Origin of the sequence: Mixta sp. BE291, from assembly GCF_031457955.1 — a bacterium.
In the GTDB taxonomy this organism is placed as follows: Bacteria; Pseudomonadota; Gammaproteobacteria; order Enterobacterales; family Enterobacteriaceae; genus Mixta.
Map to the genome: position 1 here is coordinate 1 of NZ_JAVDXN010000008.1, position 115,343 is coordinate 115,343.

Below are 115,343 nucleotides of genomic sequence, written 5' to 3' on the forward strand. Positions count from 1 at the left end.
CCATCAGCCATCAGCCATCAGCCATCAGCCATCAGCCATCAGCCATCAGCCATCAGCCATCAGCCATCAGCCATCAGCCATCAGCCATCAGCCATTCAACATCGTATTGCTTATGCTGCTTCCCCATCAATAAACTTTATGCCGCCAGCGATAAGTATCCAGCGCGGGGCTTTCATCGCGGTCAGTAAGTTAGAGGAGGTTCTGGAACACTATTTTTAGCTCTGTTTCTGAAAGAGTGAATTGAGCCATGATGTTGGGTTATATCCACTGCCTCATAGCCACATGTTTCCTTATTCATCCGAACGCCCTGTAACATCAGCGACATTCTGTATTTCTGACCGGTTCAGTAGCGCATAGCGGGTAATAAGCTGTTTCAGATGCATTTCCAGTTGAACTTTGGCGGCAGCAGGCAAAGGCTCTGCAGCGGGATTTTGTGACAATACCCGCAGCTGCTCTTCAGCCGGTATGGATTGATTAAATGATTGTATGGTGGAAAAAACCACCGACTTCAGTTCACTGACCGTCATGTATTTCCCCCTTCCGCTCATCCAGCGCGTTCAGCCGGTCACTCAGTTTTTGTAGCGTAGCCATTCCCTGATACCAACCGTTCAGTTGTTCTGTCGGCAATGCGGCAGCATTAAGTTGTTGCTGCCACTGCTGTATCAGGGGCTTTGCCTGCTCTGGCCACAGCATCTGCGCCTGTTCTGTAAGTTTTCGGCTGTAAGTAATACTCCAGTCAGGTGGTAATTTACCCAGTCGGGCAAGCTGCTGCTCTGTTTGTGTCATTCCCATTTGTGATGACGGAGATTGCTGACGCAACATGTCCAGTTGTTCCGACGCAAGAGGTACAGGTAACGGAGCCAGTGAGGCGGCAAACTGTGTATGTAGCGGGTCTGGCCGGTGAAGATATTGCCAGCTCCACACGGCGACAGCGCTTATCACCAGCATGCTACACATCCCCGCTGCGAAGGATTTCCATTTTTTTACCGGAGTGGATATTGCCGTCTGTACTTCCACATTCGCCTGGTGTTCTGGTTGAGCAACGTACACCCACTTTACTGCTCTGTCTGGCGTATCTTCAGGTGGATAACCAGCAAGGCCCCTCGTGGAGGATGCCGCCCCATTTCTCTCGGTGGCCCTATCAGACCGAAGGTTCGGTCCGGTGCGGGTTGCGTCATCGCTGCTTTCCAGCCGGACAGCACTGTTGTGCATCAGAGTACGCAAGGTATCAAGCTGGCTGAGATGCTTAAGCTCCAGACGCTGTAGCACGTCTCCCAGACCAGTAAGCAGCTGCTCCGCCCGATACAGCTGACTGAGGTCGCTGTAAGTGAGCGAAAGCGAGCGCATCCGTTGCTGCAGACGCTGGCTCAAACTGCTAAGGATGTCCATGCGGGCATGTACCGGCTGTGGCCAGAGTGCGCCCCACTGATGGCTTATCATGGCTTCCAGTATCGCCAGACCTTCATTGAGCCCGAATAAACCAGCCAGTTGCGTACGGGCCAGCGTGTACCAGGCCGCTGTCTGTAGCTCCACCCCATTCAGCTCAAACAGTGAGAGGCAGCGTTTTTCGACATATTGCCAGTTTATATCCGGGCGAGCCGGATGTGTCAGCTTACTCAGTTCTTCACGCAGAGCGGCATAATCCGCTAGCGTGCGCGGGTCGCCGCCGGTTTTTATTTTATGCGTTGTGATGTCATACATGACCAGTTGTCCATTTGACGTATCTTACATACGGCTTGCGGTGTCGAGATACTGCTGTTGCTTAAGATGCCTCAACAGGACCCGCCCCTCGGGCATAAACTCGGTTCCGTAGCGCACAAGGCCAATGCCCTTGAGCTCAGCATCAATGGCATAGCGCAGTTCGCCGGGGGCGTTCTGCTCCAGCAGGGCAACCGTTATTTTTTTCAGACGTGGCTCATATTTGAGCAGAACAGCCGACAGGGTGCCCATCAGCTCATGCGCCGTTCCCGGCATCCCCTGCAGGATTCGGGTCATATCAGGCAAGCCATAATCCGGCAGATGTTTTAGCGTGCCGGCGCGGCTATTGAGGATACGCTGCATATTGTCGAGTACCGACAGAATGACCTGGTTCGGCTCGCTGACCTGATGCAGGTCGAGGCCGCCGGTAAAATGACCAGTAAGCATTTCATACAGCGATGGCGTATTGTGTCCCTGTGGCATCAGTCATCCTTCAAGCGATGGCGTATTGTGTCCCTGTGGCATCAGTCATCCTTCAACGGCTGTAACGTCAGATGGTTATTCCCGGCTTGCAGAATGCGGGGTTTATCCGGATCGAGATCCTGACGTTTGAGAACCTGCTTCCAGGTGTTGTTGACCAGATCCGGATGGCGGAACAACCCAGCCACGGCGACAAACTGCGCGTCTTCTTCCATTGGCATATCAAGGTTTGCATCCCCGCCCGGTTTCACCACCACATCACGGCTGGCAAGCAAATCGTCTTTCAGAATGGTGTCCCCATCCTGAAGCAGTTGCTGGTAGACCGTTTTGTCGAAAGCTTTGCGCTCTTTCAACTGATAGATCCGCACCACAACAGGTTCAGACAGCGAGTTACTCTCGCGGGCGTCGGTATTCAGCGCTTCACGCGCGGTGAAATCCAGGTGTAGCACCTTAATCTTTTTGTAGAACACGGCATTAAAAGCCGATTTGCTACCCTCGGTGATGCCCTGCGCCACCCCGCAGCCTGCCAGACTGCATGCCAGCAGCGGCAATAACCCGCGCGCAGTTTTAGTTAAACTTGTACGTAACACGTCGGTTTCCTCGTTGTGGTTTCGCCGGTTCCAGCCCGGTGTAATAACCCAGCTCTGTGGTAAAGGTCTGTGGGATATCCGCCGGAAGGTCATCGCCTTCCGTACCCAGCACGCCGTTCATGCCGAGCCAGAAGGGGCCTTCGCCCAGCGCTGGCATGGCCAGCAGCCGGACAGACGTGGTCAGGGTTATCCGAGCTTTGAAGCGCCAGCCAAGCCAGACCCGCAGCATCACCAGAAAATCCTGATACAGCAGGCCATCCGGCTTCCAGCCCAGTGATTCCTGTTCATTTTCGGTGGAGAGTGCAATCAGCAACTGGCTGTTGGCATCCATCGCCTCATCACCCAGCGGCGTGTTACCGTCCAGCAGAAAATCATCATCACCGTAAAAGCCCAGCGGCTCGCTGACCGCCACCGGTCGCAGGCAATACGGACTCACCTGTACGGTGGTATCCGGTGCCAGCAGGCTCACCAGTGCCTGCATCCCCTCCTGGGTTTTACCGGGCTGTTGCAACACGCCAAGCAGCGACAGAAAACGGGATACCGGGGTGGCGATGCGCTCTGCCGTACCGGGTATGCCCAGCCCCACCAGACCCAGCAGCGACTGCGAAATGCTGTCGGTGCCGCCCGGCTCAAACGTGGCCGGATAAGAGTATTTACGCCAGATGCGGTAAAACTGCGTCAGAATGCGGTGACTGAAGATATCCAGAAACCCTTGCAATGCGTCATGCCCTTCCCGGCGCTGGGTGATGTCATCGAGATATGCCGTCGGCAAGGGGGAATCAACGCCGTACATTCCCATAAAAGTCGTGCGGATGAGCGGTGGCTTACTGTCATCCTCCTCGTCATATTCGACAGCCTTCATTTCGCTTGCCGGGAACCCCATCCCCGGATACGGCGCAAACCGCACCGGGTCATCCGCAGGGTGGCTGGTCGAGCCCATCAGCGGCCTGCCCGGATTACACTTTTCCAGCAGCTGGCATAAACGGTAAAAATTAATGCGGTGAAGATCGGCTTCCAGCCGTGCGGTCAGCCGGGAATGCGGCGGTTGTGCTTCTCTTCCCATTCCAGGCGCTCTCCGGTCGGTTGTAGAATGATAATCAGGCGGTTAAACAGATAGATGTCGGTGTAAAGCGCAAAGAAGCGGCTCAGCATCTCGCCAAACAGGCAGATGTCGCCGCGCCCGGCAAAGCCGTGACTGTCCAGCGTCACCTCAATCTGCACACCACGCACCAGGTAGCCCTGCTCAAAGCGCTCGGTTTCACTGTGCTTCACGTCGAGGATGGCTTCCAGGCGACGGCGGTTCATTTCGCTGTCGGTCCATTCATACAGCGCCAGGGTTCCGCGCAGCACCTCGGCATTATCCATCATCGACAGGAATCCGCTGCCGAGATGGCTCAGCACGCGCCAGTGAAAACGGTCCTGCGCCGGTGGATAGCAGGGCAGCGTCGGCGCACACAGGTTGCGTACGGCAATGTTGGTCGAGGTGGTTTTCATTACCGTATCGAGCACAGTGCTCTGCAGCGCACGTCGTGGCAGCTGTCCGTTGGTAGCGGTGAGCGTCAGCGACAGGCTTTCATCCTCCGGTACCCTGTGGTTATCAAACGCTTCACCGCCAAGAATAAGCCAGGTGTTGTGCAGCCCGGATGGCCCCCGGCGCACGCGGGTGTGGTAGTAATATTCCGGCGCGTCATGACGCATCATGCCGCCTTTGTGGCGGAAGCTTGAGAACGGCACGTAGGTATGCAGGCTCGATGACATCACTGAATCGACCGTGTAAATCTCAGTATGCCCATCCTGCACGCGAATTGGGCGCAGCAGGTATTCGGTTTGCAGGGCGTTGAGCGTCAGCGGGTCAGATTCCAGCGGGAACAGGTTAATCACCGGCACGCAGTTCAGGCGCAGATGCTTTTCGCTAAAGCTGAAATCATGCTCCCAGCGTTCCGCCAGCACCACGTCGATGTCAAACCAGGGAAGCTCAGCCGGAAAGTCCACGGTCTCCAGCCCACGCAGACCCGTGAACATAAATTTCTCACGGAAGGTGAAGTACTCCAGCAGCAGCTGATATCCACTAAAGCTGCTGCTTCCTTTTGGCCACAGAGCATCATCATCACCAAACCCCAGCGCGGTGAAATAGCCGTCGAGCGGTCTTCTGTCTATGTCACCCGGCATCCGCAGCCAGAGGCGCGCCGTGTTCATGGTAAAGGCTTCGTGCATGGCGCAGGCCAGCGGTGCGTCAGCGTTGAAGTAGAAAGAGAGCTGGCTGAGATCGACACGGCTCCAGTCGGCAAGATGGCTACAGTTGAAGCGCAGGCCGATCGTCGAACGTCCGTCAGGATCAGTTGACAGGCGGGCGTGCTCCAGCGACAACGGCTGAAGGGTAATTTCTTTGGTTGTGGTGTACCGGCAGCGCGTCCCCTTCTCACCGATCGGCCTTGAGTTCACCTCGAAACCTTTAACAATACGCATCTGCTCTTTCATTTCGCGCCAGTCAGGGGTGAACTCCACTACCGACATCGAGGGGATAGTGCGCAGGTAGTGTGGCCACAGCAGGCTGACCAGCCCTTCGGTCAGTTCAGGCAGGTCGTCATCGAGCTTCTCACGCAGCCGGCCCATCAGGAAGGCAAAGCCTTCGAACAGACGCTCCACGTACGGGTCGCGCGCACCGGCTTTATCAAGATTCAGCATTGCCGCCTGCTCCGGGTGAGCGCGGGCAAACTCTTCACCGGCTTCCAGCAGGTAGCGCATTTCGGCGTCGTAATAACGCAGGGTTAAGTCATCCATAATAACCTGAATATGTGTGTTTTTAAGGCGTGCCAGGCGTTTTTACCCGCACAGCACTGCACTGCTTGCCGGATCGAGCGCAATCAGACCGGACAGAAGTAAATCCATCTCGGGCTGAAGTCGTGATTTATCGGTTTCACTGCGTGTGGCTTTCATGCGCAGCAGTCTGAGGCGACGCGATTTCACTTCAAACAGCAGTGCCGGTGTCCACTGCGTGAGGGTGATTGACTGTGCGGCACTGTCGAGCTCCCCCAGCAAATGCAGCGCAAGTTCATTTTTGCCCTTCTGCTCAGCCACGCGGGCCATCAGCAGACGCAGCAACCATTTGTCTTTTGTGGCGTCGGTTCCCGGGCGTGTCTGCAGCCAATGTAGTGCGACATCCAGACCGTCAGTGTCCGCTTTCTCCAGCGCTTCCGGTTCAAGTGCCAGGATATCGTTATCCGTCCCACTGACGGCACTGACCGGCTCATCGCGCCAGCCGGACAGTTCGTCCAGCACGCTCTGGTTTATCCAGTTCAGCGTGACCTCATCGGCAAACGGCGTACCGTCATTAAAGGCCAGCGTTTCAAGCCCGGTAAGGCGACGCAGCAATCCCTTCAGGTCGGCGGTAATGATGTCGGCCAGCACATCCTGACCCGACTTCACCAAGGCCTGATGGATATACCACTGCAAATCCAGCCAGAGGTGATTGGCGCCACGTGAGAAGGTGCTGTCCGCCTGCTCCAGTATCTCCAGCCAGCTTTGCTGCAGATACAGGCGCTTGAGCATGGCCCGCTGGTCAGCCCGCGGCGGTTCAATGCGCGTTTTCCCTTCTGCATCCGGTGCCGGAACAGCACGCAGCGTGTCATGCCGCAGGCTTTTCATCAGCCGGTGTGCGGCCAGCCAGCCATCGGGTTGCTCACGCAGATACCCCGTCAGGGTACGGGCCTGGGCCAGCAAATCCTGACCGGACGTGATGCGGCTCAGGACCGGCGTGTCAGGCTCGGCCGTATGCGCTGAGGTTTGCGACTGCGCCTTGTTACCCGCGTTCTGCGGCACCACGGCATCCACACCACCGGCCTTCATCAGGCGCGATTCCAGCGCGCTGTACAGCGTATTCAGCGCTGGCCGTGACGATTCCGGCTCTGTCTCCAGGCTGGCGCGGATCAGCAGCAGCGCACCGGCCGTGCGCCGCGCATCGTCGCGTACCACTTCCGGCCAGAGTGACAGGGTGTCGAGGACACGAGAGCCTGCGAGCCACTCCAACGCCGATTTACGGCTCCGCTCGCGCTGTGGATGAAGCTGCGTGCCATAGCGCTGCAGCAACCCCGCCAGCAGCTCAAACCCTTCGGCAAACCCGATTTCTCCGTCCTGGTGCAGACGCGCCCAGCAGTAATAGGTGGCAATGCGGATATCTTTGGCCGTGCTGGTCAGCAATTTTTCGGCAAGCGTACAAATCAGTCCGGTATCGATGCCGGAAAGTTTATTGACCTCCTCCCGGATGCGCTGAAAATCATCGTCATATCCTGGGTCTTCTCCTGTCGGACTGGTATCGCTGATCGGGGCAAGCCAGGGCTGCCAGTTTTCCGTGCGTGCCTGCGCCTGTTGCCGCAGTTGAGTTTTGTCAGCCTGACAGGCGGCAACCAGATTCTGCAAAGTGCTCATTCTTCGACCCCATCCATGTCACTGTTTCCGGCACTGGCCATCAGCGCCTGAGCGGTGGCCGCGCTGTCGACGCTGAATATCCGCTCCGGCAGCGTGAAGCCACGCAGATCCAGCAGCGTCAGCGGGCCTTTTCCGAGCTGTGAGCGCAGCACCCATTGCAGGGTTCGACCGTCCGGCGTGGTGAAACTCATCAGCCACTGGCTGCGGTCAAGCTGCTGACGCTTGCCCTGGGCCAGCCAGCGAATGAAGCCCCAGGTCCCGCTGTATTCTCCGAACAGACGCGCACCGGCGTTGACGGTGGTCCAGGTCAGCATGGTTCCCGGTTTATAAGTATCACCCGGCCAGCGGAAGCTCTGCCAGTCGGCCATCTGGTTGAAGTAATGCAGCTTTTGTCCGTCAATGATCAACTGAGTTTCCACCAGCTGCGGTACAGGACGCGCCTGCAGCTCAAAGCTGATGCCCTGGCTGCCATCGGTAAACAGAATGTCCGACAGCTGGCTCAGCTGATTAATGGTCCGCAGGAAGGCCGGGTTAAAGCTCAGCCCCTGGCTGTTGACCTTATCCGGTACCCACTGGCTGCCCTCTTTGTGCAGCACACCGCTGAGCTCAGTGGTCAGGAAGCGCTCAATACGTCCGCTGTCCTTACGCACAAATTCAGCCAGCATCGGCAGAGAGGCATCACTTTTATTCGCAGCGAACGGGAAGCGTCCGTCAAAGGCGGTGTGCCAGTTCGCCACCACGGCGCGGCTCCATTTATCATTCAGGCTGGCTGCCGACGGCTGAAGCACGGTCTCCCAGGCCTGGGCCAGGGGCTGCACAAACATCGTGCTGCCAAAACTGCTCCACTCTTCGCCAAGACTTGCTGAAATCAGGCTGCCGTACTGCCGGGTATCGGTCAGATCCACGCTTTTGCCCTGGAATACAGTCTGCGCGAGGTTCTGCATCATCTCCTGCGGGTCAGAGGCGCTGGCTACCTGTTGCAGACGCAGACGCACGCGGGTGATGCGTGTCAGATATGTCTGCAGGCTCAGCGAGTTGTCCGCCGACATCACGTTGCTGCCTTTGTTTTTACCCAGAAGCTGAAGCAGCGGACCAAAGGTTTCATCCAGCGGCCCCTGCGGCCCTGACGCAGACTGGTCGATCGCGGGTTTGCCTTTTCCGCCGACCAGGTCTTTAGCCGATTTGATGATGGAATCCGAAAGGCCCCTGCTTTGCTGGCCGGTCTGTCCCTGCCAGGCGATGGTATTCATCAGGGCAATCAGTGGCGACTGCCGGACATCACTCATCAGCGTCAGCTGGTCGGTGACGTCAGCAATGTTGCTTGCCTGATTAAGTCGCAGGCTGTTAAGGAAACTCAGCCAGCTGCCGGCAAAGTCAGTGAAGTAACGTTGCGTCAGCCGCGCTTTCAGGGCTTCAGGCGAAAGGTCAGCTGATACGGCCTTATGGGAATCGCTTAACACCCAGTCGATTTCATCGCGACGTGACCTTGCCGCCTTCTCAATGGCCTGCTGGATCCCCCCTTCCCACGCCTGGCGAGTAAACATGCCCGGCACCACCTCCTCGGTGGTGAACAGTCGCCGCGCATCGGTACCGCTGGTCATATCTTCCAGAGACACATCGGCAAAGTTACGACGCACAGATTTGAGCATGTTTTCATACAGCGTACTTTCCGCATTACGGCGACCAATTTGCTGCAACAACACCTGGCGACTCTGACTGACCAGCTGTGTGTCCGGCGTGATTTTCCACTGTGGCTGCTTAGGCAGTTCGGTGATGTAGAAGGCCCATAAATCAGGCGCCAGGCTTTGCCACAGACCGGTTGAGACGCCCATCCGCGTCGGCTGCACGCTTTTCATGGTCTGCGCGTAATACGCGCCGTCGGCTTTATCCGGATGGCCCATCATCAGCCAGGCTTTCAGCTGGTCATAGCCCGGCTTCGCCAGCTGTGCCCGCTGGTCGCTGCCGGGTGCAGAATTCGCCAGCGCACTGAGCTTCTGCGTCAGCGCCTCGTTCGCCGGGTCGCGTATCAGGCGGTTGTTCGCCACGCCGTACCAGGGCAGCATCGCATCGAGCAGCTGCTGGTTATGGTTCAGACCGAAGCGCTGATACCATGGCGCGCCATTCTGAATACGGTGCTGCAGGCGACCGGCATCATTACGCAGCGTATGCAGGGCCGTCAGCTGGTTATCCGATACGGAAGGATGCGCCACCAGGGCATGAGCCTGCTGCGCAACAGAGACGATTTGCAGGCGGTTGACCGCAAACGACAGCAGCATCCCCGCCCCCCAGACACCAATAATGATCATCAGTGACCAGGCCAGCGTCTGTTCCCACGCCATACCGACACGGCGGCCACGCACGCGGGTACAGTCCTCAACGATACCCTGCCAGGTAACCGGCAGGATCAGCGCATGGCGTTGTGATTCCGAGATATATTTCTCCGCGTCGGCTGTTCCCTCTGCGATATCGACAGGTTTATTCTCCGGCAGGCTGAACATCAGGCCACGCAGCGGCACACGCTGCTGGGAGGCAGCCAGCCATGGCACCAGTTGCTGAGCCCAGCGGACAATCCCGCCTTTTTGCAGGTACTGCCCCAGGCGCAGCAGGAAGTCGTGGCTGTTGTTGCCAGTGACCTGGCTCACACCCTGCGTCCGCAGTATCGGCAGCATCAATTCAAGCTGGCGGGTAATATCGTCAGGCTTAGCACCCAGCGGGAAACTGGCCCCTACCGTCTGCTCAGTGCGTTTTGCCTGCGACCACTCGCTGTCGCACAGCTGCCATAACCAGACCGGTGCGGAATAGCGCAGCAGGTCGCTGATTTTTTCCAGTCCGCGTAAATCGTTGTCACTGATTTGTGGGGTCAGATTAAGCGACGGCGGCATGACGCGAACAACACCGTCCAGCGGGCGTCCACGCCGCAGTTTACGCAGCGCGGTATATTTTTCCTTGTCCGGTTCAGTTGTCAGGCTCCCGCCGTGAATCAGCACGGTACGGTTACCTTCAAGCCACTGCTTTTCCTGCAGGCCAGGTACGAGGAGGTCGATTGCTGCCTCATCACCAGTGATTAACAACAGACGGGTTTTACGACGCCAGAAGGGGCTATAGCGTGAACGGAGGTGTGTCTTCAGCAGTCCATAAGCAGCTTCGTGCCCGGTAACCTTTGCGGGTTTACGCTTGTGGGATGCCGACGGGCTAACCTTGTCCTTAATCAATAACCGGAAGGCCACAAACCCCAATACCAGCAGGCTGAGCGCAATTCCCCAGACGATAAAGCCAGTGAGGATAAGCGGTCGGAGCGTTTCCCATTCCGTGGAACGTTCGGTCGCCCACAGCCACCATGCCAGTCCACCCAGCAGTACCACCAGAGTGGTCACAGCAATACAGACCGTTGCCGTGGCTGCCACAGAGAAGGCAGCGGGTTTATTGACGTTGTCCATCAGGTTTTACAATTCCAGTTGCGAGGGTGTTCATCGGGTCGTGGGCAATCCAGCCACACGGTTGTTGGTGGTGCGCGGCATAGATTGCCGCCAGCGATAAAACGATCAGAGCGTCCATATCGCCAATATCCCCCCAGTTGGCGTCCTGCAGATGCTGGCTAATATCCCAGCCGCTGCCCGCCAGCGCCTTGATGTCGGGCCGGGAAAATAACGTACAGGCGTCTGGAGGATCTTTCAGTTCGCTCTGTTCCAGTGCACGGGCAAACACTGTGAGCAATGCGTCGCCTTTCTCGGACGAAAAGGTTTCACCACGCGTCAGCTGTACCGGGCCATTCCGTCCGGCCAGCCACAGGGCGGCAGATTCCCCGGCAGGGTGCGTTGTACCTGGCCGCCCCGCGATCACCTGACACCCGGCGATCAGCATCGTGTCATCAGGTTTGGCTTTTGCAAGATCGCTTGCTATCTCAGCAAGACTGACTTCCCCTTGCCAGGACTCAGGCCGTACTGGCAGCGCGACTTCCGGGAAAGCGATCGCCATTTGTGCGCGGAATGCCTGCCAGGTGATGTCAGCACCTTGCCAGTAGCAACGCAGCGGCGAAGTCAGCTTTTTTTCGCTACGCTGCTTTTGCCACTCAATAACCAGCAGTTCCGCCAGCCACTTTTCACGTGCGATGGGATCCGTAGCCGAAATTTGTGGCAGTCTCAGTACGCTGTTGGCCCCCTCTTTTTTTTCCTCCGGTGGACGTTGCTCACGATTAAGCACGCGCAGCCAGTCAACTGAACACGTACCTGCTGGCCCCAGCAACAGACCTTCCTTTAACCAAAACGGCTGCCGATGCTGCGCCCACCACTGTTGCTGTTCATATGCCACGAGTTGATAGTAGAAAGCGGCGTTATGCACGCTGACGCGATAGTACAGCAGCCGCGCCAGCCAGCCAGTGCCCGCCAGCAGCAGCGCCACCAGAATACCGGCGGCCACCAGCGTACTTTTACCCTGAGCTATTGGCATCAGCCCCACGGCACCGCCGCTGAGCAGCACCAGCATTGCCGTGGCCGACAGCCACCTGGCGACGCCGGGCGGACGTGCCGTTTTATACTCCGGATAATCAGGAACGGATCTCACTGGTCAATACCGCAGTCAGGAAACGAGCTGACCAGCGTACAGCCGCAGGCACAGCGATGGCCGTGCAGCGCTACCGGCAGTCCATCAACCGTGGTCAGGACGCTACCTTCAGAGATAGTGGTCATGCCGTGTTTGTTACAGCGAACCGGATCCCCTTTACAGGCAAATCCCTGACCAAAACAGTGATAATGCCCTCCTAATACTTTGCCGCCATATTCCCGCAGGCTGTCTCCTTTTCGGATGACTTTACTCATGGGTTCTCCTTTCCCTGTCTCAGGCAGTGGCCGTCAGGACATCCTTAAGCCAGCTGGCCGGGATTGCAGCCTGCGCACGTGCCAGCTGCTGTTCCGCAACACGTACTTTTTGCTGAGCGACCACGATGCCCGGCTCCCGGGTAAATGCCCTTAACCGCTCCCCACCCGGCAGTTCCGGCACGGGTTCGCGGGTGATCCGATCCAGCACCGCAACCTGCAGCGAGCGTGCTGCGCCTGTCGCGGCCAGCCCGGCCAGCTTTCCGCTCAGACGCTTTTGTCTGAAGCTCAGCACGATGCCCGTGGCCAACGAGGCAAAGCCCACCAGGTCTCCGGCGATCACCAGCGGTGACAGGGACTTATTACATTTGTCGCTGAAATAAATCATCCGGTAGCGGAAGTAGCCGCTCCACATCTCGCGCGTACCCAGCGCAGCGTGCATAAACCAGGCACGCGAGTCGTGTACCTGATCGTCGAACAACGCCCTGACCAGCCCGGCAGGCCGTTCTGCATTACTGGCCTCACCGGCGGCAGGAAACAGGAGTGCCACCCGGGCATCTCCGGCAGCCTTCATTCGCCGGTATTCCTGAGGTTCATCATCGGTATTGAGCACGAAAATCATCGGCTGCAGCACGGTATCCAGCACCACCTGCGCCAGGTTCTCCGGGATACGGTAACCGTCGTGGTAATCCTTACCAAACTCCTTCGCCGCTTCAGACAGCTGGGTCTGCGCCATATCCGGGTCGAAATCCTTGATGCCCGGATAAAGAATCAGCTCATCCATCTTGTCAGCGGGCTGATCTGCTTTCTGTTTCTGGCGCTTTTCCAGTACTTTTCTCTGCTTTTCATCCCGTGTTTTTTCTGCTGCCTGACGCGCGGCGGGCAACGCTTCGGTATTCGTGGCGCGCTGGTAGAATGGCGTTTTCAGCACCGAACCTCTGGCATAGCGATCGATACGCCAGGCGGTGATCCACGCAATCTGGTTTTCGACAACGGTTTCCAGACTGCCGCTGGCACGCGGTGGTTCGTATCGGGATGCCTCTTCAGGCGTGATTTTTTCTGACGTGGTCAGATTCAGGGTGAGCTCGCGCCAGGCGTTGAAACGTTTAATAAGCACATCAGAAACTAAAAATTGAGAAATCAGATCAATAGGCATGATTCGCCAATTATCTGTAGATGATTCTGGTAATACATCCTGCGGTACTTTTAAGGGTGCTCCGACCTCAAAAGCAGAGGAATATAGATCCTGCAAAATAATCTGAGACAGTAACAATCCATCGTGCTCACCATTGGCCTTCCCCTGATCTCCCGGCGGATAACCGCCACCAATATCCGAGTGCATCCCGGGGTAAACCACCTCGGTGGCATAAGGCGGATATTTGCCGTTACTCCGGCGCACCGAGTCCAGCGGAAAGCAGAGACGCTGCTCATGCCCGGAGACCAGATGCACGCATTTTTTTATCAGCCCACCATAGGTTTCATCGTCCGGCAGCTCCATGGTGTCATCTGCCCAGGACATATGCCCCTCGGCAATCGGCACCACATGCGCCACCCCAACGGAGGCCACGGTATCCAGCAGCCCGAGAAACTCCACACTGACGGGCAACTGCAGTTCACCAATCTGCAGGCACTGCGGGGGTTTTTCGCCTTCCGCCTCTGGCGGGGGCAGCAGTTCGCTCAGCCAGCGTACAAACGTACGCGCAGCGGCAGCACCGCGGGAAAAACCGTAAACGTACAGCTTGATACCCAGCAGCTTCGGCTTGCCCGGCTCCGGCTGAATAATCAATGGCTTCAGTTTTGGTGCCAAATCGTTCAGTAAGCGACTGAACTCTTCATAGCGGCTGTGGCTGCCGCCAGACCACAGACGGTTCCAGCTGGTACCCATTTTTTCTATAGATCTGCGGCTGTCCCCCTCTGACAGCTTTATGCTGTTGTTTTTCGTATCCTTACTTACGCGCATAAGCACATCAATAATGCGCAGCAGCGCCCAGTTAATACGCTCTTCGCCCCTGGCCGCGCCCACCAGCCCCATGGTGGAATAGTCCGGGTCGTTCACCTCCGGGAACGGGGTGCCCACGCCGGGAATATAAAACTTGAAGTATTTCCCGTTACCGTCTCCGGCATCATCCAGCAGCATGGACTGCCCGCCCGTCGGCACCCCGCCCGCCGTCCCGGCGCCAATAGTGGCACGAAACAACCGCGCAATATTGGTCGGATGCTTCGGGTCAGACAGGAACAGATCATTGTTCAGGTTATTACCCGTACCGTCGAAAAACAGACTGATATGTAGCGTCTTGCAGCACGGCGGCCCCACACGCCGCCCGGCCGCCAGGCACAGTTCCTGACGATACAGCCGCTCGGCGCTGTTCTGCCGGTGGCAATTCTGCCCGACCTGCAGCGCCTGGGTTGGCAGGCGCCCCTGCGCCGGAAACGGCGGCGGCACCCATGCTAAATCGGTTTCCATTATTTCGGACATACCTCTGGCTCCTTCATCCTGATGGGCTCTTTTATCGGGTAGGCCGGGCTGCCGTAGGTGTAACAACTGGTCGTGACCTTCACCTCATCGCAGGGCAAAAAGTGCACGGTGATGCCGCAGACATCCTGACCGGTATAGTCGGGAACCGGGACGGTTTTGCTGTGCTGCCGGTTCTGGGCCTTCATTTTTTTTTCCCAGGCAAGATATTTTTCAGTATCAGCAAATCCAGGAAAACCTTTAGAGCCACCAACCCCACTTTCCCAGTCAATACGCACCGTCATACCCGGCGTCCACCGGGCGGGCACGCTGTAGCAGCAGCCGCCACCGCCGCCCTGGAACGGGCCGATAATGTCGATGCCCGACTGGTTATCCACACTGAAGTGGTTAATCGCCCATTTTGTGTGGTTGATGGCGTCAATGGTGCCACCGCCCCCGGCTTGCGCCACAGGCTGTGAGCAACCGGTTAACAGCAGCAGACCCGCCAGCAGCGGGCTTAACAGTAAAGGTTTCATCTGACGTTCCTTGTTGAGGCAGGGCTAAAGGGGAAACGGCGGTGGCACCCGGACTGAACCGGTTTCCATTATTTCGGACATACCTCTGGCTCCTTCATCCTGATGGGCTCTTTTATCGGGTAGGCCGGGCTGCCGTAGGTGTAACAACTGGTCGTGACCTTCACCTCATCGCAGGGCAAAAAGTGCACGGTGATGCCGCAGACATCCTGACCGGTATAGTCGGGAACCGGGACGGTTTTGCTGTGCTGCTGATGACTGGCTTTGATTTTTTTTTCCCATTCCAGATATTTATTCCATTTTTCATATCCAGGGAAATCATCTGTTGATGCCTCCCCGGTTTCCCAGTCAATACGCACCGTCATGCCTAGTGTCCACCGGGCGGGCACGCTGTAGCAGCAGCCCCCACCGCCGCCCTGGAACGGGCCAATAATGTCAATGCCCGACTGGTTATCCACGCTGAAATGGTTAATCGCCCATTTTGTGTGGTTGATGGCGTCAATAGTGCCACCGCCCCCGGCTTGCGCCACAGGCTGTGAGCAACCGGTTAACAGCAGCAGACCCGCCAGCAGCGGGCTTAACAGTAAAGGTTTCATCTGACGTTCCTTGTATAAAAAGAACATTAACAAAGAGAAGATGACGCGTCTCCGGATGAAATATCAGTATGATCAGCAATTTACTCATTGGGTAAACCACCTTTTCATAACCCACGCCTCGCGTGCTTCATCCAAAATAATGCCCTGATTGGTTGCCTCCACCATGCCCTGGTAACAATTTGTAAAAAGCGCCTGTCGTGATGCATACCTGCCCACAGGCGGTGCGCGGTGCGAAAGGAGGGCCACAACATCACAGACACACATCAGATGCTCAAGCTGACGATCGCTGAGGTCGATTTTGTGAGGTTTTTCATTACGAGTTTGGGGCGCACCGCGACCTTTTATACCTCTGGCGTTGCCATCCATATCCTGCCAGGCCCAGAACAGTACAGGACGCAACAAAGACCTTTGCTGTTCCTCGCTAAGAACGTGCGTAAAAAGCAGGGGGAAAATCCGCGTATCGTAAAATCGTAAAATTCCGCTCCGCCCTTCCTGCAAAATATCCATACACTGCGTGAGCCAACCAGCCAGAGCGGAAAAAGACCAGTTTGAACACAACAGCAGCAATGGAGCCTGAACAAAGACCTGCTGACTCGTGCCCTTCAGCCACTGCATCTGCTGAAGATCATCAAGCATAATGCGTGCAACCAGCGGAGCATCATCGACGATAAACGCTTCCGGAAGCCCGTGATAAAGTGACTGCCACTCTACTGACAGCGCGTTCAGCGCCGGAATAACGCTAAAATCCAGTCCGGCCTGATCAACGATAATATCAATATAATCAGTTCCGGATGTCCGGCAGGTAACGGCGACTTCCTCAATCCATTGTGCGGTCATTTATGCCTTCCTTGGTACAAAATCCTGCGCCAGTTTCTGCGCTTTTTTAAGGTACTTTTTTCATCCCCCGAGGGAGCTCTTCGCTGACTGGCCCCTGCAGGTTATGCTGACTTTTCAGGCTAACTGTGATGACTGGATTTGCCCTCATGATGTCTCTCCTCTGGCGGTACTGAATTCAGGTTCAATCCTATTGATCCCCTGCAACAGTTAATCGGGCAATGCCGATTCAACTGATTATCCTGGCGCCAGACCGTTGCAGCCGGGCAGCGGCCGCATTCAGCATCTTTTGGTGTCCGGCGGCGGCGATTTGAGACTGCTGCCGTGCTGCCATCAGTGCAGGCCTGTTGTCCGCGGGCAGTATTGCTGACGAAGCCAATAGCTGTGTCTGATCATTTGCCAGATCTTTGACCCGGTGAACTTCCATTTTCTCCCCCCCGACCTCCCGCGTTTCAACCAGATACTCCACCCGGTTCGAGGTGGGTGCCGCCCCTACAACTTTGCCCTCCACCGAAATCAGCCGGAGCTGTTTGTTGGCAGTATCACCGCAGTAGATCATCCGGTAGCGGAAATATCCGCCCCACATCTCTCTGCCGCCCAGCGTGCTCTGCATAAACCAGGCCCGGGAGTCGTGGACCTGCTCATCATAAAACGCCAGCAGCTCCGCGCCCGGCAACGTGCGGACACCGGTACCTAACCGGTCAGTGAAGAGGCGGATAGAGTAATAGTCACCGTCGTCACGCATCTGCTGGTATTCGGCTTTCTCGTCATCACCGTTGAGCAGATACACCGGGGCTTTGGGGATAACGTCCAAAATAATCTGTATGGCCTTTTCCCCGGAACTGCCGTTGATATCCCGGTACCAGTTGCGGTAATCATGTTCAAATTCACGGGCCGCTTCACGCAGCTGGTATTGCGCATTGGTGGGATCGTAGTCCGGTATCCCCGGCGTGATAGTGTCCTGCCAGCCCGGCCGGTAGCAATCAACATCCTTTCGGGTGCGGAGAATTTTTGCCCGCCTGGCCTCGTAATCCTCTTTTTCTTTCTCAAGTTCAGCGGGCGACAACTGGGGTGCTCTGGCATAAAACGGCTGGGTCAGCAGGCTATTGTGTGCATAGCGCCCGATACGCCAGGCGGTGATCCATGCCATCTGCCCGGCTACTGCGCTCTCCAGCACCCGTGGAAGCTGATACGGCCGGTAGCCCGATTCAGGGGAAGCGGCATCCCCGTCTCCGTCCGGCGTTACGTTCATTAGCGTCTGACGCCAGAGATTGAAGCGGGTGATTAATTTATTATCAATATCAAATTCAGTCATTGAATCACGCGACATTTTTCTCGAAGGTTGAATGTCTTTAATAAGTGGCGTAATCAAATCTGAACGAACCGTCAGCGGCGCCCCTGCCTCAAAAGCAGCCAGATAAAGATCGTGCAGAACAACCTGTGACAGCAGCTCCCCCATCCCGCCCCGGGATTTTCCCTGGTCGCCCGGCGGGTAGCCTCCCCCCACATCGGAGTGCATGCCCGGATACACCACTTCCAGCGTGTTCGCCGGGTAGCTGCCGTCCGGGCGGCGTACGGAATCGAGCGGAAAACTGAGCCGCTGCTCGTGGGCGGCAATAAAATGGCGGCAGCAGCGGATAAGCCCCGGAAAGCGACGCTCATCCGGCAGCTGCTGAGTGCCGTCCGCCCAGCCCATATGCCCGGCGGCTCCCGGAGCGACGTGGGCTATTCCCACCGAAGCTACGGTATCCAGGATGCCGAGAAACTCAATACTCAGCGGTAAACCCAGCAGGCTCATCTCAGACTGATCCCCCTCCTGCGGCGCGGTAAACAGCCCGGTAAGCCAGTGAACAAAGGTGCGGGCCTCTGCCGCCCCACGGGAAAAACCGTAGATAAACAGCTTGATGGCGAGTAGATGCGGTCTGGCCTGTGTGACCTGCGCCTTTAAGGGGGCCAACAGCCTGTTAATCGTATTACGGCGGTTCACCTCGCCGGTTATCGGCCAGCGGGCGCGCATATCGGGCAGCAGTGCCCGGGCAACGCTATCATCCAGGCGCTGGTGCGTAGGGGTGATAGCGTACATCAGGGCATCGGCCAGACGCAGTAATCCCCAGTTGATGCGGTCTTCTCCCCCCGCAGCAAAGGCCAGTCCATCCAGACTGTAGTCAAATTCATTAATCTTAGGGAAAGGCGTCCCGACACCCGGGATGTAATAGGAAAAATATCCCTGTTGTTCTGCTGCTGTCGGATAGGCTGCATGAAAAAGTCTGGCAATATTCGTCGGATGAGGAGGACTGGCCACCTTTGTATCGTTCTCTTCGTTATTGCCGGTACCGTCAAAAAACAGGCTGATATGCAGGCTCTGGCTGCAGGTGAAACCGACACGGCACTGCGCCTGCTGGCTCAGCTGCGCTTTAAAGTTTTCCGCTTCCTGAATTTGCTTTTTATAATTGGCGTTCACCTGGGTCGACGTAAGGGCAAGGCGTCCGCCTTTCGGAAAGACCGGTGGCGCCCAGCAGGGAAGTCCTGAGCTTACTGGGGACATTGCGCAGGCTCCTTCATATTCAGCGGCTCTTTAATCGGGTAGTCGGGCGTGCCATACCCTTCACAGACCGTTGTGACCTTCACCTGATTGCAGGGCAGAAAATGCACCGTGATCCCGCAGCGTGATTTACCGTATTCCGGAATATCGACTATGGCGCTGTGTTTCTGGTAGCTGGCTTTGACTTCCTTTTCCCATTTTTTATATTTTTCTCTGTCCTGATATCCAGGAAATGGAGAAGCTGTGTCAGGGTCAACTTCCCACTCAATCCGCGCTTTCAGACCCGGGGTCCATTTCAGCGGCAGCAAAATGCAGCAACTATTACCTGTTAACCGTCCACCATAACCGTTAACGGTAAAATGATTAACGCCCTGCCGGGTATGATTAAACCCGCGAATATCCCCCGCCGTATAATCACCACTTCCCGCCTGAGAACATCCTGACATCATCAGAATAACCAGAATGGTAAATATCCTTTTAAGCATTTAATCCTCCTGTCAGGTTTATATTCTGCGTCCGGATTATTGCGGACATTGCGCAGGCTCCTTCATATTCAGCGGCTCTTTAATCGGGTAGTCGGGCGTGCCATACCCTTCACAGACCGTTGTGACCTTCACCTGATTGCAGGGCAGAAAATGCACCGTAATACCGCAGCGTGATTTACCGTATTCTGGGATATCGACTATCGCGCTGTGTTTCTGGTAGCTGGCTTTGACTTCCTTTTCCCATTTTTTATATTTTTCTCTGTCCTGATATCCAGGAAATGGAGAAGCTGTGTCAGGGTCAACTTCCCACTCAATCCGCGCTTTCAGACCCGGCGTCCATTTCAGTGGCAGCATTACGCAGCAATATCCTCCCCCTTCTCCATAGGCACTGATATTGGGTCCCCCGCGACCATTCACTTTTACATAATTAATTACGTTTGCCGTATGATTTATCCCGCGAATATCCCCCGCCGTATAATCACTACTTCCCGCCTGAGAACATCCTGACATCATCAGAATAACCAGAATGGTAAATATCCTTTTACGCATTAACGCCTCCTACCGCTGTTTATAGCGTTGCCCGACTTATTCAGGCAGATTGAAGATCGCTGAACTATTTATATTGCTGAACATATTCACTAAGCTCCCCCCAGAACGCTTCCCGACTGGCCGCCAGCGCAGCCTCAAAGCAATTTCGGAAAATGGTTTCCCGGGAAGAGCCTTCTCGATAAAGATTTCGGGCCAGAACCTCGGCATCGCTAATACAGCCAATAGTTTCAATCTGCCGATCGGTTAATATCAGTTTTGCCGGTTCGGGTATAACCGTACTATCCGGCCCTATGCTTCCCTGCTTCCAAATATGACACCCGTCTCGATCCAGCCATCCCCAGTAAAAGGCAATACGAGTAAATAAAGCCTGCTGTTCTTCAGACAGCACATGGCTGAATAGCTCAGGAAAGATCCGGCTATCGTAAAAACGAAAAATTCCGGTTTGATTTCCCCATTCAAACTGAGATATCGCTAAAAGCTGGTTTTTCATTTCGTTGAATGCCAGAGGGCTGAGCGCCAGCATCAAACGAGCTCCCCCTCCCCAGTAGCGCATCAGATCGGCCAGAAACATCTTATGCCGCCATTCTGACCAGCAGAAACGAGCCACAAACGCCCCTTCGTCCTTCAGGCCTTCCTCCGGCATCTCCTCAAACAAAGAGGCATATCGGATTTCGGGAGTCAGATGGCAGAACATATCCCTGCCAGTACGATCCGTACCCGCCAGATTAATAATGAGATCGATATAATCGAGACTGGCATTCAGACTTAAGAACTCTGCTTGCTCAAGCCATTGCTCCGCGACAGCAGCGGGAACGCTCTGTAAGTTATCCACGTAACACTACCCCCATCGCCTCTTCCTGCGCTTTTTTTAGGCACTCTTTACATACTGACGATGGCAGCTCCGGCAAGGGAAATTCTTCGCTGGCTGGCCCCTGCAGGTTATGCTGACCTTTCAGACTCAATAAACCCGGACTGTGAATTTCAATTTCGCCCTGCGGCGTAAGGCGGATATAGGCTCCGCCACAGCCAATGGTGATGCCATTTTTCGCGGTGAGCTGTAGATGCCCCTGTGTTGACTGGACGGTGACATCCTTAAGTGAGGTCAGCGAAAGAACATCAGCATGCGACTCAATCTCCAGCGGGCCTCTGGCAGATATCAGCCGCATCCCCTCCTGCTGAGCAAGGATTGAGACAGCTTGGCTTGCGTTCAATGAATAGCGCTGTGCCGCGCTGATATTCACTTCCCCCAGGCTCTGTAAGTACAGCCCTTTCCCGCTGTGCATCAGGGCTGTTTCCGGCGTAACGGCGGCAATACCTTTCGGTGCAGACAGCAGCAACGCAGGTGCTTTAAGCTCGCCAGCGCTGGCAACAAATTCTCTTAGTGGCTCAGCATCCGGGGCAACATTGTGGTGAGTCTGCGTAATCGTTCCCCATCCGAGCACCTGATTTACTGCCCCTTTAAGCAGACTGATCGCTGGCTGCATCTCCAGCGCCTGGCCCTGTGCTTTCGCCTGGCCATCTGCGCTGATAAACAGCCCTTTCTGTGCCCGGATAGCCCCCCAGCTGTCGGTTCTGAGCTCAAAACCCTCACCGCGCTTCTGCTTTTCGCTGTCGACAAGATGCCCGAGGTTCAGCTGACTCTTGCCGCCGTACTCCGTGCTGACCTTGATATGCTCTTTTCCGCGCTCATCGTCGAGGCGGATTTTATTGTTCGCGGGGGTGCGCAGGACGTTACGTTTGTAGTTGCGAATGGTGACGTGGTCGCCGTGCGCCGAGTCATGCAGCACGCCTGCGATGTACGGTCTGTCCGGGTTACCGTCCTCAAAACCAATCGCCACTTCGGTGCCCGCCAGCAGCGGCAGGTGCAGGCCGTAAGTGTCTCCCGCGTACGGGCGGGACTGACGCACCCACAGGCTCTCGAACCCGCTCTCCCGGTTATCACGGTCAAACAGCATGCTGACGCGGTAGCGGCCCTCTTTATCGATATGTCCGTAGGTGTCATTTTCAGTGGTGCTGGTGACGCGTGCCGGTAAGGTGCCGGCCATCACCGGGCGTGGGCCTGGCTCAGGGCGGAAGCAAAAATCCGGGCTGTCCGGGATCCCGACAAACCTGACGCCGAAGTCTTCATCACGCCGCGCATGGCTGTGCATCGCCGTGATGACCACGCCGTGGGCAAACACCTCTGCCACTTCGTAACCGCCGGTGACCTTCAGCCGCATACCCGGAGAGAGCGTCGGGCAGCCGGTGATGGCACGGATCTGCGTCTGGCCATTCAGGTAGCGCTCATGACGAATACGGGCGTAAAACGCGCCGGACTCCGCTGCCGGATGACGATCATGGGTATTACCCGCCGTCAGGTAGTTATCGGCCCAGTGATAGGCCTCTCCGTAGGTGGTGGCATCCCCGCGGGTCGCGTCCACCCGGGTGTTCATCTCCTCCGTGGCCTGACGGTAGTTATAATCGCGGGTGCTGACCTGCTTCTGCACCACGTTATGATGGCTCTCCATCCCCCACACCGCGTCCACACCGTCCGAATGCTGCCCTGACGGCGGAACAGACGGCAGCGTCGGCCCCTTCTCATACCCCTGCTGACCGTCGCAGAACGCCACCACGTCAATGTTCAGGCGCGTATCGGTGGTAAAACGGAACCAGATACCGACCTCACCCAGCAGACGGGTAATAAAGTGCAGGTCGTCCTCGCCGTACTGCATCACCTGCTCTCTGCGCGGGTACTCACGACTCAGCGAGAACAGAAAATCCTGGCCGCGCAGGTTGTGGCGCTCGCGCAGGATCTTTTCGACAATCTGCGGAACCGTCATGTCCTGGTAAATGGCGTTCTGGTGCGAACGGTCAAGCAGCGCCAGGCGTGGCTGAAGCGTCAGGGCGTAATGGGTTTCATCCTTTGAGGTGCTAAGGCGTTCAAAGCCGCTCACCACCCCCTGAAGGATACGCACGACCTGCTGCATTCTGATGCCGTAACCCTGGTCAACCGGAGCCTGCAGCGTCAGGGAGGCGGCTTTCATCAGCATCATCTCTTTGCTGATGACATGGTCAGAGCTTGTGAATTCAATACGGTAGCTGAACGGCGTGCTCAGGGCTTCATCGCCTTCAAATGCCAACACATCGAGCTCTGCGTCGCACCCCTTCACCGCAAGCCGGTGATGGTTGTGGCTGAATCTTATCGGCAGGCTGATACTCATGCGTGCACTCCTTGTATATGGTCAAACGTCAGCCCGATACCCTCTTCCTCACTCCAGCTAAGGCATAGCGACTGTGGTCTCTGTTTAACAGCCATGTGGGTCAGCAGCTGCTGGCTCAGCACCGGCAGAATCTGTTGATTCAGCAGGCTGTCGACGTTACGCGCTCCGGTGTCCGGCAGCAGACAGGCGGCGGTCAGCGCGTCATACAGGCTCTCCTCGATCTGCGTGGTTAGGCCGTAGTGGCGATATAAACGCTTGCGGACCTGTAACAGCTTTATCTCCACAATGGTGCGCATTGCAGCTTCCGCCAGCGGGCGGTAAATCACGGTCTGGAAGCGGGCCAGCAGCGCAGGCTGGAAGTGATCACGCAGGATCGGGCGCAGCAGTTCGTGTAGATCGCCTTCGGTAGCGTCCGGCTGCTTATTGAGCAGTTGCATGATGTGGTCGCTGCCGAGGTTCGAGGTCATCAGAATAACGGTGTTACGGAAGTCGATTTCACGCCCTTCGCCGTCGCGCATAAAGCCGCGATCGAACACCTGATAGAACAGGTTCATCACGTCACGGTGGGCTTTTTCCACTTCATCAAGTAATACAACGCTGTACGGGCGCTTGCGCACGGCTTCGGTAAGGATCCCGCCCTGGCCATAGCCGACGTAACCCGGAGGGGAACCTTTCAGCTGAGAAACGGTGTGTGGCTCCTGGTATTCGGAGAGGTTGATGGTAATCAGCGATTTTTCACCGCCATACAGCACATCGGCCAGCGCCAGCGCGGTTTCGGTCTTGCCGACGCCGCTTGGGCCAACCAGCAGGAACACGCCCTGCGGACCGTTCTCTGCCGTGAGGCCGGTCTTCGCCGCGCGCAGGCGCTGGGCGATAGCCGCCAGGGAAGCATCCTGGCCGACCACGCGTTTGCCGATTTCATATTCCAGGGTCAGCAGTTCGGTCTGTTCGTCTTTCATCAGGGAAGACAGCGGCACGCCGGTCCAGTCGGCGATCACGTTCGCGACCGTGCGGGTGTCCACGTCCACCTGAATCAGCGCATCGCCCTGCTGTGCCTGCGCCAGCTGCTGTTGCAGGTCGGAAATTTCGGTCCGCTGGCTGATGTCCTGTCGGCTGGTCATCAGCTGCTGTGCCAGCGCCTTTTCATTGCGGAAACGACCTTCCTGCTCCTCAATACGCGCATCCAGTTCAGCCCGCTGCTGCTCAATCACGCGCAGGCGGTCATCATGACGGTTACTGCCTGCCGCAATATCTTCCAGCAGCGCCTGCTCTTCCAGCGCCAGCGCCGTCAGTTGTGCTTTCAGGCGCACTATTGCTTCCGGGGTGGTATCAAGGCTCATGCGCACGCGCGCGCTCGCGGTATCCAGCAGGTCAACGGCCTTGTCCGGCAGCTGACGTCCGGTCAGGTAGCGGCGGGAAAGCGTGACGGCTGCGCGTACCGCATCGTCGGTGATATGCACATTATGGTGTTCGGCGTAACGGGATTTCAGACCCCTGAGCATCAGACAGGCGGTGTCGTCGTCCGGCTCGTCAACGTTAACCATCTGGAAGCGGCGCTCCAGTGCAGCATCGCGTTCAAAGTACTGCTTGAACTCGCTCCAGGTGGTGGCGGCAATGGTGCGCAGTTCGCCGCGGGCCAGCGCAGGTTTCAGCAGGTTAGCGGCATCCGCGCCTCCCGCCTGGTTGCCCGCGCCGATGATGGTGTGGGCTTCATCAATAAACAGCAGCATCGGCACTGGGGACTGCTGCACCGCATCAATCACGTTTTTCAGACGCTGTTCGAACTCGCCTTTCACGCCCGCCCCTGCCTGCAACAGGCCGAGGTCAAGGGTGCGCAGGATGACCGGCCTGAGGGATTCCGGCACGTTGCCTTCAACAATACGCAGCGCCAGTCCTTCTACCAAGGCGGTTTTACCCACGCCCGGTTCACCGACCAGGATCGGGTTGTTTTTACGACGGCGGGAGAGAATATCCACCATCTGACGGATTTCGGTGTCACGACCAAACACCGGATCGATTTTGCCTTCCTTCGCTTTTGCGGTGACGTCCAGGGTGAACTTGTCCAGTGCGTTTTGCAGCGCCGGATGCAGCTCGCCTTCTTTCACTTCTACGCCAGCCGGGCGGCCGATTATTTCCACCTCCCCGCCGTGCTGCGCCAGCTCCGCTTCCTGCTGAACGTCCGGACGTTCGTCCGACTGCGCATCGAGCAGCGGTCGCAGACGCGCAAGCTGACTCTGACCGAGCGTCAACAGCGGCCACAGACCGTCGCAGCGCGCCAGTTTAGGTTTCTCCACCAGCGCCATCAGCAGATGCTGACTGCGGATAGGTTCTTCGCTGTTAAGCGAGGCAACCAGCCAGGCTTCCTGCAACAGGGCCTGGAGACTGTCCGACAGCTGCGGACGGCGGCGTACTGAGCGCGGAAGCCGGTCGAGCCAGGCCAGCAAATCCTGCCACAGCGCATCCATATCCCACTCGTAGCGGCGGGCCAGCACCGTCAGGTCACCTTCCCCCTGTTCGAGCAGCTTCAGCAACCAGTGCTCCGGCAAAATTTCCGCATGGGCACGGGTCTGGCACAGGGAAGCCGCGCCTTCCAGCGCACGGGCACAGTAAGGGTTCAGGCGTCGTAACAGGATGGCTGGATTTTCCATGAATCTCTCTCTTTGTCGGTTCCTGGACACGCTACCGCCCATCGCTGTTTCCCGTGAAGGGGACCAAAGCGCATACGGTCAGGCTGGCAGTTTGTGGGTTTCTTTGCTGAAAGCCCGTCACGCGGACGTTCAGCAAAAAACGGGCAAAAATTACTGCCCGTCGGCCGTTGCTCTGAATAGTTCGCGTTGAAGCAAGGCGGCAAGGTCGCGAATCCCCGGGAGCATAGATAACTATGTGACCGGGGCGAACGAACGCAGCCAACGCCGCTACGGCGCGAAATATGACGAGCAATTACGCGGTGGCGCGTTCGTTCCAGCTATCGGAATGAATGATGTTGCCGTCCTTGTAGGTCCAGGTGATTTTTTCGTAACGCAGCTCGATCCGCTCAAGGTGGTTATGCTTCTCGAAAGCAGGATCCTTGACGTCGTGCATCACCGGATTCACTTTCACCACCTTCACGTTTTCCAGTTTGGTGTTGAAGTACTCCACTTCCTGACCCGCATCGTTGATTTTGTACCACTTGAATTCCGCTGACTGCAGGGTCTGACCGGTGGTCACCGCCTTGTACAGGTACGGGCTGGACGAATCGATTTCCTTGGTGAACAGGAACGGCGTGTGGATGCGGGTGCCGGTCAGCTTGCCGGTGTTGTTATCGGTGGGGATGTACAGGTTATGTTCCTGAGCCACTACTTCGATGCTGCCTTCACGATCCTGAACGTCCACAGACCCTTTAATGTCCGCGCCGCCGTCGTCTTTCAGCCAAAGATAAACAGGAATTGCCATGAAATTACTCTCCATTGTGTTGTGATACGTCATCATCCTGCGATAACGCTTTGGGATTGCCGGGTAGCTGACAGGCACTGGCCTGCGGTACCAGACTGATTTCGACACGGCGGTTAAGCGCACGGCCCTCCGGCGTGTCGTTGGTTGCGACAGGGCGGCTTGCGCCATAGCCCTGCACCGCAAAGCAGCTTTCCGGCACATCACCGGTGTCACGCATCCAGTCGCGCACCGCTGCGGCACGTTTCAGGGACAGCGTCTGGTTGCGTTGCGGGTTACCGGTGTTATCGGTATGGCCGGACACGACAATCAGCCAGCCCGGTTTCGCCTTAACGCCGACCAGCGAATTCACCAGCCATTTGGTGGAGCCGGATTTCAACGCCGATTTGCCAGAATCGAACAGCGACATGCTGTCGAGACGGACAATTTTCGGTAGCGGTTTGGGTTTCGGCTGCGGTTTTGGCGGCGGCGGTGGGGGCGCCCAGGAGCGGATCGCATCCAGCACAGGCATTCGCAGACGCTCACCCTGATACAGACCGAGGCTCATCCGGGCCGGTACGCCATTGCGCGCGTAGTCGTCCAGCTCTGCCGCATCGTCACGCAGCACGGCAACGGCGTCGGCTTTTGGTCCGAAATCATGCATTGGGATACGGTCATAGCGGGTAATATCGAAGCTCACACGCTGCAACAGCTGGCGATTGTTCCAGCCACTGCTGAGCAGCGCAGCTATCGCCGCCAGTGTGAAGATCCCGAGCGCACAACGGAAGGCTCGCCCACGCGGCGTCAGGCCTCGCCCTTCCGGCAGCAGCGGCAGGATAAAATCCGGGAAGGGGGAAATAACCGTACTGTTCGTTGCTACCGGCTGCCAGCCCGCCACCTGCTGCATCGCAGTGTGACGGGAAAGCCAGGCCGTCCAGGTCGATGTGGTCAGCGTTCCGGCAAGGATCGGGCCTATTCCCCACAGCACTGCACCAGGCGCAATAACAGGAATATCGGGGTTCTCATCCATAAAGACAGCGTTGACGTGCTGATGGAACCAGTTCATCAGGCTGTTCATCAGCACCTGTTGCTGCATCGCAGGCGACCCACCGGTGGCGACCCATGCAGCGATTGAGCTCGGTGCTGAAGACTCACACCAGACCTTTACCCCTTCCCCCGGGATAGCCGCCTGCCAGAGCGTCTCTTTCGCCAGCGCGCTGCCAACCTGACCATTCAGAACCAGCGGCACAGCATGACCGGTTTCTTTACGCAGCTGGCTGATTTGCCAGCGCAGGGCCAGCAGGCGACGGGTCAGGCGCTCGCTGTCGGCGTGTTTCTGCGGGCAGACACTGACCATCACCGACAGCTGACGCCCCCAGTCAGGTCGCAACCACAGAACCTGGCGGGCTGCCTGCTCCAGATCCTGATGATCCTTTACGTGGATCCAGCAACCCTGCGTGACAGTGAGCACCGGTGACGGCTGCATACATGTCAGCGGCAGATCGCCACAGACCAGCACCACGGGCTGACGGTAAGTGGCTTCCGGGAGGGAATCCAGACACAGGGTGACATCGTGCTGCGCACGACGACTGGCGACAGTCCAGAACGTCAGGATAAGCCCCAGCAGCATCAACAGCACGCCTACCGAAACCAGTCGGGAGAGCGGCAGGAACCCCAGGCAGACGACGCCACTCAGCAGGGCGGCCCACAGCGCAAGCCCGCGCTGTTGTGCAGGACTCATTTCACCACTCCCGGCAACAGGGTTAGCAGCATCTGATCCAACCAGTGATCCAGTCCCCACCAGAGTGCGGCGACCACCATCACGCTCAGGCCAATACGTACCGGCCATGACGCCAGCCAATCGCCCATTCTGCGCCCGGCGCGGCTTTCCGCCAGTACCGGATAGGTTTGTGGATAGCTGAACGGCGTGGCATGTTCACTGAGGGCGTTGACAAGTTTCTGGCGCTCCGGATCGTTCAGGGCGCGGAAACTGCCGAGGAACCCCAGCATCATGACCCGCTGGAAGCAGGTCACGACGGCATGGTCAGGAGCCGGTTCATGCAGTACATCGCGCATCCGATCGCACAGCGTATCACCGGCGTCCATGGTGCCGAGAAAATGTCCCTGTAGCGGAATGTCATACCACTGTACACAGGCGTCATCCTCCACACCGCGACCTTTGACCGCCTCATCGAGCAGCGCGCACTGTGCCGTGAGAATATGCTGGCAGCTGGCTTCATCGAGTCCGCTGGCTTTCAGCTCACGCTGCACGCGCGCCACATCAGCAATACAGCGCTCCCACAGAATTCGGCCCTGGCCTTCCTGAAACTGCGGGCCGTGACGCAGGCTGATCGCTTGCAGCCACGTGTCCTGCAGCAGGGCATCAATATCAATGGACGCGGCAGCGCCGCGTTTACGCTCACTCATGTTCTCAGTACCGCAAAGAGTTCAAGTTCTGGCTCGCCGAGCATGCCCGGAACGTAAAACATACAGGTGCCGCTCTGGAGCATTTCGGTGACCAGAGGATGAGAAACATCAAGGCTGAAATACTGGTTTTCCAGACGCAGTGGAATGGCTGCCGGTACATGGCGCAATGGCGTCAGAGGAACGCCCACCCGCGATGAATTGACGATACTTCTGACATGATCGGGGCTGCCGACCTTGCACTGGCGCGGGAACTGTTCCTGCAGCTGGGCCACCGGCATAGGTGAACACACGGAGAGATAGTAATCAGCCCCCTCGCGCAGACGTGGGTCATGCAGACGCGCCTGCCAGAAGTGAAGTCGGGCATCATGCTCAAGCTCAATCGCCACCACCCGCGACGGCAGGCTGGCTTCCAGCAGGTCGCCCAGTAAATCAAACAGCGGCGGGAAGACGTTATTCAGTTGCTCATGCTGCCAGGCCGGAATAGCACTCACCTGGTGCTCCAGCGAGAAGGTCAGCAAACTGCCCGCAAGCCGCGCCAACTCCGGGTAGAGACGCTCAGGCGGATTTTGCGGGTGGTGCTGAAACTGCCCGAGCACTGGCTCGGCGCTGTTCAGCGCATTGAGCAGCCAAAACAGGGATACGTCGGCCACAGCAAAATCAGCCATGCGCTCATTACTTTCACGGCGCATCGCCATTAGACGGCTTAAACGGGTACGCAGCTGGGTCATCAACTGTTCTAACTGGGTCATCAGCCAGCGGCTACCCTGGATGGTCAGAAGCGGAGGGAGAAACGTCTCATCGAGTTGCCACGCCCCCTGCGAATCCTGCTTCAGGCGGGCGACCGGACAGGTCAGGTAATCGCTGTTGTTCTGATGGGCAAAGCGCAGCGTCAGCTCTGGCTGCATTACCGCAATCTGGCGGGTATCATCGCCGAACATATTGCGCACATCGCGCCAGCGCTGACGATAGCGAACAGGGCGCTCGGCCACCTCATCGGGTTTAAGGCAGTTACCGCCATTCGCCCGCAGCAGCGGAAGGGCCAGCACCACCGCCACGTCCTGTGATTCACTGCCAAGCGTCAGCGCCGGTGGCAGGTCGTCAGCATTATCCGTGTCGATAAGCGTCCCGTCCGGGAAACGAAGATGCAAATGGCGGGCCTGCAGACGGCCCAGCTTCAGCGTTTGTGTTTCAAAAGCGACATTTATCACGCCCCAGGGCTGTGATAACCCCATCCGAGCGATACTTTCGGCAGACCAGGCCGCATACGCGACCTGTTGCTGGAAGTGCTGAGGAGAGACCATAACGCCCCTTCCCCATAACGGTTGCTCCGTTTTCATCGGCTTCCTGCCTTACGTTACGATTTCGCTTTCGGCATCTGAGAAACCAGTGACAGGTTGACGTCCATCCCTTCCACCTGGAAGTGCGGGATGGCGAACAGTCGGACACGGAAAAAGCCCGGATTGTCTTCGATGTCTTCCACAATCACTTTCGCATCACGCAGCGGGTGAGACGCCTGCAGCTCGTCGCCCGGATCGGTCATTTCAGTTACCAGACCGCGAACCCAGGTGTTTAGCTCAAGTTCCAGCAGGCGACGGTCTTTGGTGGTGCCGATGTTTTCACGCTGGATCAGCTTCAGGTAGTGCGCGATGCGTGACAGCAGGAAGATGTACGGCAGACGGGCATTGATGCGGCTGTTTGCGGTCGCATCTGCTGTATCGTACAGGGCCGGTTTTTGGGTCGAGTTCGCCGAGAAGAAGCAGGCATAGTCGCGGTTGCGATAGTAGGACAAGGGAATGAATCCCAGATTGGCAAATTCAAACTCGCGTGTTTCCGGGATCATCACTTCAGACGGGATCTTCACCTGATTGCCGGTACCCAGATCGTACAGATGGATGGGCAGATCCTGGACGGCACCCCCCGCCTGCGGGCCACGGATCTGCACACACCAGCCGTTGTTGATAAAGCTGCGCACCATATTGGCTGCAAAAGCGAACGAGGCGTTGGTCCACAGGTATTTTTCGTGATCCGGCCCTTTCACTTCTTCAACATAGTTAAAGCTGCGTACCGGTACGGTGTCCGGACCATACGGCAAGCGGCCGAGTACACGCGGCATCACCAGACCGATATAGCGCGAATCGTCCGTCTCGCGGAAAGATTTCCACTTGATGTACTCGGCGCGGTCAAAGTAGTTACCGATATCCTTGATGGCCGCCACCTCCTCCATCGAGTCCTTGAGGAAGAATTGCGGGCCGACAGCGCCGATAAACGGCATATGCGCGGCAGCAGAGACTTTCGAAATATTGCGCAACAGGGCAACATCCTGCGCAGAGGCATCAAACTCCCAGGCGGAAATCAGCGCGGCAATTGGCTCGCCACCCGGCGTGTCATACTCATCAATATAGGTATGTTTATACAGCCCACTCTGGATAATTTCCGGGCTGTCTTCGAAATCCTGACGCAGGTCTTCTTTGGCGATATCCAGCAGTTCAACCTTCACGTTCTGGCGGAAATCGGTTTTATCGACCAGGGATTTCACGCCGCGCCACAGACTTTCTACCGCCTGAAAATCTGCATGATGCATGACCGCATCAAGCTGAAGGCTGATCTGGTGATCCAGCTCCGCGATATGATGGTCAATCAGGTTTTTGTCGAGTTTTTCAACTTTTGAACCCGATTTTGTCAGGCATTCGAGAAACACCTGCATGCCCGCCGTTAAACGTTCATCTGCGGTCGCATCCGACATTGCCTGCGCGTCCTGCCAGATATCCAGCGCACTCAGCTCAGAGACCGGGCTCAGGTTGATTTTTTCAAACAGGGACGCATAAACCCCACCTGAAGCCGGACGTTCAAGCACCACACTCTCGCCGCCCGCGGCATGTTCATTTTTTACCGACATCAGCATCTTCCTTATTAATCCGTTAAATTATCGCGACCGTTATGGCTGTTTCGGGGCCAGGGCGGAGAGTTCGGCCTTGAGTTCTGCGCTTAACGCCGGGTCGAGCAGGATTTTTTCCAGCTCTTTTCTGAAAGCCTGGTTATCCAGCAGATTCGCTTTTAAATCGCGCAGCAAATTACGCATGGAAAGCATCGCTTTCAGCTGAGGTATTTGGCGGGAGACCTGCTCCGGGGTGAAATCCTTTATGCTCTGGAATGTCAAAGTGATGTTGTTTTCGCTGCCGTCATCAGCCAGCGTATTTTTAACGGTGAGATTTACTTTTGGGGAATATTCGGAAAGCACGGCATTAAAGTTATTTTTGTTCAGATTAACTTTTTTGCGCTCAAACAGGGGGGCTGTCTGCTGGCCATTGCTGAAATCACCCGCAACCAGTAATTTCAAAGGGAGCTCGGTTTTCTTGCTCGCCCCGCCCGTATGCAAATCAAGCTTTAAATTAATACGTGCCTTGGGTATTTCTGACTGAAAGGAAGAGTTAGACATGGCTGTCCCTGTTCTATGGAGTAATAGAAACGGTCAATGCCAGTGAGAAATTAATAAGAAGGCTTACCTTGCCAAAACAACGTCCAGGTTCATATCTTCCGACGAGAATTAACATTCCAGAGTTAAAAGCGAGCGCATTCCATTCACCAGCATATCGACACTGTACTTTTGAGTATTTATCTGAAATAAAAAAATTCAAATAAGGCCCAATAGACGGAGTGTAGAAACCTACCCTACTCGATCGGAAATGAAACTTTGTAACAAAATTTTACATTTAATTCATTTAACAATTAAATACCATCCTAATGATTTATAAGACTTTTCCTGCAAATGCCCTTCAGACCTTATGGAATAAGGATGTGCAGTAAACGATCAATTTAACTCAGGCAATAGATTTGTACAAAATCCCGTCAGTCAGGTGAAATATCTGTTTTGGTACTTTTATCAAAAATGAGAGGCAGAAGGTGATCGTCTATGTGAAAAACTAACAATATGTCTGGGCCTTTACCTATTTTTATTATTCACTTGAATAAGATTTAATATTTCCCTCAAAAAAAGAAATGTCGCGACGGGACTTCATATATGTCTCATACCTGTGCCAGTGCTATATAAATCTCAGGTGTCGGGAAGTGAGCGCGACCAGCCACAATAGCCGTCCAGATTGCGCAAAGCGGGGGGAATCGAAAGGTTTTATAACGCTGCGGCTAAAGACGACGTTGCCTGCAAGCGTAAACAGGCAACCATGCGTGTTAGTGTGCCAGTAAACTCAACGGGCGTTTAAACCAGATAGCGCCGAAACCAGGCGATAGTGCGATCCCAGGCCAGTTCCGCCGCCTTGCGATCGTAACGCGGCGTGGAATCATTATGAAAACCGTGATTCACGCCGGGATAGATCCAGGCTTCATAGTGCTTTCCGGCCGCTTTTAACGCGGCTTCATAGGCGGGCCAGCCCTCGTTGATGCGCGTATCCAGCTCCGCATAGTGCAGCAGCAGCGGCGCCTGAATGCGCGCCACCTCTTCTACCGGTGCCTGGCGACCATAAAAAGGCACCGCCGCCGCCAGTTCGGGATAAGCCACTGCGGCCGCATTCGCCACGCCGCCGCCATAGCAGAAACCGGTAATGCCCACCTTGCCGGTGCTCTGCGGATGCCGCATTAAAAACTCTACGGCCGCGAAAAAGTCGTTCATTAGCTTAGTTTGATCGACCTGCTGTTGCAGCTCGCGCCCTTTGTCATCATTGCCCGGATAGCCGCCAACTGAACTTAATCCATCGGGCGCCAGCGCAATAAAACCGGCTTTTGCCACGCGCCGGGCGACATCTTCAATATAAGGGTTCAAACCACGGTTTTCATGCACCACCACCACCGCTGCGGTTTTCGTCTGGATAGCCGCGGGCCGGACAAAATAGCCTCTTACCGACTGATGCCCGTTGGGTGAAGGGTAAGTGAGATACTCAGCATGGATATCGGGATCGGTAAATTCCACCTGCTCCGCCAGCGCGTAATTCGGGCTGAGCATCGAAAGCAGGCTGACGGCCGTCAGGCCACCAATAGTATATTTTGCCGCCTGCGCCAGAAACTCACGCTTGCTCAGCATGCCATGGGCGTAATGATCGTAAAGCTCCAGCAACTCCTGCGGAAAATCTTCTGCGGTCAAACGTGCCATTACCAACTCCTCGCAACGGGTTTTGTTCACAATGTAAACAGCCGGGAAGCAAAAAAGAAGCGTTATTTATTACTTACACTGAGCTACATTTTGTTACGCCGAAAATTGCTAAATTAATACCCCTGAAAACTGTATCTAACAAAACTATAACGATCGTTACTTTCTGGGTAGGCAAATGGGCGAGACGCAAAAAACGCAATACATCGCAGATCTGATTGCGTGGATCGAAGATAACCTGACGGAAGAGCTTAATATCGATACTATTGCGCAAAAGTCAGGCTATTCAAAATGGCATATGCAGCGGCTGTTTAAAGAGATGACCGGGCAAACCGTTGCCACTTATGCGCGCAAAAGACGTCTTACCAAATCCGCGATGGCGCTGCGCTTAACGCGCCTCTCTTTAATTGATATTGCCATACGCTATGGCTTCGATACGCAGCAAAATTTCACCCGCGCATTTCGGCATCATTTTGCTTTGACGCCCCATGCTTATCGTTACGCTGATGAGCTTAATACTGCGGCGTTCCACAGCCGATTTAATCCCCTGCAACAAGAGACGCGCCTGCCGGAACTGGTGACGTTACCCGATCGGGTTATATATGGCGAAAGCCACCGCTACGAATGTTTATACGGTGACTTTGTTGAAGATAAACAGCAAATTCTGCAGCACTATTTGTCCGATTTTATTCGCGATAATAAGGGAAGCCGTGAACAGGGTTATATCACGCTGCAGTTTACACCCTGCGCACAGCGCAAAGAATATCATACGGTTAGCCTTATGCGCGGTCTGGAACAGCGGGAGGGTGAATATTCCTTACAGGCCCAGCGTGATATTTTGCCCGGCGGTTTATGGCTGAAACTGGCCCTGCAAATAGATCCCTGTAATTTCAGTGGTTTTATTATCGATGCCTATTATCATCACCTGGCGCAACCAGGCCTGGCGCGCCGTCCCGGTCAGGATTTTCTGACGCTCGATCTGCCCCATTGCAGCAGCGAACAGCTGACAGGCTATTTGTTTATTCCGGTTAATTTCCATCTGCCAAATACGGCCCCGCTCGCCTCTTAGAAAAGGCGTTATCCGTTAACGCGGCCGTCAGGCTTTATTTATTTCTTCATCATAGGCGCACGTAGCAGGCAGCGCGTAATAATCAAGCGAATTATGTTCATTTTTTCTGCGCGCTGAACGTCGATACCGGGTTAATTTCTGCCCAAAGATCGTTAACAGCTGCTATATAAAATGCAGTGAAGAATAATTCCTGCCAAAAAGTCGGAACTTTTAACGCTTATTCATATAAAATTTAACGCATCAGGAACATTTAGCTCACAGAAGAGCGCTATCAGGAACACTGAACACCCGTACTTTATCTGCTGGTACGCAACCAGGCTGGTTGTTTACTTAGGTTTATGGCAACACTCAAGAGGTCTACATTATGGGGAAAGACTCCTCACCTTCACGCGTGATACGGCTTCTCACCGTATTATTCGCATTGCTTTGCGGCGCGTATTTACTGGTTGGCGGGCTGTGGCTCTCAACAATCGGCGGCAGCTGGTACTATGTTATCAGCGGCATCGCGATGCTGGTCACGGCATTCCTGCTATATCGTCGTCACAGCGCAGCGCTGGTGGTCTACGCCCTGCTGCTGCTCGGTACAATAATCTGGTCAGTATGGGAAGCGGGTTTCGACTTCTGGGCGCTGGCGCCGCGTACGGACGTTTGGGTTATTTTCGGTATCTGGCTGCTGCTGCCGTTTGTTTATCGCGGCATTACGCCTGCGCATGGCGGCAAAGCAGGCGCTTCCCTGATGGGCGTGAGCCTGGTTGTCAGCGTTATCGTGCTGGCCTGGGCCGTATTTAACGACCCGCAAGAGATCAACGGCACGTTGCCAACGGCGCAACAAACCGCACCGGCTGCGGCTGACAGCACTATCCCACCGGGCGACTGGCCAGCGTATGGCCGCGATCAGGCTGGCACCCGTTATTCTCCGCTGACGCAAATCAACGAGAAAAACGTCAAAGATCTGCAGGTTGCCTGGACTTTCCGTACCGGCGATGTGAAAAGGTCGAGCGATCCAGGTGAAATCACCAACGAAGTCACACCGATTAAAGTTCGCGACACGCTTTACCTGTGTACCGCGCACCAGATTCTGTTTGCGCTGGATGCTACCACCGGTAAAGAGAAGTGGAAATTTGATCCGGAGCTGAAGACGGATCCGACTTTCCAGCACGTTACCTGCCGTGGCGTTTCTTATCATGAAACCCCTGCCGCAGCTGATGCCAGTGCTGCTGCCCCTGCGCTGTGCGCACGCCGCATCATCCTGCCGGTCAACGACGGTCGTCTGTTTGCGCTGGATGCGGAAACCGGTGAACGCTGCCCGGATTTCGCCAACAATGGCGAGCTGAACCTGCAGCACAAACAGCCGGTTACCACGCCGGGTGCCTATGAGCCGACCTCTCCGCCGATCATTACTGACAAAGTCATTGTGATTGCGGGCGCGGTAACCGATAACTACTCAACGCACGAGCCGTCAGGCGCGATTCGCGGCTTTGACATCAATACCGGCGCGCTGCTGTGGGCGTTCGATCCGGGCGCGAAAGATCCAAATGCTATTCCGGCAGATGGTCAAAGCTTTGTACCGAACTCGCCTAACGCTTGGGCACCGGCTTCCTATGATGCCAAGCTGGATATCGTTTACCTGCCGATGGGCGTTTCCACGCCGGACATCTGGGGCGGTAACCGTACGCCGGAACAAGAACATTACGGCAATACCCTGCTGGCGCTGAACGCGACCACGGGTAAAGAAGTATGGGCCTACCAGACTGTCCACCACGATCTGTGGGATATGGATGTGCCTGCGCAGCCGACGCTGGCTGATATTACCGATAAAGATGGCAATACCGTGCCGGTTATCTATGTGCCAGCGAAAACCGGTAACATCTTTGTGCTGGATCGTCGCAACGGTAAGCTGGTTGTGCCTGCGCCGGAAACCCCGGTTCCGCAAGGCCCGGCAAAAGGCGATCGTCTGTCGCCGACTCAGCCTTATTCAGAGCTGACGTTCCGTCCGAAAGAGCATCTGGCGGGCAAAGATATGTGGGGCGCCACCATGTTCGATCAGCTGGTGTGCCGCGTTATCTTCCATCGTCTGCGTTATGAAGGTCCGTTCACGCCGCCGTCTGAGCAGGGCACCCTGGTGTTCCCGGGTAACCTCGGCATGTTTGAATGGGGCGGTATCGCCGTAGATACCAACCGTCAGATCGCGATTGCTAACCCGATGGCGCTGCCGTTTGTTTCTAAACTGATTCCGCGTGGCCCAGGCAACCCGATAGAGCCGCCAGAAGGCGCTGCGGGCGGTTCAGGCACCGAAACCGGTATCCAGCCGCAGTATGGCGTACCCTTTGGCGTGGAACTGAATCCGTTCCTCTCGCCGTTTGGTCTGCCGTGCAAACAGCCAGCATGGGGCTATGTCTCTGCGCTGGATCTGAAAACCAACGAAGTGGTATGGAAAAAACGTATCGGTACCGTTCGCGATAGCGCACCGGTTCCTCTGCCGTTCAAAATGGGTATGCCGATGCTGGGCGGCCCGGTAACCACGGCGGGTCACGTATTCTTTATCGCAGCCACGGCGGATAACTACCTGCGCGCTTTCAGCACCAATACCGGTGAGAAGCTGTGGGAAGGTCGTCTGCCAGCGGGTGGTCAGGCAACGCCGATGACCTATGAAGCTAACGGCAAGCAGTATGTAGTGATTTCTGCCGGTGGCCATGGCTCTTTTGGCACCAAAATGGGCGATTACATCGTTGCTTACGCGCTGCCGGATCAGAAATAATCTGACCTGCAACGCTGACAAACCCCGCTAAGGCGGGGTTTTTTTATGCCTGACAGATAAGCCGCGCGACCGGCTGCCACACCCCGGCTCAGGGTTTCTCTCCTGCTCTGCGCATTTGATAAAGGTTATACAGCGTGCCTGCCGCCATCATCACCGCCGTAGCAAGAAACACCATTCGCATACCCAGCCAGCCACCGACCATGCCGCCAAACAGCGGGCCGCACACCTGGCCGACATATTGCGCTGAAGTGGACCAGCCCAGCGCCCTGCCCACCTGCTGATGAGCAACGTGATGACGTATCAGGCTGGCAATACAGGGCAATAATCCGCCGAGCGCCATGCCCATGAAAAAGCGCAGCGCGACCAGCTGCCAGGCGCTGGTAATAAATGCCTGCGGGATCAGTAATAGCGCAGCGGCTAAAAGTCCGCCGGTCAGCACCGGCCAGTGACCCACGCGATCCGCCAGTTTGCCCAGCCAGGCCGCTGAAATAATGCTGCCCAGCGCCGCAGCGGACATCACCACACCAGCCACCGGCGCGATACGGTCTGCCTGAGGAACAAACTGCGCGACATACAGCGTGATAATGGGTTCTATCGACATATTGGCAAAAATCAGCAGCATGCCGGTCAACAGCATCAGCGGCAAAATACCGCTGCGCAGGCTAAGCCTGATGGCTGCATGGGCACGCGGCTGCGCCTTTGGCGGTGGCGCTTCCTTCAGTAACAGGCAGGTGGCGAGGAAGGCGCAAAAGATTACCGCTCCCGCCAGCCAGAAGGTGGCACGGATGCCAATGAGCGGCGGTAACAAGCCGCCGATTAACGGCCCGGCCACGTTGCCCGCCATAATCCCGGCGGAAAGCATGCCGAGCGCCCAGCCGAGATGGGCCTTTGGCGTTTGCGCGGCGACAAGAATGGTCGAGCCGGAAGCATAGCCGCCCAATAAGCCCGCCAGCAGACGCAGCGCCACCAGCTGCCAGGGCGCATCCGCCATGCCGATCAGCGACATCGCCACCGCCATCCCCAGGCTGGCGCGGATCAACATCAGTTTGCGCCCGTAGCGATCCGCCAGTCTGCCCCAGAGCGGCGCGGTCAGCGCGGCGGTAAAAAAGGTGGCGCCGTAGGCGAGGCCTGACCAGCGGGCGATGGCCGCCGGATCGCTCACGCCCAGCTCCGCTACATAGAGCGGCAGGAAAGGCAGCAGCAGCGTCATTGCCACCAGCGTGGTAAAGGAGCCTGCCATGCAAACCCATAAATTGCGTCGCCAGTAGGGTGCCGGATCGATCCCTTGCTGTTGCCAGGTGCTCATCTTTTTCTCCTTATCGTCAGGCAGCTATGCTAACAAGCCGCAGCCACTATCCCGACGGTAAGCAAGAAAGTTCTCCAGAGGCGCGCTTTTGTTTATGGTGAGAAACAATCCATGGATGCCAGTGCTGCCTGTAGCTGCTGACAAAAGGTTGCTACCAGCGCGCGCGGCTGCTCGGGTTGACGGACAATCAGGTAGCTGTGGTAATCATCCATCTGCCAGTCAGGCAGCAGACGCACCAGCCGCTGCTGCTGTTGCGCGGCGCGCGCGATATAACAAGGAAGATAAGCGATACCGGCACCGGCAATGGCTGCGCTCAGCAATGCCTCGCTGTTGTTGATACGAAAGCGGCTGTGAACATCAATATTGAGTTTTTGTTTGCCCTGGCGAAACGGCAGCGCGAGCGTATGCGCCGCGCCGCGAAACAGCAAATAATCATGGCGCGGCAGCTGCTGCGGATTGCTTATCGCCGCTTGCGCTGCAGGATAATCCGGGGCGGCGAATAACCCCCATGCAATCGACGAGAGCGGGTGAAAAGCGGCCACCGGCGGCGTTGAGCCGACGACAATCGCCAAATCGTAGCGATCCTGTTGCCAGTCAACGGGCCGATCGGTGAGGTCAAGATCGACCTGCACGTGAATATGCTGCGCAACAAAGGCATTGAGCGTCGGCACGATACAGTGGCGGCCAAAATTAACTGGCGCGATGATGCTTAGATTACCGGCAGGCTGCTGGTGATAATCGCGAATAAAGGCATCGGCACCCTGCACTTCCTGCAGCGCGCGCGCACAATACTGATACCAGGCGCGCCCCACTTCAGTTACTGCAATACGCCGGGTAGTCCGCTCCAGCAGCTTCACGCCAAGACGGATCTCCAGTTGGGCGATCTCTTTACTGATAAAGGATTTTGACAGACCAAGACTCTTTGCCGCCTCGGTGAAACTCAAGGTTTCCACTACGCGGGCGAACACCATCATCGCGGTAATATTTTCAAGCGGCTGCATAAGGGCTCCCGACAGCAGATGACGGACAGCCTGACAAAAACGAGAGGGAAATACCAGCGGGAAGAGTAGAGAACAGAGCCGCCCGCAGGCGGCTCAGAAGAGGCTTACTTCTTCGGCTTCAGCGCTTGGGCGTCATCCGTTAACTGCTGTGAGCCAAGTTCCGTTCCGGTAGTGGGATCGATATCCGGATTAGAACGGGTACGCAGCGCCATGGTTTCGAGCAGCGCTTTTTCCTGCTCCGACAGCATCACCGATGCCAGGCCGTCGCCGCCGTCAACTGCGGGCTGCGGATTGGCAACGTAATCGAAATTCTCATCTGAATTCCAGCTGCCGCGTACGTCACCGCCTTCTGACATATTGAAGTAGGTGTTAGCGTACTTCTCAATCGGCGGCAGTTTGCCCGGCGGGAAATTATTACGAATCGAATAAAGCGCTTTCTCAAACGAGATCTGGTGCGCAACTTCACGCGTCATCAGAAAGCCCAGCGCATCTTTGACGCCCGGATCGTCCGTCAGGTTGATTAGACGTTCATAGATGATTTTCGCACGTGCTTCCGCGGCAATATTCGAGCGTAGATCGGCCGTGACTTCACCGATGGTATCGATATAGGCGGCGGTCCAGGGAACGCCAGCCGAGTTGGTCAGCGGCGGCCCGCCACCGTACAGCAGCGCGGTGATATGGCTGTCATTGCCGTTGCCGGTCAACGAACGGTAAAGCTCAGCTTCCTGTTCGGTTCCTTCGGCCAGCGCGCCTTTCGCGCCTTTGTTCAGCATCCCTACCAGAGAACCGATAATTTCAAGATGGCTCAGCTCTTCCGTCGCGATATCCAACAGCATATCTTTACGTCCGGCATCATCATCGCCAAGGCCCTGGGTGAAGTAACGGCAGGCGGCAGCGAGTTCGCCCTGCGGCCCGCCAAATTGCTCAAGCAGCAAATTTGCCAGCCCTGGGTTCGGTTCCGCTACCCGTACCGTGTATTGTAACTGTTTGACATGTCTAAACATTGCTCACTCCTCTATAGAGGTTGCCAATGTTGGCAACCTCGATGCAGTGAAATGCCATTGCTGGCTTTATATTATTTTTTTGCTTCGGTGTCTGGCTGTGCGGAACGCACCATGAACTGCTCGGTTACATCAGGCAGATGGTTCAGCGCCCAGTCAGCCATGGCTTTTTCCTGCTCGCGGATTTGCTCAAATACGCGAGCGCCTTCGCTATCGCCCGCCAGTTCAGCGGCGGCAATCAGCGAGGTATAACAGGCGATTTCGAACTGTTCGAAGACATAGCCGCTGATGGCGCCTTTTACCACTTCATCAGAAGCGAACATACCGCCCATCGCCTGGCCCATCGCCGCCACTTTACCCATCATGTCTTTCATGGTGGAGCTGGACGTGTCCTGGCGGTCGATAACTTGCTGCAGCATCTGCTGTTGCTGGCGTGTTTCTTCAATATGTTGCTGCAGACGTGCTTTCAGATCGGGATAATGCTCCAGCCGCGAAGACATTTTTTCCAGCATTTCTTCTGCTTGTTTTTCCATTGCATGCGCGTCACGCAGCCAGCTGAGATAGTTTTCCTGATAAGTCATACTTTCACCTCGTGATAAATGAGTCAGAAAATAAGCCCAACGCACTCAACAAACACCACGTCAGAATTACCTCTACAAGACTATTCACTGATAAAAAGTCCAGAGAATTTTAAATTCGATACATAAAAAGCGTAGGCAGCGAAACAGTAATTAACAACCCTAACGCGAAAAAATTTGCGTTATGTTTTTGTTAATGCGATATAAAGCAGAAAGCTGCGATATTCAGATTAGTGCCCATTAAAAGGGCCAGAAAATAATAAACCCCCGACGCACGTCATAATGCGCGTCGGGGGCTGAAAAGAGTGAGTTGAGTTGTTCAGCGCTTAGCTGCCGGAAGGACGACCGCCGCCGTGGCTGTTTTGACCGCCTTTTTTGCCTGCTTCAGAGGCTTTTTCACGGTCGTTTTTGAAATTACCGCCGCTCTGCTGCCCGCCTTTTTTACCGGCTTCGGACGCTTTTTCTCGATCTTCGGCGAAATTACCCGAGTTACCACGATGCTGAGTCATAGTGTTTCTCCTCGTTATTCATAAATAATATGCTTATCCAGTACTTCAGTAATGGAAAAGAATATTCGCGACTACGGGTATAAATTTAGTCGAGAAGCCGGGGAACGCAAATATCAGACGCAGCGGTAATAAGCGATTGAAATTAAAAACAAGGCGTCGTTAAAATAGCAGATTTGAAAGATTTAATTACAATAGGATGCAAATATTAAATAAGCCGCCCTTTATTAACAAGCGTAGCGGTAAAAGGGCTGGAAATATGATCGTTGTTCAGCGTCATTCACTCAGCGATCCTGCTTGTCGATCGCTGCGGTTTATTGGCGACATTTTTGGCGGAATTCGCCGGGCGTCATCCCGTAGTGACGCACAAAGGTTTTATGAAAAGTATCATGGGATGAAAAGCCATGTTGTACGGCGACATATTCAATGGTGACATTGTCCTCAACCAGCATGCGCGCCGAGGAGACCAGGCGCTTTTCGCGGCAAAAAGCCGCCAGCGTTTTCCCGGTTACTGCGTGAAAATAACGCTGAAGATACCATTTTGAATAGCCGGTTTTTTCCGCGCAGTCATCTACGGTAATACGCCGATGCGGATTGCTCTCAATCCAGCGCATCAGCTCACGAATCACGCCATAGGTGAACACTTTTTCGTTTGCCACGCTTACGCTTACGTTCATGATTTTCTCTCTTTAACGTGCAGCGGCATCGGACTGTAACTCCAGCCGAATAAAATGAAGCAAATTGTGGCGCAGCATTTCTTCATCGCTGTCGATCACATTGTGCATCGCCAGTAAATCCTGCCCTAATACCAGCGCAATCAAACGCCATGCGGTGGCGGGCGCAGTATCATGACACCGCAATTGATCACGTTCGATAACAGCGCTGAGCATGGTGTGCCACAGGTTAAGGGCATAGACAAAAATCTCATGCAGCGCGCGATCGTGATGGGCCAACACTGACACCTCGCGCCAGATTTCAGTTTCGTGCGTGCTTTTGTCGCAGCCACCCAACAGCGCCAGCACGGCTTCAATACCGCTTACGGCTTCGCTGGCCGCCTTATGCTCCGCCGATTTGGCATGCACAATAGCGAGAAAAGCCTGACATTTTAGCTGGCTCAGCGAGGTGAAATGACGGTTGATATGCCCGACCGCTGCCCCGCTCTCCTGTGCCACTTTGCGTGCGGTAACCGCGGCGTATCCTTCACTTTCCATCACTTTGATGGCGGCATTCAGTAACAGCTCTGCCCGCACATCTGCTTTTAAATAGCCCATTCCGTTGTCCCGTGAAAGTTAACGGCTGTCAGTTTGCCCGTTTTTGAACAGCCGTTCAATAATTTTTCTGAACATGCGTTCAAAACAGGTTGACACATTTTGTCGCTCGCAACGCTACGGCACTTTTTTCGGCTAATCGTTTGCGTCTGAGACGAAAGCGATTGCCTACTATTGAAAACCCCTTTTATGACGGTTTTTTTAAACGCGCAACGTCTTATCGTGATCTGCGTCACAAAACCATTGAACCAAAATGAAACAAACTTTGACAAACGTGAGCGATATCTATTTTCTATCGGCAGGATCAAGGCAACCTATGCGGGCTGCCGCGACGTACGAGTACGTCTTCCCCGGAGTGGCATATAACAACACCTTTCCGTCCAGCAATGGACACAGATTCCCGGCCTTCTCTGACTCAGCAGAGCGGCCTTTAAGCATGTGGTAACCAATGAAAAATAAAATGTTGATGGCAGGCGCGCTGTTGGCAGCGTCATACAGCGTTGCTTCGCAGGCGCAGACTAACGATGCAACCTACGTCTCTGACTGGTGGCATCAGAGCGTTAACGTAGTAGGCAGCAACCATACCCGCTTCGGACCGCACCTGAACAATGACGTTTATCTGGAATATGAAGCCTTCGCCCATAAAGACTGGTTTGATTTTTACGGCTACCTGGATATTCCTAATTTCTTCGGCGCGGCAAACAGCTATCAACAGGGCATCTGGGATAAAGGTTCTCCGCTGTTTTTGGAAATTGAACCACGCTTTTCTATTGATAAGCTGACCGGCACCGATCTGAGCTTCGGCCCGTTTAAAGAGTGGTACTTCGCCAACAACTACGTTTACGACATGGGCCGTAACAGCGATAACCGCCAGAACACCTGGTATATGGGCCTCGGCACCGATATCGACACCCACACCAAACTGGGCCTGTCGCTTAACGTCTATGCCAAATACCAGTGGGAAAACTATGGCGCCGCGAATGAAAACAGCTGGGATGGCTATCGCTTTAAGGTGAAATATTTCCTGCCGATCACCACCCTGTGGGGCGGCAACCTGAGCTATATCGGCTTCACCAACTTTGACTGGGGTTCCGATCTGGCGGATAAAACGCCGGGCGCCTTCCGCGCCAGCAACTCCATCGCTTCCAGCCATATTCTGGCGCTGGGCTACGATCACTGGCACTACTCGGTGGTGGCACGTTATTTCCATAACGGCGGCCAGTGGGCAGATGGCGCTAACCTGAACTTTGGCGACGGTCCGTTTGAAGTGAAATCTACCGGCTGGGGTTACTACCTGGTAGTGGGTTACAACTTCTAACCATGCCGGGGCAGAAGCTGCTGACTTCTGCCCCCGATTTATTCGCTATATGGCCTTTTCTCGCTGTTCTTCTTTCCCTTCTGATAGTCTTTGCGCTAATAACCCACCTGCCCGTTGTTAATAAAATATACCCGCTAAAAAATGGTTCCCCCCCACCCCTATTAAGTCACACTTATTAAATATAAAGGTTAAATCAATTCGTAACGCGCCTATTTAAAACGCAACTTACTGAAGGGAATTAAATATGACCTTTGTCACAATGCTTAACTTAATAAAAAACTTCCCCTCCGCTTTTTAAATAAGCTGTGCTAGCGTAGCGGAAATATGGATTGTCACTGTTTTTAACAGGCAAAACCTACCTTTATTTCGTGCGACGTGATGACTTCACTGTCAGGCGCGGAAAATAAGGTAGGTTTTTTTATATCTATTGCACAACGATGAGCAAGGAGAATGGGATGATAAAGGGATTGTTGGCTTCATTATTAATCCTCAGCAGCGCGACAGTTTTCAGCGCAGAAACGGTGCCAGCGTCTGATAACAATCAGGACGCGTCGGTAACCATTTGGTTTGCCCGACACGGGAAAACGCTATTAAACACGTTGGATCGCGTGCAGGGATGGGCAGATTCGCCGTTAACCGCTGACGGAAAGCGCGTTGCTGAATATCTTGGCGCGGGATTAAAAGGAGTCGCGTTCGACGGCTATTATTCCAGCGATGCCGGACGACAGCGCGAAACCATGCAAATCATCGTGCAACAACTGGGCGTTAAAAACTATCAGCTGAATGAGTTAATCGGCCTGCGCGAAGCCTGCTTTGGCAGCTTTGAAGGGGGTTTTAACCGCGATATGGCCGCAGCGGCCGCACGTCAGTTAGGGCTTAGCGGCCCTGAGGAACTATTCACGCGCATGAAGGCTGGCACGCTAACGGCAGAAGCGTCAATGAATGCGCTTAGCCATGCCGATCCTTCCGGGATAACGGAAAATTATCAGCAGGTAAAGCAGAGAACCCAGGCGGCGCTGCATACCATTATTAACCACGCGCTGAAGTCGCAGCAGAAAAACGTTTTGGCTATTTCTTCCGGTACGGCTCTGCAAATCATGATCTCTGATTTAACCGATAATCCGCAAAAGAATAAGCCGCTAGCCAACTCAGCCGTGGTAAAGCTTATTTATCATCAGGGAAAAATTGACGTTACTGAAATTGGCACCATGAAATATGTTGAGGCGGGGAAGAGATCGCTCACGCTTGCGCGTTAAATCATCCGATTAACACAACGATCTGACGTAATAATAAATAGCTTTAACCTTTTGCTGTTATCAAATTCGCTGACGCATTCTGTTTTATGTCAACACCGGGGAAAATATGAAAATAAAAAACATGGCTGTTATTGCGCTGTTCTTGCCCGCATTTTGTCTGGCGCAGGATAACCATAATGCATTACCTTATTCTTTATTAGACGATCCCTTTTTTAGCGAAAGTTCTTTAACGATTTCACTACGTAATTACTGGAAATATCTCAAGGAGGATGCCGCCAACCCTAAAAACGTGCATGCCGCCTGGGGACAGGGTATTGGGCTGGATTATAAGTCAGGTTACTTTGCCGATATTATTGGTTTTGACCTCTCTTACTATGGCGCGGTTAAGCTCGGCGCCAGCGACTATTTCGATACGCGCGGCATCCTTTATAAAGCGGGTCAGGAGAATAAAAAAGGCAATGCGCAGGGCTTTAGCAAATTTGGTCAGCGCTACGTTAAGTTGAAGCTGAGCGACGGCGCGGTGAAAAGCGCGCTGCATGGCGGCTGGGAAAGCCTGCCCAATTTTGGCGTGGTGAACACCTCGCGTCGCCTCTCACCAATAACTTACCTTGGCTGGAACGGCGTGGCGCAGCTTGGCGCTGTCGGGCTGCGCACCGCCTGGGTCAGTGGTTCCCTCGATCGCAGCTCGCCGCAGAAAATGCATTTTAAAACCAACAGCGGTCAGGATATCGACCATATCGCTACTGGCGAGATCTTCTATCACGGCGACCGCGTAAAGTTGAATTACGCCGTGGGCGAAAGCGACGGCTACCTGCGACGTCAGCAGCTCTTTTTAAGCGGCAACGTGACGCCGCACCTCTCCGTAGGCGGTCAGTTCTATCTTACCCGCGCGCTGGAAACCTATCGGTCGATGCCTGCGCCGCGCCGTGATTTCGATCGCAGCGCGCATCATTACGCCCTGGAGATGACCTGGAAAAAAGATAAGTTGCGTTCCCGCTGGGGCGTGGCCTGGACACGGGCGGAAAAGGAAAATGCGGTGGGCTTTTATCCGCGTCATATGAGCCGCCACTCGTTTGGCAATTTCATTTCACTGGCCAGCGCCGGTGACGATTATATGCGTGATAAAGAGCTGATGGTGGCGACCATGACCGATTACCGGTTCACGCCAACGCTGCTGGCGGGCGTGGCAGTGAACGCAGGCACGATTCGCTATCAGGGCTTAAACATACACAGCGGCGAAGCCAGCCTCTATGGCCGCTGGTCGCCCGCCGATCCTGCGCTGAAAAACCTCAGCGTATGGGTGATGTGCGGGCCGGGCTGGTCCTACAAAAACGTTCGACGCACGCCGGTGCTACAGCATGGCGATTACCGTCGTTCGCATACGCTGTCAGGCGAAGTAATTATCGATTATCGCTTTAAGCTGCTGTAAAGCGGGCGATCAGGCATTGGGCAAATCTTTTATTCTTTTCAGAAAGGAAGAACCGATGAAAAAATGGATGGTTATCTTGATGTTGTTTGTAAGCTGTGGCGTCAGCGCCGCTGCGCCCGCGGCAGAGGATGCCGCTACCGACACCGTGACGATCTGGTTCGCCCGTCATGGCAAAACCTGGCTTAATACGCTGGATCGGGTACAGGGCTGGGCCGACTCTCCACTGACAGAGGAAGGAAAACAGGTGGCGCGCTATCTGGCCGAAGGCTTACGGGATATTCCTTTCGACAGCTACTATTCCGGCGATGCCGGACGCCAGCAAGAGACGTTGCAGATTATCCGCGCCCTGCAATGCGATCGCTCTGCCCCGCCCACCACGCTGAAGGCGCTGCGGGAAGTATTTTTCGGCGGCTTCGAGGGGCTACCCAATGATGAAATGATCGGCGCGGTAGTAAAAAAAAGAGGCCTGACCAATAGCAGCCAGCTTTTTGCCGAAATGAAACAGGGCAAACTCACGCTGGAACACTATCTGGATGAGATCGCCGCCGTCGATCCGGAAAAACTGGCGGAACGCGCCGCCGAGGTAAAAGCGCGGATGCAGTCCGCTTTACGCGAAATAATTGCAAATGCGCAAAAGCGCGGCGAAAAAAACGTGCTGGTGGTTTCTTCAGGCGCGTCGATATTAACCATGATCGCCGATATGACCGATGACGCTCGCAAAAATCAGCCGCTGCAAAATGCCGCCGTGGTGAAGCTGGTTTATCAGGGGGATACGCTGAAGGTAACGGAGATTGGCAATATGCACTACGTTAACGCCGGGAAAGCGCGGATGCTGCAATAACGTCGCTCAGGCCAGCGCCTGCTGGCCTGAAACTTACTGCCATTAACCCAGCATTTCACGCACAAAGTTTTCGATCTCTTTGTCCTGACAGTTTTCAAAGAAACACTGTTGGAAGCGCTGGCCGCTGACCGCGGTTTTTACCAGTTCAGGATCGATAGCGCGCAGCGTATCCAGGTAGTTATCTTTCACCACCGCTGCTTTCACCTGGTTAAGGATACCGGCATTGCGCACCTGCGGCTCTTTACGCTCTGGCGGGTAGCCCTGGCCCTTCTCGCCGCTAAACGCTTTTTCAAAGATGAAGCGCAGATTCAGCTCAGCGCCCCAGCCAAACCCTTTGGCAAAAGGCAGCGCCAGCGCATTACCGTTATTGATCTGGGCAAACAGATAGGCGTCCGCCGGATCGATACAGTAACCGCAAGCCACGCCCGGATGAATGTTCAGCGACATCAGCGCGCCCTGCCCGGTGCCGCAGCCAGCAATAATGAAATCCACCGCTTTTGAATTCAGTAGAATGCTGGCCATAATGCCCAAATGAATATAGGTCAGATGATGATCCTGCTCATCGCTCATACCCACGTTAAATACCGGATAATCCAGACCGTTCGCGACCTGCTGCAGTTCTTTCAGCACCACGGCGTTTTTTGCCGCCTGGCTGTTTTCCATCATCAGAGCAATTTTCATCGTTTATCCTCTTATTACCTGGCTTCTTATCAGCCGGTGGTAGGCCTTCATAATTATGAAACAGTGTTTCATAATTTAATATTAGCTGTTCCTTATAGAGATCGCCGCAACTTTTTGCTGTGATGGTTTTCACATTCTCCACCTTTGTTCCGCTTTACCTCACGCTTTTTGCGAGCCAGAGCGCGTTTTGCCGCTGTACAAAAAATAGTGTGATCCTGGTTACATTTTCTTCAGGCAACGCTCGGCAACGGGCGCGAAGCGGGTATGCTCTCACGAATGTGAAACAGCGTTTCATTTTATCTTAAACCCTGGCGGGAGGAAAAAGCTATGGCAAAAGGAAATCGTCTGCATCTGCCTTTTTATCGTTTTCAGGATGAAAAAACCGGTGCGGAGATGGTGCGCTTAACGCCACCGGAAGTGTTATGTCACCGCAACTATTTCTACCAGAAGTGCTTTTTCAACGACGGCAGCAAACTGCTGTTTGCCGGTGAGTTTGACGGCCATCGCAACTATTATCTGCTGGATTTAGCCCAGCAGCAGGCGACGCAGCTGACGGAAGGCGCAGGCGATAACACCTTTGGCGGCTTCCTCTCACCGGACGATCGCTACCTGTTTTACGTTAAAAACGAACGCCAGCTGCGCCGCGTCGATCTGCAAACCTTCGAAGAAGTGACGATTTACACCGTTCCGCAGGACTGGGTGGGCTACGGCACCTGGGTGGCTAACAGCGACTGCACCAGCCTGGTCGGCATTGAGATCGATCGTGAAGACTGGGAGCCGCTCAGCGACTGGCAGGTATTCAAAACCTTCTTTGAAAAGAACCCGCATTGTCGCCTGCTGCGCGTCGATTTACACAGCGGGGAAGCGCAAACTATTCTCGAACAACGGCAGTGGCTCGGCCATCCTATTTATCGTCCTTTCGACGACAATACCGTCGCCTTCTGTCATGAAGGGCCGCACGATCGGGTTGACGCCCGCATGTGGCTGATCGATGAGAACGGCAATAATATGCGCAAGGTGAAAGATCATGCGCCAGGCGAAAGCTGCACTCATGAATTCTGGGTGCCGGACGGATCGGCGCTGATCTATGTTTCCTATCATAAAGATCGTCCCGATCGTGAGATTCGCCGCTACGATCCGCTCACGCAGCATGATGAAGTGCTAATGACCATGCCCGCCTGTTCGCATCTGATGAGTAATCAAACCGGCACATTGCTGGTAGGCGATGGCTCCGGCACGCCGGTGGATGTGCAGGACACCAAAGGCTATACCATCGAAAACGATCCGATGCTGTGGCTGTTTGATGTTGAAACACGGCGCTATCGCCCGCTGGCGGCACACAATAGCTCATGGCGCGTGCTGGACGGCGATCGTCAGGTCACGCACCCGCATCCGTCGTTTACCCCCGACGATCGTCAGGTGCTGTTCACCTCCGATTACGAGGGGCAGCCCGCGCTTTATCTGGCGGCCATCCGCGCTGATTTTTTTAACCAACCCAGAGATAATGGATAACGGTATGTTTATTTTCCGAGAGCAAACCCAGGTTGACGATCTGGGCAACGGCGTGACGCGACGTATTCTGGCGCACGGCGGCGGCATGATGGCGGTGGAAGTGACGTTTGAAAAAGATGCCGTCGGCCCGCTGCATCATCATCCGCATGAGCAGCTTACCTACGTGCTGTCGGGGCGCTTTGCCTTTACCATTGATGGCGAAACGCATGAGGTTGGCGCAGGTGATACGCTGTATAAAAAGCCCGATGTAATTCACGGCTGCGTCTGCCTCGAACCGGGCGTACTGCTGGATACCTTTACGCCGCAGCGCGAAGATTTCCTTTCCTGAAACGCATTTAAAAAAACGGCGGCAGATCTTTTAACGATCTGCCGCCGTGTGGTTACCGCTCCGGCTTAATGTGTCGCCTGCGGCAGTTTTTCAATATCGACGTTGCCCTGCTGTTCCGCCACAAACGATTCCTTACGTACGTCGGCTACGTCACCGGCGGTCACCGGTTTGGCGGCCTGGTTGCCCCAGCTGGTGCGAATAAAGTTCACCACGTCGGCCACCTGCTTATCGCTCAGACGCCAGCCAAAGCCCGGCATCACCACCGTGCTGGGTGCGCCCTGCACGCCCGGCAAGGTACTGCCAGTGAGAACGATATGAATCAGCGAAGTCGGATCGTCCGCCAGCACCACCGGATTGCCGCGCAGCGCCGGGAAGAAACGCTTATAGCCGCGCCCATCGGTACGGTGACAGGCGGCACAGCTATCCACATACGCCGCCGCGCCCGCTTTGCTGTCATCGCCTTTCCATAGCGCCTGCGCTACCGCATCATCCGGCTGGAAACCCGCCTGCGAGGGATCTTTCGCCCCCAGCGACTTCAGATAACGCGCTATCGCGTTGATATCTTCATCGCTCAGATATTGCAGGCTGTGCTCCACCACCTCGGTCATGCCGCCAAAGGCCGCCGTATCGTCGTTGCGTCCGGTACGCAGGAACTGCGCCAGATCGTCCTGGCTCCAGCGTCCTAAACCGTCACGGTTATCGCCACGCAGGTTGCTGGCGGTCCAGCCATCAATCGGCGCGTTGCTGCCAGCAAGGTAATCGCTGCCTTTACCATCATTCAGCGCTTTTTCCTGCATGGTAATGCTGCGCGGCGTGTGGCAGGCACCGCAGTGGCCCAGGCCTTCGACCAGATAACGTCCACGCGCCAGCTCCCGATCTTCACCCGATTTCGGCTGAAACGCTTTCACATCCGGCGCGAAAATCGTGCGCCAAATAGAGAGCGGCCAGCGCATCGACAGCGGCCAGGGAATATCGCTCTCTTTATTCTGCTGCGCGACCGGCGTCACGCCATGCATAAAGTAAGCGTAAAGCGCCTGCATATCCTCATCGCTGACCACCGCGTAAGAGGGATAAGGCATCGCCGGATAGAGCGTGTCGCCATTTTTGGCGATGCCGTGACGTACCGCCTTCTGGAAATCGTCATAGCTGTAGCTGCCGATGCCGGTTTCTTTGTCGGGCGTAATATTGGTGGAATAAATGGTGCCGATCGGCGTGGCCATCGCCAGGCCGCCAGCAAACGGCTGCCCACCCTTGCTGCTGTGACAGGCAACGCAGTCGCCTGCGCGCGCCAGATACTCGCCGCGCTTAATTAATTCGCCGCCGGGTTTATCATCCGCCAGCGCGCCTGCGGCGGACACCATCAGGCAGAGCGCCAGTAATACCTTTTTCATCGCCATTATCCTTATGCCTGCACCAGCGGTCCGGGGTTTTTCAGATACTGCTCACGAATCGCCTTCGCCGACCAGTAAGTCAGCGCGGCGACCATGCCGGTGGGGTTATAGCCCAGCCCCTGCGGGAAAGCAGACGCGCCCGGTACGAAAACGTTCGGCACATCCCAGCTTTGCAGATAACGGTTTAGCGCGCTGGTGCGCGGATCGTCGCCCATAATGGCACCGCCGTTCATGTGGGTGGTCTGATAAACCGTGGTGTCGAAATGGGTGCCCTGCGTTTTCGGCGCGCCGATGATCTCTTTCGGGTTCATCGCTTCGGCAATTTTGCGCATTTTGCCGTGCATAAACTGCGACATCTTGATGTCGTTGTCCTGCCAGTCAAAGGTCATGCGCAGCAGCGGTTGACCAAAGGCATCCTTATAGTTCGGATCGAGATCGAGGTAGTTGGCGCGATAGGACTGATGTGCGCCGTGCGCATCCATCGAAACATGGTGCGTATAGTGATCGGCTACCGCCGCCTTCCACTTGCTGCCCCAGCCCGGCGTGCCCTGCGGCACCGGCAGACCAGAGATCGGCTTCACGCCCGCCTGGTTAACCCAGAACGGCGAGCCGCCGACAAAGCCATATTTGCCGTGATCGAAGTTATCGGCATTGAAATCGTCCACGCCAACGCCCGCGCCGCCCGCGCCGATAAAGTTGTTGGTATGCACATCCTTGCCAAAGAACGCCTTAATGGTGGAAATATTCTGGTAGGCAAAGTTGCGCCCTACCACGCCTTCGTTGGTGATCGGGTTATAAGGTTTGCCGATGCCGGACAGCAGCATCAAATGCACGTTATGGAACTGGAACGCGGAAAGGATCACCAGATCCGCTGGCTGCTCAACCTGACGCCCTTGCGCATCCACGTAGGTAACGCCGGTGGCGCGTTTTTTATCGTCGGTGAGATTAACGCGCAGAACATGCGAATTGTCGCGTAGCTCAAACTTCGGCTCCTGACGCAGCGCGGGCCAGATATTAACGTTCGGCGAGGCTTTGGAATACATGTAGCAGGCATAACCGCTGCAGTAGCCGCAGAAGTTGCATGGTCCCATCTGCGCGCCGTAGGTATTGGTGTAAGGCCCGGAGGTATTTGCCGACGGTAAGTCGTAAGGATGATAGCCAACCGACTCCGCCGCTTTGGCAAACAGCTGCGCGGAGTAAGTGCGCTTCTGCGGCGGCAGCGGAAAATCATCCGAGCGATCGGGCGCAAACGGGTTGCCGCGCCCTTCGCCAACCACTTTGCCTTTGATGCTCCAGGCCGAGCCGGAGGTGCCAAAAACTTTTTCCGCCTTGTCGAAGAACGGTTCCAGTTCTTCATAACTGACGCCAAAGTCCTGAATGGTCATGCCTTCCGGAATAAAGTTTTTGCCGTAGCGCTCTTCATAATGGCTGCGCATACGCAGTTCAATCGGATCGACGCGGAAATGAACGCCGGACCAGTGCAGGCCTGCGCCGCCGGTGCCGGTGCCGGGTAAAAAGGCGGCCAGCTGGCGATAGGGTTGCGCGGTCTGGGAAGGATTATGGCGAATAGTGACGGTGCTTTTCGACAGATCCTGGAACAGCTTTTTGCGCACGTTATAGGTCAGTTCATCAATTACCTGCGGATAAGCGCCATCCGGGTAGGTATCGCGATGCGGGCCGCGCTCCAGCGCCACCACATGCAGGCCCGCTTCCGTCAGCTCTTTTGCCATGATCGATCCGGCCCAGCCGAAGCCGACAATGACCGCGTCTACTTTTTTCATCTGGTTTGCCATGCTTATGCTCTGTCTCCACGAATCGATACCGCCGGGAAGGGATAACGCTCACCGCGCTCCACCCAGTCCATAAAATCAGCGCGCGCGCCTGGGAAGCCGATCAGCTTCCAGCCCACCATCTGCTGATTACCACCATGCAGCGGATCGCAGAAAAAGCCTTCGCGGGTATTTTGCAGCAGATAAGCAAAGAAAATTTTGGCCGGCAGCTGTTTGAAGCTGGCCTTGTTGCTTTCAAAGTCGCCCAGCAGCGCATCCTGCTGCTCAGCGCTTAACGCGGCAAAAGCTTTGCCATGCTGCTGTTGCGCCCAGGCATCCGCTTCTGCGATGCCGAGACGATAAATTTGCTGCGGCACCAGCGGCAGCTGATAACCCAGCTCTTTCGGCACATCAGGGTCAAACGGTCCCTGCATATACCAGTTGTTGCCGGTGGCGTACGGCGTATTCATCTGACGATCGATAAACTCCGGCACGCCCGCTTCCAGTGCGCCTGGACCGCGTTCATCCGCCGGGATCAGCCGGGCAACCGCTGCTTTAATAAAGGCGAACTCCTCGGCGGAAAACCAGGCTGGCTGATAATCGCGGGCGGTTTGCGGCCCGACGGGCGCGGCGCTATCGGCGGCTTGCGCGCTGTTACCGAGCCCCAGCGAGGCGATCCCTGAGGTGCCCATCGCCACGGCGGGCGCCAGGGTGATGGTTTTCAGGAGAAAGTTTCTCCTGGAAGTGCTTGTTTTATTTTGCGACATAACATTGCCTTAGCGCGCGGCTGACGGCGCAACGGTTAATTTTGATTATTATTTTAATTATCTGTAATTGAAGGGTTTTTCCAGATTCAAACCGATTGTTACCGGTAACAATGGCGGGCATTGTAACAGCAATCGCATTAAATCTTTAGCTTCAGCAAACAAAAACACACAATTTTTTTAACATTAAGCTGACATCTCCAGCATAGCGGCGGATAAGTTAAAACAGGCTGTAACGGCTGGTCACACCGCTCTACAGACTGTTAACACCGGGCAGGTTATAACAGAGCCCTTTATTATGGAGGGCGTATGTTTAGTTGTTTTTTCCCCCGACCTGCGCTGTTTTTCAGCACGGCGGCACTGTTAATTTTAGCCGCGATTCTGCTTTGGTTTACCGAGGCCAGCCAGCTGGTGTTTCATCTGCCCGCTTTCGCTGCCGCTGCCGGGCAGCCGCTGCCGGATAACGCCTGGCGCTTTGTTCAACCGCATGAGCTGTGGTTTTATCTCTACTTCGCCAGCGCTACAGGGCTGTTTGCCGCCTGCTGGTTTATCTTTAGCCCACATCCGTGGCAGCGCTGGTCGGTGCTGGGTTCAGCGCTGATTCTGTTTATGACCTGGTTTGATGTGCAGGTTGGCGTCGCGATTAACGCCTGGTATCAACCCTTCTACGATCTGGTGCAACATGCCCTGAGCAAGGCAGGTTCGGTATCGATCGCCTCTTTTTATCAGCAAATCGGCGCTTTTCTCAGCATTGCGCTCATCGCGGTGGTGATTGGCGTGCTCAACGCCTTTTTTATCAGCCACTGGGTTTTTCGCTGGCGCACAGCAATGAACAATCGCTATATGGCGCACTGGGCGCGGCTGCGCCATATTGAAGGTGCCGCGCAGCGCGTGCAGGATGACACCATGCGTTTTTCCAGCACGCTGGAAGATTGGGGCGTAGGGCTGATTCAGGCGATTATGACGCTGGTAGCGTTTTTGCCGGTGCTGGCCACGCTGTCGCAACATGTTAAAAGTGTGCCGCTGTTGGGCGCGATGCCCTATGGGCTGGTGCTGGCCGCGTTGTTGTGGTCGCTGTTTGGCACCGCGCTACTGGCGCTGGTCGGCATCAAGCTGCCGGGGTTGGAATTCCGTAACCAGCGGGTGGAAGCCGCGTGGCGTAAGGAGTTAGTGTACGGCGAGGACGATCCGCAGTATGCCGCGCCCGCCACGGTAAAACAGCTGTTTAGTCGGGTGCGCCATAACTATTTCCGCCTGTGGTTTCATTACCTCTATTTCAACGTTACCCGCATTCTTTATCTGCAAGTGGATAACGTTTTTGGCGTGTTTATTCTGTTTCCGGCGATTATTGCGGGCACCCTGACGCTGGGTTTACTTCAGCAGATCACCAACGTATTCGATCAGGTGCGCGCCTCGTTTCAGTATTTGATTACCTCCTGGTCTACGCTGGTCTCCCTGATGTCGATTTATAAACGCCTGCGCAGCTTTGAGCGCGTTATCGACGGCAAAGCGTTAGCTGAAACCATAACGGAGTAAACGTAAAAGATTACGAGCCGCTACGCAAAATCGGTAATGCATTGATTATCCAGCCTCCTTTCGCTGTTACTCCGCCAGCAATTGTTTAAAAATAAAGCAGGGCGCGCCTCTGTTGACGATCGTCAACAGAGGCGCTACATTCACTGCTATCCACAGCTGTGCGATTGATGTTGCACCTCACATCAGGAGGAACTGATGATTTATCACTTTACTCTCACGCTTGCCGACGTGAATGCCCACACGCCAGGGCTGGAAGATGCGCTCTTTGAGTGCGGCTGTGATGATGCCCTGCTCTGTTTTTACGGCAATACGGTTTACCTTGAATTCGATCGTGAAAGCAGTTGCTTTGAGCACGCCTTACTGAGCGCTATCGCTGATATTGAAAGCAGCACGTTATCAGTACGCGTTGCCTCGGTGGATGCCACGCTGCTAGGGCTGAGTGATATCGCTCAACGCAGTCAGCTCTCACGTCAGGCGATTGCGATGCTGAAAGATGGCACGCGCGGGCCAGGAAGTTTCCCGGCACCGGTACAGCGGCTTACCGGCTCTTCTCCGCTATGGCGTTGGGCCAGCGTGGCACGCTGGCTGCATGAAAATGGCAAACTTAGCGCTGAAATGGCAGAAAATGCGCAGATAATGGAGAACATTAATCTGGCGCTGGCGCTGCGGGCAACGCCGCAGCGCCAGTATGTTACGCAACTGGCTCAGCGCCTGGCAGAACGTGCCGGGCCATGCGATGTTAGTTAAGCGCAGCGAACACACGCTCAACGGCATACGCGCCGGGATCCTTAACGCCGTTGAGGCTTTCCTGATTCAGATAGGAAGAACGACCCGCCTTCGCCGCGCCCATGCTGGCCGTCGATTCCGCGCCCTGCCGCGCGGCGGCGGCGGCCTCGCTTAGCCCTTTTCCGGCTATCAGCGCCTGCAATGCCGGTTCCAGCGCATCAATTAATGTGCGGTCGCCAATGCGTGCGCCACCGTAGTGTTTCATACGATCCAGACCCGCCATCAACGCCTGCGGCAAAGGCTTGCCCGCGTCCAGCTGCTGTCCGGCGGCGGTAAACATAATCGACATCAGTACGCCGCTGGAGCCGCCCATCACCACCGCCAGCTGCTCGCCGACCAGCGTCAATAAACGGGCTGGTTCATTAAACGGCAACGCCTGCTGCTGGCTGGCTTGCAAAATCTTACGCGCGCCTGCGGCAAACGTCGATCCGGTATCGCCATCACCTACTTTGGCATCCAGCTGATTCAGCTCGCTTTCCAGATCCACCAGCGTTTGGCAGATTTTATCCACCACGCGCTGTACGGCGGCATTGGCAGAAGGCTGCGCCTGCGGCGGACGCTTGATCGCTTCTCCTTTGATCGTCGCGGGCGTAACCCGCTGCTGTAGCGGCTGCCAGCCGCTGGCTTCTACCGGCGCCTGTAGCGCCTGCAGTCGCTCATCATCCAGCAGCAGCGTGGTGAGAGAAAAACCTTTCATATCCAGCGAGCTCACCAGCGTTGCCGGACCCATCAGATGACTTAGCCGCTCTGCCAGCGGCGACCGTAGCGCTTCTCGCGCCAGCACGCCCAGTTCCAATACTGAGAAACCGCCAAGGTTATTGATCAGCAATAGCGCCTTTTTGCCTTCCGGTACCTTTTCCGCCAGTTTTCCCGTCATGATCTGCACAATTTCACGGCTGTTCTGCGTTTTTAGCGTCGTGACACCCGGCTCACCGTGAATGCCCATACCCAGTTCGCTCTCGCCTTCCGCTACGCGGTTATCCTGCGGCTCGCCGGGGATATGACAGGTAGCAAACGCCAGGCCGATGCTGGCGGTATCCGTAATCGCCTGTTGGGCGCGTTGCGTCACCTCTTCCAGCGCAGCGCCCTGTTCGGCGTAGTAACCGGCCAGCTTATGAATCAACACGGTGCCGGCCAGGCCGCGCGGCTGCGGATTTTCCGGCAGCGCGATATCATCTTTTACGATAGCCAGCTCGACTTTGTAGCCCAGCGCGCGCGCTTTCTCTGCTGCCAGGCCGAAATTCAGCCGATCGCCGGTATAGTTTTTCACGATCAGCAAACAGCCCGCTTCGCCGGTTACGTTAATTATGGCGCTAAGCACTGCGTCAACGCTGGGCGAGGCAAACACATCGCCGCATACGGCGGCGGTCAGCATTCCTTTGCCAACAAAGCCGACGTGTGCAGGTTCATGCCCGGAACCACCGCCGGAAATCAGCGCCACCTTGCGCTTATCCCAGTCGCTGCGCATCACCACGCGAATTCCCTCTCCGGCCTCCAGGCGGCTCAGGTTATGGAAAGGCGTGGTAAGCAACGCCCCTTCGATCGCTTCGTTCACCAGTTCGCTTTTGTCGTTCATGAAAAACTGACTCATGGTTTCCTCTCTGTGTTGACGCGCTCAGGCACAGCGGCGCAAAAGGTTAACTGTAGTTGAAGCTGTAAGAGATTTGATAGCGGCTGGTTGTTATGCGGGCAGTAAAAATCGCAGCGACCACTAAAGTAACCCCAACAACCCCGGCTGCTTTTCCGCGAGAGAAACGTTGGAAGAGGCCATTACCAACGCGAAAGAAGCGATCACCGGTCATATTGAGCTGTTAATTGAGCTGGGCCAGGACATTCCAGCCGTTTCCTCTGTCGGTAAACTGGCGAAAAATCGTGAATTTGCCGGTTATACCTGGGCGTTGGTTGAGGTGGATGTTATTCGGTTGTTAGGCGGGTCTGAAAAAATCAATGTTACCTTGCCTAAGTCATTGATTGACCGTATTGATCGCTGGGTAGCAACGCATCCAGAATTTAAAAGTCGCTCAGGGTTTCTTGCCCAGGCGGCGCTGGAACGTATTATCACCGCACGCTAAAACGGCCTCTCTGCACGGAGAAGCCGCTTTTGGCATCCGGTTAACGAGGCCGGGCTTTGCACCCGGCGCAAGGATTAACGGAAAACGCTGATCGCCTCCACCAGACGCGTAGCCTGACGCGTCATGCGCCCTGATGCTTCCGCGCCTTCCAGTACGCGCGCCGCGTTTTGATGGGTAATATCGTCCAGGTTTTCTACCGCCTGGCTTACTTCGCTTAACGCAGTGGCCTGCTCCGCCGTGGCGGCGCTAATCTGGCCAATCAGCGTTGACACGCCCTCTACCCGCTCAACGATCTCCTGCATGGTGCTGCCGGTCTGATTAACCTGGCCGGTGCCGGTTTCAACGCGTTTGACGCTGGTTTCCACCAGCATTTTGATTTCGCTGGCGGCTTTGGCGCTGCGACTCGCCAGATTACGCACTTCGCCAGCCACCACCGCGAATCCTTTGCCCTGCTCGCCCGCGCGCGCCGCTTCAACCGCCGCGTTTAACGCCAGGATATTGGTCTGGAAAGCAATGCCATCGATAACGCTGATAATGTCGGCGATTTTTTTCGAACTCTCGGCAATGTCGCTCATCATGCTGACCATTTCGCGCATCGATTCGCCCCCTTTTTTCGCCGCCTCACTGGTGGTGATGGAAAGCTGGTTAACCTCCGCCGCGCTCTCTTTGTTGCTTTTTACCGTCGCGGTCATTTCGTTCATGGTGGCGGCGGTTTGCTGAACATTGGCTGCCGCCTGCTCGGTACGCTGGCTCAGTTCATCATTGCTGCGCGCCATGGCGTCGCTGGCGCTCATCACGTTAATCGCCTGTCCGCTTACGTCATCCACCAGCCAGCGAAACATCAGGCCCAGCTGACCAATAGCGCGCAGCGTGGTGCCCACTTCATCCACCCGATCCATCAAATCGACTTTATGGCTGTTGCCGGTGGCGACGTCGAGCGCCTGCTGGCAAACCCGCTCGATGGGACGGGAAATCTGCTGTTCCAGCCAGAAATTGGCAACCAGCAACAGCAAGGCCATACCCAGACTAAACATGCCCAGCGCACCCGCCGTCATGCCCAGCACCCAGACGCCGACGATGGTTAACGGCAGCAGCGCCAGCAGCGTAGAACGAATACGCCAGCGCAGTGGCATGGTCTTGAACATTGAGCGCCAGCGCCGCCAGCCGCTATAGACCAGCAGGCCCTGATGAAATTTTCGACCTTTATGACGTCCGGCACGAAAATCACCATAGAGCGCTTCCGTCTCGCTAATTTCCGCCTGCGTGGGTTTGGTGCGCACCGACATATAGCCATGCACGGCCCCTTTGCGCATCACCGGGATCGCGTTGGCACGCACCCAATAGTGATCGCCGTTTTTACGCCGGTTTTTAACCAGCGCCGACCACGGCAGTCCACGCTTCAGCGTGGCCCACATGTCCGCAAAGGCTTCCGGCGGCATATCAGGGTGCCGCACCATATTATGCGGCTGACCATTGATCTCTTCAGGGGTAAAACCGCTGACATCAATAAACGCATCGTTGGCATAGGTGATGTAACTGTTAAGGTCGGTGGTCGACATCAGCGTTGCGTCATCGCTAAACGCAAACTCCTGATGAGTGACAGGCTGATTGTTACGCATGAAATGAGTTCCTTGAACGAGGCACAGAGCCAGATGCGGTGAATAGATTATATTTTTTTATAGTTTCGGCATTTCATGGGCAGATCTTTAGCGGGGAAAAAGCGGTTTATTTCGCTGGCGGTCGCGTTTTAAGCATTATTCCTGGCGGGCAAAAGAAAAAGCGGCGCAAAAAACCCGCTTAATCAAAACCATAAGGTTTTATTTAGGGTAGAACGAATGGATGTTTAACCTGCGATAAAAACGAGAGATTAGGCAGCTAACACGATCGATGCATTGAGTTAGCTGCCCAGGGGATGTTATTCATTCTGCGCCAGCGCCTGCTGCAACGCCTGGCGAATAAACCCCTGGTTCTGCGCCAGCAAACGGGCCGCATCCGGTGCGGAGAGCTGGCCCAACACCATCAGAATAGCGGTTTTACAGTGCCCGCCGCAGGCCGCCAGCGCCGCCTGTGCCGTATCAGCGTTACAGTCGGTCGCCTCCCTGACAATATTAACCTGGCGCTGCACCAGCTTCTGATTAGTGGCTTCCACATCCACCATCAGGTTACCGAACACTTTTCCGCTGCGGATCATTGCGCCGGTGGTCAGCATATTCAGCACCAGCTTTTGCGCCGTCCCGGCCTTCATGCGCGATGAACCGGTGACCACTTCCGGCCCGACAACCGGCGTTAAGGCAATTTGCGCCACGCGCGCCATCTCGCTGTCAGGATTACAGGTCAGCGCGACGGTAGTGGCTCCCTGCTGTTTCGCGTAATCCAGCGCGCCCAGCACATAAGGCGTGCGTCCGCTGGCGGCAATTCCCACCAGCACATCCCGTGCGCTAAACCCGATGGCCTGTAAATCCGCTGCGCCCATTTGCGCGTTATCTTCCGCGTTTTCTACCGCCTGTAAAATGGCCGGATGACCGCCCGCAATCAGCCCAACCACCTGCTCACGCGGCGTGCCGAAGGTTGGCGGGCATTCACTTGCATCCAGGATGCCCAGCCGCCCGGAGGTGCCCGCGCCGCTGTAAATCAGACGGCCGCCGCGCTGAAAGGCTACGGTAATGGCGTCTACCGCCTTTGCTATCTGCGGCACTATCGCCTCGACGGCCAGCGCTACCTTTTTATCTTCATGATTAATCACGCGCAGCATCGCCTCCGTCGCCAGTTCATCAATGTTTTCACTGGCTGGATTGCGGCTTTCGGTGATCATACGTGACAGATCGAGACTCATAGCAACTCCCTTTTAAACGCACAAACAGGAAACCGGTGTTGACGCTCTATAATGAGCAACCTGCCGCCGGAATGAAACCACCAACCCCATAATGGTTAGCGACCGGCAAAAAAAACGCCGCCCAGGCACGATGCCGGGGCGGCGTTTAGCTTAACCGCAGTTAGCGAGCGGTTTGTATCCGCAGCTGCTGCTCATAGGCTTTCGCCTGAGCGTTATCAAACTGATCTTCCCACTTGGCGATAACCAGCACCGCCAGCGCATTGCCCACCACGTTCAGCGCGGTACGCGCCATATCCATGATGCGATCGACGCCAGCGATAAATGCCAGACCTTCCAGCGGAATGCCAACGCTACCCAGCGTGGCCAGCAGCACCACAAACGACACGCCCGGCACGCCTGCGATCCCTTTTGAGGTTACCATCAGCGTTAATACCAGTACGATTTCATCCGTCAGCGACAGGTCGATGCCGTACAGCTGCGCGATAAAAATCGCCGCGATGCTTTGATAAAGCGTAGAACCATCCAGATTAAAGGAGTAGCCGGTCGGCACCACAAAGCTGGTGATCGCTTTCGGCGCGCCGTAGGCTTCCATCTTCTCCATAATACGCGGCAGCACCGTTTCCGAGCTGGAGGTTGAGTAGGCCAGGATCAGCTCATCTTTCAGGATGCGCATCAGGGTGGTGATTTTCAGCTTACAGATACGCGCGACCGCGCCCAACACCACAAAGGCGAAGAACAGAATGGCGGCGTACACCAGCAGCACCAGCTTCGCCAGCGGCCAGAGCGAGGAGAAACCGAAGTTGGCAATGGTCACGGCGATCAGGGCAAACACGCCAACCGGCGCGTAACGCATGATCATATGCGTCACTTTAAACATGGTTTCCGAAATGGAACGGAACACCTTCACCAGCGGATCACGATGTTCAGACGGCAGCGAGGAAAGCCCCAGACCAAACAGCACCGAGAAGAAGATGATCGGCAACATATCGCCTTTGGCGATCGCCGCAAAAATATTTTGCGGGATCAGCGACAGAATGGTTACCACAAGGCTGTGCGCCCCGCTCTGTACCTGTTCCGTGGTCGCTTCATATTTAGAGATGTCCACCGTTGCCAGCGTCGACATATCAATGCCGGTGCCGGGCTGAAAAACATTCGCCAGGGTAATCCCTACCACGATGGCAATGGTGGTAATCACTTCAAAATATACAATTGTTTTGACGCCGATTCGTCCAAGCTTCTTTGCGTCGCCTACACCAGCAATACCTACCACGAGGGTAGAGATAACAATAGGTACAACAATCATCTTGATCAGATGAATAAAGATATCACCGGCGGGCGAGAGGATATTGGTGATTAACCATTCACGATCCTCGGGCTGATTATGCAAAATCGCACCAACGATGACACCCAGCACCAATGCAATCAGTATTTGCCAGGCAAGGCTGATTTTAAAACCTTTCATAGTGTTTCATTTCCTTAACAAACCCTGATTCCGCATGAGAAGCGCGGACGCTGACACATATAGAGGAAATGGACAAAGTCCGGTAAAATCGAGGGTTATTGATGGTATCGCCCGGAAAAGGGCCGTTGATAAGTACCATTTTCAACGGGCGAAAAGCAACCTTTCCTGTTCGCGGTTTCGTCTGATTGTGTTTTGCCGCGATAAATGCCTTTAGGTTATCGATTCACTAACTCTATGTTCTAAAAAGTAATATAGGGCGCATTTTTAGCATAGCTATTCACTAAAACCGCAATACCGTTTGCTGTTTTTTTCAACAATTCCACGCGCTATTACCTACACTTAATCTGCAGATAAAAAGATTCCTTTTGCTGTCACTCCGATAAAAAACCTGCATTTTTCATCGCATTTACTATTCCCGTGATCTGTCGCGCAAAAAAGAAACAAAGCGCTGCCTCTCGCTGTTATTAACCTTTGATTGACATATCATTAACAACTTCAAGGAGATCAGCCATGAGCCAAATAATTAAACATCCCGTTCCCGCCACTATTGCGGAAAGTGCCTTAATTAATGCAGAACAGTACCAGGCGAAATATCAACAATCGGTGCAGGATCCCGATGCGTTTTGGGGCGATCAGGGTAAAATTCTCGATTGGATCAAGCCCTACAGCAAAGTTAAAAATACCTCTTTTGCCCCCGGCAATATCAGCATCCGCTGGTACGAAGACGGCACGCTGAATTTGGCGGCTAACTGTCTCGATCGGCATCTGCACGAACGGGGCGATTATCCCGCCATTATTTGGGAAGGTGATGACGCCAGCGAAAGTAAAACGCTGACTTATCGCGATCTGCACCGCGAAGTGTGTCGCTTCTCTAACGTCCTTAAAGAACTGGAAATCAAAAAAGGCGACGTGGTCGCGATCTACATGCCGATGGTGCCGGAAGCGGCTATCGCCATGCTGGCCTGCGCGCGCATCGGCGCGGTGCATTCGGTGATTTTCGGCGGCTTTTCGCCGGAGGCCGTCGCCGGACGTATTATCGATTCCAGCGCGAAGCTGGTGATCACCGCCGATGAAGGCATTCGCGCTGGCCGCACCATTCCCCTGAAGAAAAACGTTGATGACGCGCTAAAAAATCCGGGCGTGACCACCATTAACCATGTGGTAGTGCTGAAGCGCACCGGTAATGAGATCAACTGGCAAAACGGTCGTGACTGCTGGTGGCACGAGCTGATCAACAGCGCCTGTTCACATCATCATCCGGAAGAGATGAACGCGGAAGATCCGCTGTTTATCCTCTATACCTCTGGCTCGACCGGCAAGCCGAAAGGGGTGCTGCACACCACCGGCGGTTATCTGGTTTACGCCGCCACCACCTTTAAATATGTTTTCGATCACCGTCCGGGTGACGTCTACTGGTGTACCGCCGACGTTGGCTGGATTACCGGTCACAGCTATCTGCTTTACGGGCCGCTGGCGTGCGGCGCGACCACGCTGATGTTTGAAGGTGTGCCAAACTGGCCGCAGCCAAGCCGTATGGCGGAAGTGATCGATAAACACAAGGTGACGCTGCTGTATACCGCGCCAACGGCGATTCGCGCCCTGATGGCGGAAGGCGATAAGGCGATCGCTGACACCAGCCGCGCTTCGCTGCGGATTATGGGATCGGTGGGTGAACCCATTAACCCGGAAGCCTGGGAGTGGTATTACAAAAAGATCGGCGACAGTCGCTGCCCGATTGTCGATACTTGGTGGCAAACCGAAACCGGCGGTTTCATGATCACCCCTCTGCCCGGCGCCACCGACCTGAAGCCGGGATCGGCCACCCGACCCTTCTTCGGCGTGCAGCCCGCGCTGGTGGATAACGAAGGTCAGGCACAGGAAGGCGCCTGCGAAGGCAATCTGGTTATCGTGGATTCCTGGCCAGGCCAGGCGCGTACGCTGTTTGGCGATCACGACCGCTTTGAAAAAACCTACTTCTCCACCTTCAAGAATATGTACTTCAGCGGCGACGGCGCGCGGCGCGATGAAGATGGTTATTACTGGATCACCGGGCGCGTGGATGATGTACTGAACGTTTCCGGCCATCGTCTGGGCACCGCTGAAATCGAATCCGCGCTGGTTTCCCATGCCAAAATCGCCGAGGCGGCGGTGGTGGGTATTCCGCATGCGATTAAAGGGCAGGCGATTTACGCTTACATCACCCTGAATCATGGTGAAGAGCCTTCTCCTGAGCTGTATGCGGAAGTGCGCAACTGGGTACGTAAAGAGATCGGGCCAATCGCCACGCCGGACGTATTGCACTGGACCGACTCCCTGCCAAAAACCCGCTCCGGCAAGATTATGCGTCGTATTTTGCGCAAAATCGCCACGGGCGATACCAGCAACCTGGGTGATACCTCGACGCTTGCCGATCCTGGCGTGGTGGAAAAACTCCTTGAGGAAAAACAGGGCATTACCATGCCGTAATCGACGGGCGGTATGAGGCCGCCCGGCGTAGTCAGCACGCGATAAGGCTGATCGTCAGCCGATAAAAAACAGACGTCATAACACGATAAAAAATCCTTTGTGCTTTTCTTACCTCTGGAGACGCTGTAATGAACGACGCTATCTATGCCCGAATAGAGAATAGCGCGCGCTTTAAACTGCTGGTGCAAAAGCGCCAGCGTTTCGCGCTGATTCTTACCATCATCATGCTTATTCTGTACGTCGGCTTTATTCTGCTTATCGCCTTTGCCCCCGACTGGCTGGGCACGCCGCTGCATGAAGGCACCAACGTGACGCGCGGTATTCCGCTCGGCGTTGGGCTGATCGTGATCTCTTTCGTGCTGACCGGCGTTTACGTCTGGCGCGCCAACGGCGAGTTCGATCGCCTGACCAAACAGATTCTGGATGAGGTGAAATAATGAACGGGCTAAAACGCTTTACGGCGGGGCTCGCTCTGCTTGTTCCGCTGCCGCTGCTGGCTGCCGATGCGCTGACCGGCGCGGTGCAAAAACAGGAAACCAATATCCAGGCGATTCTTATGTTCCTGGCCTTTGTTGCCTTTACGCTGGGCATCACCTGGTGGGCTTCTAAACGCACCCGTTCGCGCAGTGATTACTATACCGCTGGCGGCAACATTACCGGCTTTCAAAATGGCCTGGCGATCGCGGGCGACTTTATGTCCGCCGCCTCGTTCCTGGGGATTTCCGCGCTGGTTTATACCTCTGGCTACGATGGCCTGATCTATTCGCTGGGCTTTCTGGTCGGCTGGCCGATTATTCTGTTTCTGATCGCCGAGCGGCTGCGTAACCTCGGACGTTATACTTTTGCCGATGTCGCCTCTTATCGCTTACAGCAGAAGCCGATTCGTACGCTTTCCGCCTGCGGTTCGCTGGTGGTGGTGGCGCTCTATTTGATTGCGCAAATGGTGGGCGCAGGCAAACTGATTCAGCTGCTGTTTGGCCTGGATTATCATGTCGCTGTGGTGCTGGTGGGCATTTTGATGGTGCTGTATGTGCTGTTTGGCGGCATGTTAGCCACCACCTGGGTGCAGATTATCAAAGCGGTGCTGCTGCTGTTCGGTGCCTCATTTATGGCGATTATGGTGATGAAGTCGGTTGGCTTCAGCTTTAATACGCTGTTTACCGAGGCGATGGCGGTGCACCCTAAGGGCCAGGCGATTATGCGTCCCGGCGGGCTGGTAAACGACCCGATTTCAGCGCTGTCGTTGGGGCTGGGGCTGATGTTTGGTACCGCCGGACTGCCGCATATTTTGATGCGCTTCTTTACCGTAAGCGATGCGCGTGAAGCGCGTAAAAGCGTGTTCTGGGCCACCGGCTTTATGGGTTATTTCTACTTCCTGACCTTTATTATCGGCTTCGGCGCGATTCTGCTGGTGGGCGCGAACCCAATGTTTAAGGATGCTACCGGCGCGCTAATTGGCGGCAATAATATGGCGGCGGTGCATCTGGCGAACGCGGTCGGCGGCAGCACCTTCCTCGGCTTTATCTCTGCGGTGGCGTTCGCTACGATTCTGGCGGTGGTCGCCGGGCTGACGCTGGCCGGTGCCTCTGCGGTTTCGCACGATCTCTACGCCAGCGTGATACGCAAAGGCCAGGCCAATGAACGTGAGGAGCTGCGCGTCTCGAAAATCACCGTGCTGGTGCTGGGCGTGGTGGCGATTGGGCTGGGCATTCTGTTTGAAAAACAGAATATCGCCTTTATGGTGGGGCTGGCTTTCTCGATTGCCGCCAGCTGTAACTTCCCGATTATCCTGCTATCGATGTACTGGTCGAAGCTGACCACGCGTGGCGCGATGGTTGGCGGCTGGCTGGGGCTGCTGACGGCAGTGATATTAATGATCCTCGGCCCTACCGTGTGGGTTCAGGTACTGGGACATGCTTCGCCGGTGTTCCCGTATGAGTATCCCGCGCTGTTCTCGATGCTGGTGGCCTTTATCGGTACCTGGCTGTTCTCGGTGACTGACCATTCGGCGCAGGGCGCGCAGGAGCGGCAGCTGTTCCGTGCGCAGTTTGTGCGTTCGCAAACCGGGTTGGGCATCGATCAGGGTAAAGCGCATTGACGCTTCCGCTTTATGGCTAATCTCACCGACAGGGCCGCTACGGCCCTGTTTTTTTAGCGTATCTCAGGCTTATTCATCTTAATCAGCCGTACCAGCCTGATATCCGATGACTTCGCATCGCTACAGCCGCCTGCTTACCCTCCTGCGCGGCGTGGTTAGTGCGCCGCCCACAGCAGCTGACTAATCAGCGGCGCGATAATCACAGTCACCACGCCGGATAACATCATAACCAGACTGGAAACCACCCCTTCCTGCTGACCCAGTTCATACGCACGTGCGGTGCCCGCGCCGTGCGAAGCGGCGCCAAAACCTGCGCCTTTCGCCATGCCCTGCTTTACCGCCAGGCGCAGAAACAGCACGTCGCCGACCGCCATACCGAATACGCCGGTAATCACCACAAACAGCGCCACCAGATCGGGTTGTCCACCCACCTGTTTGGCTGCCGCCAGCGCAAAAGGCGTAGTAATAGAACGTATCGCCAGGCTGCGCTGAATAATTTCCGGCAGCGCCAGCAGACGCGCCAGCCATACCGAGCTGCATACGGCCACCAGCGTGGCGGTTACCACGCCTACCGACAGCGATAGCCAGTGCTGACGGATAATATTCTGGTTTTCATAAACCGGCACCGCAAAGGCCAGCGTTGCCGGGCCCAGCAGCCACACCAGCCAGTGGCTCTCGCTGATATAATTCTGCCAGGAGATATGCATCAACAACAGCATGCCCACCAACAGCAGCGGCGTCAGCACCAGCGGCATCAGCAGCAATTTACGCCAGCGGCGATAGAGTCGTTTATTAAGAAAATAGATGCAGAGCGTGGCGATAAAACAGAGCACGCTAATAATAAGATTATTCATGACGCGCCTGCTTACGTTGTGCCAGCCAGATTTCCAGCCGGTAAACCCGATCAACCACCAGCGCCGTCGCCGCCAGCACCATGAGGGTACTCAGCGCAATCACCACGCAGATTCGCCACCCTTCCGCTTTGAGCAGATCGCCATAGTTGACCACCGCCACCACCGCCGGAACAAAAAACAGCAGCATTTCCGCCAGCAGCCAGTTGCCGCCCGCCTTGACCCATTTCAGCGGCATGACGCGCAGCGCCAACAGCGCCAGCAGCATTAGCATGCCCACAATATTGGCCGGTAGCGGCAGATGCAGCCAGCTCACCAGCTGTTGCGCGCAGATAAACAGGCCGATATAAATCGCAACCTGCACCGGCACCTGGAAACGCTGCAACCATCCCGTTCTTTGCGGGCTTAAGGCCACGGCCATAATGGTTCTCCCCCTCTGTTTCTGTGATGGCTGTCATTATACGGCGCTGGCAAAGGGTGAAAAAAATGAATTAAAATCATCCAAACTATGCATAGAAGGAATAGTTTATGGACGTTCGCGCGTTACGCTATTTTGTCGAGGTGGTACGTCAGCAAAGCTTTACCCGCGCGGCTGAAGCGCTGTTTGTTACGCAGCCAACCATCAGCAAAATGCTGCGCCAGCTGGAGGATGAGCTGGACTGTACGCTACTGCTGCGCGAAGGCCGACGGCTGCATCTCACCGACAGCGGCCAGGTGGTTTACCAGCGCGGCCAGATGATCCTGCAGGAATTCAAACAGCTGGAGCAGGAAATCGGCGACATCAACCAGTTAAAAACCGGTGAGCTGCGGCTGGGCGTTCCGCCGATGGTGGGGATGCAAATTGCCGGTTCGGTCTCTGCTTTTCATCAGCGCTACCCCGGCATTTCGCTGAAAATCGTTGAATCTGGCGGCCTGGCGGTGCAACAGGCGGTGCTTTCCGGCAGCCTTGATTTAGCGCTGACCGCGCTGCCGGTCGAAGAGAAACTGCCGCTGAATACGTTGACGCTGATGCGTCATCCGCTCTGTGTGCTAGTTCCGCGCGCTGCGCCCTGGTTAGATCGGGTCAGCATTTCGCTGGCGGAAGTCGCGCAGCATCCGCTGCTGATCTTTAATGAAGAGTTTTCGCTGAATCGTCAGCTAAAGCAGCTGTTTCAGCGCGCAGGCCTGACGCCGCAGGTGGCGGTACACAGCGGACAGTGGGATTTTCTGGCGGCGATGGTGCAGGCGGGCATGGGCGTAGCGATTTTACCGGAACCGATCTGTCAGCGGCTCGACAGGCATTCGCTGTTGTGGCTGCCGCTGGAGTCGCAGCTAAGCTGGACGCTGGGATTAATTTGGCGCGAAGGCAGCTATCTTTCCCGCAGCGCGCAGGCGTGGATCGATTGCTGCCGTGAATACTGGCCGGGCGACGCGCCGACCCTGTCAGTTTAGGCGGGCAACGCACGCTGCCCGCCCGCTGCGGTTAATGGTGTTTCTCTACCAGCAGCGCTTCCAGCAGGTCGAGATCGCGCAGCAGTTGTTGCATGGTTTCGTTGCTGATTTCCTGCGTCGCACGCAGATGATAAAGCTCCGCGCGTTCAGCACGTAGCGCGGTAAGACGGAAGCGGCGTTCCAGATCCTCCGCGATATGCGCATTCTCCAGATCGTTCTGACCGTCGGCGCGGCGGCGCAGATTGCCGATGACGCGTGAGCTCACCTCTTTAAGCAGCTCATTGTCCACGTTCTCTTCTGTATCGTGCGCCAGGCGCTCTTCCATCTTATACAGGCTTTCAATCGCCACACCGGCCATCACCGCCCGCGCCTGCTGTAGTTCACGGCGATGTACACTCTTATCGATGCCATCAATGCCGCGCAGCAGCAGCGGCAATACAATCACGCCGACAAACAGTGAGAACAGAATCACGCCGGTGGCAAGAAACACCAGCTCATAACGCCCTGGGAACGCATCACCGTTAGGCAGAAACAGCGGAATGGAGAGCACACCAGCCAGCGTAATCGCACCGCGTACCCCGGCTACCGACGCGATCAGCAGCTCACGCGTGCTGTAATTGCTGTACTCCATCGGCTTTTTATTCAGGAAGCGTTTGCTGATGCGCTGCATGGTCCACAGCCAGCCAAAGCGCACCAGCATTAACGCGCCATACACCAGCAGAATATCGGTAAACAGCATCCACAGCTCGACGTTAGGATCGGCGTTGGCTTCAGTGATCGAAGTTTCCAGAATACCTGGCAGCTGCAGGCCCAGCATCAGGAACACCATGCCGTTAAACACGAACTCCAGCATCTGCCAGACGCTGTTCGCACGCAGACGCATCGCCAGCGGCGCGCTGCGCATAATGCCGGAGCGGGTGATCATCATACCGGCCGCCACCGCCGCCAGAATGCCTGAGACGCCCAGATGTTCTGCAATCAGATAAGAAGCAAACGGCAGCAGCAGCAGCAGCACGGTCTGGGTGGCTGGATCGTCGCCGCTGAGACGGTTAAACAGACGCAGCGATTTACCAAACAGCCAGCAGACCGCCGCACCCGCCAGCAGGCCGCCGATCGCCACTTTTAAAAATTCTACCGTCGCGCCGGAAACGGTAAACACCATGGTGCCCATCGCCACCGCTACGGCAAACTTCAGCGACACCAGGCCGGAGGCGTCGTTCATTAACGCTTCGCCCTGCAGGATCGACATAATTTTCTTGGGAATGCGTCCCTCGCCTACAATACCGGAGAGCGCCACGGCATCGGTCGGCGACAGCACCGCCGCCAGCGCGAAAGCGGGCACCAGCGGAATGCCCGGCACCATCCAGTAGATGAGATAGCCAATACCCACCACCGTAATCAGTACCAGCACTAACGCCAGTCCCATGATCTCCCGGCCATGATGCAGGAATTCATTAACGGGCGTTTTCCAGCCGTCGGCAAACAGCAGCGGCGGAATAAACAACACCAGAAACAGTTCCGGATCGAAATCCACATGCAGGCCAAAGGTTGGCCATGCCAGCAGCGCACCGGCGGCGATTTGTACCAACGGCAGGGGGATTTGGAACGGAATAATACGGGCGGCGACGCCAGAGAGCGACACCACCAGCGTCATAATGAGAATAGTAAAAAAGATTTCCATGCTTTCCTTATAGCCTCTTCCAACAGGCATATGTGAATCGATTACCCTGAGGGGTTACCCTGTAGCAGTGTAAAACAAAACCTTAAACCTGTTAAAAACAAGGCGTGCGATCGCCTGCGCTTCAGGATATTTCTCTATATGCCCGGCGTATTTAAAGTATAAAAAAAGTAAATCAGCGGGAAACAGGCGAGGGAAATCGAGAAAAGCGCGGCCCTGCGGCCGCGCCAGAACCATCAGAGCGCCCAGCCTCCGGCATAGAATGCCACCAGCGCGATAGCGATAATCACGGTGCCGATATTCAGTCGACGCCATTCACCAGCAAACAGGCGACCAATCACCAGCGAGCCGAAGCCAAGCATAATGCCGGTGACAATATTACAGGTCAGCACAATAAATACCGCCGTCAGCAGGCCGGACATGGCATCGACAAAATCATTAAAGTCGATTTTCGCCACGTTGCTTAACATCAGCAGCCCGACATACATCAGCGCTGGCGCCGTCGCGTAAGCGGGAACCAGATACGCCAGCGGCGACATAAACAGAATCAACAGAAACAGCAGGCCAACCACAATCGCCGTCAGGCCGGTTTTGCCGCCCGCTGCCGTTCCCGCCGCCGATTCGATATAGACCGCCGCCGGGGACGCTCCCACCAGACCGGCGAAAATACTGCTGACTGAATCGGTGGTTAATGCCTTACCGCCGCTGATAATCTGCCCGTCCTTATCCAGCAGATTAGCCTGTCCGGCAACGGCACGGATGGTGCCGGTCGCGTCGAATACCGCCGTCATCACCAGCGCCAGCACGCTGGGCAGCACCGCCGCCTGCAACGCGCCGCCAATATCCAGACTGAACAGCAGCGACTGGCCGTTGGCATCGCTCAGGCTGGGCATGGCAAATAATCCTTTAAAGCTGACGGCTGGATCGACCGCCAGGCCAATCAGGGAGATCACAATAATTGTCAGCAGAATGCCGCCCGGCACGCGACGTTTTTCCAGACCGAAAATCGCCGCCAGGCCAAGCAGGCTCATCATCACCGGGAAAGAGGTAAAGTCGCCCAGCGCCACCGGCAAACCCGGCGCGGGGTTTTTGACCACCAGGCCAACGCCGTCGGCAGCGATAAGCAGTAAAAACAGGCCGATACCCACGCCGGTGCCGTGCGCTACGCCCATCGGCAGGTTACGTAAAATCCAGGCGCGAATGCCGGTCGCGGAGATCAGGGTAAACAGCACGCCCATCAGAAAAACCGCGCCCAGCGCCACCGGAATCGGAATCTGCTGCCCCAGTACCAGACTAAAGGCGGTAAAGGCGGTAAGTGAGATGGCGCAGCCAATGGCCATTGGCAGGTTCGCCCACAGACCCATAATAATCGAGCCGAAGCTGGCGACCAGACAGGTGGAAACAAAAACCGCCGCCGGAGGAAAACCCGCCTTGCCCAGCATGCCCGGCACCACGATCACCGAATAGACCATCGCCAGGAAGGTGGTTAAACCCGCCAGGATCTCCTGACGCACACTGCTGCCGCGCGCAGAAATTTGGAACCAGCCATCAAGCGAGCGACGAGCGGGTTGTGTTGGAGTCGACATGAAAAACCTCATTATTTTTGGATAACAGCCTGCGCGGCGAGCAGAGTGCGCCGTTTTCTCATTTCCCTGGATAAACACTGGCGCGAAATGAACAGCCGACGCCAGTTAAAAAGCAAACGATTACTTCGCCGCGCAAATAAGGCCGCCGTAGCGACCTGTAAAAAGGCAAACGATTATCCTGCCTTTGCGGGCATATTTTCAACTGCTGATTATGCTAAAGCCGGGATAATTCGCAGGGTAAAGCGTTCATGATGCCGTTACGCGGTTATTCCGTCGCCAGGTCCACTTCACCGCCCTGCTGGATCGCGCGCTGCCAGGCGGGACGACGCATCACTTTAACCAGCCAGGCCTGGGTGGCTGGCATATTGTCCAGCCCGCCGCGCGCCGCCAGCCCCTGAATCGGAAAGCTCATTTGCACATCGGCCAACGTCAGCCGCTGGCCGGCAAACCAGGGATTGCGCGTCAGATGCTGCTCAATGAACTGGCGATGGGTCGCCAGCTGTTTATCGATAAAACCTTTCCGCACGCCGTTACCAAAAGCCGCGCCGACGGGTCGCAGCAGCCAGGGAACCGGCGGTTTGCCCATCCGGCTGAAGATCAGGCGCATCACGACCAGCGGCATCAGCGAGCCTTCCGCATAATGCAGCCAGTAACGGCATTGCAGCTTTTCCTCTTCACTTTGTGGCGTCAGCCGCTGCTGGCTGTCGTAACGCCCCGCCAGATAGTCAAGAATCGCGCCCGATTCCGCCACCACGCGATCGCCGTCGCTAATGACCGGCGCTTTGCCCAGCGGATGCACCTTTTTCAATGCCTCCGGCGCCAGCATCGTCGCCTGCCGCTGATAGCGTCGGATTTCATAGGGCAACTCCAGCTCTTCCAGCAGCCAGAGCACGCGCTGGGAACGGGAATTATTTAAATGGTGGACAACAATCATGGCCGATTCCTGTGTTTAAGCGTTTGCCTCCAGTATAGCGGCTACTCCTCCTCGCGCTGCGGATCGAGCAGAATCGCGCCGGTGCCCTGTTCCGCCAGCCGATCGCCTGGGTTACGCAGCGGACAGTCGCGCATGGATAAACAGCCGCAGCCGATACAGCCGTCAAGATCGTCGCGCAGATGCGTCAGGGTCTCGATGCGTTTGGTCAGTTCGGCGCGCCATTGTTCGGTCAGTTCTTCCCAGGCTTTGGGAGAGATGCGCTTATCGGTCGGCATCTGCGACAGGCTTTCACTGACCGTCGCCAGCGGGATGCCGATGCGCTGGGCGATTTTGATAATCGCCACGCGCCGCAGCACATCGCGGCTGTAGCGCCGCTGGTTTCCGCTATTGCGCGTGCTGGCAATCAACCCTTTCGCCTCATAAAAATGCAGCGCGGAAACCGCGACCCCGCTACGTTTCGCCACTTCGCCTGGCGTCAGCACCGGTTTCGGATAACTATTTTTTTTCATTTTGCGCTTTACCTCAAGTTAACTTGAGGAATTATACTCCCACCCCATCATCCCGCAACGCTTAAAATCTCATCAGAAGGACTTAGTCATGATGCATAACGACATTATTCATTCTCTGACTGACTGGATTGATCAGAACTTAGATAAGAACTTGTCCATCGATGAAGTCGCCGCCAAAGCAGGCTACTCCAAATGGCACCTACAACGTATGTTCCGTACCGTAACGAAACAGACGTTGGGTAGCTATATTCGTGAGCGTCGGCTGACGCTGGCAGCGGAAGCGCTCTCTCTGACGCAGCGTCCGGTCTTTGATATTGCCATGCAGTATGGTTTTGATTCGCAGCAAACTTTTTCGCGCGTGTTCCGTCGTCAGTTTTCGCAAACGCCCACGGCCTATCGCCACAGCATGCGCCGTCAGAGCGCGCTGCGTCAGCGTTCCGTTAGCTATCCTCGTAATGACGTGATTGGCAGCTACGCTCAGCGCACCACCGGCATCTGCTGTCCGGTTAGCGGCTAACGCCGCGCCAACGCTGGCCCGGTATCGTGAACCGGCCAGCGTTACGCCATTTCAACCTGCGGCTGGCTTTGCAGCAACGGCGACAGATACCATCCCCCGCCCAGCGCTTTGATGTGATACATGGCGGCATCCGCCTGCGCCAGCAAGCCTTCCGCTGAACGCGCGTTTTTCCCCATCGCCGCCCCCATGCTTAATGACCAGACAATCGGCTCGCCATCCGGCAGAATCAGCGGTTTTTCCATGCTGATCATCAAATGCTGCACCACGCTGGCGATCTGTTTTGGCTCATCGATATTACGCAGCAGAATAGCGAACTCATCGCCGCCAAGGCGCGCCACCATATCGGTTTTCCTTACCTGCGCGCGCAGACGCTGGGCGGTGGCGGTAAGGATCGCGTCGCCTGCCGCATGGCCCCAGGTATCGTTAATCTGTTTAAAGCGGTCGCCATCAATAAACAGCAGCGCCAGCCCCTGCCGCTGATCGTTATCGGCAAAAGCCTGCGTTAACGCCTGCTCAAAGGCCACGCGGTTCGGTAAACCGGTGAGGCTGTCATGGCTGGCCTGATGCGCCAGCGCGTCATTTTCACGTTTCATATGGCTTTGCCATTCATCCAGCTCCGCCAGCAGGCAGTTAAAATCATGGCTGAGCGCGTGCAGCTCAGCGATTTCTGCGGCAGGCACCCGCCGACTAAAGGCACGACGCTGCCTTACATCCTGCGTAACCGACGTGATGCACTGCAACGCCTGTAAAATACCGGCATGCATCCGCCGCGACAGCAGCGAGGCCAGCGTACCCGTGAGTAACAGGCTGGCCGCCAGCCAGGCAAGAATTTTATAGATGTATTGGGTCACCTGGCTGACATTGCCGATAAGCCAGATTTGCCCTATCTCTTTGCCGTTGTGCGTTAACGACACGCTCTTCGGCTGCGGAAAAAACCAGTGCGCAAGCAGACGTTCCAGACCGTTTTGCTGATGATGCGACGCGGTATGCCAGCTGGCCAACAGCCGTCCCTGCCCGTCATACACTTGTCCGCTGGCTAAGCAGCTGCGTTCGCCAATCTCCTTCAGCGCCGCGTGCACCACCTCTTTATCGCCTTTGATAACCGCGGACTGCACCGTATAGCTTAGCGTTGAGGCCAACAGCTCGAGGTTATTTTCCGCATAGTTACGTAACGCAATCAGCGAGAGCGTGGATAAAGAAATACCGGAAATCGTCATTGAAACAATGATGATAATCAGATGGATACGCTGGAGCGATTGACGCAGCGTGGGGCGCAGCGTCAGCGCAGAGGAATCGGCAACATTAATCTGAGGTTTAATCACGTCATCCTCCGGTATAGCTAACGTTAAACAATGCGCAGCGCTGCATGGGACGCCTGAAACAGACATCAGCAGCAGAGAGCAACCTGGTCATAAAAAAATCCTGAGTAATAGAGGCAAACGTCGCGCCGTAGACGTGGGTGCAAAGCGCACATAAAGCGCCAGCGCCTGCACGCCGGGAAAATCCTGACTGAATGTTGCCGACGGTACAATGCAACCGCAGGTCAGATTCATCCCAAAGGCGTCAGCCACCCCTAATTTATTTTTATAAAACAGATAGTTATTACAAATAACTTCTGCTGGTTATTAGTCTGATTAAGACTCATCCTGGCAGCCATTTTTAGGCGTTTTCGCTATGGATTCCTGCTGAACAAGCCTTTTTTGCCGGTGTAAATTTTGTTCAAATTTTAAAAACCAGTGATATAATGTGAGCCAAGTCACACTTTAGTGCTGTACGTTACTGACGGATAAAGACTCCCTGACATCTTTAGCGCCGTCTTTTTCTCCAGGCGTCAGGGTTAATAAGAAACAGAGGTTGCATGTTATGGCTACGCTTACCGCCAGCCTTGTTGTAATGCGTTGGGAATTGCTGAGCGCTGTACTGATGTTTTTCGCCAGCACCTTTAAAACAAAATGTCGTCAGACCAGCCATCCGGTGATGGCATTTGTTTTCAGCGGAATTGGCGTAGGCCTGACCTGTTGGTTTGTTGCCGGGCTATTAGGGATGACGTTCAGTATGGAAAACATCAATAATTTCCTGAACATCACCAAAGATGCCTTTATTAATATCATGAGCCAAACGCCGCCTGAGTGGCCGATGCCCTGATTTAACGCCTGATAAAAAAAGCGAGCTGCCCGGCTCGCTTTTTTTATTATTAACCCCGCCGGACGCCGTTATACTTTCTTCAACATCGCCGGTAGCGTTACGTCGGTTACATCAGGCGAACCGAGCGCCGCTGGTTGCATAATATGATCCTGCAACCACATTTCACCCATCATACGATTCAGACCGCGATCGAGACCGGTTACCAGCCCTGCGCCTGGGGTAAAGGTTAATTCGCCAAAAAACACGTGCTCTTCATGGATATACCAGTCAACACGCACGTAGTCGAAATCTTTTGCCAGGGTTTTACTCAACGCTAATGCCTGTTCCAGCTTCGGCATAACCGTATTAAGATCGAGGCCGGTGTCGCGAATTTTGTACCAGGCTTCGTTCAGGTTATTAACGTAAAAGTTCATCGATAACGCCGGGTTAGCGCGGTTATAAATGACTTGCAACACATATTCAAAATTACCGTCCTTTTTATTGAACATGTGAAATTTGTAATCGATTGGCGCGCTTTTCCCATCGCCAATATATTTTTCAACCAGAATGCGCGGCTTGATGTAGCGATAATGAATTTCACGCGCTTCTTCGGAAAAATCTTTGCGCAGCCACTCCTGGCAGCGATTAATGATCAGCTGCTTTTGCAGACTGTCTGGCTCTTCTAACAGGATTTCCACCATGTTAGAGCCGTGGTTAGGCTTAACCACCGTGTTCTTCAGGCCTGGCAAACTCAGTAGCGTCGTCGGATCGCTGGTCTCATGTACCAGTGGGATCAGATACTCTTCGCCAATCGCATCAGCAATATAGTCGCGTACCGTGAACTTATCAGAGAGCTTGCCGTAACGAGCGTAATCGCCGTTGACAAACTTACGATACAGAACCTTCTCATTAAACAGCTTGGGTTCACGGATGTTGGGTAGTCTTTTAAATTTACGAAAATAATGAATGCGATCCTGGTATGCCCACGGCATTTTTTTAACAAAATAAAGAACGCTTCTTCTTAATTCATCTTTAAACTTAGACATTTTAACCTCATTTGTAAGTTTTGTAGTTGAGTGAGGAAACGTGGATCTTGTGTATGACGCCATGTTTGAAGAAGTAATTCATTACGGTCAGGGACAGAATCTCTGTGATTAAAACGCTCCATGCTGCGCCAACCAAACCGAAGCTGGTAATTAATAACCATGCCAGCGGTACGCTGATCAGCATCAAACAGAGAATTTTCTTCAACAGATAATTAAAACCTCCTTCTTTAACCATGTAACGGTATGCGACCGTCCCCATTGACGAAAAGCAAGTTGCTAACGACAACAACGTAATGAGACTTCCTGATTGTGTGTAATCTTCCCCATACAGGGTAATAATGATCTTCTCACCGTAAAGGGATACGATAAGTAGCATCAAGAGCGAAATAACCATGACATAACCATTCAGACGCGCGGTCAGTTTTAACGCTTTCTCTGACTGCTCTCTGAATATTTCAGTAAAACTTGAGGTAATAATTGCTGCAGGAATAAATATCCAGGATGCTGCGATAATATTCGCTGCGTTAAATAACCCAACATCCTTCGCAGTCCCTACGCTGACCAGGAAAAATTGCGCCATTTTTATCTGTATTGAAATAAATATGCTCGAAATAGCTAAAGGCAGTCCGGCATAAATTAAGTAACGCAGATAATTGCCGCTTTTACCGCGCGGCGGTTCTTCATCGCTGTAACGCTGATAAAAGCTGTATCGTTTAATCAGATACGGCACCAGCGTGACAGCCACGATCGATAGCGTCAGCCACAGCGGGCTCAACTTCAGCCAGGCGATGCTAAAACTGATCGCGAAACTCAGCAGCATCCCCACCGTGTTGGCGATGGTATTGAAGCGCGATGCCAACTGGGCATTGTTAAACACGCTAAAGGTATCCTGCGTAACAAACAGCGCCGCCAGAAACGAAGCCAGCGCGTAGGCGAGATAGTTTTCGCGCATGTGGTAGTACATCCAAACCAAAAGCGGTAAGGAAAGCAGCAACAATAGAGCCAAACGCAGCTTTTTGGCGATGGTCATCAGACGCATCCCTTTCTGCGCGCTTTTACTGATGCGCTTAAACAGAAGGGTTTCAGTGCCAAAAATCGCAATAGTTTGCACCACTGAGAACAGCGATGTTGAAAAAGACATCTGCCCAAATACCGTGGGTCCAAAAGACTTTGCTACATAAGACGTGACAAAAATGACGCCAAATATGGACACAAATTTTTCAGATATCATCCAGGCGGCGTTGGACATCACACTGTATTTCATCGACGCATCCTTTGTATTTCTTACTACTCACATATGAAAACGACATCCGTGTTTAAAACGTACAATTACGCACAGTGAACTCTGGCGACACAAGATTAAAAACCACATCTAATTAGCGGTTATTTAAATAACTACCCACTTGCCTTTACCTGAGATTTTTCTCATAGGCTATCTGGTAAAAAATGGCCTTTGTATTTTTGTGTAAACGATTTCATAAAAATTATTTTTTGAAAGCAACCCTGGCACAAATTTACCGTTACGCAAGTTCATTTAAGCGTGCCGGCATTGCCAAAATCGTTCTCCTGACGGGGAGAGAATTTATAACAAAACTGGGTGTTGAGAAAGGTATGGGGGTAAGCCAAAGATAAAATAAGAGAAATCCCATGATGATATTTCTACAGGATAACTTAACTTATTGCTTGCCATTCAAATCGCGCACTTTAATACGCTGCTTTAATATTCCAGGGGATTAGATCCATTTATTATTGCAGCCGCTCTCATCCATTAATTGATTAGAAAGGTAACAGCATTTATGAGAAAGTCACGATACACCGAAGAGCAAATCACCAATGCGATTAAAGCTTCTGAGTGTGGCGTTAAGGTCAAAGACATCTGTGAAGATTTGGGGATTTCTGAAGCGACCTTTTACAGCTGGAAGAAAAAGTATGCCGGGCTCTCTTCTGAAGAAGGGAGAAAAATCAAAGAGTTAGAAGAGAAACTGCAAATGCTTAATCGGGAACTGCAAATGCTCAGCTCTGATAAAGCGATGCTGCAAAGCGTGGTGAAAAACTTCTTTACCACTAATGATAAGCGGCAAGCCGTTAATTATTTACAAGATACTTTCGAGATCGGTACGCGTCGCAGCTGCCGCCTGCTTGATATTAGCCGCAGCGTTTATCACTATCCCTCCGGGCAGTGTGATAATCACTGATACAATATTTATACAGCAACGCAGGATAAGTCTGATAAGTATAGATGTGTGAAATTAACTAAAATTTTAAGAACCAGCCATTCGTACCATTTTTTCCTGAACCATTTCAGTTTAGGCGCGATTGTTTTTTAGGCTTTCTTTTATCACACTCACATTAAAACCCTTTATTTCAGGTGTTTCCCGGCTTACTTTTCTTTACTTAAGCAAGAAAAGAAGCCGGGAAGCACTTTAGCGCTGCTAATTATCTTCCCTGGTCCGGCCCGTTTGCCTTCAATCTGCCTTATCCTTTCCAGATAAATCTGTATCTGCTTTCCGGCGCATTTTAGTGAAAAGCAGCGGCTGAGATACGCAGCCAACTGGCTACTTGCCACCGGCTGTTAACGCTATTAGGTTAATGATATTAACGGTTAACAGCGAAACAGGCCGTTTAAAAGGTAATCAACCGCGCCTTTACTTTCATACCACTAATGATTTTTACCGGTTAATGGCGCTATCCGCTTCGTCTGTTCTGGGTTACTCAAGCTTACCGTGGATCGCTATTTTTACAGTAATGTGACAAGGAACACATTAGCAACACAGTAGTAAACGTTGACATTATGGTGCCTGAGTTGAAACGTTTTAGCGAAAAATCCGATAGCGCGGAAGGGTGCACTTATGGCAAGACAATCAGATAGTTAGTGGAAAAAACGCTAAAATAAACCGTCTTATCAACTTAAGCATAATCTTAATATCAGGGCCAGTTTTTATCTACTGCAATATTAGCCTTCTTTCAGCAAAATTTTTATTTGTTTGATAGGTTTTTTTCACGTAAACGTTGCCACTTAAAGCAAATCAAAACAAAAATAGCCAAAAGCCGTTGAGGGTTTTCTTAAAAAAGCGCAGCCAGCTTTTAAACAAGCTTTAAACAGGCTGCTTTTTTTCGAGGGATATTAAGGGGAAATGTCTAACGGCTTTACTATTGGCTCAGGCTTGATGCGAATAGCAATCAATACCCCAAAAATTAAACAGAGGATACCTGTCAGCGTAAGTAGCGGGGGCCAGCTTTGACGCAACATAAAGGTATAGGCCAGGCCCGCCAGCGTTTCAAAAACGATCAGCGGCCCTACCAGCACCGTCGGCAGACGCTGGCAGGCTTCATTCCAGCACAGCGCGCCTAACCACGAACAAAACAACCCGATCGCCAGCATCAAAAGAAGAAACACCTCTGGCCGTGGGCCAAAAGGCAGGGCGAAGGTCGGCTGGGTCCATTTCAGCATCAGGGTGGTTAATAGCCAGCCCAGCAGCGCCAGCGGCAGCGTAGCCACGCCTTGCGCCGTGGCCCAGGTGCCCGGCTTTTTATCGGGATTAGCACGTAGCCATCGGGCATTGCGTAACGGATACCAGGTCCAACAGATTACCGCAACGATTGCCAGCGCGATGCCGCTCAGATAGCGTCCAGGTTCAATATATTGCGCCGCGCCGCGTAACTCAGCGACGTTAACGCAAAGCAGGCCGATAACGATTAGCAACAGCGCGGGCATCAGCTTGCTCCAGGCCAGGCGTCCTTCCTGACGACCATACAATAGGTTTGAGGTGATGGTCATCACTACCGGCAGCGTACCGATCAGCATGGTTGAAACAGGCGCGCCGGTACGTTGAATGGCGGCGGCCAGGCAGCAGTAATAAATCAGGTTGCCGATCAAGGTTAGTCGGAAAGCTTCCGCCCAGTCGCTGCGCGTCAGACGTTTCAGACGGCGTCGATCGTACCAGGCCAGCCCCAGGGCAATAATGCCAAAGGCCAGATAGCGTCCTACGGAAAGCATCGAGGCCGGATATTCCGGCACCAGTAATGGACTAACAAAAATTAATCCCCACATCAGGCCGGCGGCCAGCGCAAAAAGAACTCCTGCAAGCATAGCAGTCTCATTGAAAAGTGTATGAGCAGCCATTGTGCCGCAGCGTTAGCGGAAAATATTGTAGGAGATTGCGCTCAGGGCGGGTGAACGACGCCGGGCTGCCTGCCCGTTCGCTGTTTAACGGCCAGCTATCTGCTTTTGATAACGAACGGGCGTGACGCCATAGCGATGAGCAAAGGCGCGCGTCAGATGCGCCTGATCGGTTAATCCTACGCTCAGGGCGACGTCGGCGGCGCTATGCCCCTGCGCCAGCAGGCGCTTGGCCTCAAACAGACGAAAAGCCATCAGCATCTGGTGCGGCGTAACGTGAAAGTGACGTTTGAACTGACGTAAGAAATGGTAAGGGCTGAGCGAAACCAGCGCGGCCAGTTCCGCCAGCGTAACCGGCTGAGCATAGCTGGAACGCAGATAGTCGCGCACGATATCGAAACGGTGCAGCTTTTCCTGTGGCGTTTTTTCGGCAATGCGGGCGTAAGGCCGAAACAGATCAACCAGCTGCAGCAGTTGTCCCTGCGCCGTCAGCGCATCAGGCGCCTGCCACAGGGCGGCAATGGCCTGCGAAAGCTGGTTAGCGATCGCGGGATCCTCTTTAACGACGTCGGTAAACCACCAGCCGCGATCGCCCGTTAACGCCTCCAGCGTGGCGGGATCGATATAGATCATCCGGTAACGCCAGCCCTCTTCCACCAGCGACTGACCAGTATGCAGCTCATCAGGATTCATCATGACCAGCGACTGTGCCGCCGCAATATGGCTGGCGCCGCGATAGCGGAAACGCTCCGCGCCGAAATTAATCGCGCCAAGACCAAAAGCTTCATGCGTATGAGGCTCAAAGGCATAACGGGAAATATGCGCCTGGTAAAGCTCAACGCCGGGCAGTTCGCTCAGCTGACGAAACTGGGCGCGATCTTTTTCATGGGGGAATTGTTCCGGCACACCCTGCACGCTGGGCTCCTGACTGGAAAGAGAGAAAGCAGAGCATGGCAGTTACGCACAGATAACGCAAAAGGTCGCTAACCCGCAGCGCATTTTTTGCGAGAGGCATCGAAAAAAGGGCGACGCTTATCCGTCGCCCTTATTAACCCGATTAATGCGCCGGTAACTGAAACGCCGACACGGTGTTTTTCAGGTAGTTAACCTGTTCTTCCAGCGAAGAGGCGGCAGAAGCGGACTCCTGCACTAACGCGGCGTTCTGCTGGGTGACGCCATCCATCTCTGTTACCGCCTGTTCAATTTGCAGAATGCCGCGGCTCTGCTCGTCGGAAGCGGTAGAGACTTCCTGCATCAGCGCATTTACGCGCGTAACGGAATCGATGATATTCGCGATCGCCTCACCGGTTTTGCTGACCTGCTGCGATCCCTGGCTGATGCTGGTTACCGAGTCTTTGATTAAGCCTTCGATTTCACGCGCGGCGGCGGCGCTGCGCTGCGCCAGGTTGCGCACTTCACCGGCAACCACTGCAAAACCGCGTCCTTCTTCTCCGGCACGCGCCGCTTCCACCGCAGCGTTCAGCGCCAGGATGTTGGTCTGAAAGGCGATGCTGTTGATTACGGTGGTGATCTCTTCGATTTTGCGTGAACTTTGCGTAATGCCGCTCATGGTGGTGATCACTTCTTTCGAGACATCATCACCGGTTTGTGCCGCTTTCACCGCTTCCTGCGTCAGACGCGTTGCCTGATAAACGTTATCGGTATTCTGCTTCACCGTCGCGCTCAGCTCTTCCATGCTGGCTGCGGTCTGCGTCAGCGCCGAAGCCTGCTGCTCCGTGCGTGAAGAGAGGTCGATATTCCCGGCAGCAATTTCCTGTGAGGCGTTAGCCACCGAGTGACAGGAGTCGCGCACCTGGCTAATGATTTGAATCAGCGCCAGACGCATCTGCTCAATTGAGCGCATAACCTCGGAAATTTCGGTACGCGAAGTGGTGCTGACCGGCACGCTGTGCTGCAGCTGTCCTTGCGCGATTTTGCTGCACAGATCTTTCGCCGCCAGCAGTGAATCAAGCAGGTATTTTTTCAGCAGGAAATAGATCAGGCTGATAATAAAAACAAACACCACGGCGAACAGCACCAGCATAATCACCGAGAAGTTAAAGTTCTGCTGAGCATCTGAGTTCAGCGCTTTCGCATAGGTTTCGTGCAGCGCCAGCACTTTATCCAGCGCAATTTCATACTGGCGATCCAGCTTCGCTACCGTCGCGATCTGGTTAGTGAATCCAGCCTGATCGCCGTTATGCGCCGCAGCGATCAGCGGTTCGATTCCCTGCTGCTTATAGTTCAGCCAGGCTTGCTGATATTCCGCCAGCAGCGCATCTTCATTTGCCAGCCGGGGCGCTTTTACGTAGGCGGCAAAAGCATCATCCATTTTTTGTACCAGCGTATCCACGCCCGCCAGCCTGGCGTTAGCGCTCTCAACGTCGCCTTTCTCCAGCTGCTTCATATATTCCATCAGATGCACGCGCAGGTTACGGCTGTGGTTTATCGGGTCGATAATCGACAGCACGACGCGGATCTCTTTGTTGACGCTGTCGAGCGAGTTATTGCTGCGTATAAACAGCCAGGCGTTGGTAAGGGAGCTGATTAAAAAAATTGCCAGTAAAGCGAGCAGGATTACCAGCGAAGAACGTTTGATGGTCATGAAAGGGATCTCTGAATAAAACCGGTGGCCTGGTTATCGGCGATAGCCAGGTTTTTATTATGGTTTTACCCGCTGAAACCCCCTTCTTTTTGCGTTTTATAAGCAGTTCATTGATCTCGCAGAAAAAATTTATGGCGGGTGATAAAACAGTCTGATCTTTATTCAGCGCGCCCATTCGCGCTGACGCCATTCGCTGGGCGTCTGCTGGTACACTTTGCGAAACAGGCGGGAAAACTGCATCTGATCGTTGTAGCCTACCGAGCAGGCCACGACTTTTACCGGTAGCTTTTTATCCTGTAGCAGTGAAGCAGCTTGCGACATGCGTAGTAATAACAGGTAATGCTTGGGTCCATAGCCAAACTGCTGATGAAACAGGCGGCTCAGGTAGCTGCGATCGATACGGCAGTAACGCGCCACATCAACAATATCAAAACGCTTCTGGTAATTACGCTCCATCCAGCCGATCGCCTTGTCCAGATGACGATTCTCACTTACCGCAGGACGGCAGCCGTTTTGCGCATGGTTTACCAGAACGTCCAGCAGCAGAAAAGTCTGCCCGGCGATACGCAGTACCTGATGCGTTTCCAGCTGAATAAGTTGTCGCAATAGCTGGCACGCTGTCGTCTCATCCGTCTGGGGCTGCGCACGATAGACCGGCATCGCGCGGCTTAATCCGCATGACTCAAAAGCGCGACTGGCGATTAAGCCATCCAGCTCGATCCACATATATTCCCACGGATGATTTTTATCTGCGGTATAGGTGGTGATGTCATGAGGATGGATCAGAAAAGCCTCGCCCGCTTTCACCTGCCATGCGCCGCTTTCGGTAAATAACGTGCCGCTCCCCCGAACAACATAATGCAGTAAATAGTGCTGACGCACGGCAGGACCATAACTGTGTTGGCTCAGGCAAGCCTCATGACCAAACTGATAAACATTCAATCCCAAATGGGTCATCTCTTCCGGCCGCAGATCTTTCTGCATCTTTTCTCCGACGCGCTGGTTCACAAATTGACAATGCTATTTCCCCGCCTGCGGCAGTATAGGCCAGTGGCCACGCGTTATAACCTCGCTGTTTACGCATTGAGAAGAAGATCACATTTCATTTACCGCATCGTTTTCTGCCATATGGAAGTCACAAATCAACATATGATACGCAGGCTTCCTCACCTACAGTCTGTGCGGTCACTTCCTTAATCACAGCACAAGGTGGGTTATGAAAATTACGTTCATTGGGGCGGGAAGCACCGTTTTTGCTAAAAACGTGCTGGGCGATATTCTGGCAACGGCGGCCATATCCGATGTGGATATTGCGCTTTACGATATTGATGAGCGTCGCCTAACCGAATCCTGGAATATGTTGAACAATATCAACCGCAATATTAATCAGGGGCGGGCCAGAATTGCGAAGTATGCAGGCGTGGAACAGCGGCGGGCCGCGCTGGCGGGCGCCAGCTACGTGATTAACGCCATTCAGGTTGGCGGCTATCAACCCTGTACCCTGACCGATTTTGAGATTCCCAAAAAATATGGCCTGCGACAAACTATTGCCGATACGCTGGGCATTGGCGGCATTTTTCGGGCGCTACGTACGCTGCCGGTGATGTTCGACCTGGCACGTGATATTGAGATCTGCTGCCCGGATGCCTGGCTGTTGAACTATACCAACCCGATGGCGTCGCTGACCGGTGCGATGCTACGTCACACCGGCGTCAAAACGGTTGGGCTATGTCACAGTGTGCAGGTCTGCGCCGAGACGTTGCTAACATCGGTGGATATGCCCACTGACGGCGTGAAATATCATATCGCCGGTATTAACCATATGGCATGGCTCCTGAATATTACCCGTCACGGCGAAGATATTTATCCAGAGATCCGTCGTCGCTCTGCCGCTCTGACGCACAAGCATGACGATATGGTGCGCCACGAGATCATGCGCGTCTTTGGCTATTACGTGACGGAATCTTCCGAGCACAACGCGGAATATATGCCTTACTGGATCAAAGGTCGCTACCCGGAACTGATCGAGCGCTTTAATATTCCGTTGGATGAATATCCGCGCCGCTGCGTCGAACAAATTGAACAGTGGCGTGACGTTGGCGAAAGGCTAACGCAAAACCAGTCCCTGACGCATACCCGCACCCACGAATACGCTTCATGGATTATTGAAGCCATTGAAACCGATCGTCCCTATAAAATCGGCGGTAACGTGCTGAATAAGGGGCTGATCACTAACCTGCCCACCGAGGCGTGTGTAGAAGTGCCTTGTCTGGTGGATGGTCAGGGAATTACCCCCTGCTATGTGGGCGATCTACCGCCACAGCTGGCTGCGCTTAACCGCACCAACATTAATACCCAGCTGCTGACGATTGAGGCGGCGGTCAGCGGCAAAAAAGAGCATATCTATCACGCGGCTCTGCTCGACCCGCATACTTCCGCTGAGTTATCGATCGATGACACCATCCGGCTGTGCGACGATCTCATCGCCGCCCACGGCGACTGGCTGCCAGCCTGGCGCTAGTTTTTTCACCTCAACCCTACCCTGCGGCAGAAATCGGTTCATGGCTGTGGCTTCTGCCGCTTAAAAAATGAGGAAAGCAGAATGAGCGTTTCCCTGAAAACAAAAATCAGCTATGGCTTTGGGGCGTTTGGCAAGGATTTCGCTATCGGTATTATCTATATGTATCTGATGTACTACTACACCGACGTCGTGGGCATATCGGTAAGCATGGTCGCCACGCTGTTTTTGGTGGCGCGTATTCTTGATGCGCTGGCAGATCCGCTAATGGGCTGGATAGTGGAGCGCACCCGCTCGCGCTGGGGCAAATTCAAGCCGTGGATATTGATCGGCACGTTGTTAAACGCCGCAGTGTTGATCAGCGTATTTTGCGCCCATCACTTCTCCGGTATCGAACTGATTGTCTATATCTGGGTGACCTATCTGCTGTGGGGTTTTACCTACACCATTATGGATGTCCCTTTCTGGTCACTGGTGCCCTGCATTACCCTCGATAAGCGTGAGCGTGAAGCCTTGACGCCCTGGCCGCGTTTTTTCGCCAGCAGCGCGGGTTACCTGACCGGTGTCATCGGGCTGCCGCTGGTGCATTGGCTTGGCGCGGGCGATGAAGGTCAGGGGTTTATGCGTTTTACCTTTATCCTGGTGTTCTTTTTCATCCTCTCCACGTTGGTAACGCTCCGCAACGTTAAAGAACGCTACTCTTCGTCACACAGCGCGCAGCAGGTTGCCCACCGCCTAAGCGACGTTTTAATGTTAATCTACCGCAATAAGCCCTTGTTTGCGCTGTTGATTATGGCCCTCTCATGGAACCTGGCGCATAACATTATTACCTCTTTCGCCATCTACTATTTCAAGTATGTGGTGGGGCGGGCCGATCTCTTTCCGTGGTACATGATGTTTGCGGGCGTAGCGAATCTGTTAACCATCGTACTGTTTCCAAAGCTGGCGCAACGTTTCTCCCGACGTAAACTCTGGATAGCCGCCTCGCTGCTGCCGGTGGCGAGCTGCTTTCTCCTGCTGGGCGTGGCGCTGTTTGCTCCGCAAAGCGCTGCTCTCATCGCGCTTTCCGGCATGCTGGTCAACGCAGGCGGCGCTTTCTTCTGGGTGATGCTGGTGATTATGGTGGCTGATACCGTTGATTATGGCGACTATGCACTGGGCGTGCGTATTGAAAGCATCGCCTATGCGGTGCAAACCATGGTGGTGAAAGCAGGTTCCGCCTTTGCCGGGCTGGTCATCGGCGTCATGCTGAGTCTGGTCGGCTATGTGCCCGGCGTGGTGCAGAGCAGCAACACCGTTACGGGTATGCAGGTCATTATGGTGGGCGCTCCGCTGCTGTTTTTCGTGGTTACGCTATGGGTTTATCGCCGCTATTACCATCTGGACGGCGCACTGCTGAACCAGGTGCAGGTGCATCTACAACAGAAATATGGCGCTGGTAAAAATAGTGAATCTCCCGCCCCCTCTGCGCGTCTGCCATTAACAACGGCAGAATAAAACCGTTTGACCGGGCCTGCTCCACTGGCGGCCCGGCAAGCTTTCTTCCTTTTTCCAGATGCGACACTATCACCCGCCTTAAAAAATGTGCCATGATTAGCTAAATCGGTTTAGCATGATTAGCTAAGAGGAACGCATGACAAAACGTATCTGGGTATTAGGTGACGCCGTGGTGGATCTGCTGCCTGAAGGCGAACAGCATTTGATGGTTTGTCCGGGCGGTGCGCCGGCAAATGTGGCGGTCGGCATCGCCCGGCTCGGTGGCAACAGCGCCTTTATTGGCTGCGTAGGCCAGGATCCTTTTGGTCGACTGCTGCAAAAAACGCTTCAGCAGGAAAAAGTGGATACGGGTTATATGCGCGCGCTGCCGGAACAGCGTACTTCCACGGTGCTGGTTGGCCTGGATGACGAAGGCGAACGCACCTTTACCTTTATGGTGCGCCCCAGCGCCGACCTGTTCCTTACTCCAGCGGATTTGCCCGTGTTTCAGTCAGGCGAAGGGCTGCATTTTTGCTCAATCGCGCTCAGTGCGGAACCGTCACGCAGTGCGGCTTTCACCGCTATCGATCAAATTCATCAGGCGGGCGGCTGGGTCAGTTTCGATCCTAACCTGCGCGAAGACCTTTGGTTAAATCCGCAGGAGATGCGCCGCGTCGTTGAGCAGGCGTTAAACAAAGCAGATGTGATCAAACTTTCGCTGGAAGAACTGTTTTTCCTGACCGATAGCGACGATTTACAAGATGGCGTTACGCGCTTTAGCCGACAATATCGCCCTGCGCTACTGTTGGTTACTCAGGGCAAAGCGGGCGTTACGCTCTGGCAAAATGGTGAACTGAGCCACTATCCGGCGCCCAGGGTCAAGGTGGTAGATACCACCGGCGCTGGCGACGCCTTTGTCGCTGGCCTGCTGGCTTCACTGGTGCGCGATCCGACGCCCCTCTCGCCAATCCATCTTCATCAGGCGATCGCCAACGCGCAACATTGCGGCGCGCTGGCGACAACCGCACGCGGCGCAATGACGGCCCTGCCTTATCAGGATTTACGATAAAACTGAAAATTGCTGGCTCGGTCACATTTACTAAACCGGGTTAGCAAGTTTTGTTGATCTACCGGATCCAATTTCAATATTCTCCTGTCGAACCGGTTTAGCAAAAAAGTTAATCCTCTGGAGAATCCCTTAATTGAACATGTTGAACCCTCTGGCTGGTGTTACCGCCCTAACTCTTATCACCGCCCCTTTAGCCTTTGCCGATACCAGCATAGATCAACTTGCCACACGCCTCGCCGCCATGGAGGCACGCCTGCAGGCGGCAGAACAGCGTGCGACCGATGCGGAAAATCGCGCACGTCGGGCAGAACGACGCGTGGCCGATATTGAACAACGCGCCAAACCGCAACCGGCGGCGCATGTCGACAAACCACAGCCGGCAACGCTGGCTGACAACACACAGCCCTCCGCCCCGGCACCCGCACCCGCACCAGGGGCGGCAGCATCTTCATCATCTATGACCACCGCCAACGTGCCTGGCACGCCGGTAAGCACGCCGACTCATACCCCAGACATAGCCGAAGGCTTTGAGTTTCACGGCTATGCGCGCTCTGGCTTGATCATGAACGATGCCGCCACCAGCACACAAAGCGGCCCTTATTTAACGCCAGCGGGCGAAACCGGCGGCGCCGTAGGGCGTCTGGGCAATGAAAACAACACCTATGTTGAACTTAACCTTGAACATAAAACTCGCCTGGCTAACGGGGCGACCACCCGCTTTAAAGTGATGCTGGCCGACGGTCAGCAAAGCTATAACGACTGGACGGCGGATAGCAGCAGCCTGAATTTGCGTCAGGCCTTCGTCGAGTTAGGCAGCCTGCCAACCTTTACCGGCGCGTTCCGTAATAGCACGTTGTGGGCAGGAAAACGCTTTGATCGCGATAACTTCGATATCCACTGGCTGGATTCAGACGTGGTATTTCTGGCCGGAACGGGCGGCGGGATTTATGACGTACGCTGGAACGATCGGATACGCAGCAACCTTTCTGTCTATGGGCGCAACTTCGGCGATATTGAGACGGTCGATAACCGCATCGAAAACTACATCGTGACCGCCAATAACTTTGTCGGCCCGTTGCAGTTTATGCTCAGTGGTTTACGCGCCAAAGATAATGAAGAACGCGTTAATAACGGCAGGCGCAATGATAACGCTGGCGATACCGGTTTCCATGCGCTGGCGGCTTTACACAACGAGAGTTTTTACGGGCTGCGGGCCGGCCAGGCGAAAAGCGCCCTGCTGTATGGTCACGGTCTGGGTGCTGAAGTGAAAGGTATCGGCTCAGATGGCAACCTGACGCAAGATGCCACTACCTGGCGCCTGGCCAGTTACGGCACCACCGCCATCAACAATACCTGGAGTTTCGCTCCGGCGCTGCTGGCTCAGCAAAGCCGCCATCGCTATGTGCAGGGCGATGACTATCGCTGGCTAACGTTAAACGCGCGCTTTATTCAGGAAATTAACCAGAACTTCGCGCTGGCATGGGAAGGAAGCTATCAGTACATGGATTTAGATCCACAAGGCTTTAAAAACCGTCAAAGCGTGAACGGTAGTTTCTACAAGCTCACGCTGGCACCCACTTTCAAAGTCGGCGATATCGGCGACTTCTTTACCCGCCCGGAAATTCGTTTTTTCGCCAGTTGGATGAACTGGGATAGCTCGCTGGATAACTATGCCAGCGACGATGCCTTTGGCAGCAGCGGCTTCAGCTCCGGCGGCGAATGGAATATTGGCGTGCAGATGGAAACCTGGTTCTGATACCAGATAAAACAACATGACAGGGGGCAGTATGGATTTTAACAAGGTTGCTCAGCAACTTTTACCGCTATTAGGCGGCAGGGAAAATATTGCATCGGCCGCGCACTGCGCCACGCGTCTGCGTCTGGTGTTAGTGGATGATGCTAAAGCCGATAAAGAGGCGATCGATAAACTGGAGGGCGTTAAAGGCTGTTTTCGTAATGCCGGACAGATGCAGATTATTTTCGGTACTGGCGTAGTGAATAAAGTCTATACCGCCTTTATCCAGGCGGCGGGCATCAGCGAAGCTACAAAAGGCGAAACGGCGCAGGCCGCTACGCAAAAGCTCAATCCGGCCCAGCGCATTGCCCGGCTGCTGTCGAATATTTTCGTGCCCATTATTCCGGCTATTGTCGCCTCCGGCGTTCTGATGGGCCTGCTCGGCATGATGAAAACTTATGGCTGGGTGAATCCCGATAGCGCGCTGTTTGTCATGCTGGATATGTTCAGCTCGGCGGCCTTCATTATCTTACCTATCCTGATCGGCTTTACCGCCGCCCGCGAATTTGGCGGTAACCCCTACCTTGGCGCTACGTTGGGCGGCATCCTGACCCATCCGGCGTTAACCAATGCCTGGGGGGTGGCAGGCGGCTTTAAAACCATGGATTTTTTCGGGCTGGACGTGGCGATGATCGGCTATCAGGGCACGGTATTTCCGGTGCTGTTGGCGGTTTGGTTTATGAGCCTGCTGGAGAAGCGTTTGCGCCGAGTTATCCCGGATGCGCTGGACATTATCCTGACGCCGTTTCTGACGGTAATTATTTCCGGTTTTGTCGCCATGCTGATCATTGGCCCGGCGGGACGGGCGCTGGGCGATGGCATTTCACTGGTATTAAGCACGCTGATTGCACATGCTGGCTGGCTGGCTGGCTTGCTGTTCGGCGGGCTTTATTCAGTGATTGTGGTCACCGGTATTCATCATAGCTTCCATGCCATCGAAGCGGGGCTGTTAGGTAATCCTGCTATCGGCGTTAATTTTCTGCTGCCGATCTGGTCAATGGCAAACGTGGCACAAGCGGGTGCCTGTCTTGCGGTTTGGTTTAAAACACGCGATATCAAAGTGCGTAGCATCGTGCTGCCTTCCGCCTTTTCCGGCCTGCTCGGCATTACGGAAGCGGCTATTTTTGGCGTAAACCTGCGTTATATGAAACCCTTTATTGCCGGAATCCTGGGCGGTGCGGCGGCGGGTGCCTGGGTAGTGATTAGCCATGTCAATATGACGGCGGTTGGGCTGACGGCGCTGCCCGGCATGGCGATTGTGCAGGCTAGTTCGCTGGTGAACTATATTATCGGTATGGCGATCGCCTTCGGTATCGGCTTCCTGCTTTCCCTGCTACTGAAATATAAAGTGGAGGCCAGCGCATGAAAGAGACCGCACTTCTGAAACAAACCACTAAGGCGCTGATGCAAGGACAGCTACGCGCTGCGCAGGATCCTCATCGCCCCGCCTGGCACCTGGCCCCGCCGGTGGGGCTGCTAAACGATCCAAACGGTTTTATTCATTTTAATGGACATTTTCATCTGTTTTACCAATGGAATCCGTTGGCCTGCGCGCACGGCGCTAAGTTTTGGGGACACTGGCGCTCTGACGATCTGGTTCACTGGCAACATGAGCCGATTGCGCTAGTGCCGTCGGAAGAGTATGAAAGTCACGGCTGTTACTCTGGCTCTGCGGTAGACGATAATGGCGTGCTGACACTGATCTATACCGGCAACGTGAAGTTTTCTGAAGGCCGCACGGCCTGGCAGTGCCTGGCTACGCTGGAAGAAGATGGCAGTTGCCACAAGCTGGGTCCGGTGCTGGCGTTACCTGACGGCTACAGCGGCCACGTGCGCGATCCGAAAGTGTGGCGGCACGACGACGGACAGTGGTACATGGTACTGGGCGCGCAAAGCTTAGCGGGTGAAGGCAAAGTACTGCTGCTACGCAGCCCTGACCTGCATAACTGGCAACGGCTGAACGAGATCGCCGGGAGCGGACTAAATGGGCTGGGCGAGTTTGGTTATATGTGGGAATGTCCGGATCTGTTCCGGCTTGGTGACCGCGATATCCTGATTGTCTGCCCGCAAGGGCTGGCTCCTCAGCAGACACGCTGGCTTAATACCTTCCAGAGCGGCTACTTTATCGGCGAACTGGATTATCAGCAGGCGCGTTTTCCGCACGGCGAATTTCATGAACTGGATCTTGGCTTTGAGTTCTATGCGCCGCAAACCACCGCCAGCAGCGATGGCCGACGTCTGCTGTTCGGCTGGATGGGCATTCCCGATGGGGACGAGTTTTACCAGCCAACCCTCGCTTACGGTTGGATCCATCAGATGACCTGCCCGCGTGAGCTAACGCTGGAACAGGGGAGCCTGCGTCAGCGCCCAGCCCGTGAGCTACAGCGTCTGCGTTATTCACCACAGACGCTACAGGGCGCGGCGCATCAGCTGGCGCCATTCGACATTAGCAGCGCTGAACTGCTGATCCACCCAGAGGGCGAGCTGACATTGCATTTTGCCGATGCGCTCCGTTTACGCTGGGATGGAGAGGCGCTTCAGCTATCACGGCGTAATCCGCGTAGTGGCCTTGAGGAGCATCGATACTGGCACGGTAGCCTTACTCAACTGCATATTTTTTGCGATCGCTCCAGCGTGGAAATTTTTATTAATGATGGCGAAGCAGTGATGTCCAGCCGCTATTTTCCTGCGGTTGCGCCGCGGCTATTACTGGAAGGCGAAGCCAACCTCAGGTTGCATTACTGGCAGCTGGAAGATGGCGTGATAGTATAATCGCATCAAGTCATCCTGATGTAGCCAACAGTGAATAAACCAAAACGCGTCACGATCAAAGATATCGCCCAGCTGGCGGGCGTCTCGAAGTCTACCGCCAGCCTGGTTCTCAGCGGACGGGGCAAGGAGCTGCGCGTATCTGAAGCGACGCGCGAGCGGGTCATGGATATTGCGCGTCAGGCGCATTATCAACCCAGCATTCATGCTCGCGCCCTGAACTCTTCCCGTAGTCATACCGTAGGTCTGGTGGTACCGGAAATGACGAACCAGGGCTTTGCCACCTTTTCCCATGCGCTGGAAACCCTGTGCCGCGATGCCGGGCTACAGCTTCTGATTGCCTGTACTGATGAGAACGCCAGTCAGGAAACACTGGCGGTCAATAACCTGATCCAGCGCCAGGTTGATGGCTTAATTGTTGCCTCCAGCATGTTGAATGATGCCGAATATCAGAAGATTAACCAGCAAATTCCGGTGGTGCTGTTTGACCGTCATTTAGGCGACTCTTCACTGCCTCTGGTGATCACCGAGGCGGTCGAACCCACCGCTACCCTGGTGGAAACCGTTGCGCGGGAAGGTTTTGACGAGTTCTATTTTTTCGGCGGGCAGCCGCGCATTTCGCCAACGCGCGATCGGTTGGACGGTTTTCGTCAGGGGCTGGCACGAGCGGGCGTTGAGGTAAAATCGGAGTGGATTATGCATGGCCATTACCATGCCAGTTCAGGTTATGAGATGTTCGCCGAGCTCTATATGCGTCTGGGGCGCGTGCCGCAGGCATTATTCTGCGCAGCTTGTGGCCTACAGGAAGGGGTGCTGCGTTACTTGAGCCAGCACGGGCTGTTGGATCAGCCGATCCGCCTGTGCAGTTTTGACGATCACTATCTGTATGATGCGCTATCAGTGAAAATCGATACGGTGGTACAGGATGAACGTATGCTGGCCTGGAACTGTTTTGAGATTGTATCGGGCTTAATGGAAGGCGAAACGCTGGAGAACCGGCAACGTCACCTACCGGCGCGGCTGAAATGGCGTAGCGTCTGATACGGCTACACCAGGTATTATCTGTAATTCCGCCACTTTATTGTCAGGGTCATCGCACTGTCATATTGCGCACGTAACACTCCAGAGCTGCAATATCACTTCTTTTACGAGGCCCGTCATGAGCGAGAACCAAACCTGGCACGCCGCTTCATCGTCTGCATCGGCGCGTCCTAACCTGAGCAGTAAACACAGTAAAAAAACCGCCTTTGCCGTGATTACCCTGATCGCCGCCGGGCTTGTTTTTGCTGGCGTAAACCTGTTTGCCGATGTGGAAGAATCGGGGCAGATCGTTACCAGCTATTTCCCCTTTGTGCTGTTAGGCCTGGCGCTGGTGATTGCGCTGGCCTTCGAGTTTGTCAACGGTTTTCATGACACCGCCAATGCGGTAGCCACGGTAATCTACACCCATTCGTTGCCGCCCGGCGTGGCGATCCTCTGGTCCGGCCTGTGCAACTTCAGCGGCGTGCTGCTTTCCAGCGGCGCGGTGGCCTTCGGGATTATTTCTCTGCTGCCGATGGAGCTGATGTTGCAGGCAAGCAGCGGCAATGGCTTCGCCATGATTTACGCCCTGCTCTTTTCTGCGATAGCCTGGAACCTTGGCACCTGGTATCTGGGGCTGCCCTCTTCTTCCTCTCATACGCTGATCGGCTCGATTATTGGCGTCGGCGTGGCCAACGCCATTAATAACGGCCGTAGCGGGATGGAAGGCGTTAACTGGGATCAGGCGCTTAATGTCGCTTATGCGCTGCTTTTTTCGCCGATTATCGGTTTTGCCAGCGCCGCGCTGCTGCTGTTAGCGATGAAAAAATGGCTGCGTAATCGCCAGCTTTACAGCGCGCCGGAAGGGCAACAGCCGCCGCCGGGCTGGATCCGCGCGCTGTTAATCCTGACCTGTACCGGCGTTTCTTTTGCGCATGGCTCTAATGACGGACAAAAAGGCATGGGGCTGATTATGCTGATTCTGGTAGGCGCGATGCCGATCGCCTATGCGCTTAACCGTTCGGTGCCGCCTGAACAGATTCCGCGCGTTGCGGCGCTGGCGCAGATCACCGGCCAGCAGCTGATCGGACAACAGGCGTTGCCGCCACAGGCTGCGCCGCGCGACGTGCTGATGCAGTTTATGCGTAGCGGTGATAATACGCCGCAGGTTGCGCCTGCGCTGGGGGCGCTGCTGGATAAAATTGGCCGCCAGATCAAACAATATGGCTCAATGGAAAATATTCCGGCGCAGCTGGTCGCTAATACCCGTAATGATATGTATCTGGCTGCGGAGAGCATCAAGCAGCTCAAGGCGGCAAAAGCGCAATTCCCAACGGATACGCAAAATAACCTTAACGCCATGAAAAGCGAGCTGGATAACGCGACCCGCTTTATTCCTCTTTGGGTGAAAGTGGTGGTGGCGCTGGCGCTGGGCCTCGGCACCATGGTGGGCTGGCGACGCATTGTGATTACGGTCGGCGAGCGGATCGGCAAAACCCACCTGAGCTATGCGCAGGGTGCCAGCGCAGAGCTGGTTACGGTCGCGACCATCGGTGCCGCTGACGCATTTGGCCTGCCGGTTTCCACTACGCACGTTCTCTCTTCCGGCGTGGCGGGCACCATGGCGGCAAACCGCTCTGGTCTGCAGATGGCGACGCTACGCAACCTGCTGATCGCCTGGGTGCTGACGCTGCCGGTGTCTATCCTGATGTCCGCCTTACTGTTTATGCTGTTTATCCATCTTTAACGGCGCAAGGCGCAGCGGATGCGCCTCTCAGGCTTAGCGCAACGCGCTTCCTTCAGATAACGATAAATTATCTATACTTTACTTTTAGTTAACAGGAGGTACAGATGGCGGACTTACAACTGATTGATACGCTGGAATTAGGCGATGAAGATGCGGCAGCCTATAAATATGAAATTTATGGCGCAGATGAATCGACGCCGGAACATGCGCTGATCTTTGTTCGTCAGAGCGGAAGCGATGACTGGCAGCAGCAGGATGGCGAACTTAAATTTGCGGTAGCAGATGAAAAGCAGGAAGCCGAAAGCGGCACGATGGATTACGGCTCTGGCGACAGCATGCCGGACCTGCGTGATTTACGCCAGGAGGCGAAAGAGCGCTGCGAACAGCACTACCAGGAAAACAGCAAGGCGTGAACCGGGTAAGACAGGGCGGCCCATATAGCCGCCCTGCTGCATTACAGGATCGCCGCGACCGATTTCGCCAGCTGCGCTTCCAGTACCGGCTTCGCCTCTTCGAACTTGAGATTAACCTTATTGGCGTTAGAGACCACGCGAGTCTGATATTTCATGCGGTTGCCATCAGCCGTGCTGGTCTGCAGCTTAACGCCGGAGGTACCCTGACGCAGCGCGGCAATATTATCGGTGGTGACTTTCTCTTTACTGCGCTCGGAGATCTGCAGATCGGTAACCATGGTGTAGTTAACATCTTCAACCAGCGCGTCGGCCGCCATACCCGCCAGACCCAGCGCCAGGCCAGCACCCAGCACCGCACCGCCTGAATTGCTGTTGTAAGCGGTGATGCCGCTGCCCAGTGCCGCACCAGCCACGGCGCCTTCATAGCCGCTGCCCAGCAGGCCTTGCGCTTCACGCAGGTCCATTTTATCGGCTTTCAGTACGTTGGCTTGAATCCAGTAATAGGCGCTATCCGGAGAACTCACCACGTTATAACCTTTAGTACGCAGATCCTGCGCCAGCAGCTCAGAAAGATCGCTCATATCTTTATCAGAGGTGTTCTTGACCTGAATATAAACGGTTTTTTCCGCAGAAGGTTCCAGCCAGATGGTCTGGCTCATCTGGGTTTTTACTTCAAGGTTACGCTTTTTGATCGCCGTGGTCATAGCGCTGCAACCTGAAAGCAAAACGGCCGAAAGCGCCAGGGCAACCACTGCGTGTTTTTTATATTCCATTTTCCTGTCCTTAATGGAAAGAGCAAAATGCTCCGGATTTGAGTAAAGTTGTTATTTATCACCAGCCAGCCAAAATTAGCGCGGCAGTGAAACCAGAAATAGCCTTCTGATTAACCGTTCAAATAGAGTGCGAAATAGATTTAAAACGGAAGTTACTTTCTAATAGTAACTATTTCAGTGGTTTTTATTCACAGACATATTATTTAAGCGCTGATGTGAAATCTTCCGCTAATAGCGTTGTATACCGTTCGAGAACCGCTCTGCGCTTTTAAAATTTCGGCATAATCTACCATAAAAATATTAAGTTGCCAGTTTTAACTTAATCTTCCCGCACTGCTACGCATCGATTTAAGTTAAAGTTGCCTTTATTGATAATCAGCATTGTTTTAACGTTAACCTGCTATTATCGGCACGCATTCTGCAAAGTTTATCTTTCGGCGCGGTTTAATAGGCAGCGCGTGGTCTCGACTCGCTTACTGTTTTTCTTTATCGCCAGGGTGGTAACTCATCAGCGATATGACGTCACTCCTTGTGGATAAACCTTTGCGATTCTTATGGTTGCACGCGCTTACTCACTTAAAGATCAAGTAGTTAACTAAAAAAACTGGCCTGCATTGCCATTAAACTTCAGCGTTGCTAAAGTGGTTTTTCCGTTAATCATTTAATGATGGGACATGCCATGCCCAGGAAATCTGTCAGAAACCTCAACCATCTCTCATCCTCAGCGCGTGACCTGGTCCCGGCGACAGGTTGGCCAGAAGAGATTGCCAATAAAACAAAAATAACGTGCCGCTGCCGTAAGTGCGGTTTTGAGACAGAAAAATCCTGGGATATGCTGACCAACAAAACGGTGGCAATCCACTGCAAGCTATGCGCTAACGCTCAGCCGGTAGTGACAAAATTCAATAGCGAAAAAGCAACGCTTGCTGTTATTCAGTATCGTTGGAACCCTGGTAAAAATAACGCAAATAATACTGTTAAACATAATTCCTGTGCGATTGAGTATACCGTTAATTTGTGCGCAAAAAATCACACGGTTACCTTAGCCCATGGCCCGATGAAACGCCTGGCCAACCTGCCCCTCGCCCGCAGATTAACTTCATCGCTGTTGCAATGCGTAACCTGCCAGCAGGTACAAAGCGTATATCAACCGACGCCGGTTGATCCTGAACTTATTCGCGAGGCGCAGGCGGTATGGGGCGAAAAGGCAACGCTCACCAGGGTAACGGATAATACGCTTAAGCTCACGGTACCCGTTCTCGCGAACCTATTTCCTGACGGCTATATTCCCTGGCAAGCTGTTGCAAAGACGCCTTCAGGAAGAATAAAAGGCGCGATCGACGCCACACTCAGCGAGGCCAGAATTCGTGCGTTAATTGCCGATGACCGCGAGTTAATAGCCCAAACGAAAAAATTAGTCGATACAGCACCTCTTTTTGGCGCTGAAATGCGCTATATCTGTTTTATCCCGCGTGATAATGATTTGTACAGGGGATCGGGCGTACCGGCTAAAGCGCCTCAGGCAAAACCTGGCATTTTGTATCGTTACCGCAAGGCCACAAAATATTTATCAAGCTGGCAAAGCTATCATCGCGTTATTGAAAGTAATTTTAGTCGTAAAGGAATACAGGCCGAGCAGAGTTGGATTTCCGCCGCCGCAAGAATAATGTTCCCGAAAAACGAAGCAGGAATCGAAACAGACTGGACAGAAAACGATCGCTCCATAATAGGTGACAACCTCGAAATTGATATTTCTACGGTTAATCTACTAACGCATCTACAAGGTATTTTGATTGAATATGATGGCGATCCCAGCCACCGCAATTGTGCAGAGACTCAGGCTCGCGATGCACGTAAAGAGCAGGAAGCAAAGGGGCTTTTTCTGCGCGTTCCGCAAGTAAAAAACCTTAACGCTGAACGCGCGGCAAATGCTCTCCTGGCGGCTTTAGAAAAGGCTCAACACCCTGAGAAAGCGCAGTTTTTAAAACTGTTAATCGTTCAGCCAGACCATGAGGCAATCAGGCGGGAGTACATTGAATTAATCAGAGAGAAAGCTATACGTTTTACGCGACGTGTGCAGGAAAAGATTAAAGAAACCGCGATAAAGGTGGTGGAAGAACAACGTTATTATCTACCTTCCGATGAATTTAACTATCGGTGCGCCACATGTGAAAGCCTGGTAAAATCTAACGCTAAAATATTTATTGATAGCGGCACAAAGCATTGCCAGGTCTGTCGGGGCAAGGCGATTAAAAATAATAATATAAAAAACAGAGAAGATCTTTTTGCCTGCTTGCCTGTTGAAGTGCAAAACAATGTCCCGCCCGAAATAAAAAATACGCTGGTTCAGTCTGGCTGGAATAGTACAATTTGCTGCCCCTGGTGCTTTTCTGCATTCAGCCTCGGCCAAAGTCAGGAAAAAGTATTCAGCCGTCTCGAAAAAAATAACGGTTTTCGCTGTCCTCTTTGCTTTAACAGTGGAGAAAAAGTGACTGATAATATTCAGGTAGCGAACTCAATTGCACAGTATGATGATAATATTAAAGCCATTCTCTCTTGCGCCGGTGTCAGCAGTGATAGTTGGTGGAAGTATGTCTCTTTTAAAAACTCTTCATCCGGCAAAGAACAGATTTTTATTATGCTAACCTGCGCCAGCGGTCATAAAAATAGTCGCAATTTAAGACAATGGCGCGATATCTTTTCGGCGAAGAACAACGCTGGTAAAGTCAATTACTGCCCCATCTGCGCCGGAATCGCTAAACAGGATGTGACGCAGTGTAAGCATCATCAACGGCTGCGTCGCTATCATCCTGACGGGGTTATTTCAGACGTCAGTAATCCTGTGCATATCGTCGCGGCGAGCTGTGGCGAAACCACGCGCATTGGCAACGTTTCTGTCGTCCATCCGCCTTTTTACCTTTCGCTTAACAAGCTGGCAGCAAAAATTAAAAACAGCGCGAATGACAATTACAGTTACTGTGTCTGCTGTAGTGAGTTAAGCGGAAAACCAATGCCCGGCTCAGACAAAACGCTGGCTCAGCTGACGGCCAGGTTGCAGATCCGTGCAGCTATTTATTCAACGGTAATGAAATTACCTACTGCCTTAACAGATGTGAAGATAACCCCGTTGGATGAAAGCACCGTGCCGGATAAAGTGAAAAGTTCAGATAAGCTGCTATTTTCCTGTTATAGGGGTGAGGAACATATCGTTGAAAAGAATACTTTCAATAACTTTTTTAATCCTGCCAGAGAGGGCTTTTTTAAAGTGCTCATGGACGAAGCTGGCGTAAAAGCTGGCGTAAAAAAGTTCGCAGAGTTGAAAGCGATGTATAACCACCGTCCGCTGATTGACGAGGCGTTTGACGGTCATGACCTTGACGATCGGACGCTCGGCCAACCATAACCGGCTGCCAGAGAACACAATTCAGGCCTTGCTGCCGCAGGCATAAAAAAACCCCGCCTTAGCGGGGTTTCGTGTCACTGTAGCAAATCTGCCAGAGCAAACTTAGAACGGAATGTCGTCGTCAAAATCCATCGGCGGTTCGTTATTCGCCGGTGCGCTCTGCTGCTGCGGACGAGCAGGTGCCTGGCCGCCGCCGCTGAACTGGTTGCCGCCCTGCGGCTGCTGAGGCTGGCCCCAACCGTTATTGTTGTTGCTATTACCGCCGCCAGCTGGTGCGCCTGCGCCGCCGCCCTGACGGCCGCCCAGCATCTGCATGGTGCCGCCAACGTTAACCACTACTTCCGTGGTGTAACGTTCCTGACCGCTCTGATCCTGCCATTTACGCGTTTGCAGCGCACCTTCGATATAAACCTGAGAACCTTTACGCAGGTATTCACCGGCCACTTCCGCCAGTTTGCCGAACAGCACCACACGATGCCATTCCGTTTTCTCTTTGGTCTCTCCGGTCTGCTTGTCACGCCAGCTTTCGGAAGTCGCCAGCGTAATATTCGCTACGGCTCCACCATTCGGCATATAACGCACTTCCGGATCCTGACCCAGATTCCCGACAAGAATCACTTTGTTAACGCCTCTGCTGGCCATGTTCGCGTCTCCCGATGAGTATTCATTAAGTCTAAACGGTAAATTCTATCACGCTAGCTTGCCCGTTCATACTTCCGAGCAAGCTTCCAATAATGAAGATCTTTTTGCAGGGTTGCAACAGACTACTGGATATACATTCAGTTATTTTTTGTGCCATAATGACCTGTTTAGTCCTGCCGTATCGTTACGGGCATGGTGAGTCTGCGCTAATCCGGGAAATGTGAATGGATAAGATTGAAGTCCGGGGTGCTCGCACCCACAACCTGAAAAACATCAACCTGATCATCCCTCGCGACAAACTGATCGTTGTCACCGGCCTGTCAGGTTCCGGTAAATCCTCGCTGGCGTTTGATACGCTCTATGCTGAGGGTCAACGCCGCTACGTGGAATCCCTTTCCGCCTATGCGCGTCAGTTTCTTTCGCTGATGGAAAAACCGGATGTCGATCATATCGAAGGCCTCTCGCCTGCGATTTCGATCGAGCAGAAATCAACATCCCATAACCCGCGCTCCACCGTGGGTACCATTACCGAAATTCACGACTACCTGCGCCTGCTGTTCGCACGCGTTGGCGAGCCGCGCTGCCCTGACCACGGCGTGCCGCTGGCGGCGCAAACCGTCAGCCAGATGGTGGATAACGTGCTGGCCCAGCCGGAAGGCACGCGCCTGATGCTGCTGGCACCGGTGGTGAAAGATCGTAAAGGCGAACATACCAAAACGCTGGAGAATCTGGCGACGCAGGGTTATATCCGTGCGCGGATCGACGGCGAAGTATGCGATCTCTCCGATCCGCCGAAGCTGGAGCTGCAAAAGAAACATACCATTGAAGTGGTTATCGATCGCTTTAAGGTGCGCGAAGATCTGGCGACGCGGCTGGCGGAATCGTTTGAAACCGCGCTGGAGCTTTCCGGCGGTACCGCGATCGTGGCGGATATGGATGATGCCGATGCGGATGAGCTGCTGTTCTCGGCTAACTTCGCCTGTCCGATTTGCGGCTACAGCATGAGCGAGCTGGAACCGCGCCTGTTCTCGTTTAACAACCCGGCAGGCGCCTGCCCGACCTGCGACGGCCTCGGCGTACAGCAATATTTCGATCCCGATCGCGTGGTGCAAAACGGCGAGCTGTCGCTGGCTGGCGGCGCGATTCGCGGCTGGGATCGCCGTAATTTCTACTATTTCCAGATGCTCCGCTCGCTGGCGGAACACCTGAAATTTGATGTGGAAGCGCCGTTTAATACCCTGAGCGAAAAAGCGCAGCAGGTGATCCTGTACGGTTCCGGCAAAGAAAGCATCGAATTTAAATATATCAACGATCGTGGCGATACCTCGGTACGCCGTCATCCGTTTGAAGGCGTGCTGCACAATATGGAGCGCCGCTACAAAGAGACGGAATCGAGCGCGGTACGCGAAGATCTGGCGAAATTTATCAGCAACCGCGCCTGCGCTACCTGTGAAGGCACGCGTCTGCGTCGCGAAGCGCGTCACGTTTATGTGGAAGACACCACGCTGCCGACCATCTCAGATATGAGCATCGGCCATGCGATGGACTTTTTCCGTAATCTGAAGCTGAGCGGCCAGCGTGCGAAAATCGCTGAGAAGGTGCTGAAAGAGATCGGCGACCGTCTGAGCTTCCTGGTTAACGTAGGGCTGAACTACCTTTCTATGTCGCGTTCGGCGGAAACGCTTTCCGGTGGCGAGGCGCAGCGTATTCGTCTGGCGAGCCAGATTGGTGCCGGTCTGGTGGGCGTGATGTATGTGCTGGATGAGCCTTCTATCGGCCTGCATCAGCGCGATAACGAACGCCTGCTGGAAACGCTGATTCATCTGCGTAACCTGGGCAATACGGTGATTGTGGTTGAGCACGATGAAGATGCGATTCGCGCCGCTGACCATATTATCGATATCGGGCCAGGCGCTGGCGTGCATGGCGGTCAGGTAGTGGCGGAAGGCACCGCGGAAGAGATTATGCAGGTGGACGCCTCGCTTACCGGCCAGTATCTGAGCGGCAAGCGGAAAATTGCCGTGCCGGAGCAGCGCGTACCCGCCGATCCGAGCAAGGTGCTGAAGCTCAGCGGCGCGCGCGGCAATAACCTGAAAGACGTGACGCTGACGCTGCCGGTTGGGCTGTTTACCTGCATCACCGGCGTTTCCGGCTCGGGTAAATCGACGCTGATTAACGATACGCTATTCCCTATCGCGCAACGTCAGCTGAATGGCGCGACCATTGCCGAACCGGCGCCTTACCGCGAGGTTACCGGCATGGAGAATTTCGATAAGGTTATCGATATCGACCAAAGCCCGATTGGTCGTACGCCGCGTTCCAACCCGGCGACCTACACCGGTATTTTTACGCCGATTCGTGAGCTATTTGCGGGCGTGCCGGAATCGCGTTCACGCGGCTATAATCCCGGCCGCTTCAGCTTTAACGTGCGCGGCGGACGCTGTGAAGCCTGTCAGGGCGACGGCGTGCTGCGCGTCGAGATGCACTTCCTGCCGGATATTTATGTGCCGTGCGATCAGTGTAAAGGCAAGCGCTATAACCGCGAGACGCTGGAGATTAAATACAAAGGCAAAAGCATTCACGAAGTGCTGGATATGACTATCGAAGAGGCACGCGCGTTCTTTGATGCCGTGCCTGCGCTGGCGCGTAAGCTGCAAACGTTAATGGATGTAGGCCTTTCGTATATTCGTCTTGGTCAGTCCGCCACTACGCTGTCGGGCGGTGAGGCGCAGCGCGTGAAGCTGGCGCGCGAGTTATCGAAGCGCGGCACCGGTCAGACGCTCTATATTCTTGATGAGCCGACCACTGGCCTGCACTTTGCCGATATCCAGCTGCTGCTGACGGTGTTGCATCAGCTGCGCGATCAGGGCAATACCATCGTGGTGATTGAGCACAACCTTGACGTAGTGAAAACCGCTGACTGGATTGTGGATCTTGGCCCGGAAGGCGGCAGCGGAGGCGGCCAGATTCTGGTTGCCGGTACGCCGGAAACCGTCGCTAAGTGTGAAGAATCACATACGGCCCGCTTCCTGAAACCGCTGTTAGAACAGCGCTAACCGCCTGGCGGTTATTCGCATAAGGCTCATGCGCTACTGCTGACCGCGGTTAAAGCCATGCTGATCGGCCGATGTCCTGCCCCTGATGCACTCCGCATCAGGGGCTTTTATTTACTTTGCCTCTTTCCCCGCTATTCATGCAGAATCAGGCAAGATTTAAACACTTTCAGGTCTGGCTGCCCTTTCCTACGCTGTTATCCTTATAACGCTTATCGCACTCGCTGCGACGCGTCCGGTTTAACCGGAACGCCATGCTTTCCCCTCGCTTTACCACAGCTTCAATCACAGGAGACACCATGAATATTACGCATGCTTATGCTGCCCAGGATGCGAAATCTACACTCGCGCCTTTTGACTATAAGCCGCGTGAACTGCGCGCACATGATGTACAAATTGAAGTGTTATTCTGCGGCGTTTGCCACTCAGATCTGCATCAGGCTCGCGATGAATGGCATAACACCCTTTTCCCCGTTGTGCCTGGTCATGAAATTGTCGGACGCGTCACCGCCGTCGGTGGTCATACGCAAAAATATCACGTCGGCGACCTGGTCGGCGTTGGCTGTATGGTTGACTCCTGCCGCACCTGCCCAAGCTGCCAGGAAGGGCTGGAGCAATATTGCGAAAACGGCATGGTGCCTACCTATAACGGTCAGGATCGCGAAACGCAGGAAGTGACCTACGGCGGCTATTCCACCAGCGTCGTGGTGCATGAAGATTTCGTGTTGCGTGTACCGGAAAACCTCGATCCGGCGGGCGTGGCGCCGCTGCTGTGCGCGGGTATCACCACTTACTCTCCGCTGCGCCACTGGAACGTGGGTCCGGGCAAAAAAGTGGGTATCGTCGGTTTAGGTGGTCTGGGTCATATGGGCGTGAAGCTGGCGCATGCCATGGGCGCGCATGTGGTGCTGTTTACCACTTCCCCGTCCAAAATCGAAGATGGCAAACGCCTGGGCGCGGATGAAGTGGTGATCTCGAAAGATCCGCAGCAGATGGCAGAACATACCAACAGCTTCGACTTTATTCTGAATACCGTTGCGGCACAGCACGATCTTAATCCGTTTATTAATCTGCTGAAGCGCGATGGTAACCTGACGCTGGTCGGCGCGCCGGAAAACGATCACCCGGCACCGCACGTATTCGACCTGATTTTCAAACGTCGCAGCGTGGCCGGTTCGCTGATCGGCGGCATCGCTGAAACGCAGGAGATGCTCGATTTCTGTGGCGAACACAATATCACTTCCGATATTGAGCTGATCGCCATGAATCAGATTAACGAAGCCTATGAGCGCATGTTGAAAAGCGACGTGAAATACCGCTTTGTTATCGATATTGATACGCTGCGTCAGGAATCTGCCGCCTGACATCCCTGCCGCTGCGGGTATTCCGCAGCGGCAGTTTAATGATTACTCGCCGCTTTGGTCGCCAGCGCCTGCTGTAACGACGCATCCACCAGATAATAGATCTGCGAATCTTTCAGGTCGCCATCCAGATAAAGCGTACTCCAGTGGGATTTATTTAAATGCGCGCTGGGAAAAACATCTGCATGCTGCTGCCGCAGCAGATCGGCCAGCGCCGGAGAGGTTTTCAGCGATACGACCGGTCGCCCTTCCAACTCATGCACCATGGCAAATAAAACGCCGTCCGACTGAATTTGCGTCGCTTTCCAGTCATTGTGGACGCGCTGTTCCGCCCCTTCTTTACTCATGCAGTATGACAACAGATCTGAGGTATTCATGGTTACTCTCCTTGCAGCGTGGCGATAATGCGGCGTGAACCGCCGTGTATGCGATGCTCTCCCAGCCAAATGCCCTGCCAGGTGCCTAACACCAGACGCCCCCGGTTAACCGGCAGCAGTAGCGACACGCCAAGCAGCGAAGATTTAATATGCGCTGGCATATCATCCACGCCCTCGTAGTCATGCTGGTAAGGGGCGTTTTCCGGTACATGGCGCAGAAAATGCTGTTCCATATCGCTGCGCACCGTGGGATCGCAATTCTCATTTAAGGTCAGGGAAGCGGAAGTATGCTGTAGCAGCAGATGCACTAACCCGGTATTGATGTCACGCAGTACCGGCAATTGTTCAACAATCTCATCGGTGACCAGGTGAAAGCCGCGCGCCTTCGCGCCCAGCGCCAGGGTCTGTTGATGCCACATAACGCCACACTCCTTTTTTAAAAGACTCCGTTAAGTGTGCAGCATGTAGCGTAAAGGTAAACCTGCCGGGGAAAAAAAACCGGCCGCGGTTGTCGGCATGGCGCATTGCTGTCTTGCTTAATATGTACAACAACGTATGTACGGCACTTTTAATCCATTTCCTGTAGCCCGATATAATGCGCTTATGCTTTTATCGTTACCGCATCACGATTATTTATCTTGCCGTTATTACCCGGACGGAAATAAACGTCATAACTACACATACTATTTAATCTATTTTGTTTATTAGCCAACAACAGGACGCAGGTTAATCATGGAAGTGAAATATAAAAAATCGCAGGTTATTTTACACTGGATTTCCGCAGTAGTGATTATATGGGGAACCCTGAGTGGATTTTATGTCGCGCTGTTTGACGCCGCAGCGCAGCACAAAGAATGGGTGAGTTTCTTAAACGTCTCGCTTACCACCTTGTTTATTCCGGTTTTTATCCTGCGTATCGGCTGTGCGCTACGCTATGGCAAGCCGAAATGTTCGCCGTTAACCGACTGGCAGGAACGTATCGCCAAAAAAGCCCATCTGCTGATTTATTGCAATATTACGCTGGTGATGATTACCGGCGTATTAATGATGGAACGAGATATTAACGTGTTTAATATGATTAGTTTTGCCCAGCCGCTACAGGATCCGCTACTGACGCACTTTTTTAACCAGGCACATAAAATTTCCTGCGCTACGTTAGGCGTGTTAATTGTCGGGCATATTCTGGCGGTAATAAAGCATCACCGTAAAGGGCATAATTTACTAAACAGAATGACATTATAACGCTGACGCAATGCGTCGATAAGCGCAATAATATGAAAAAGGCGGCTGCAGCCGCCTTGTTTAATATCGCGCTTACATCACCGCGGCAAAAGCTTCAGCAACCTGATGCACGTTCTGACGGTTCAAACCCGCCACGCACATGCGACCGCTGTGAATCAGGTAGATACCAAACTCTTCACGTAGGCGATCAACCTGCTGCGCGCTTAAACCGGTATAGCTGAACATGCCGCGCTGTTTCAGCAGATAAGAAAAATCTTTGCCCGGCAGCGAGGCGCTCAGCGCCGTTACCAGTGCCTGACGCATATCCAGAATGCGCAGGCGCATCGCTTCCACTTCCGCCAGCCAGCTGGCCTTTAGCGCATCGTCATTCAACACGCAGGCGACGACCTGAGCACCGAAGTTCGGCGGTGAAGAGTAATTGCGACGCACCGTGGCTTTTAACTGCCCCTGAACGCGCGCCGCCTCTTCCGCATCCGCGCAAACCACTGACAAGCCACCCACGCGCTCGCCATACAGCGAAAAGATTTTAGAGAAGGAGTTGCTGACCAGCGCGGAAATCCCTGCCGCGGCGATAGCGCGTATGGCATAGGCATCCTCTTCCATACCGGCACCGAAGCCCTGATAGGCAATATCCAGGAAAGGAATCAGCTGCTGCGTCTGTAGCACCTCAACCACGCGATCCCACTGTGCATTAGTCAGATCGGCACCGGTTGGGTTATGGCAGCAGGGATGCAGCAGCACCACGCTCTGTGCGGGCAACGATTTAAGCGTGGCGAGGAATTCCTCAAACTTTACGCCGTGGGTTTGCGCGTCGTACCACGGATAGGTATGCACCGCAAAACCCGCGCCCGCAAAGATCGCTACATGGTTTTCCCAGGTGGGATCGCTCACCCAGACCTGCGACTGCGGGAAATAGTGTTTCAGAAAATCTGCGCCGACTTTCAGCGCGCCGGAGCCGCCCACGGTTTGAATCGTGGCGATGCGCTTCGCCTGTAGCGCCTCGTGTTGCGCGCCAAACAGCAACGGCGCAATCGCCTGGCGATAGCTGGCCAGCCCGTCCATCGGCAAATAAAGTGACGCCTGCTGCGGCTGGGCATTCAGACGCGCTTCCGCCTCGGCGACTGCCTGCAGCTGCGGAATAATGCCCTGTTCGTTGTAATAGAGGCCAATACTCAGGTTAACCTTCTGCGGGCGCGGATCCTGCCTGAAGGTCTCCATTAACGTAAGAATCGGATCGCCAGCGTAGGCATCAACTTTCTGAAACACGGTGAATCTCCATAGTGATAGTGTCGTTTATCAGATCCGCACAACGTGCAGGCTATTCGTCGTCGTATTGCGGCCCGGCGTAGTTATCAAAACGCGACCACTGACCGTTAAACGTCAGGCGTACCGTGCCGATCGGGCCGTTACGCTGCTTACCGATAATGATCTCGGCGATCCCTTTCAGGTCGCTGTTTTCGTGATACACCTCGTCACGATAGATAAACATGATCAAATCGGCATCCTGCTCGATCGAGCCGGATTCACGGAGATCGGAGTTTACCGGGCGTTTGTCGGCGCGCTGCTCCAGCGAGCGGTTAAGCTGCGACAGCGCCACCACCGGCACGTTCAGCTCTTTCGCCAGCGCCTTCAGCGAGCGGGAGATCTCGGCGATCTCCAGCGTACGGTTGTCGGAAAGCGACGGCACGCGCATCAGCTGCAGGTAGTCGATCATAATCAGGCTTAGCCCGTCGTTCTCGCGGAAAATGCGCCGCGCGCGTGAACGCACTTCGGTTGGCGTCAGGCCGGAAGAATCATCAATATAGATGTTCTTTTTCTCCAGCAAAATTCCCATGGTGCCGGAAATTCGCGCCCAATCCTCATCGTCCAGCTGGCCGGTACGAATACGCGTCTGATCGACGCGCGATAACGATGCCAGCATACGCATCATGATCTGCTCGCTGGGCATCTCCAGACTGAAGATCAGCACTGGTTTTTCATTCAGCATCGCGGCGTTTTCGCACAAATTCATGGCGAAGGTGGTTTTACCCATCGACGGACGCGCTGCCACGATTATTAAGTCTGAACCCTGTAAACCGGCGGTTTTTTTATTCAGATCCTGGTAACCGGTATCAACGCCGGTTACGCCGTCATGCGGCTTCTGATAAAGCGACTCGATACGGGAAACGGTCGCTTCCAGGATCTGCTCAATGTTTTTCGGGCCGTCATCTTTATTAGCGCGCTGTTCGGCGATTTTAAAGACGTTCGACTCGGCGAAATCCAGCAGGTCTTCGCTGCTACGCCCCTGCGGATCGTAACCGGCATCGGCGATCTGGTTCGCTACCGCGATCATCTCGCGCACCACCGCGCGCTCACGCACGATATCGGCGTAAGCGTTGATGTTCGCTGCGCTGGGCGTATTTTTTGACAGCTCGGCCAGATAGGCGAAGCCGCCAACCATATCCAGCTCGCCGCGCTGCTCCAGTGAATCAGAGAGCGTGATCAGGTCGATGGGCTGACTGGCTTCCAGCAGCCGCTGCATTTCACTGAATATCAGACGATGCGGGCGACTGTAAAAGTCTTCGGCCACCACGCGCTCTGAGACGTTATCCCAGCGCTCGTTGTCCAGCATTAACCCGCCCAGCACCGACTGCTCCGCTTCCAGCGAATGGGGCGGCAATTTCAGCCCTTCTACCTGCCGATCGCGAACCTCGTTGGATTTGTTGGTGGGTTTATTTCCTGCCATAGTGAATGCAATACCGAATGTGTGAGTGACGCGCAAGTATACCCGTTTTTCGCCTGCTTGACGTCATGTCGTAACTGGAAACCGACAGGAGTGGTAATGGCAAAACGTATGCAAATCGCCCAGTATGGCGGCCCGGAAACGCTGCAATGGGTTGACTTCGATCCCGCCGATCCCGCCGAAAATGAGGTGCAGGTAGAGAACAAAGCTATCGGCATCAATTATATCGATACCTACGTGCGCACCGGGCTATATCCAGTGCCAGCGCTGCCTTCCGGTATCGGCACCGAAGCCGCAGGCGTGGTGGTTAAAGTCGGCAGTCAGGTCACGGCGATCAAACCCGGCGATCGCGTGGTTTACGCGCAATCGTCGCTGGGCGCCTACAGCGAGCGGCATAATGTGCATCAGGACAAGATTGCGCTGCTGCCGGACGCCATCTCGTTTGAGCAGGCGGCGGCCTCATTTCTGAAAGGGCTTACCGTTCACTACCTGCTGCGCCAGACCTATGAAGTGCAGCCGGATGAGATCTTTCTGTTTCATGCCGCAGCAGGCGGCGTCGGGCTGATCGCCTGCCAGTGGGCGAAAGCGCTTGGCGCGCACCTGATCGGTACGGTGGGATCGGCGGAAAAAGCGCAGCTGGCTAAAGATCGCGGTGCCTGGGCGGTGATCAACTATCGGGAAGAGGATATCGCGCAGCGCGTCAGTGAACTGACCAACGGCAAGAAAGTTCGCGTGGTGTATGACTCGGTAGGCAAGGCAACCTGGGAAGCGTCGCTGAACTGTTTGCAGCGGCGCGGCCTGATGGTGAGCTTCGGCAACGCGTCCGGGCCGGTGACTGGCATTGATCTGTCGATTCTGAATCAAAAAGGATCGCTTTACCTGACGCGCCCTTCGCTCAATGGCTATGTCACTACGCGGGATGAACTGCAGCGCGCCGGTAACGATCTCTTCTCTATGCTTGCCAGCGGCGCGATTAAGATCGATGTGCCGGAGAGTCAGCGCTTTCCTCTGCGTGAGGCGCAGCGAGCGCATATGCAGCTGGAAAGTCGCGCCACGCACGGCTCCAGCCTGCTGATTCCCTGAGTGCGTTACCTGTAAAACAATAAGGGCCTCCCGCAGGAAGCCCTTTTGCTTTTTTTTAGTTCGCGCTGTTGTAGGGTACAGCGGCGATAATTTGTTTCGACTCAACGGAAAAGAGTCTCGCAGAATTCATAAGTAAAAAATATGTTTAATTGCGAAAACCGGCAAAGCAAAACTTCACTCTGTGATCCAGACCTCATCTTGCGCAGAATGAGTTAGTTAACTCATTGATAATTAGCAATGAAAAGGCGGCGTCTGAAGGCGGAAGAAGAGCGAAAAACGAAAACCCGTACGGCATTTATACGGGTTTTAACATAAGAGAAACAAATCAGGCGCTTGTGGTCATCTTGTCTGCGACCAGCGAGAGCGCTTTTTCAACCACTTCGATACCTGCTCCCGGCTTATGCGCATTCTCACTTAAATAACGCCGCCACTGGCGCGCCCCAGGAATGCCCTGAAACAGACCCAGCATATGACGCGTAACATGACCAAGGTAGGTGCCCTGCGTCAGTTCGCGCTCAATATAGGGATACATTGCACGCACCACCGCGACCGGATCGGCATCCGGCGTCGCGCTGCCAAACAGCACGCGATCAACCTGCGCCAGCAGGCCGGGGTTCTGATAGGCTTCACGCCCCATCATCACGCCATCCAGATGCCCCAGATGCGTTTGCGCCTCTTCCAGCGTTTTTACGCCGCCGTTGAGCGCCAGCGTCAGCTGAGGAAAATCGCGCTTGAGCTGATAAACGCGCGGGTAATCCAGCGGCGGAATCTCACGGTTCTCTTTTGGGCTCAGGCCAGAGAGCCAGGCTTTACGCGCATGGATAATAAAGGTGTCGCAGCCGCCCTGCTGGGCCACCGTACCGATAAAATCGCACAAGAATTCATAGCTATCCTGCTCGTCGATACCGATGCGGGTTTTCACCGTCACCGGGATGGAAACCACGTCACGCATCGCCTTAATGCAATCCGCTACCAGCGCGGCTTCACCCATCAAACAGGCACCGAAGCGTCCGTTCTGTACACGGTCGGACGGGCAACCCACGTTCAGGTTGATCTCATCATAGCCACGCGCTTCCGCCAGCTGCGCGCATTGCGCCAGCGCGGCAGGATCGCTGCCGCCCAGCTGTAAAGCCACCGGATGTTCCGCCTCGTTATAGGCCAGATAGTCGCCTTTGCCGTGAATAATCGCGCCAGTGGTGACCATTTCGGTATAGAGCAGCGTATTGCGCGTCAGCTGACGATGGAAATAACGGCAGTGACGATCGGTCCAGTCGAGCATCGGCGCGATGGAGAAGCGCTGAGCGGAAAAAGTTGCGCTATTTTTAGCGGCGCTGTTGTCCAGGGCCGTTGATATCTCTGAATTTTGAGGCATGTTTTAACTTTTGATGTTTCTGTTCACCGCCATTCTGCAACGGGAACAAAGGAAAAGGCAGAATAAAAGATGGCCGATTATAACATAGCGTGATGTCTGGCGCGTAGAGCGCGTATTACGCTCAAAGAATCAAATGGCTTTAAGCTGGTTAATGATAAAAGGATTATCCTGCAGTAACAGCAGAAGTTTTCTTGAGGCGCCGGTTGGCTGACGCCGTTTGGTTTCCCAGCTTTTTACAAGGTCATAACTGACACCGACGGCCACGGCAAAATCCTGTTGTTTTAACCCGGTGGCTTCACGTATCGCTTTGACATCAATCTCGCTAAAAGTATGAACATGCTCCGGCTCTGGCGATTGTTCACCTTTTTCAATTCTGATCATCTCTTCTGCACTTGCCAGCAGATCGGCAAATAATTCATCTTTCATCGGTATCTCATCGCCTCAGTTGACGCCGCATCCGGTCCAGTTACCATAATGGGAGTTACAGAATCTCAGCGTTACGCCAGCAGATCGGATAGCTGCTTCAGTACTCTCTTTTGCTCTTCCGTTAAATCATCCTGTTCATTTTTGGGATATAACAGAGCCAGGTAAATCCTTCCTTTACTTATCACATTGTAATAAATAACGCGTACGCCGCCGCGTTTTCCTGTTCCTGGACGACCCCAACGTATTTTCCGAAACCCTCCCGTTCCCGCGATAGTGGCTCCACCCTCAGGATCTTCTATTAACATCTCCTGAAAAGCCCGGAATTCATCAGCAGGCAGGAGTTCCTGACGTCGTTTACTGAAACCCTGCAGTTCAATAAAAGTGAACATCTCGTTCCCTGACGTGTTCATAACTTTGAGACAGATTAGATGTACCAGGTACACAAATCAAGCCATTTAATGTACTCCGTACACGTTAAATTACAACCACCTGCTTCTATTCGCTAACGGTTAGGATTGTAAAAT

Annotated in this window: 97 protein-coding genes and 1 pseudogene; 34 read left to right on the forward strand and 64 right to left on the reverse strand. The window is 54.6% G+C overall.

The genetic code is table 11. The features are described 5' to 3' along the window. Window positions 1-219, forward strand: a 219-nt coding sequence (locus J2X14_RS16990; protein ID WP_352412360.1) for a hypothetical protein, incomplete at its 5' end; no start/stop codon positions are given. A gap of 71 nt (window positions 220-290) precedes the next feature. Here the strand turns inward: J2X14_RS16990 and J2X14_RS21030 are convergent. The 27 genes from J2X14_RS21030 to yghX form a co-directional block, all read right to left on the reverse strand. Beyond that, window positions 291-527 carry a VasL domain-containing protein gene (locus J2X14_RS21030; protein ID WP_502890025.1) on the reverse strand — a complete coding sequence of 79 codons (237 nt, stop codon included), beginning with the start codon at window positions 525-527 and terminating at the stop codon, window positions 291-293. Then, window positions 514-1,701, reverse strand: coding sequence for a VasL domain-containing protein (locus tag J2X14_RS16995; RefSeq protein WP_502890026.1), 1,188 nt, complete (start codon window positions 1,699-1,701; stop codon window positions 514-516). The genes J2X14_RS21030 and J2X14_RS16995 overlap by 14 nt, the downstream gene beginning before the upstream one ends. 24 nt (window positions 1,702-1,725) lie before the next feature. Continuing rightward, window positions 1,726-2,181 (reverse strand): type VI secretion system baseplate subunit TssE, encoded by a 456-nt coding sequence (tssE, locus tag J2X14_RS17000; RefSeq protein WP_352412361.1) that lies wholly within the window; start codon window positions 2,179-2,181, stop codon window positions 1,726-1,728. Between the two features lie 41 nt (window positions 2,182-2,222). Continuing rightward, entirely contained in the window at window positions 2,223-2,768 is a 546-nt protein-coding gene (gene tssJ / locus J2X14_RS17005; RefSeq protein WP_352412362.1) for a type VI secretion system lipoprotein TssJ, read from the reverse strand. Next, entirely contained in the window at window positions 2,746-3,831 is a 1,086-nt protein-coding gene (gene tssG, locus J2X14_RS17010) for a type VI secretion system baseplate subunit TssG (protein WP_352412363.1), read from the reverse strand. The genes tssJ and tssG overlap by 23 nt, the downstream gene beginning before the upstream one ends. Then, complete coding sequence (tssF, locus tag J2X14_RS17015; RefSeq protein ID WP_352412364.1) at window positions 3,795-5,549, reverse strand: type VI secretion system baseplate subunit TssF; 1,755 nt, start codon at window positions 5,547-5,549, stop codon at window positions 3,795-3,797. Before tssF ends, tssG begins: the two co-directional genes overlap by 37 nt. Before the next feature lie 42 nt (window positions 5,550-5,591). Further along, window positions 5,592-7,193, reverse strand: coding sequence for a type VI secretion system protein TssA (gene tssA / locus J2X14_RS17020; RefSeq protein ID WP_352412365.1), 1,602 nt, complete (start codon window positions 7,191-7,193; stop codon window positions 5,592-5,594). Beyond that, window positions 7,190-10,630: an ImcF-related family protein gene (locus J2X14_RS17025; RefSeq protein WP_352412366.1), complete on the reverse strand. Its 3,441-nt coding sequence runs from the start codon at window positions 10,628-10,630 to the stop codon at window positions 7,190-7,192. The genes tssA and J2X14_RS17025 overlap by 4 nt, the downstream gene beginning before the upstream one ends. Next, entirely contained in the window at window positions 10,614-11,753 is a 1,140-nt protein-coding gene (locus J2X14_RS17030) for a KPHS_23130 family T6SS system protein (protein ID WP_352412367.1), read from the reverse strand. The genes J2X14_RS17025 and J2X14_RS17030 overlap by 17 nt, the downstream gene beginning before the upstream one ends. Next, a complete protein-coding gene (locus tag J2X14_RS17035; protein WP_352412368.1) occupies window positions 11,750-12,007 on the reverse strand; it encodes a PAAR domain-containing protein in 258 nt (85 codons plus the stop codon). Before J2X14_RS17035 ends, J2X14_RS17030 begins: the two co-directional genes overlap by 4 nt. Window positions 12,008-12,026: 19 nt before the next feature. After that, the gene (locus J2X14_RS17040) at window positions 12,027-14,480 is read right to left on the reverse strand and encodes a T6SS phospholipase effector Tle1-like catalytic domain-containing protein (RefSeq protein WP_352412369.1); all 2,454 of its coding nucleotides are present in this window, start codon (window positions 14,478-14,480) and stop codon (window positions 12,027-12,029) included. Beyond that, window positions 14,468-14,992 (reverse strand): T6SS immunity phospholipase A1-binding lipoprotein Tli1-KP, encoded by a 525-nt coding sequence (gene tli1 / locus J2X14_RS17045; RefSeq protein WP_352412370.1) that lies wholly within the window; start codon window positions 14,990-14,992, stop codon window positions 14,468-14,470. The genes J2X14_RS17040 and tli1 overlap by 13 nt, the downstream gene beginning before the upstream one ends. A 68-nt stretch (window positions 14,993-15,060) precedes the next feature. Further along, window positions 15,061-15,585: a Tli1a family immunity protein gene (tli1a, locus tag J2X14_RS17050; RefSeq protein ID WP_352412371.1), complete on the reverse strand. Its 525-nt coding sequence runs from the start codon at window positions 15,583-15,585 to the stop codon at window positions 15,061-15,063. Between the two features lie 84 nt (window positions 15,586-15,669). Continuing rightward, window positions 15,670-16,422, reverse strand: a complete 753-nt coding sequence (tla1, locus tag J2X14_RS17055) for a toxin Tle1 chaperone Tla1 (RefSeq protein ID WP_352412372.1) — start codon at window positions 16,420-16,422, stop codon at window positions 15,670-15,672. Between the two features lie 226 nt (window positions 16,423-16,648). Beyond that, a complete protein-coding gene (locus J2X14_RS17060) occupies window positions 16,649-18,964 on the reverse strand; it encodes a T6SS phospholipase effector Tle1-like catalytic domain-containing protein (protein ID WP_352412373.1) in 2,316 nt (771 codons plus the stop codon). Next, window positions 18,952-19,446: a Tli1a family immunity protein gene (tli1a, locus tag J2X14_RS17065; protein WP_352412374.1), complete on the reverse strand. Its 495-nt coding sequence runs from the start codon at window positions 19,444-19,446 to the stop codon at window positions 18,952-18,954. Before tli1a (J2X14_RS17065) ends, J2X14_RS17060 begins: the two co-directional genes overlap by 13 nt. Window positions 19,447-19,482: 36 nt before the next feature. After that, window positions 19,483-19,995 (reverse strand): Tli1a family immunity protein, encoded by a 513-nt coding sequence (gene tli1a, locus J2X14_RS17070; RefSeq protein WP_352412375.1) that lies wholly within the window; start codon window positions 19,993-19,995, stop codon window positions 19,483-19,485. A 64-nt stretch (window positions 19,996-20,059) separates the two neighbouring features. Then, the gene (locus J2X14_RS17075) at window positions 20,060-20,827 is read right to left on the reverse strand and encodes a DUF4123 domain-containing protein (RefSeq protein WP_352412376.1); all 768 of its coding nucleotides are present in this window, start codon (window positions 20,825-20,827) and stop codon (window positions 20,060-20,062) included. After that, entirely contained in the window at window positions 20,820-23,195 is a 2,376-nt protein-coding gene (locus tag J2X14_RS17080; protein ID WP_352412377.1) for a type VI secretion system Vgr family protein, read from the reverse strand. Before J2X14_RS17080 ends, J2X14_RS17075 begins: the two co-directional genes overlap by 8 nt. Next, the gene (tssH, locus tag J2X14_RS17085; protein WP_352412378.1) at window positions 23,192-25,843 is read right to left on the reverse strand and encodes a type VI secretion system ATPase TssH; all 2,652 of its coding nucleotides are present in this window, start codon (window positions 25,841-25,843) and stop codon (window positions 23,192-23,194) included. Before tssH ends, J2X14_RS17080 begins: the two co-directional genes overlap by 4 nt. A 292-nt stretch (window positions 25,844-26,135) precedes the next feature. Further along, window positions 26,136-26,627 carry a type VI secretion system effector Hcp gene (hcp, locus tag J2X14_RS17090; protein ID WP_352412379.1) on the reverse strand — a complete coding sequence of 164 codons (492 nt, stop codon included), beginning with the start codon at window positions 26,625-26,627 and terminating at the stop codon, window positions 26,136-26,138. A gap of 4 nt (window positions 26,628-26,631) precedes the next feature. Then, window positions 26,632-28,344, reverse strand: coding sequence for an OmpA family protein (locus tag J2X14_RS17095; protein ID WP_352412380.1), 1,713 nt, complete (start codon window positions 28,342-28,344; stop codon window positions 26,632-26,634). Then, the gene (gene tssL, locus J2X14_RS17100; protein WP_352412381.1) at window positions 28,341-29,030 is read right to left on the reverse strand and encodes a type VI secretion system protein TssL, short form; all 690 of its coding nucleotides are present in this window, start codon (window positions 29,028-29,030) and stop codon (window positions 28,341-28,343) included. The genes J2X14_RS17095 and tssL overlap by 4 nt, the downstream gene beginning before the upstream one ends. After that, entirely contained in the window at window positions 29,027-30,367 is a 1,341-nt protein-coding gene (tssK, locus tag J2X14_RS17105; RefSeq protein WP_352412382.1) for a type VI secretion system baseplate subunit TssK, read from the reverse strand. Before tssK ends, tssL begins: the two co-directional genes overlap by 4 nt. A 17-nt stretch (window positions 30,368-30,384) precedes the next feature. Further along, on the reverse strand, window positions 30,385-31,932 hold the full coding sequence (tssC, locus tag J2X14_RS17110) for a type VI secretion system contractile sheath large subunit (protein ID WP_352412383.1): 1,548 nt from the start codon (window positions 31,930-31,932) through the stop codon (window positions 30,385-30,387). Window positions 31,933-31,965: 33 nt separating this feature from the next. Then, the gene (tssB, locus tag J2X14_RS17115; protein WP_352412384.1) at window positions 31,966-32,466 is read right to left on the reverse strand and encodes a type VI secretion system contractile sheath small subunit; all 501 of its coding nucleotides are present in this window, start codon (window positions 32,464-32,466) and stop codon (window positions 31,966-31,968) included. Window positions 32,467-33,243: 777 nt separating this feature from the next. Next, window positions 33,244-34,131 (reverse strand): YghX family hydrolase, encoded by an 888-nt coding sequence (gene yghX / locus J2X14_RS17120; RefSeq protein ID WP_352412385.1) that lies wholly within the window; start codon window positions 34,129-34,131, stop codon window positions 33,244-33,246. Between the two features lie 175 nt (window positions 34,132-34,306). Here yghX and J2X14_RS17125 point away from each other — a divergent pair, with 175 nt between their 5' ends. Together J2X14_RS17125 and J2X14_RS17130 are read left to right on the forward strand one after the other, a co-directional pair. After that, a complete protein-coding gene (locus tag J2X14_RS17125) occupies window positions 34,307-35,197 on the forward strand; it encodes a helix-turn-helix domain-containing protein (protein WP_352412386.1) in 891 nt (296 codons plus the stop codon). A 364-nt stretch (window positions 35,198-35,561) separates the two neighbouring features. Next, a complete protein-coding gene (locus J2X14_RS17130) occupies window positions 35,562-37,955 on the forward strand; it encodes a glucose/quinate/shikimate family membrane-bound PQQ-dependent dehydrogenase (RefSeq protein ID WP_352412387.1) in 2,394 nt (797 codons plus the stop codon). Between the two features lie 88 nt (window positions 37,956-38,043). On the opposite strand, the gene J2X14_RS17135 is transcribed toward J2X14_RS17130, so the two are convergent. From J2X14_RS17135 to J2X14_RS17165, 7 genes are all read right to left on the reverse strand, one after another. Then, the gene (locus tag J2X14_RS17135; protein ID WP_352412388.1) at window positions 38,044-39,261 is read right to left on the reverse strand and encodes an MFS transporter; all 1,218 of its coding nucleotides are present in this window, start codon (window positions 39,259-39,261) and stop codon (window positions 38,044-38,046) included. Between the two features lie 92 nt (window positions 39,262-39,353). Next, a complete protein-coding gene (locus tag J2X14_RS17140; protein WP_352412389.1) occupies window positions 39,354-40,262 on the reverse strand; it encodes a LysR family transcriptional regulator in 909 nt (302 codons plus the stop codon). Window positions 40,263-40,366: 104 nt separating this feature from the next. Continuing rightward, window positions 40,367-41,266, reverse strand: a complete 900-nt coding sequence (locus J2X14_RS17145; protein WP_352412390.1) for a manganese catalase family protein — start codon at window positions 41,264-41,266, stop codon at window positions 40,367-40,369. Between the two features lie 71 nt (window positions 41,267-41,337). Next, window positions 41,338-41,844 carry a ferritin-like domain-containing protein gene (locus J2X14_RS17150; protein ID WP_352412391.1) on the reverse strand — a complete coding sequence of 169 codons (507 nt, stop codon included), beginning with the start codon at window positions 41,842-41,844 and terminating at the stop codon, window positions 41,338-41,340. A gap of 323 nt (window positions 41,845-42,167) precedes the next feature. Beyond that, window positions 42,168-42,350, reverse strand: a complete 183-nt coding sequence (locus tag J2X14_RS17155) for a con-10 family general stress protein (RefSeq protein WP_352412392.1) — start codon at window positions 42,348-42,350, stop codon at window positions 42,168-42,170. A 311-nt stretch (window positions 42,351-42,661) separates the two neighbouring features. Then, on the reverse strand, window positions 42,662-43,024 hold the full coding sequence (locus J2X14_RS17160; protein ID WP_352412393.1) for a helix-turn-helix domain-containing protein: 363 nt from the start codon (window positions 43,022-43,024) through the stop codon (window positions 42,662-42,664). A 12-nt stretch (window positions 43,025-43,036) separates the two neighbouring features. Further along, window positions 43,037-43,618 carry a TetR family transcriptional regulator gene (locus J2X14_RS17165; RefSeq protein ID WP_352412394.1) on the reverse strand — a complete coding sequence of 194 codons (582 nt, stop codon included), beginning with the start codon at window positions 43,616-43,618 and terminating at the stop codon, window positions 43,037-43,039. A gap of 445 nt (window positions 43,619-44,063) precedes the next feature. Here J2X14_RS17165 and J2X14_RS17170 point away from each other — a divergent pair, with 445 nt between their 5' ends. The 4 genes from J2X14_RS17170 (at window position 44,064) to J2X14_RS17185 (ending at window position 48,459) form a co-directional block, all read left to right on the forward strand. Next, on the forward strand, window positions 44,064-44,933 hold the full coding sequence (locus J2X14_RS17170; RefSeq protein WP_352412395.1) for a nucleoside-specific channel-forming protein Tsx: 870 nt from the start codon (window positions 44,064-44,066) through the stop codon (window positions 44,931-44,933). Window positions 44,934-45,388: 455 nt separating this feature from the next. Further along, complete coding sequence (locus J2X14_RS17175) at window positions 45,389-46,189, forward strand: histidine phosphatase family protein (RefSeq protein WP_352412396.1); 801 nt, start codon at window positions 45,389-45,391, stop codon at window positions 46,187-46,189. Between the two features lie 106 nt (window positions 46,190-46,295). After that, window positions 46,296-47,618: an OprD family outer membrane porin gene (locus J2X14_RS17180; protein WP_352412397.1), complete on the forward strand. Its 1,323-nt coding sequence runs from the start codon at window positions 46,296-46,298 to the stop codon at window positions 47,616-47,618. A 55-nt stretch (window positions 47,619-47,673) separates the two neighbouring features. After that, window positions 47,674-48,459: a histidine phosphatase family protein gene (locus J2X14_RS17185; RefSeq protein WP_352412398.1), complete on the forward strand. Its 786-nt coding sequence runs from the start codon at window positions 47,674-47,676 to the stop codon at window positions 48,457-48,459. A gap of 42 nt (window positions 48,460-48,501) precedes the next feature. Here the strand turns inward: J2X14_RS17185 and J2X14_RS17190 are convergent, their stop codons facing one another. After that, window positions 48,502-49,140, reverse strand: coding sequence for an RpiB/LacA/LacB family sugar-phosphate isomerase (locus J2X14_RS17190; RefSeq protein ID WP_352412399.1), 639 nt, complete (start codon window positions 49,138-49,140; stop codon window positions 48,502-48,504). 327 nt (window positions 49,141-49,467) lie between these two features. Between J2X14_RS17190 and J2X14_RS17195 the strand changes: the two genes are divergently transcribed. Both J2X14_RS17195 and J2X14_RS17200 read left to right on the forward strand, forming a co-directional pair. Further along, complete coding sequence (locus tag J2X14_RS17195; protein WP_352412400.1) at window positions 49,468-50,652, forward strand: oligogalacturonate lyase family protein; 1,185 nt, start codon at window positions 49,468-49,470, stop codon at window positions 50,650-50,652. A 4-nt stretch (window positions 50,653-50,656) separates the two neighbouring features. Next, window positions 50,657-50,980, forward strand: coding sequence for a cupin domain-containing protein (locus J2X14_RS17200; RefSeq protein ID WP_352412401.1), 324 nt, complete (start codon window positions 50,657-50,659; stop codon window positions 50,978-50,980). Between the two features lie 65 nt (window positions 50,981-51,045). On the opposite strand, the gene J2X14_RS17205 is transcribed toward J2X14_RS17200, so the two are convergent. From J2X14_RS17205 to J2X14_RS17215, 3 genes are read right to left on the reverse strand one after another with little or no spacing between them, the layout of a single operon-like run. After that, complete coding sequence (locus J2X14_RS17205; protein WP_352412402.1) at window positions 51,046-52,371, reverse strand: c-type cytochrome; 1,326 nt, start codon at window positions 52,369-52,371, stop codon at window positions 51,046-51,048. Between the two features lie 11 nt (window positions 52,372-52,382). Beyond that, the gene (locus J2X14_RS17210; RefSeq protein WP_352412403.1) at window positions 52,383-54,164 is read right to left on the reverse strand and encodes a GMC family oxidoreductase; all 1,782 of its coding nucleotides are present in this window, start codon (window positions 54,162-54,164) and stop codon (window positions 52,383-52,385) included. A 2-nt stretch (window positions 54,165-54,166) separates the two neighbouring features. Next, complete coding sequence (locus tag J2X14_RS17215; RefSeq protein ID WP_352412404.1) at window positions 54,167-54,907, reverse strand: gluconate 2-dehydrogenase subunit 3 family protein; 741 nt, start codon at window positions 54,905-54,907, stop codon at window positions 54,167-54,169. A 306-nt stretch (window positions 54,908-55,213) separates the two neighbouring features. Between J2X14_RS17215 and sbmA the strand changes: the two genes are divergently transcribed. After that, complete coding sequence (gene sbmA, locus J2X14_RS17220; protein WP_352412405.1) at window positions 55,214-56,440, forward strand: peptide antibiotic transporter SbmA; 1,227 nt, start codon at window positions 55,214-55,216, stop codon at window positions 56,438-56,440. Between the two features lie 192 nt (window positions 56,441-56,632). Continuing rightward, complete coding sequence (locus tag J2X14_RS17225) at window positions 56,633-57,187, forward strand: helix-turn-helix transcriptional regulator (protein ID WP_352412476.1); 555 nt, start codon at window positions 56,633-56,635, stop codon at window positions 57,185-57,187. Here the strand turns inward: J2X14_RS17225 and J2X14_RS17230 are convergent. Then, the gene (locus J2X14_RS17230) at window positions 57,180-58,817 is read right to left on the reverse strand and encodes a dihydroxyacetone kinase subunit DhaK (RefSeq protein ID WP_352412406.1); all 1,638 of its coding nucleotides are present in this window, start codon (window positions 58,815-58,817) and stop codon (window positions 57,180-57,182) included. The genes J2X14_RS17225 and J2X14_RS17230 overlap by 8 nt on opposite strands. A 130-nt stretch (window positions 58,818-58,947) precedes the next feature. On the opposite strand from J2X14_RS17230, the pseudogene J2X14_RS17235 reads away from it, so the two are divergent. Beyond that, a pseudogene (locus tag J2X14_RS17235) lies at window positions 58,948-59,298 on the forward strand (type II toxin-antitoxin system HicB family antitoxin); the annotation flags it as partial. A 74-nt stretch (window positions 59,299-59,372) separates the two neighbouring features. Here J2X14_RS17235 and J2X14_RS17240 read toward each other — a convergent pair. The 3 genes from J2X14_RS17240 to gltP all read right to left on the reverse strand — a co-directional run bounded on the left by J2X14_RS17240 (window position 59,373) and on the right by gltP (window position 63,593). Next, entirely contained in the window at window positions 59,373-60,917 is a 1,545-nt protein-coding gene (locus J2X14_RS17240; RefSeq protein WP_352412407.1) for a methyl-accepting chemotaxis protein, read from the reverse strand. Between the two features lie 296 nt (window positions 60,918-61,213). After that, window positions 61,214-62,131, reverse strand: a complete 918-nt coding sequence (murQ, locus tag J2X14_RS17245; RefSeq protein ID WP_352412408.1) for an N-acetylmuramic acid 6-phosphate etherase — start codon at window positions 62,129-62,131, stop codon at window positions 61,214-61,216. A gap of 160 nt (window positions 62,132-62,291) precedes the next feature. Continuing rightward, window positions 62,292-63,593, reverse strand: a complete 1,302-nt coding sequence (gene gltP / locus J2X14_RS17250) for a glutamate/aspartate:proton symporter GltP (RefSeq protein ID WP_352412409.1) — start codon at window positions 63,591-63,593, stop codon at window positions 62,292-62,294. 510 nt (window positions 63,594-64,103) lie between these two features. Between gltP and acs the strand changes: the two genes are divergently transcribed. The 3 genes from acs (at window position 64,104) to actP (ending at window position 68,157) form a co-directional block, all read left to right on the forward strand. Further along, window positions 64,104-66,059 (forward strand): acetate--CoA ligase, encoded by a 1,956-nt coding sequence (gene acs, locus J2X14_RS17255; RefSeq protein WP_352412410.1) that lies wholly within the window; start codon window positions 64,104-64,106, stop codon window positions 66,057-66,059. Between the two features lie 128 nt (window positions 66,060-66,187). Further along, window positions 66,188-66,496 (forward strand): DUF485 domain-containing protein, encoded by a 309-nt coding sequence (locus J2X14_RS17260; RefSeq protein ID WP_352412411.1) that lies wholly within the window; start codon window positions 66,188-66,190, stop codon window positions 66,494-66,496. Then, complete coding sequence (gene actP, locus J2X14_RS17265) at window positions 66,496-68,157, forward strand: cation/acetate symporter ActP (RefSeq protein WP_352412412.1); 1,662 nt, start codon at window positions 66,496-66,498, stop codon at window positions 68,155-68,157. Before J2X14_RS17260 ends, actP begins: the two co-directional genes overlap by 1 nt. Before the next feature lie 155 nt (window positions 68,158-68,312). Here actP and J2X14_RS17270 read toward each other — a convergent pair whose 3' ends face one another. Both J2X14_RS17270 and J2X14_RS17275 read right to left on the reverse strand, forming a co-directional pair. Next, a complete protein-coding gene (locus J2X14_RS17270) occupies window positions 68,313-69,011 on the reverse strand; it encodes an LrgB family protein (protein ID WP_352412413.1) in 699 nt (232 codons plus the stop codon). After that, the gene (locus tag J2X14_RS17275; protein WP_352412414.1) at window positions 69,004-69,429 is read right to left on the reverse strand and encodes a CidA/LrgA family protein; all 426 of its coding nucleotides are present in this window, start codon (window positions 69,427-69,429) and stop codon (window positions 69,004-69,006) included. Before J2X14_RS17275 ends, J2X14_RS17270 begins: the two co-directional genes overlap by 8 nt. A 107-nt stretch (window positions 69,430-69,536) precedes the next feature. Between J2X14_RS17275 and J2X14_RS17280 the strand changes: the two genes are divergently transcribed. After that, window positions 69,537-70,439, forward strand: a complete 903-nt coding sequence (locus J2X14_RS17280; protein WP_352412415.1) for a LysR family transcriptional regulator — start codon at window positions 69,537-69,539, stop codon at window positions 70,437-70,439. A gap of 31 nt (window positions 70,440-70,470) precedes the next feature. Here the strand turns inward: J2X14_RS17280 and J2X14_RS17285 are convergent, their stop codons facing one another. From J2X14_RS17285 to soxR, 4 genes are all read right to left on the reverse strand, one after another. Continuing rightward, window positions 70,471-72,120, reverse strand: a complete 1,650-nt coding sequence (locus J2X14_RS17285; RefSeq protein ID WP_352412416.1) for a Na+/H+ antiporter — start codon at window positions 72,118-72,120, stop codon at window positions 70,471-70,473. A gap of 233 nt (window positions 72,121-72,353) precedes the next feature. After that, a complete protein-coding gene (locus J2X14_RS17290; RefSeq protein WP_352412417.1) occupies window positions 72,354-73,703 on the reverse strand; it encodes an NCS2 family permease in 1,350 nt (449 codons plus the stop codon). A 265-nt stretch (window positions 73,704-73,968) separates the two neighbouring features. Continuing rightward, a complete protein-coding gene (locus tag J2X14_RS17295) occupies window positions 73,969-74,637 on the reverse strand; it encodes a glutathione S-transferase (RefSeq protein ID WP_352412418.1) in 669 nt (222 codons plus the stop codon). Between the two features lie 41 nt (window positions 74,638-74,678). Continuing rightward, window positions 74,679-75,146, reverse strand: a complete 468-nt coding sequence (gene soxR, locus J2X14_RS17300) for a redox-sensitive transcriptional activator SoxR (protein ID WP_352412419.1) — start codon at window positions 75,144-75,146, stop codon at window positions 74,679-74,681. 88 nt (window positions 75,147-75,234) lie between these two features. Here soxR and soxS point away from each other — a divergent pair, with 88 nt between their 5' ends. Beyond that, a complete protein-coding gene (soxS, locus tag J2X14_RS17305) occupies window positions 75,235-75,663 on the forward strand; it encodes a superoxide response transcriptional regulator SoxS (protein ID WP_352412420.1) in 429 nt (142 codons plus the stop codon). A gap of 41 nt (window positions 75,664-75,704) precedes the next feature. Here the strand turns inward: soxS and dgcN are convergent, their stop codons facing one another. Further along, window positions 75,705-76,985 (reverse strand): diguanylate cyclase DgcN/YfiN, encoded by a 1,281-nt coding sequence (gene dgcN / locus J2X14_RS17310; protein WP_352412421.1) that lies wholly within the window; start codon window positions 76,983-76,985, stop codon window positions 75,705-75,707. Window positions 76,986-77,526: 541 nt separating this feature from the next. Here dgcN and J2X14_RS17315 point away from each other — a divergent pair. Next, window positions 77,527-77,808, forward strand: a complete 282-nt coding sequence (locus J2X14_RS17315) for a YjcB family protein (RefSeq protein WP_352412422.1) — start codon at window positions 77,527-77,529, stop codon at window positions 77,806-77,808. 68 nt (window positions 77,809-77,876) lie between these two features. Here J2X14_RS17315 and J2X14_RS17320 read toward each other — a convergent pair whose 3' ends face one another. Both J2X14_RS17320 and J2X14_RS17325 read right to left on the reverse strand, forming a co-directional pair. After that, entirely contained in the window at window positions 77,877-78,833 is a 957-nt protein-coding gene (locus J2X14_RS17320; RefSeq protein ID WP_352412423.1) for an ATP-grasp fold amidoligase family protein, read from the reverse strand. Window positions 78,834-78,840: 7 nt separating this feature from the next. Next, window positions 78,841-80,097, reverse strand: a complete 1,257-nt coding sequence (locus J2X14_RS17325; RefSeq protein ID WP_352412424.1) for an oligosaccharide flippase family protein — start codon at window positions 80,095-80,097, stop codon at window positions 78,841-78,843. Window positions 80,098-80,279: 182 nt separating this feature from the next. On the opposite strand from J2X14_RS17325, the gene J2X14_RS17330 reads away from it, so the two are divergent. Both J2X14_RS17330 and J2X14_RS17335 read left to right on the forward strand, forming a co-directional pair. Next, on the forward strand, window positions 80,280-80,465 hold the full coding sequence (locus J2X14_RS17330) for a hypothetical protein (RefSeq protein ID WP_352412425.1): 186 nt from the start codon (window positions 80,280-80,282) through the stop codon (window positions 80,463-80,465). Window positions 80,466-80,629: 164 nt separating this feature from the next. Further along, complete coding sequence (locus J2X14_RS17335) at window positions 80,630-81,028, forward strand: transposase (RefSeq protein WP_352412426.1); 399 nt, start codon at window positions 80,630-80,632, stop codon at window positions 81,026-81,028. Between the two features lie 929 nt (window positions 81,029-81,957). Here J2X14_RS17335 and J2X14_RS17340 read toward each other — a convergent pair. The 4 genes from J2X14_RS17340 to J2X14_RS17355 form a co-directional block, all read right to left on the reverse strand. Continuing rightward, window positions 81,958-82,923, reverse strand: a complete 966-nt coding sequence (locus J2X14_RS17340; RefSeq protein WP_352412427.1) for a DMT family transporter — start codon at window positions 82,921-82,923, stop codon at window positions 81,958-81,960. 117 nt (window positions 82,924-83,040) lie between these two features. After that, on the reverse strand, window positions 83,041-83,868 hold the full coding sequence (locus J2X14_RS17345; protein ID WP_352412428.1) for an AraC family transcriptional regulator: 828 nt from the start codon (window positions 83,866-83,868) through the stop codon (window positions 83,041-83,043). A gap of 142 nt (window positions 83,869-84,010) precedes the next feature. Then, window positions 84,011-85,558, reverse strand: a complete 1,548-nt coding sequence (locus J2X14_RS17350; protein WP_352412429.1) for a methyl-accepting chemotaxis protein — start codon at window positions 85,556-85,558, stop codon at window positions 84,011-84,013. A 162-nt stretch (window positions 85,559-85,720) separates the two neighbouring features. Beyond that, entirely contained in the window at window positions 85,721-86,542 is an 822-nt protein-coding gene (locus J2X14_RS17355; RefSeq protein WP_352412430.1) for an AraC family transcriptional regulator, read from the reverse strand. A 232-nt stretch (window positions 86,543-86,774) separates the two neighbouring features. Between J2X14_RS17355 and J2X14_RS17360 the strand changes: the two genes are divergently transcribed. From J2X14_RS17360 to J2X14_RS17400, 9 genes are all read left to right on the forward strand, one after another. After that, a complete protein-coding gene (locus tag J2X14_RS17360; protein ID WP_352412431.1) occupies window positions 86,775-88,079 on the forward strand; it encodes an alpha-glucosidase/alpha-galactosidase in 1,305 nt (434 codons plus the stop codon). Window positions 88,080-88,160: 81 nt separating this feature from the next. After that, window positions 88,161-89,573 (forward strand): melibiose:sodium transporter MelB, encoded by a 1,413-nt coding sequence (gene melB, locus J2X14_RS17365; RefSeq protein ID WP_352412432.1) that lies wholly within the window; start codon window positions 88,161-88,163, stop codon window positions 89,571-89,573. A gap of 136 nt (window positions 89,574-89,709) precedes the next feature. Continuing rightward, complete coding sequence (cscK, locus tag J2X14_RS17370) at window positions 89,710-90,621, forward strand: fructokinase (protein ID WP_352412433.1); 912 nt, start codon at window positions 89,710-89,712, stop codon at window positions 90,619-90,621. 139 nt (window positions 90,622-90,760) lie between these two features. Next, window positions 90,761-92,377 (forward strand): carbohydrate porin, encoded by a 1,617-nt coding sequence (locus tag J2X14_RS17375; protein WP_352412434.1) that lies wholly within the window; start codon window positions 90,761-90,763, stop codon window positions 92,375-92,377. 31 nt (window positions 92,378-92,408) lie between these two features. Next, window positions 92,409-93,782, forward strand: a complete 1,374-nt coding sequence (locus tag J2X14_RS17380; protein ID WP_352412435.1) for a sucrose-specific PTS transporter subunit IIBC — start codon at window positions 92,409-92,411, stop codon at window positions 93,780-93,782. Beyond that, window positions 93,779-95,188: a sucrose-6-phosphate hydrolase gene (locus J2X14_RS17385; RefSeq protein ID WP_352412436.1), complete on the forward strand. Its 1,410-nt coding sequence runs from the start codon at window positions 93,779-93,781 to the stop codon at window positions 95,186-95,188. Before J2X14_RS17380 ends, J2X14_RS17385 begins: the two co-directional genes overlap by 4 nt. Window positions 95,189-95,218: 30 nt before the next feature. Continuing rightward, window positions 95,219-96,226, forward strand: coding sequence for a substrate-binding domain-containing protein (locus J2X14_RS17390; RefSeq protein ID WP_352412437.1), 1,008 nt, complete (start codon window positions 95,219-95,221; stop codon window positions 96,224-96,226). Window positions 96,227-96,344: 118 nt separating this feature from the next. Next, complete coding sequence (locus J2X14_RS17395; protein WP_352412438.1) at window positions 96,345-97,952, forward strand: inorganic phosphate transporter; 1,608 nt, start codon at window positions 96,345-96,347, stop codon at window positions 97,950-97,952. 104 nt (window positions 97,953-98,056) lie between these two features. Next, a complete protein-coding gene (locus tag J2X14_RS17400; RefSeq protein ID WP_352412439.1) occupies window positions 98,057-98,365 on the forward strand; it encodes a hypothetical protein in 309 nt (102 codons plus the stop codon). Between the two features lie 41 nt (window positions 98,366-98,406). Here the strand turns inward: J2X14_RS17400 and traT are convergent, their stop codons facing one another. After that, the gene (gene traT / locus J2X14_RS17405) at window positions 98,407-99,138 is read right to left on the reverse strand and encodes a complement resistance protein TraT (protein ID WP_352412440.1); all 732 of its coding nucleotides are present in this window, start codon (window positions 99,136-99,138) and stop codon (window positions 98,407-98,409) included. Window positions 99,139-99,817: 679 nt separating this feature from the next. Here traT and J2X14_RS17410 point away from each other — a divergent pair. After that, window positions 99,818-102,541, forward strand: coding sequence for a hypothetical protein (locus J2X14_RS17410; protein ID WP_352412441.1), 2,724 nt, complete (start codon window positions 99,818-99,820; stop codon window positions 102,539-102,541). 102 nt (window positions 102,542-102,643) lie between these two features. On the opposite strand, the gene ssb1 is transcribed toward J2X14_RS17410, so the two are convergent. After that, on the reverse strand, window positions 102,644-103,183 hold the full coding sequence (gene ssb1 / locus J2X14_RS17415; RefSeq protein WP_352412442.1) for a single-stranded DNA-binding protein SSB1: 540 nt from the start codon (window positions 103,181-103,183) through the stop codon (window positions 102,644-102,646). A gap of 224 nt (window positions 103,184-103,407) precedes the next feature. On the opposite strand from ssb1, the gene uvrA reads away from it, so the two are divergent. Further along, on the forward strand, window positions 103,408-106,239 hold the full coding sequence (gene uvrA, locus J2X14_RS17420) for an excinuclease ABC subunit UvrA (protein ID WP_352412443.1): 2,832 nt from the start codon (window positions 103,408-103,410) through the stop codon (window positions 106,237-106,239). A 296-nt stretch (window positions 106,240-106,535) separates the two neighbouring features. Further along, on the forward strand, window positions 106,536-107,600 hold the full coding sequence (locus J2X14_RS17425; protein ID WP_352412444.1) for an NAD(P)-dependent alcohol dehydrogenase: 1,065 nt from the start codon (window positions 106,536-106,538) through the stop codon (window positions 107,598-107,600). A 35-nt stretch (window positions 107,601-107,635) separates the two neighbouring features. Here the strand turns inward: J2X14_RS17425 and J2X14_RS17430 are convergent, their stop codons facing one another. Both J2X14_RS17430 and J2X14_RS17435 read right to left on the reverse strand, forming a co-directional pair. Next, a complete protein-coding gene (locus tag J2X14_RS17430; RefSeq protein WP_352412445.1) occupies window positions 107,636-107,974 on the reverse strand; it encodes an MmcQ/YjbR family DNA-binding protein in 339 nt (112 codons plus the stop codon). Window positions 107,975-107,976: 2 nt separating this feature from the next. Then, complete coding sequence (locus tag J2X14_RS17435; RefSeq protein WP_352412446.1) at window positions 107,977-108,393, reverse strand: secondary thiamine-phosphate synthase enzyme YjbQ; 417 nt, start codon at window positions 108,391-108,393, stop codon at window positions 107,977-107,979. Between the two features lie 313 nt (window positions 108,394-108,706). On the opposite strand from J2X14_RS17435, the gene J2X14_RS17440 reads away from it, so the two are divergent. Beyond that, entirely contained in the window at window positions 108,707-109,216 is a 510-nt protein-coding gene (locus tag J2X14_RS17440; protein WP_352412447.1) for a cytochrome b, read from the forward strand. A gap of 72 nt (window positions 109,217-109,288) precedes the next feature. Here J2X14_RS17440 and J2X14_RS17445 read toward each other — a convergent pair whose 3' ends face one another. Together J2X14_RS17445 and dnaB are read right to left on the reverse strand one after the other, a co-directional pair. After that, on the reverse strand, window positions 109,289-110,482 hold the full coding sequence (locus J2X14_RS17445; protein WP_352412448.1) for an amino acid aminotransferase: 1,194 nt from the start codon (window positions 110,480-110,482) through the stop codon (window positions 109,289-109,291). A gap of 52 nt (window positions 110,483-110,534) precedes the next feature. Next, window positions 110,535-111,941, reverse strand: coding sequence for a replicative DNA helicase (gene dnaB / locus J2X14_RS17450; RefSeq protein WP_352412449.1), 1,407 nt, complete (start codon window positions 111,939-111,941; stop codon window positions 110,535-110,537). A gap of 96 nt (window positions 111,942-112,037) precedes the next feature. On the opposite strand from dnaB, the gene J2X14_RS17455 reads away from it, so the two are divergent. Then, window positions 112,038-113,021, forward strand: a complete 984-nt coding sequence (locus J2X14_RS17455; RefSeq protein WP_352412450.1) for a quinone oxidoreductase — start codon at window positions 112,038-112,040, stop codon at window positions 113,019-113,021. Between the two features lie 325 nt (window positions 113,022-113,346). Here J2X14_RS17455 and dusA read toward each other — a convergent pair whose 3' ends face one another. The 3 genes from dusA to J2X14_RS17470 form a co-directional block, all read right to left on the reverse strand. Beyond that, window positions 113,347-114,393: a tRNA dihydrouridine(20/20a) synthase DusA gene (dusA, locus tag J2X14_RS17460; RefSeq protein ID WP_352412451.1), complete on the reverse strand. Its 1,047-nt coding sequence runs from the start codon at window positions 114,391-114,393 to the stop codon at window positions 113,347-113,349. 129 nt (window positions 114,394-114,522) lie between these two features. Further along, a complete protein-coding gene (gene nadS, locus J2X14_RS17465) occupies window positions 114,523-114,819 on the reverse strand; it encodes a NadS family protein (protein ID WP_352412452.1) in 297 nt (98 codons plus the stop codon). A gap of 71 nt (window positions 114,820-114,890) precedes the next feature. Continuing rightward, window positions 114,891-115,208 carry a type II toxin-antitoxin system RelE/ParE family toxin gene (locus J2X14_RS17470; protein ID WP_352412453.1) on the reverse strand — a complete coding sequence of 106 codons (318 nt, stop codon included), beginning with the start codon at window positions 115,206-115,208 and terminating at the stop codon, window positions 114,891-114,893. Window positions 115,209-115,343: the final 135 nt, after the last annotated feature.

Bases quoted from the DNA above. Each gene is read 5' to 3' on its own strand.
- J2X14_RS17335 (WP_352412426.1), top strand. From the start codon at position 80,630: ATGAGAAAGTCACGATACACCGAAGAGCAAATCACCAATGCGATTAAA.
- J2X14_RS17380 (WP_352412435.1), top strand. From the start codon at position 92,409: ATGGATTTTAACAAGGTTGCTCAGCAACTTTTACCGCTATTAGGCGGC.
- tssK (WP_352412382.1), bottom strand. From the start codon at position 30,367: ATGAAAACGGAGCAACCGTTATGGGGAAGGGGCGTTATGGTCTCTCCT.
- dusA (WP_352412451.1), bottom strand. From the start codon at position 114,393: ATGCCTCAAAATTCAGAGATATCAACGGCCCTGGACAACAGCGCCGCT.
- J2X14_RS17280 (WP_352412415.1), top strand. From the start codon at position 69,537: ATGGACGTTCGCGCGTTACGCTATTTTGTCGAGGTGGTACGTCAGCAA.
- J2X14_RS16995 (WP_502890026.1), bottom strand. From the start codon at position 1,701: ATGTATGACATCACAACGCATAAAATAAAAACCGGCGGCGACCCGCGC.
- J2X14_RS17350 (WP_352412429.1), bottom strand. From the start codon at position 85,558: ATGACCATCAAACGTTCTTCGCTGGTAATCCTGCTCGCTTTACTGGCA.
- J2X14_RS17340 (WP_352412427.1), bottom strand. From the start codon at position 82,923: ATGCTTGCAGGAGTTCTTTTTGCGCTGGCCGCCGGCCTGATGTGGGGA.
- J2X14_RS17205 (WP_352412402.1), bottom strand. From the start codon at position 52,371: ATGAAAAAGGTATTACTGGCGCTCTGCCTGATGGTGTCCGCCGCAGGC.
- gltP (WP_352412409.1), bottom strand. From the start codon at position 63,593: ATGAAAGGTTTTAAAATCAGCCTTGCCTGGCAAATACTGATTGCATTG.
- J2X14_RS17025 (WP_352412366.1), bottom strand. From the start codon at position 10,630: ATGGACAACGTCAATAAACCCGCTGCCTTCTCTGTGGCAGCCACGGCA.
- soxR (WP_352412419.1), bottom strand. From the start codon at position 75,146: ATGAAAAAAAATAGTTATCCGAAACCGGTGCTGACGCCAGGCGAAGTG.
- J2X14_RS17290 (WP_352412417.1), bottom strand. From the start codon at position 73,703: ATGTCGACTCCAACACAACCCGCTCGTCGCTCGCTTGATGGCTGGTTC.
- J2X14_RS17315 (WP_352412422.1), top strand. From the start codon at position 77,527: ATGGCTACGCTTACCGCCAGCCTTGTTGTAATGCGTTGGGAATTGCTG.
- J2X14_RS17190 (WP_352412399.1), bottom strand. From the start codon at position 49,140: ATGAAAATTGCTCTGATGATGGAAAACAGCCAGGCGGCAAAAAACGCC.
- J2X14_RS17270 (WP_352412413.1), bottom strand. From the start codon at position 69,011: ATGAATAATCTTATTATTAGCGTGCTCTGTTTTATCGCCACGCTCTGC.
- J2X14_RS17260 (WP_352412411.1), top strand. From the start codon at position 66,188: ATGAACGACGCTATCTATGCCCGAATAGAGAATAGCGCGCGCTTTAAA.
- ssb1 (WP_352412442.1), bottom strand. From the start codon at position 103,183: ATGGCCAGCAGAGGCGTTAACAAAGTGATTCTTGTCGGGAATCTGGGT.
- J2X14_RS17285 (WP_352412416.1), bottom strand. From the start codon at position 72,120: ATGGAAATCTTTTTTACTATTCTCATTATGACGCTGGTGGTGTCGCTC.
- J2X14_RS17150 (WP_352412391.1), bottom strand. From the start codon at position 41,844: ATGACTTATCAGGAAAACTATCTCAGCTGGCTGCGTGACGCGCATGCA.
- J2X14_RS21030 (WP_502890025.1), bottom strand. From the start codon at position 527: ATGACGGTCAGTGAACTGAAGTCGGTGGTTTTTTCCACCATACAATCA.
- tssL (WP_352412381.1), bottom strand. From the start codon at position 29,030: ATGAGTGAGCGTAAACGCGGCGCTGCCGCGTCCATTGATATTGATGCC.
- tssB (WP_352412384.1), bottom strand. From the start codon at position 32,466: ATGTCTAACTCTTCCTTTCAGTCAGAAATACCCAAGGCACGTATTAAT.
- J2X14_RS17425 (WP_352412444.1), top strand. From the start codon at position 106,536: ATGAATATTACGCATGCTTATGCTGCCCAGGATGCGAAATCTACACTC.
- tssE (WP_352412361.1), bottom strand. From the start codon at position 2,181: ATGCCACAGGGACACAATACGCCATCGCTGTATGAAATGCTTACTGGT.
- J2X14_RS17035 (WP_352412368.1), bottom strand. From the start codon at position 12,007: ATGAGTAAAGTCATCCGAAAAGGAGACAGCCTGCGGGAATATGGCGGC.
- J2X14_RS17130 (WP_352412387.1), top strand. From the start codon at position 35,562: ATGGGGAAAGACTCCTCACCTTCACGCGTGATACGGCTTCTCACCGTA.
- uvrA (WP_352412443.1), top strand. From the start codon at position 103,408: ATGGATAAGATTGAAGTCCGGGGTGCTCGCACCCACAACCTGAAAAAC.
- soxS (WP_352412420.1), top strand. From the start codon at position 75,235: ATGATGCATAACGACATTATTCATTCTCTGACTGACTGGATTGATCAG.
- J2X14_RS17295 (WP_352412418.1), bottom strand. From the start codon at position 74,637: ATGATTGTTGTCCACCATTTAAATAATTCCCGTTCCCAGCGCGTGCTC.
- traT (WP_352412440.1), bottom strand. From the start codon at position 99,138: ATGGAATATAAAAAACACGCAGTGGTTGCCCTGGCGCTTTCGGCCGTT.
- J2X14_RS17275 (WP_352412414.1), bottom strand. From the start codon at position 69,429: ATGGCCGTGGCCTTAAGCCCGCAAAGAACGGGATGGTTGCAGCGTTTC.
- J2X14_RS17215 (WP_352412404.1), bottom strand. From the start codon at position 54,907: ATGTCGCAAAATAAAACAAGCACTTCCAGGAGAAACTTTCTCCTGAAA.
- J2X14_RS17375 (WP_352412434.1), top strand. From the start codon at position 90,761: ATGTTGAACCCTCTGGCTGGTGTTACCGCCCTAACTCTTATCACCGCC.
- J2X14_RS17200 (WP_352412401.1), top strand. From the start codon at position 50,657: ATGTTTATTTTCCGAGAGCAAACCCAGGTTGACGATCTGGGCAACGGC.
- J2X14_RS17325 (WP_352412424.1), bottom strand. From the start codon at position 80,097: ATGAAATACAGTGTGATGTCCAACGCCGCCTGGATGATATCTGAAAAA.
- melB (WP_352412432.1), top strand. From the start codon at position 88,161: ATGAGCGTTTCCCTGAAAACAAAAATCAGCTATGGCTTTGGGGCGTTT.
- J2X14_RS17165 (WP_352412394.1), bottom strand. From the start codon at position 43,618: ATGGGCTATTTAAAAGCAGATGTGCGGGCAGAGCTGTTACTGAATGCC.
- J2X14_RS17470 (WP_352412453.1), bottom strand. From the start codon at position 115,208: ATGTTCACTTTTATTGAACTGCAGGGTTTCAGTAAACGACGTCAGGAA.
- J2X14_RS17175 (WP_352412396.1), top strand. From the start codon at position 45,389: ATGATAAAGGGATTGTTGGCTTCATTATTAATCCTCAGCAGCGCGACA.
- actP (WP_352412412.1), top strand. From the start codon at position 66,496: ATGAACGGGCTAAAACGCTTTACGGCGGGGCTCGCTCTGCTTGTTCCG.
- J2X14_RS17135 (WP_352412388.1), bottom strand. From the start codon at position 39,261: ATGAGCACCTGGCAACAGCAAGGGATCGATCCGGCACCCTACTGGCGA.
- J2X14_RS17125 (WP_352412386.1), top strand. From the start codon at position 34,307: ATGGGCGAGACGCAAAAAACGCAATACATCGCAGATCTGATTGCGTGG.
- J2X14_RS17400 (WP_352412439.1), top strand. From the start codon at position 98,057: ATGGCGGACTTACAACTGATTGATACGCTGGAATTAGGCGATGAAGAT.
- tssG (WP_352412363.1), bottom strand. From the start codon at position 3,831: ATGGGAAGAGAAGCACAACCGCCGCATTCCCGGCTGACCGCACGGCTG.
- nadS (WP_352412452.1), bottom strand. From the start codon at position 114,819: ATGAAAGATGAATTATTTGCCGATCTGCTGGCAAGTGCAGAAGAGATG.
- J2X14_RS17430 (WP_352412445.1), bottom strand. From the start codon at position 107,974: ATGAATACCTCAGATCTGTTGTCATACTGCATGAGTAAAGAAGGGGCG.
- J2X14_RS17160 (WP_352412393.1), bottom strand. From the start codon at position 43,024: ATGAACGTAAGCGTAAGCGTGGCAAACGAAAAAGTGTTCACCTATGGC.
- J2X14_RS17320 (WP_352412423.1), bottom strand. From the start codon at position 78,833: ATGTCTAAGTTTAAAGATGAATTAAGAAGAAGCGTTCTTTATTTTGTT.
- tssH (WP_352412378.1), bottom strand. From the start codon at position 25,843: ATGGAAAATCCAGCCATCCTGTTACGACGCCTGAACCCTTACTGTGCC.
- J2X14_RS17155 (WP_352412392.1), bottom strand. From the start codon at position 42,350: ATGACTCAGCATCGTGGTAACTCGGGTAATTTCGCCGAAGATCGAGAA.
- J2X14_RS17040 (WP_352412369.1), bottom strand. From the start codon at position 14,480: ATGTCCGAAATAATGGAAACCGATTTAGCATGGGTGCCGCCGCCGTTT.
- J2X14_RS17060 (WP_352412373.1), bottom strand. From the start codon at position 18,964: ATGTCCCCAGTAAGCTCAGGACTTCCCTGCTGGGCGCCACCGGTCTTT.
- J2X14_RS17095 (WP_352412380.1), bottom strand. From the start codon at position 28,344: ATGAGTCCTGCACAACAGCGCGGGCTTGCGCTGTGGGCCGCCCTGCTG.
- tli1a (WP_352412375.1), bottom strand. From the start codon at position 19,995: ATGCGTAAAAGGATATTTACCATTCTGGTTATTCTGATGATGTCAGGA.
- J2X14_RS17185 (WP_352412398.1), top strand. From the start codon at position 47,674: ATGAAAAAATGGATGGTTATCTTGATGTTGTTTGTAAGCTGTGGCGTC.
- dnaB (WP_352412449.1), bottom strand. From the start codon at position 111,941: ATGGCAGGAAATAAACCCACCAACAAATCCAACGAGGTTCGCGATCGG.
- J2X14_RS17170 (WP_352412395.1), top strand. From the start codon at position 44,064: ATGAAAAATAAAATGTTGATGGCAGGCGCGCTGTTGGCAGCGTCATAC.
- J2X14_RS17395 (WP_352412438.1), top strand. From the start codon at position 96,345: ATGAGCGAGAACCAAACCTGGCACGCCGCTTCATCGTCTGCATCGGCG.
- tli1 (WP_352412370.1), bottom strand. From the start codon at position 14,992: ATGAAACCTTTACTGTTAAGCCCGCTGCTGGCGGGTCTGCTGCTGTTA.
- J2X14_RS17435 (WP_352412446.1), bottom strand. From the start codon at position 108,393: ATGTGGCATCAACAGACCCTGGCGCTGGGCGCGAAGGCGCGCGGCTTT.
- J2X14_RS17440 (WP_352412447.1), top strand. From the start codon at position 108,707: ATGGAAGTGAAATATAAAAAATCGCAGGTTATTTTACACTGGATTTCC.
- J2X14_RS17410 (WP_352412441.1), top strand. From the start codon at position 99,818: ATGCCCAGGAAATCTGTCAGAAACCTCAACCATCTCTCATCCTCAGCG.
- hcp (WP_352412379.1), bottom strand. From the start codon at position 26,627: ATGGCAATTCCTGTTTATCTTTGGCTGAAAGACGACGGCGGCGCGGAC.
- J2X14_RS17330 (WP_352412425.1), top strand. From the start codon at position 80,280: ATGGCCTTTGTATTTTTGTGTAAACGATTTCATAAAAATTATTTTTTG.
- tli1a (WP_352412371.1), bottom strand. From the start codon at position 15,585: ATGAAACCTTTACTGTTAAGCCCGCTGCTGGCGGGTCTGCTGCTGTTA.
- J2X14_RS17355 (WP_352412430.1), bottom strand. From the start codon at position 86,542: ATGCAGAAAGATCTGCGGCCGGAAGAGATGACCCATTTGGGATTGAAT.
- sbmA (WP_352412405.1), top strand. From the start codon at position 55,214: ATGTTTAGTTGTTTTTTCCCCCGACCTGCGCTGTTTTTCAGCACGGCG.
- murQ (WP_352412408.1), bottom strand. From the start codon at position 62,131: ATGAGTCTCGATCTGTCACGTATGATCACCGAAAGCCGCAATCCAGCC.
- J2X14_RS17180 (WP_352412397.1), top strand. From the start codon at position 46,296: ATGAAAATAAAAAACATGGCTGTTATTGCGCTGTTCTTGCCCGCATTT.
- J2X14_RS17210 (WP_352412403.1), bottom strand. From the start codon at position 54,164: ATGGCAAACCAGATGAAAAAAGTAGACGCGGTCATTGTCGGCTTCGGC.
- tssF (WP_352412364.1), bottom strand. From the start codon at position 5,549: ATGGATGACTTAACCCTGCGTTATTACGACGCCGAAATGCGCTACCTG.
- tssC (WP_352412383.1), bottom strand. From the start codon at position 31,932: ATGCTGATGTCGGTAAAAAATGAACATGCCGCGGGCGGCGAGAGTGTG.
- J2X14_RS17240 (WP_352412407.1), bottom strand. From the start codon at position 60,917: ATGCGTAACAATCAGCCTGTCACTCATCAGGAGTTTGCGTTTAGCGAT.
- tssA (WP_352412365.1), bottom strand. From the start codon at position 7,193: ATGAGCACTTTGCAGAATCTGGTTGCCGCCTGTCAGGCTGACAAAACT.
- cscK (WP_352412433.1), top strand. From the start codon at position 89,710: ATGACAAAACGTATCTGGGTATTAGGTGACGCCGTGGTGGATCTGCTG.
- J2X14_RS17145 (WP_352412390.1), bottom strand. From the start codon at position 41,266: ATGTTTAGACATGTCAAACAGTTACAATACACGGTACGGGTAGCGGAA.
- J2X14_RS17230 (WP_352412406.1), bottom strand. From the start codon at position 58,817: ATGAGTCAGTTTTTCATGAACGACAAAAGCGAACTGGTGAACGAAGCG.
- J2X14_RS17195 (WP_352412400.1), top strand. From the start codon at position 49,468: ATGGCAAAAGGAAATCGTCTGCATCTGCCTTTTTATCGTTTTCAGGAT.
- tla1 (WP_352412372.1), bottom strand. From the start codon at position 16,422: ATGACCGCACAATGGATTGAGGAAGTCGCCGTTACCTGCCGGACATCC.
- acs (WP_352412410.1), top strand. From the start codon at position 64,104: ATGAGCCAAATAATTAAACATCCCGTTCCCGCCACTATTGCGGAAAGT.
- yghX (WP_352412385.1), bottom strand. From the start codon at position 34,131: ATGGCACGTTTGACCGCAGAAGATTTTCCGCAGGAGTTGCTGGAGCTT.
- J2X14_RS17455 (WP_352412450.1), top strand. From the start codon at position 112,038: ATGGCAAAACGTATGCAAATCGCCCAGTATGGCGGCCCGGAAACGCTG.
- J2X14_RS17385 (WP_352412436.1), top strand. From the start codon at position 93,779: ATGAAAGAGACCGCACTTCTGAAACAAACCACTAAGGCGCTGATGCAA.
- J2X14_RS17140 (WP_352412389.1), bottom strand. From the start codon at position 40,262: ATGCAGCCGCTTGAAAATATTACCGCGATGATGGTGTTCGCCCGCGTA.
- J2X14_RS17080 (WP_352412377.1), bottom strand. From the start codon at position 23,195: ATGAGTATCAGCCTGCCGATAAGATTCAGCCACAACCATCACCGGCTT.
- tli1a (WP_352412374.1), bottom strand. From the start codon at position 19,446: ATGCTTAAAAGGATATTTACCATTCTGGTTATTCTGATGATGTCAGGA.
- J2X14_RS17360 (WP_352412431.1), top strand. From the start codon at position 86,775: ATGAAAATTACGTTCATTGGGGCGGGAAGCACCGTTTTTGCTAAAAAC.